Raw genomic sequence first — 115,343 nt, 5'->3', positions numbered from 1 at the left:
TAGGAGCGGTCCTTTTCACAGCCAGACCAATGAAGCCTGGTTTACCAAAACTCCAGGTTTAAAAGTTGTCTATCCTGCTTTTCCTTTTGATGCTAAAGGTTTACTTAATACCGCATTTAATGATCCAAATCCTGTCCTGTTCTTTGAGCACAAAGCCCTATATAGAAGTGTAAGGCAGGAAATTCCCACAAATTATTATACCATTCCTTTTGGAAAGGCCGCTAAGATCAAGGAAGGAACAGAGATAAGTATTATAACTTATGGTGCTGCTGTTCACTGGGCACTGGAAGCATTAAATGAATTTGAAAATATTTCTATAGATCTGTTAGATTTAAGAACTTTACAACCTCTTGATAAGGAAGCTATATATGAGTCGGTTAAGAAGACAGGCAAAGTCCTGCTGCTTGCAGAGGATTCAGTTTTTGGAAGTATTATATCAGATATTGCCGCAATGATCTCGGAAGATTGCTTTGAATATCTTGATGCTCCTGTTATGAGAACGGGGAGTTTGGAAACGCCAATTCCTTTTGCTGCAGAGCTGGAAAAAATGTACCTTCCAAAAGAACGCCTTAGAGAAAAAATACAGCAACTTTTAGAATATTAATATTAATTTGGGAGTTTTATGCATTATTTAGGAATCCTTAACAAATTCGTTGTTAAATAATTAATAATGTTTTGGGGGACGCATAGCCGTAGAGTAATTTAGTTTGCGCTAATCAAAAACTAATATTATGGTACGACTAATTGTTATTTTCTTAATCATTGCTATTATTGCCGCCATTTTTGGGTTTGGTGGTATAGCTGAGGGAGCAGCAGATATTGCTAAAATTATTTTTTACATTTTTGTGGTATTGCTGGTAATCTCTTTGATAAGCAGGTTATTTAGACGATAAGTTTAGAATCAGGGATCCAATTGGGAGAGACATGCACCTAATTGGATCTTTTAATTTAATTGCAAAATAAGGAATTATGAAAAAATGTTTATTTATACTAATGGCCACACTTCTGGTAGTTTCCTGTGGGCCAAGTAAAACGGCAATAGAAGCCAGAAAAACTTTTAAAGGAGACTGGGTTTTAAATAATATTACCTACCCAAATAATACAGGTGATTTTAATGTAACTTTATTTAACGAAGCATCTGCAAAGTGCTTCCAGGGCAGCATGTGGAGCTTTGTATCAAACAACAATACAGGAACCTATACTTTACAGGGACCAAATTGTACCTCAGCCGGGGAGAAATATTTCAATTGGTCTATAGATGAAGAAAACACTGCAAGAGAAGGCGGTTATGATTTTTTATTAAAACCTACAGATGAAAATAATCGTTCAACAACAGGTAATCAAGGTTTTAGAATAAACCTTGTAGAATTAAACGAAACCTCAATGACCTGGGAACAAACAGTGACTCTGGAAGGATCACCATTTGTTATCCGTATGAATTTTACTAAACTTTAAAACGAAGAACTATGAAATTAGGAATAAACAAGATTATGGCAATAGTATTTGTAGCCTCTACATTACTATATAGCTGTGACGCAACACGTAATGCTAATAATAAACAAAAAGGTGCTGTAATAGGAAGTACTGGTGGTGCTGTCATTGGCGGGGTTATTGGAAATAATACCGGAGATGGTAATACCGCCCTTGGAGCTATTATAGGTGGAGTTGTAGGTGGTGCTGCTTAGTGCTTATATTGGTAACAGGATGGATGAGCAGGCTAAGGAAATCGAGCAGGAAATTCCCGGAGCTGAAGTTGAAAGAGTAGGTGAAGGTATTAACGTAACCTTTGATGAAACCAGTGGTGTCTATTTTGAGACCGATAAGTTCAATATAAATCCAAAGTCACAGGACGCATTAAATAAACTTGTAGGAATCTTCAAAGAGTATCCAGACACTAATATTCTAATAGAAGGGCATACCGATGATGTAGGAAGTGAAAGTTATAACCTTACTTTATCTAAGAACCGTGCCCAGGCTGTTACAAATTATTTGGTTACAAATGGGATCTCAAAAGGACGTCTTACTACTAACTGGTATGGTGAGGCACAACCTAAGCACGATAACACCACTGCCGAAGGAAGAGCTAAAAACCGTAGAGTAGAGTTGGCAATTGTTGCAAATGAACAATTGCAAAAAGAGGCTGAAGAGCAAGCTGCTAAGCAAAATTAATCTAATAGACATAAATATTAGAAATTGGCATATTGAAATCCCGGGTTATACTCCCCGGGATTTTTTTTTAATTTAAAGAAGTGAAAAAGCCCAGAATTGCCATAGTAGGTGGAGGATTAGCAGGGTTGACTGCTGCAATTCATCTGGCATCTGCAGGATATCTACCTGTGGTTTTTGAAAAGAATACTTTTCCTCATCACAAGGTTTGTGGGGAATATTTATCCCTCGAGATTTTCCCATATTTAAACTCGCTGGAGATTGATCTCAATTCCTTAAATCCGGTTTTAATTGATACATTGAATTACAGCACCCCGTCAGGAAAATTAATTAAAACAGCACTACCGCTGGGCGGCGTGGGATTGAGTCGTTATGCTTTGGATCAATTTTTCTCTATAATGGCAAAAGAACGTGGAGTGTCTATTATTCACGAAACAGTGACCGATATTTCATTTGAAAGCAATGAACATATTATAACTACAGAAAGTGATAGGTTCGCTGCAGATATCGTCCTGGGTGCTTACGGAAAACGTTCATTGATAGACAAAAAGCTTAACCGAAAATTTATAGAAAAAAAGACTGACTGGCTGGCAGTGAAAGCACATTATGAACTGGTAGACTATCCTGAGGAAGTTGTTTCACTTCATAATTTCAAAGGAGGTTACTGTGGGTTATCCAAAACAGAGACCGGAGCTATAAACGTATGCTATCTTGCCACGTATAAGAGCTTTAAAAATTATAAAAATCCACAGGTATATCAGGAAGAAGTTTTAAGAAAAAACATTCATCTTAAAAGTTTTTTTAGCCAGGCCAAACCTTTATTTGAAAAAGATATTACTATTGCACAGATCTCCTTTGATAATAAGTCTCATATTGAAGATCATATTTTAATGTTAGGAGATGCCGCGGCTCTTATACATCCACTTTGCGGTAATGGCATGGCAATGGCAATTCACAGTGGAAAACTTGCTGCGGAATTAATTGTGGAACATCTTAAAAAAGAGCAATATAATCGGTTAAAACTTGAAAAGATCTATTTACGCGAATGGAAGAAGATTTTTTCAGGCCGGATTAGAACGGGAAGAGTTTTACAGAAAATTCTTTTAAATTCAGGATTGGCAGAAGCTTCTCAAACTGCAATTAAATTGTTCCCGGGAGTACTACCACAAATAATCAAAAGAACACACGGAACTACAGTAATATGAACAAACTGAACATTTCCTCCAGAACAAACAGAGCTGAAATCATGGATGATTTTGACCTGCAGGGAGATGAACTTGAGAATACGCTTGAGGATCTTGATAAGATAAACAGGTGGCTGGGAGGCAACAAAGTAACTGTACAAGGAGTAAGAAAACTGTTGAAATCTTATCCTAAAGATAAACCTGTTCATATTGCTGATGTTGGCTGCGGTAACGGTACTATGCTTAAAGAGATCGCCAATTGGGGAAGATCTGCTTAGTTATGAGATGAGACTCACCGGCATTGATGCCAATCCTCACGCAATTGCAATAGCCGAAAGAACATCAGAATATTATCCTGAAATTAAGTATAAGACGATTAATATTTTTAGCGATAACTTTAAGCAGGAAACTTTTGATATTGTTACCTGCACCCTAACGCTTCACCATTTTAAAAATGATCAAATTGAAGAAATTCTTCAGGATTTTTATCAAAAATCAAAAATAGGGGTTGTTATAAATGATCTTCATAGAAGCAGGCAGGCCTATCATCTATTTAGGGCTTTTTGTAAAGTATTTATAGATAATAAAATTGCGCGGGACGATGGATTGACCTCAATCCTCAGAGGTTTTAAAAAGAAAGATTTAAAAAAATTTGCCGCAGGAATACAGGCGAAAAAACAGGAGATCCGTTGGAAATGGGCTTACCGTTATCAATGGATCATTGAAAAATAAATATATGAATGTAAAAGTTATACATGTTGAAAAAGAATTACCTGAATACTATCGTGAAACAGTAGATGTTCTTCCTCTCGTAGAACAATGGCTGGAAGGGCAGGATGAGAGGTTTCGCAGGAAAATACTTAAGATATTCAAAGGTGCAGGGGTAGATAAACGTTATTCTATTATGTCGCCGGAAGAAGTATTTACTTCAACATCTTTTGAAGATAAAAACAATATATACGTAAGGGAAGTTAAGAAGCTGGGAAAAAATGTTCTTCAAAATGCCCTGAAAAATTCAGGATGGGAGAACTCATCTCTGGATTTTATAATTACCGTGAGTTGTACCGGGATCATGATCCCATCTCTGGATGCTTACCTTATAAACGAATTACCTCTTAATCAAAATATAACCCGGCTCCCTGTAACCGAAATGGGTTGTGCTGCGGGAATATCGGGGATGATCTATGCGAATAATTTTTTAAAGGCTAATCCCGGGAAAAGAGCTGCTGTTATAGCAGTAGAAAGTCCTACTGCTACTTTTCAGCTGGAGGATTTTAGTATGGCTAATATGGTGAGTGCCGCCATCTTTGGGGACGGTGCAGCCTGTGTTTTACTTTCTTCAGAAGAAAATGACAGGGGCCCCTCTATTGTTGCTGAAGAAATGTATCACTTTTTTGGAAGCCACTCATATGATGGGTTTTAACCTGACCAACTCTGGTCTTCAAATGATCCTTGACGAAACGGTTCCTGCAAAGATATCAGAACATTTTCCTGCCATCATTCATCCATTCCTGGAGAAAAACAATACCAGGATCGAGGAAGTGGACCATTTGATATTTCATCCGGGTGGAAAAAAAATTGTTCAAACTGTTTCTGATCTTTTTGGTACCTTAGGAAAGAATATTGACGATACTAGGGAAGTTCTACGCCTTTATGGCAATATGAGCAGTGTAACCGTGCTCTATGTCCTGGAGAGGTTTTTAAAACAACCAATTCCGGAAGGCGAGCAGGGATTAATGCTGAGCTTTGGACCCGGCTTTTCGGCACAGAGAATTTTATTAAAATGGTAACAGAATTTAGAGACAAAAATTACTGGGCACTTATTCTGGGAGGAAGTAGTGGGCTGGGCCTTGCCACTGCTCGAAAACTGGCCAGGCACGGAATGAATGTCATCATTATCCACCGGGACAGAAAAGCTGAACTTCCCGATATTGAAGAAGCCTTTGAAGAAATAAGAAACGCAGATGTACGCCTTGAAAGCTTTAATGTTGACGCTATTCAAAAGGAAAAACGCAATGGTCTTATTTCCGAAATTAAAAAGATTTTAAACGAAAAAGGAAAAATCAGGACGATGGTCCATAGTATAGCAAAAGGAAATCTAAAGCCTATGACAGGAGAGGGGCCAATCTTAGAAAATACCGATTTTCAGTTAACCCTCGATGCTATGGCTTTAAGTCTATACGATTGGACCCAGGAAATTTTCCACGCTAATTTATTTGCCAAAGATGCAAGGGTAATTTCTTTTACGAGTGAAGGAAATCAAAAAGCCTGGGCTAATTATGCTGCAGTGTCTGTCGCAAAAGTTGCTTTAGAATCAATAACGCGCAGCATGGCTCTTGAGTTTGCTCCACATGGGATCAGGGCAAATTGTATTCAGGCCGGAGTAACTGTCACCAGATCCTTTCAGCTAATTCCCGGCAGTGACACCCTAAGAGAGCACGCTTTAAAGAGGAATCCCTTCAAAAGGCTTACAATACCTAATGATGTAGCTAATGTGGTTTACCTGCTTTCAAAAGACGAAGCCTGCTGGATAACAGGAGCCATTATTCCCGTTAACGGTGGTGAACACTTAAAGTAGAAAAGCAGAAAATTTATTTATACATTTTCGGCTATTGTCTTGACTTTAGCTTTTGCTTAATAAAATCGTTTAATTAAATAGGAACTTTTTTGCCTTACAAAAACATTCTTTCCCGCCTCCCATATTCCCAACCCTTCCTGTTTGTTGATGATATTACTTATGTGGACGAAAACGAAGTCACAGGAGTTTATAGATTTAAGCAGGATTCATTTTTTTACAAAGGGCATTTTAAAAATAAACCCATTACTCCCGGAGTTATTTTAACTGAATGTATGGCACAAATAGGAGTAGTAAGCCTGGGAATTTATTTGCTTGACAACGAGCCCTCATTTCAAAAAAGTAAAGAGACTAAAATTGCACTTAGTTCCACACAAATTGATTTTTTCCTGCTTAGTTCTACCTGGAGAAGAAGTGAAGGTAATTTCTAAAAAGAATACTTCAGGTTCAATAAGCTAAAATGTAATGTAGAAATGTACAATGCTGAAGAAAAACTTGTTTGTCGCGGAACAATTGCAGGAATGGTGGGCTAGCTATTTTAGTGTAGAATGTGTATTGTACAATGTATATTAAAGAAGCAACCTATTTCAGGCAAGCCCAAAGCTCAAACTTCGAACCTTGAACCTTGAACCTTGACCCTTGAACCTTAAAACCTTGAACCTAAAATGAACCGGGTAGTAATAACAGGAATGGGCGTAGCCGCTCCAAATGCAGTAGGTCTAAAAAACTTTGAACATGCCATACGGGAGGGAAAGAGCGGGATCAAATTTCACCAGGAGCTGGAAGATCTTAAATTCAGTTGCAGGATAGGAGGAAAGCCCGAAATTTCAGAAAAAAAATTAGCCGAATATTTTACTCCGCTTCAACTTCGGGGACTAAATAGTAGCGGGATAGTTTACGGAGTGATTGCGGGAACTGATGCCTGGAATGATGCTTAGGTCTTGAAAAAGCTACTGATGAAACACCAGATTGGGACACAGGTATTATTTTCGGTACAGGTATTTTAGGTGTTGACAAGTTTAGAGAAGCTATTCATCTCATTGATGCTATAATACGAGAAGGCTTGGCAGTACCAGTGTGATACAAACCATGGCCAGTGGAATAAGCGCCTATCTTGGAGGAATTTTGGGTTGTGGAAACCTTGTAACTACCAACTCATCTGCCTGTACGACGGGTACTGAAGCTGTAATTATGGGCCTTGAAAGAATAAAATCAGGTAAAGCTAAAAGAATGCTTGTGGGCAGCTGTGGTGATCACGGACCTTACATTTGGGGCGGATTTGATGCCATGAGAATTCTTCCCGGCAGTTATAATGACCGTCCTGAAGCCGCCTCCCGACCAATGAGCGCCAGTGCCTCCGGCTTTGTACCTGGTAGCGGTGCGGGAGCATTATTACTGGAAGAGTATGAATCTGCAATTTCCCGCGGCGCTACAATATATGCTGAAATTTTGGGTGGGGATGTAAATAGTGGCGGCCAACGGGGAGGAGGCAGCATGACCGCAGCCAATAATGAGGCGGTGCAGAGATGTATAACAGCTGCAATAAAAAATGCAGGAATAGTAGCTGATGATATTGATGCTATAAATGGTCATCTCACAGCAACTACACGCGATTCTGTGGAAATTGAAAATTGGGCTGCAGCCCTTAAAAGAAAAGAAGCAGATTTTCCATATATCAATTCCCTAAAAGGAATGATCGGCCATAGCCTGAGCGCATCGGGAAGTATAGAATGTGTTGCCAGTGTACTTCAGCTTAAAGATAATTTTCTCTTCGGAAATGTAAACTGCGAAGATCTCCATCCTGAAATAACCGCTTTGGTTTCCGAAGAAAGAATTCCACGGGAAACTCTTAATAAAGAAATAAACATTCTCGCCAAAGCCAGTTTTGGATTTGGAGACGTTAATGGGGTGGTGATTTTTAAAAAGGTTTAAAGACTTCCATTTTCACTTACTCTTTAAAAGAAGCAATATCCAGAAATACGTATAGAACAGGATTTATTTTCCGATTTCGTATCTTAGAGAAAATCCTATTAATTATGAAGACTATTTTTTTAAAGGTGTTTTTAATCTGTTTTCTTTTTACTAGTCATTCGTTTTTTGCTCAGACTAATGCTAAACTACTTTTTAAAGCAGGAGGTTTCAGTCACCCTGAGTCGGTGATTTATGACGGGCAAAATAATGTAATGTACGTCTCAAATATGGCAGATGATAAAGACGGTGACGGTTTTATATCCAAAATTACTTCGGAAGGCGAAATTATAGAATTGAAGTGGATAACCGGGTTAAAAGATCCAAAAGGTCTCTTGATCCACAATGACAAACTATACGTTACCAACAATACCGAAGTAGTAGAAATAGATATAGATCAGGGACAAATCTCCAGAAAGATTCCTGTCGAGGGAGCTGTTTCTCTCAATGATATAACCGCAGATGAAAATGGCGCGATCTATTTCTCAGATATGGGCCAGAATACTATTTATAAAATACCCGGCAAAATGAAAGACCAACCGCTGGGGAGTAGTGGAAAAGAGGTTGAAATTGAGGAATACCTGAAAACTCCTAAACTAAATACTCCAAATGGTTTACTGGTTCACGAGAACCATTTATATGTAGGTTCCTGGGGAGAAAATCATGATGGAAACCTTCTAAGAATAAACCTTGAAACTAAAGAAGTGGGAAATGTCACTAATGAAGGAATTGGAAACCTGGATGGAATACAGGAAGCCCGAGAAAATTCTTTTTATGTTTCAGACTGGGGGACAGGAACAATTTATAAGATTGATAAGGAGGGAAATTTTAGTGAGGCCATTCAATCTGAAAAAAGTTCAGGAGATATTTTATTTCTACAGGAAAAGAACCAGTTGATCTTACCCATGAACTTTCAGAATGAAATCTGGGGGTATCAGATTAATTTATAACACTACTAAGATTTGTTCTCGCCACAACTGAACTTCTCAATATAAACTCTAATTTTTAAGGAAAATGTTTCGTGAAATTGGAAACTTTATGACGTACAATTTTTTAAAAAATTTAATTCCTGTTGATCCACCAGTCATACTCAAATAATTTAAAATAGCCTATATTAGAAAATGCGTTGAGACTTATTCTTCACCAGTAAAAGAGGAAATATAATAAAGTAGATATTTAAAATGAGCAATACCGATATACTCGAAAAATTAAAAAAAATAGTCACTCCCTATGCGCAGCAAAAAAGTGCTCTTGAGGGGTTTAATGATAAAACAGATTTTATTAACGACCTGCAGGTAAATTCAGCAAATTTGGTGGATGTAGTTCTCGATGTGGAAGATGAATTTAATATTGAAATTGATAATGAATCAATGGACGGGATGTTAACTGCAGGTGATGCGAGGGAAATTATACAAAGAAAAATGGCAGAAAAGTGATTGGTAATGATATTGTAGATCTCAACGCCGCCATTAAGGAAAGTAACTGGAGACGTAAGGGATTTCTTCAAAAATTATTTACTTTAAAAGAGCAGGAAAAGATTTTATCATCTCCCAAACCCCACCTGGCTGTTTGGCTTCTATGGTCTATGAAAGAAGCTGCGTATAAAGCTCACCAACGCAGGTATAGTTTAGAACGCAGCTATCGTCCAAAAAGCTTTTCCTGTACTATTCTTTTTTCTGAAGAAAATTCTGCTAAAGGAAAAGTACAGTGTGGGGAAGATATTTATTTAACCCAAAGTTCCTTTAGCAATAAATACATTCATACTATGGCATCAGTTTCAGAAGAAAGGGAAGTCATTAGAAATATCATGTCTTCTTCAGAAAATTTAAGATCCACTTTTATCTCACATTTCGCTGAGATAAAAAATTACTGCGAAAATCAAATTGTTCTTAAAAAAGACGGTCGTTCTATTCCGGTACTCAGCTATAGAGGCCATTCTTTGAACTGCTCTTTTTCTTTCTCTCACCACGGTCAATTTTCTGCTTACGCACTGTCGTTAACGAACTATTAAATACATCGTTAAACAGTATTAAATCCTCTTGAACATAATGCCCCCCTTTGTAAATTAATTTTTCTAATTAAAATCTATTATACATTATGAAGAAGGTTGATAAAATGGAAATTTTGCATAGCCAAAGTGCAGAATTTATAGAACAAGGAGAAACAGGAAAATTTTTAAAACTTATTCCCGACACTTTTATTATTAAAGGAGGAGAAAGGGATGGGGGAGTCCACCAGGGATATGCCATTCGACACCTTAACCGAAAAGATATTATTCTCATTGATGTAGTAGAGGAAGCCACCCGAGAAGCAGTTAAAAAGCTGGTTACTGACGGGTATACAATTAAAGGAATTCTAATTTCAAATCACCTTGTCTATAAAACCGCTTATGCCGATGTAAAAACCCTCTCTGCAGACGCTTATGGTGCCCCTGTATATATGCATCCCCGTATCTCGCCTAAAGATGGAGATACTTTAAAGGATATTACAGGTAGAAATGAAATTGTAAAATCTTTTGGATTAACAATTACTGATCTTCCCGGAAATGGTGGTGGATCTGTGCTTATATATTCTGACATAAATGATGGAATGCTGTTTACCGGAGCCGATGCCGATGGTTCTCCATACGATAGTGATCTAAATACTTTTACGCGCGGAAAGCTTGACAGCAAAAACGATGAATATGGTCTTGCAGAAAGCTGGGGGGCATACGTACTGCCGTTCACCTATTTTTTTCCTTTAAGAGGAAAACCTGCTTTTAATATTGATGAAGGACAAAGAGCCGACATTTTAAGTGTTCTTAGCCGAATTCAGGATTAATAGAATGAACTTAATAGAATAAGACTATTTCTAAAGCATTTTAGCATCATTCACAATATTGATTTTATTCCTGTCACGGAGTTCAACAATATTCAGCTTGGTGCCGGAAATGTTTTTCAGATAGTCTTTTTCTATTTTTAAAAGTTTTATTTGCTCTTCTCCCGTTCTTCTTTTTCTTCCCTGTCATCATCGACCAGAGGATGATCTGTAACTCCCAAACCAACTATAAGAATAACATTTGCAATTGTGCCGTAGAGCATTGTTATTAAAGCTATAAAACCACCACCAATTATTGCTGACATTCCCAGGGTCACATAATAGATAATGCTATACCAGGATTGAGGTAGTTCCTTACTCTCAGTAATTGGAAGGTTAAGCATCATAAACGTGACTACTGCAACTATAATTAATATAGTATCAACCTTCGCAATTGCCAGTACGTGCCTGTAATGTGTTTTGGTGAGAGAAGAATCTGCAGACTTGGCTTAGGCTTAAAAGAGTGAGCATTAAGGCGAGAATTGTGGAAGAGCCGAGAATTACGGTGTTACATAACATATTAACCCCCGAGAGAGAACTGGTAATTAAAATTTTTGCTTCGTACCCAGAGGTTTCTCCAATAATAAAAGTCCCTGTTGCCATGAACAGGGTTGAAACAATTCCTCCTACAACTGCACGTTTAATAATTGTGGTTGTAGATGATTTCATAAACGATACTTCATATTATAAATTTTATCAGTTTTAAAAGTAAGGGTTCTGCAGCGGCCCAAGGTATAAGATATTGTTAAACCATCTAGTTTATCCATTCAAAAATTATATTTTAAAGATCAAAAACTACCAACTATGTCGAAATTGAATGTTACACAAAAATTGATCAAGGAGCATCTTCTGGAAGGGGAAATGATTCCCGGAAAGGAAATTGGAATTAAAATTGACCAGGCATTACTCCAGGATGCCACAGGAACACTGGTACAACTGGAACTTGAGGCTATGAACCTTAAGAAAGCTCAAACTGAAGTTGCTGTACAATATGTTGACCATAACCTGTTACAAACAGATTTTAAAAATGCCGATGATCATGCTTTTTTACTTTCAGCTTCACAAAAATTTGGACTGTGGTACAGCCGTCCCGGTAATGGAGTAAGCCACCCGGTACATATGGAGAGATTTGGAAAACCGGGAAAAACAATGGTGGGCTCCGATAGTCATACGCCATCTGCAGGTTCTCTCGGGATGCTGGCAATAGGTACAGGAGGATTGGACGTTGCTGCAGCAATTGCAGGGCAGCCCTATTTTGTAAAGATGCCACAGGTAATGGGGGTTGAGCTTACCGGAAAAATGCCGGATTGGGTAAGTGCTAAAGATCTTATTCTCGAAATGCTTAGAAGATACGATGTAAAAGGAGGAGTGGGAAAGGTTATAGAGTATTACGGGGAAGGTCTTAAAGAATTGAGTGCAATGGACCGTCATGTAATAGCCAATATGGGCGCAGAACTTGGAGCAACAACAACTGTTTTCCCTAGTGATGAGGAAACAAAGAAATTTTTACGATCTCAACATAGGGAAGAAGATTGGATAGAATTACTTCCTGATGAAGGTTGTGAATACGATCTCCACGACGAGATAGTGCTGGATGAATTAATACCCTTAATTGCAAAACCAACAAGCCCAGGGAATGTTGTTCCCGTTAGTGAAGTTGCAGGTTTAGAGATAGGACAGGTTGTTATTGGTTCTTCGGCAAATCCCGGGGTGAGGGATTTTTGGGTTGCTGGAGCTATTGTAGATGGAAAAACTGTTAGAGAAAATGTTTCTTTTGATGTTAATCCCACTTCGCGACAGGTAATCCAGAATTTAATTGCAAACAAAGGCTTTGAAAAGTTAATAGCTTCCGGAGCAAGATTTCATCAATCGGGTTGTATGGGTTGTATTGGAATGGGCCAGGCCCCGGCATCTGATTCTATAAGTCTTCGAACCATGCCACGTAACTTCCCGAGCAGATCCGGAACCGAAGATGATCAGGTATATCTGTGTAGTCCCGAAACCGCGGCTGCATCTGCATTGACAGGAAAGATTACAGATCCACGGGACCTTGAGAAACTCTTTGACATGAACTATCCGCGATATGAATATCCGGAGAAAGAATTAATAAATACCATGATGTTAGTTCCACCAGCTGAGGATGGCGACCAGGTAGAATTAAAGAAAGGTCCTAATATTAAAACTCTGCCAGAAATTGAACCACTAAAAGATAGCGTGGAGGTTCCTGTGTTACTTAAAATGGGGGACAATATTTCCACAGATGAGATTTTAAGGGCAGGGGCAGAAGTCCTTCCTTTTAGAAGTAATTTGCCTGAAATAAGTAAATTCTCTTATTCAGTTATAGATGATAGTTTTTATGATCGTGCTCAAAAAACTAAAAAAGAATATGGTGGACATATAGTAGTAGCAAAAGATAACTATGCACAGGGGTCCAGCCGGGAACATGCTGCTCTCGCACCTAAATATTTGGGGCAGGTGGCGGTTATAGCTAATTCGTATGCAAGGATTGCCTGGCAGAATTTGGTGAACTTCGGAATTTTGCCGCTGGAATTTCTTGATATTAGTGATCTTGAAAAAATAGATCAGGGAGATATGGTTAGCTTTAGTAACCTGAGAAACGATGTTTCCAACAGGAATAATATCCGGGTGAAAATTAAAAAAGAGAGCGGTGATATTTTAGAGATCGAAACTAAACATTCCATGAGTGACTAAGCAAATTCAAATCTTGCTGAAGGGAGGAATAATAAATGAATTCAAATCCAAATTAAATAATGAGGAAGTGAATGCTGTAGATAAAAATACTGTGACCGGAAATGAGAGACAACAAATAAAATAGACTTCTTCTAAGGTAAATGAATAATGCCCGCAATAAGACGCGGGCATTTTTTATCTTTTGTCAATTGTGTATTTAGTCATAAAAAAACCCTTTCCATTAATCCGGAAAAGGTTTTTCATCTAAGAAAGCAGGACTAATAAGATTTCATTTGTCCTTTTCGTTTAGACAACTGTTTTTCCAGATCTCTTACTGTTTCTGCAGCGGCAGCTTCGTAAGATTCTTCATTAGATTCAGCAAAAATTATAGGACCCGGACCACTTAAGCTTATATTACAAATATATCCTTTTGGTTCCTCGGGCTCATGTCTTTTAAAATGCACTTCGGCACTTATAATCCAGTCATATTTTGTTTCCAGTTTGTCAAGTTTTTTTTGGGTAAATTCTTCGAGACTTTCGCTTCTCTCTAACTTTACATATTGAAATCTAGCATCCATAAATGTTGTTTTAAATGTATAGCCAATAAAATAAATTTAACGGGAACCCCCAAATGAATTAGCCTATTGTTAGCTAAGTTTTATGATTGCTTTTAGAGCTAATCACTATCATTATAAATTTACTTATTTTAAATAGGAAGAGTAGCAACCAAAATATTCTACAGGCATAGGAATAACAGTTACTCCTATGAGAGTTGAGGCTCGATAATTGTGATTTATTTTGCCCATGAAAATCTAATATGACGTTTACTGAATATTTCCGTACATTAAGTAAGAACTATTATTCCGGGGATTAGAATGATTAAAAAATATATACTATGAAAAATTTTTATGAAAAGTGGAGAATAGGAGGGAAGGCTTTTACAATACTGGTCTTTTCTTTTATTGACGATTATGGCCTGTGGAACGAGCCGTTCTACAGGAGAGAGCAATGGGTCTGGAGATTTTGAAGACCTCATTACAAAGCGTGAATTTGAAATAGAAAATGAATGGCTTATGCCTTTAGGTGGAAGTATGGTTAACTTAATTGGCAATGCCAACTATATTCGGGTTAAGGGAGATAGCGTAGATGTTTTTTTACCTTATTACGGGGTGAGACATTCCGGCGGGGGATATGGATCTGAAGGTGGAATTAGATATGAAGGTGTACCCAAAAATTTTAATATTACTCATAATGAACAAAAGAATAATTATATGCTAAAGTTTGAGGGAAATCATGAATCAGAAAATCTTCAGTTTATGATTACAATTTTTCCCAATGGAGATACAAATACTTCAGTAAACAGTTCTCAAAGGGCATCTATCTCCTATAGAGGAGACTAACGTCCATTGAAAGAAGAAGAATAATATTAAAATTTGCTTACAATAAATAAATAAGCTTGAAAAGTTGAAAAAAAAATGGCTCAGGAAATTTTGCTTAGGGAGCAAATAATTGAACTTTTGGAAGGTGGTTTTGCACCTAATGTTATTTTACTAAGAGAATTTAGTTATGAGAAAGCCGGGATAATCCTGGATGGATTACATTTCTCTGCCTGGGTATTACTGGGCCATATACGGGGGAGACAACAGGTGCTTTTAAATTTTATTAAAGATCCCGGGAACAATAAAAATGTTTGGCCGGATGCTCCGTGGCCACCAAATCATCAACCGGAAAGCCGTGAAGAATGGGAATTAGAAATAGACAAATATGAGCAGGAGCTACAAGAAGTTATAGATCTTATTAAGGATGACTCAATTCCTTTATATGAACTTCAAAGCAATGGGAAAACATTTTCCTGGGCAGCAATGACCTTACTGCATCATACAGGCTATCATATAGGTCAATTAAAAACTGTAGGTCGCCAGCTGGGAGTGTGGTAAACTTTAATTATATAAAGGCTGCTGTGAATCGATAATTTCAGCTTTTAAATCTTCAAAATCCTCCTGCGGAAAATCCCTGCGAAAATTAATAGTTTCAGTTTCTTCGGAATACTTGAGGTACTCCAGCAAAGGACCTGCGATAACTTCGGCTCTGGAAATTTGATAATCGGTTAACTGATCTTTCCAATATCCTGAAGCCCCTTTTTTAAGATGTTTCGGATTTTTCCTTTTAAGAGTTGAAAAACTTACAGCCTGCTCCAGTTCTAATCTTTCCGAAGAGGTAAGGCTGGTGCCTAAATAATCCAGCAGCAGAGACAATTCCTTCTGAAAGTCCTGCAAAAAACCTTCAAAATAAGCGACATGAATATTGTATTTACTGCTTACCCGCAGGTGATCCCAAACGTGCCAAACCCATTCCTGAAGAAGCTTATCAAAGTTTTTTTCAAGAAACCTTTCAGGATTTGATTCTTCCTGGGGAAAATACTTCAGCATATATTCTGAACAATAGTATTTGGAAGCCGAAATTGCCATATCCCGTGGATCTCGTATAATGTAAATTTTTCTATCAAACAGCTCGAAGACATTTCCACTGTTTTTACAAAATGGAGAATGTGTCCAAACGTGGTTCGTTTTGCTAAGATATGTAGGCCAATCATCAATAGGCATTTGGAAAATGCTGCTAATCCTGTATACCGTCTGCAAATCGGTGATGTTTATTTGATCAATCTGTGCCTGCTCAGGATAATTGAGTTCCCAGCTCTTTGCCATTTCCTGGATAGGATGTTGCTGAATAAAACTTGAAGAAGGATTGCCTGATAATTCTAATATTTGCTGTAGGATCTTGTACAGCCAGAAATTGCCGCATTTAGGGGAACCAATTTGTAAAATTTTCATTGAGTACTGGAATTTCAAAAACTAAAATAAATAATACAATAAGTTTTCCCGAGGAATCCACAAGTAATTTATTCCGTTGGAACCTCTTATTAAGAAGCAATTACAAGGCCTATATCTTCAATAAAACCTGCAACTGTCGCGGTTACCGCAGGATCAGTTTTTTTATGTTCAATAATTTCTGCTGAATTTTTCTTCCATAGCTCATCCGGAAAATGCACTCCCAGAAACTTTTCCGGTCTTCCTGTCTCTTTAGCGAAATCTTCAGGTAGGAGGTGAGACGAGCTGGTCACAAAAATTGTATTCTTTGGGGCAACTTTACCAAGTTTAGTGAAGAATTCCTTCTTTATATCACGTTCATCGGGAATTGCTTCTATAACAATATCAGCATTTCCCGAAGCTTCCGTTATATCGGCAGAATAAGCCAGATTTGCAAGAGCAGCATCAATTTCTTCTTGTGTAGCATTATAGTGATCCCGGAATTGATCGCCAAGTTCCCTGAATTTCGTTCTAGCTTCTTCAAGCAGGCCGAGGTCGAGATCGTAAATTGTCACGTCAAATTTTTGAAAAGCAATTAAAAAAGTCAATTGACTTCCTAAATGTCCCGAGCCAAAAACAGTTACTTTATTTATCTTCATAAGTAAACTTTTCCAGAATTATTTTTTAAAGATGTTGCTTTGCTGTCACAAACACTATTAAGGATGTATTAATTGTTTTATAAATCTATTAGAAGAGAAGAGGTTTCCTGGAAGAAGGGTTTGTTTGAAAGGACATTTTACAATAAATTCTATTTTACATAATATAAATTATAGGACAAATATATCTGGTGTCATTATATAAGTTTTCATATAGCAACCACACACACGTCAGCTTTTTCCCACACCCTGGTAATATACTGCCAATTATAACTTTATCTTATATTAAATCTAATTAGAAGACCCTTTAAAAGAAATACCTTGCGCCTTAGACGCACTTCCTCATGAAAACCCTCTTAATAATATTCGCCATTTTGGTTGTGGCAATTTTTATTGTGTTCACTATTGGGTTTTCAAATTCATCTCTCAAAAAAAATGATATTACCGAAATAGACTGGAGATTACCTGGAACTTTCGAAAAAGCACAAATAGAAAAAGCTTTTTTTCTAAGTAAGCTTGAGTCCTGTAAAAATTTTTACATTAAAAAAGTACTTGAGAACGAATTTATAGTCGCGTGTTCTATAGGTTCCAGTTGGAAATATTATACTGTTTATACCAATCAAAAAAGGATTTACATTGTGGACGATCAAACTGTGGCGACTCTTACCGCACCCACAATAAAAACACAAAACACTTCTTCTCCTAAGAATAATGGAAAATACTCTGCTCCAAAACGTACAGATTTAATACTGGAAGCACGCTAGTTATCTGTAACATCTTCTATAACTTCTTTTTTTAATAAAAGCCAAATAGAAAGGATTTTCTCGCTAGTCGTGAATTTTTATACATTTTATATGGTAAGTTATGGGCTTTTTTCACTTTTTATCGAAAACAAGTGAATCGCTCAAAGTAAATTCAAAGAATTAACTATTTTGGTTCCAGAAGATTTTGCTGCCCATTTCCAGCTTCCACCCTACCTGGTTCTTCTGTGGTTCTGTAACTAATCAACCCATATAAAAATGAAAAATTTCAGGTATTTAATTCTAGCTTTTATTACTCTTGGTGTCGTATCCTGTTCAGGTGAAGATGATGGTCCTTCAGTAGAAACATCCAATCTTGCAGGGGAATGGCAATTAGAAGATATGAGTTACACGGGTACATCTTCATTTAACTTTAATGGAATGTCCATGAATTCTTCCTTTACCGGAGAATTAATGGAATCTAATGTGACAGTAAAATTAAACAGCGACAATACATATACGAGTGCGGGAAGCTACACGCTTCGACTAACCACTAATACAGAAGGAATGACAGATGTTCAGGAAGTTCCAATATCAAATCTTGATGGCTCCGGTACGTATGCAGTGAATGGAAATGTTTTTACTACCAGTGAAGAAGATGTAAGTGCTGACGGTTCTTTTACTATGAGTCCAGTGGGAATAAGTGAGGCTACTATTACTGAATTAACTGCCAATAGAATGGTTTTAAGCTTTGACAATAACCAGGTGATGACCATGAATGGAGTAGATATGGAGATCAATATAGAAGGTGTTCAAATACTAACGCGATAAATATATATTCCCTCCAGGAAAAAACCTTCATTTTAAAACTTACCTCAAAACCACCTAACCACTTGAATTGGTGGTTTTTTTATAATAGACTGTAATTATTCAGGTTGACCAAAAAATCTAAATTTCCAGATCTCCTTTTTCAATAGTTCTGTTGGCAAACCTCGAAAATAGGATTAATTTTTTCTGGCTATTAATAAAATACACGCTTAGTTAAAAGAACTACGGCTGCAATTAAAGATTGGGTGGTCACCTGTTCATTTAGAAAATACCAGCCTAGCAGTAATGCTATTATGGGATTGACATAGGTAGAAGTTGCCACTTTTTCGGGACTTACCACTTTTAATAAATAATTGAAGGAAGTAAATGCGACAATACTACCAAAAATCACAAGCAACATCATAGAATACAGCGTGGGTGAACTCCAGGTAGTAGGCGCACTCCAGGTTTCTCCAAATAAAAGGCTTGCCAGGAATAACATCACTCCACCACTCAACATCTGGTACCCGGTATTGACAAAATAGTTAGATGGAAGGTTCGCTTTTGCTACAAAAAGACTTCCATAAGCCCAGCTGAGTAATGCCAGGAAAATTAACCCCATTCCAATTACAGAATTTTCCTGGTTAACAACCTGTTTCTGGCTTACCAGTAAATAAATACCTATAATCCCCAGTACAACTCCTACAATAGACATGGGACGAATCCTTTTTCCTTCAAGAATACGCATAAGCAGCAGGACTACCAGTGGTTGTGCCGAAATTTCAAGAGCTGCAAATCCGCTGTCAACATATTTAAGAGCCCATACCACAACTCCGTTTCCCAGGGTGAGAAACAGAAAGCCTGCTATCATAGTATTAAATATCTGTCGGCGTGTTATAGCGAGGCTAATTTTTAAAATCTTACACAGTATAAAAATCAAAATTCCCGCACTTATAAATCTAATAGAAGCTAACATAAATGGAGGCAACTCCCCCACCGCAACTTTGTTAAGTAGATATGTAGAACCCCAGATCACATAGATCGAAAAAAAAGCCAGAACAATAAATAAAGGATTAGGGGTTTTACTCATAAAAGGTCCTCTTAAATTTGTTGCAATATTAAGGATATTAAGTGCTATACATTTTATAAATTTTCAGAAAACTCCAGCAACAATTTCTTCAGTTTGGGATTTATGTAAGATCGACAAAAGGGTTTGGAAGGATCTTTTTTATAGTAATTCTGAAATTCTTCCGCTGAAATCTTAAATTTTCTGAAGGAAAGAACCTCGGTTACAAGGGACTTTTTAAACGCCAGTTGCAAATTCTGAAGGATATTACTTGCATTAATATTTTGGGTCTCGTTAAAGGTATAGATGGCAGATCTATATTTGGACCGCATGCTGTGGCCAGAGGTACTGCTGTGAGTATGAAGATGAATTTCTATTAAACGTTCCAAAGGAATTAAAGTGGGATCAAAATAGACAATAACAGCTTCAGAAAAAGATGAATTTTTACCGGAAGAAGCCACGAATCCCTGCTCCACTTTTTCAACTCCTTTTAATTCCTGAAATACTGCTTCTGTACACCAGTGGCAGCCACCGCCTAATGCTATTTTTTCTACACTATTACCCATTCTTCCTGTTTTTTATTCTCTGTCTGCTGCATCTTTTCCGCCTTACAATATGTTTAATCAATCTTATTTGAAGTAAAAAAGAAAGTTTAAATTTATGGAAACCAGGCATTTTACCAATATGATGAAGAAGATCCTCTTAATTTTAATTTTTGTCTCCTCCTCTTTTTCTGTGCTTCAGGCTCAAACTCCGGAAGAACGTCTTCAGGAACTGGGAATTGAATTACCTGAAGTTAAGAAACCGTAGCCAATTTTGTAAAATGGAGAAAAGCAGGGAATCTTATTTTCCTTTCAGGAATAGGTTCAACTTCAAAGGGAAAGCTGGGAAAAGAACTTACCGTGGAAGAAGGTTATGAAGCTGCAAGAGAAACCGGAATAACAATTCTTGCCACCTTAAAAGCCGCCTGCGGAGACCTGGGCAGGATCAAACAATTTGTCAAGGTTCATGGTATGGTAAATTCGACTCCGGAATTTAATCAACATCCACAGGTAATCAACGGATTTTCCGACTTAATGCTTGAAGTTTTTGGAGAAAAGGGAAAACACGCCCGGGCTGCAGTTGGCCACGTGAGCCTTCCTTTTGATATAGCTGTTGAGATTGAAGTTATAGTGGAGCTGGAAGATTAGGATTTATAATTTTTAAAAAAGAAAAAGAGCAGCTTTCGCTGCTCCTATATTATAATTGCTTTTTATTACTAATTATATTTTCTTCACGCGTACTGCATTCATACCTTTCATTCCGCGCTCCAACTCATAAGTAACTTTATCATTTTCATCAATCTCATCTATAAGACCACTTACGTGAACAAAGTACTTTTCCTGAGTGTTATCATCTATAATAAAACCGAAACCTTTTGAGTGATCAAAAAAGGAAACTTTTCCAGTTTTGTCTTTTTTAGTATCTTCTTCATCTCCCTCTTCTTTCTTAGGTACACCTAGGACAATATCTTCAGCTTCAACCTTAATTTTTCTGGAAGGATCTGGTGGAGTATCAGTAAGATTACCGTATTCATCGACATAGGCTATGTCAAAATCGCTGCCTTTAGGATTTGACTTGCGCTCTTCTTTTTTCTTCTTTTTTCTTCACGTTTTTTAGCGCGTTGTTTTTCCTTCTCTATCTTATTAAATGTTTGTTGCGATTTTGCCATTCGGTATAAAAAGTTTTTTTAGAATTTTGGTAAAGATACGCTATAGTATTTAATTTTCTAAATATGAATTCTTAAGCTTGAGTAAAAATGTTGTGAAGGTTTGTTATAAAATTAAAGTACTATAAAATAATAGCCGGGATTAATCATTCACACTTGCCATTACCATTTGCCGGAACTTCCAGCCCGTCTCATCGTTGTCCTGCCCCCGGGTTTGCTTCAGGAGAATACCAATAACTTCTTCTTCAGGATCGGCAAAATACTGGGTGTTGAAATAGCCTCCCCAGTCAAAAGTTCCTGTGCTGCCTTCCCCTCCGGCTGCCTCTCCTTTTTCTGTAAGCACTCCAAAAGCAAGGCCATAATGCTTATTTCCTCCACCCCAAAGGTCTCCGGTTTGATCGCCCATAATACTTTTAATAGTAGTACGGCTTAATATTCTTGTACCATTTAATTCTCCGCCATTTAGGTACATCTGGAGGAATTTAGCGTAATCTACAGCAGTTCCTGACAAGCCTGCACCGCCTGAAAAGAATTTTTTCGCACCTTTTACAGGATAATCAGGATCGTAATTTGTCGAGGTATATTTCGTCCAGCCATTGTTAGTTTTTTGTTGAACCTGTACCATTCGATCTTTCTTGTTTTCTGGAAGATAAAAGTAAGTATCATTCATTCCCAGAGGTTCAAATATTCTTTCCTTTAAAAAAACATCAAAAGATTTTCCTGAAACTTTTTCGATCAAATATCCCAGCACATCAAGCCCTTCACTGTATGTGAATCTTTCCCCGGGTTCATGATGCAGTGGCAGTTCAGCCAGTTTTTTTACACTCTCCTCGATGCTAATTGGTTTTGTAGTAAAAAGATCGGTGACCCCGGCTTTCTGGTATATTTTTTTCATCCTTTCGTCACCGTCAATTATACCATATCCAAGTCCGGAAGTATGAGTCAATAAATGTCTAATCGTAATTTGTTTCTCTGTGGGCTTTGCAAGAAATGTGCTGTCCTTTTCATTAAAATTTACCAGAATTTTTGGTTCAGAGAATTCTGGTATGTATTTGGAAATTGGATCATCCAGCTGAAATTTTCCCTCCTCCCACAAGATCATTACCGCCGTTGCAGTAATAGCTTTTGATTGGGAAGCCAAACGAAAAATGTCATCTTTTTTTAGTTTTCTTCCGCTGGCATCTGCTGTACCAAAAGCCTTATGATAGACGATCTGCCCGTTACGGGCGATGAGAGCCACTGCACCGGGAATTTCATTATCAGCAATGGCATCCTGTATCATTTTGTCAATTTTTTCAAGTCTTTGGGGTGACACACCTACACTTACAGGTTCTGCCTGTGAAAGCGTAGAATTGTGCAATCCGGGATTTTGAGCAATTAGCTCAGCACTAAATGCCACGAATAAAATCAGGAGGAGTAATTTTCTTTTCAAAATATTTAAATTAGGTGAAACAAAAAGAAAAGTACAAAAAAAGCGAAGAAGACTGCTGTGAGTTATTTAAAAAATAAAATATCCCGGGTTGGCATTCTTATTCTCCTGAATAAATTTCAGATCTAATCTATTCTAAAGACTATTGTAAAACTATTGTGAAGCGGTTAAGAGGATAAAATATTTCAGAAAAAAATCCCGGAAAAATTTTTCCCGGGATTAATAATTGCATTAGCAGAAAATATTAAACTGCCTGCAAATCAAGATCTTTTTTTGATTTTCTGTAAAGGAAGGTATTAAAGATATTTCTCTTTGCAAATCTAAACTGCCTGTCGGCATTAATTAGTTTTATAAAAAGGGCTTTGTTCACTCCAAAATATTCATAGGTAGTACCATCTGTAAAACTTACTTCCAGTACATTTCCTTTGTGTTGAAGATCTGCAATTCCTGCTTCAGATAGTGTATTTGTATATTCTTCAAGGTTCGCAGCTTTTGTCTCCGGCGCAATACTTACAAGGAAGTGATAGCCATCAATAATTTGCTTACTTTTAAATTCAGCTTCACTCTGTCTTTCATCTCCTTCCAGAAATTTATCCGGGTGCCACTCCTTCACCAGGTTTCTATAGGTGGTTTTAAGTTGCTTTAGATCTATTTCTTTCTCGACCTGAAACAGCTTCTTGTATTCATTTACACGCTTCATTTAAGCTTTTTTTAAATAAGCGGCGAAAGTACATCTTTTTTTTGAGGGAAAGTATAACTGATTTTCAGGAAACACATAAATAGCACTTCTAAATATCTTTTATTTAATATCTAATTTTTTAATCTTACGTAAACCTTCATAGATATTCTGTGCCAGTTTCTTTTGCTGCCCTGGATCCTCAAGCATTTCCCGGTCCTTTGGATTTGTTAGGAATCCCATTTCCACAAGCACAGAGGGAAGATTACTCTTTTTAAGAATGTAAAAATTAGCCGTTTTAATTTCAGCTTTTCCTGTGGTTTCCACCAGATGAGATGCGAGAACCGAGGTATAATTGAACGATTTTTCGTGAAGATTACTTTGTGGGCTATAAAAAAGACTTATCCCCCTGGGATCTTTGGTTGGTGCTGCACTGCAATGCAGACTAAGGAAAAAATCTGCTCCCTGAGAATTGACAAATTCTGTTCTCTCCTGCAGTGTTAGAAAATTATCCTCTTCTTTTATTAGAATAATCTTAATATCATTATCACTGCTTAATTCTTTAAGCTGCTGTGAGATCTGGAAATTTATATCTTTTTCATTTAAATTTCCGGGATCCTTTCCACCGTGGCCCGAATCTACAACTACAACAAAAGGAGCAGTACCCGTGGTGAATGAACTTACTGCAAAGACAACAGCAAAAAGTACTGAAACAATCCCAATTCTAAGGCTCTTTTCCAAAAATGATGATCTTTTTTTGTGTAACATATGAAGCCTGTTTTTGGTTTGAATAAAACTGAATCCGCTAATAAATTTCTGAGGAGATTTATGCCCATTTCGTATTATATCTAAAGAGTATTGTTCCTGATTAAGACCTGATTCTATAGCTGAATGATCTGCGAGGTATTCGTGATTCTCAAGAATTTCCTTTTTATAAAGCCAAACAAAAGGATTGAACCAGAAAAAGCAATTAAAAACTTCAATTAAAAGAATATCAAAGGAATGTAACTGCCGTCTATGCGCATCTTCTATGGCTAAAAATAGTTCGGGCATAAGATTGGTTCGTAAGATCTTCGGTATTAATAAAGAGAAAATTGAAAAAGCTGAAGGGATTTCCTTTTTCTTCAATCTCAATTACCTTAAAATTTTCTATAGCTTTTTCTTCACCCGAGCTAATCAGCTTCTTTATTATCCAAAGATTTCTTACAAACCTGAATATTAATAAACAGCAGACAAAGAAATAGAAGGCTTTTAATATTATAAACGGTGAGTAATCTTTTTTTTCAACCACCTGTACTGTGGTAATTTGAGGATTTTCCTCAGGAATATCAGGCATTCTCACTATTTCATTAAGCTGAATATTTTTAAGCCTCATACTATGACCCCAATCCAGGTTTAAAGTTGGAGCAAGAAGACACAGAATCAAGGTAGCCAGCAGAAATGATCTGTTGAAGATGTAGCATTTTTCTGTTTTTAGAAGGAGTCGATAGAGAGTATAGGTTATACCTAATGCTGCTATAGAATAGAAAATATAGTGAAGCATCATTTTTTCTTTTGATCCATTTTTCTTTGCAGCAACTCCTGAAGTTCTTTCAGTTCCTCCATACTTAAGTCTGCATCTTTCGTAAAAAAGGAAGCAAATTGAGCAGTAGAATTATTGAAAAAGTTAGACACCATATCCTTTAGGTGTGCACTGAAGTATACATTTTTTTGAAGTAAAGGGAAATATTCTTTATCTCTTCCCAACTTTTTAAATCCTATATATTTCTTATCTACCATTCTACCCACCAGGGTTGAAATGGTGGTATAGGCTGGTGCGGGGTCCGGGAACTGCTCTACAATATCTTTCATAAAACCTTTCTCTATTTTCCAGAGGTATTTCATGATTTGCAATTCTGTCTTATTTAATTGTTTTATCTCCACAAATATAGTTTCTTCACTACAAATGTAGTAATATAGTTGAATAAAAAAAGAAAAAGGGAAAATATATATGCTTCCCTCCTTTTCTAAAAATTATTTTATTTGAATTCAATCAGTTACAAATCCTCTTGCAGCATCAGTTTCTTTAAAAGAAAAAGCTTTTAAATCAATACCCGGAAAAAGGGTTGCCGAAGTTTCTGCCATGGTTCGCATCCATTTCATATCAGTCACCAGAGCTACTTTCTCAATCTTCTTTACAATTTGCTGCAGGTTTTTAATATCAAACCTTACTTCCTCCCAAATTGCTTTGGCTTCGACTTCTGTAAGGCTACCTACTTCGAGGTAAAGATTCATTTCAGGACGTGCCTGTAATTCAGGCAGGAATTGTACAAAAGATTGTTTTACTCCTTTCTCGTCATATTTTCCTTCCCAGCGAAAACCTACAACCTTATTATCTCCTACATCTATTTTGTGTAACATAATTATACCTAATTTCCATTAAAATACGAAGGATTAGGATTATGTACAAAAGATCATCCTGTTTTAAGACAGCTTTAGGTGTTTTCTGCTTAACTTAAAAAGAGATTGAAATAGAAGAATAAGTGCATTTATTTCTATCTAAAAGGCTTATACTACTAGATAAAAACAACTCTACTTTTTCCCGGTCCCTGACTTCGGCTTAAAAGTTTCCCATAAAATTCAAGATGAAATGCTCCCTGTTTAAAAGAGTTTGATAGCCATTCAATATCTTCAATTGGATAAGAATAAACAGTTAACGGTGGATAAGGTGATACAGGACCACTATTTTCATTTACCCCAATTTCTACGGTTTTATCTTTGACATTATAATATGCGTATTTCGCAAAGAAGTTGTGTTTTATAAGTTCCACAAAATCCTGTGGGAGCACTTCTTTATTTATACTCTCTTCTACATATTGCTTTACTAATGCGTCTAAAGAATCCTGAACTTCTTCGGAATTTAAATAAGCTGCCATAAATTATTTTTTAGTAAGAATCCATAAAATAATACTGAAATCTGACTCTACTAAACTAAAAATAAAAACCGCAATTAGCTGATATTAAACCCCATAATTAATAAAACTTAGCCATTTTTATTATTTTAGAAAAATAATGCACTTCCTTTTTACAAATGCATTTTTTAGGCTACTACTAATTAGGAAATTCCTATAAATTTGAATAACAAAATGTCCGTTTTTAGGGTATTTACTTGCTTTCTGAAGCTCATTAACTTTATTTCTGTCTACTCTGGAGATAAAGCCGCTCTACCTTGTCGCGCGCCCAGGTTGTTTTTCTAAGAAATTTTAAACTGGATTTAATAGAAGGATCTTCGTTAAAACAACGAATTTTTATTTTGCTCCCCAATTCTTCCCAACCGAATTTTGCCACCAGAAATTCCAGCATGTCCTGTAGTTTAATGCCGTGTAGTGGGTTATTAATTTGCTGGCTCATTAATTTATATTTTATAGATCCTCACCTTCTTCTTCTTTAGCCTGGAATTGTTTAGTTGATCAACCAATTCCTGTGACCTTGTGGAAGGTACCGAAACAAAAGCGCAATCCTGTTTAAGTTCTATTGCACCCAACTCTTCTTTCTCAAGATTGCCCTGTTTAAGGAATAACCCGGCAATATCTCCCTTCGAAATTTTGTCTTTTCTTCCTCCGGAAATAAAAAGAGTAGTCCACTCCCCTACTTCCTTTCCACTCTCATTCCTCTGCCTGATTTCATTCACTGCAGTCTCCGCATCTATAAATTCCGGAAGGTTTTCTTTTTCCCAGCGAAGCACGTAGGCAACGCCACTTTTCTTCATTCGGGCCGTTCTACCATTCCTGTGAGTAAATTCTTCTTCCTTAAAAGGAAGCTGATAATGAATTATAAAGCCCAATTCAGGAACATCTATACCTCTCGCGGCAAGATCTGTGGCCAGTAATACCCTGTGAGTTCCATTTCTAAATTTTATAAGAGATCTTTCCCTGTCCTTCTGCTCCAGCCCCCCATAAAACATACCGTGGCTAATTCCCTTTTTTGTCAGGTAGTCACTAACTTCTGCAATGCTGTTTTTAAAATTGCAGAAAACAATTCCTGACTGATTGCCGGTTTGATTAAGGAGTTCAAAGAGAGAGTCCAGTTTATCTTTTGTGGGAGAAATTATCGTCTTCACCTGTAACTCAGGTTTTTCAGACTCCAGAAAATTTACAGTCACGGGTTCTTTAACTTCTGCAAATTTTGGAATGGGAACAGCATTGGTAGCCGAGGTAAGGATCTTCTTTTCCACTGCTGGTAAAGCTTCAATGATTTCCTGCATTTCAGCTTCAAATCCTATTTCCAGGGATTTATCAAATTCATCCAGAACAAGAACTTTTATATTCGATATTGAAAAAGTTTCTCTTCGCAGGTGATCTGCTATTCGTCCTGGAGTACCAATAAGAATGGCAGGATTATGGGCAAGTTCTACTTTATCTTTAGAAAAGGCTCTTCCGCCATAGACGCAATTAATTTTAAATCCTGTTCCCATTTCTCTTGCAACCTGTTCAATTTGAATTGCGAGTTCGCGAGATGGGACGAGAATAAGAACCTGAACTTTTTTATGATTTTTATCCAAATCCTGTATAACCTAGAAGAGAAAGGCAAGAGTTTTACCTGTTCCAGTTGGAGAAAGCAATACCACAGAGGAATGAGATCTTATTGCCGCCCCGGCAGCTTCCTGCATTGGGTTGAGTTTTTCAATACCCAGTTTTTCAAGAATTTCAGGTTGATCTTTAATAGTGTTTGACATCCTGTAAAGTTAGGAAATCTCCTTGCTATTTTTAAAGCTGAAATAGTAATAAGAATGCTATCAACTTTTGAAAATATTTAAAAAATTATTCCGGAAGAGCAAAAGCTACATACTCATCGCCACTTTCACTACCAATCTTTCCTCCCCCACAGGCAATTACCAAAAATTGTCTCCCTTCTACAGTATAAACAGCCGGAGTTGCATATCCGGGTACAGGAAGTTTTGCTTCCCAAACTATTTCCCCAGTGTTCTTATTAAAGGCTCTTATTTTTGAATCTTTTGTCGCTGCTATAAATACGAGGCCATAAGCTGTAACCACCGGGCCACCATAATTTTCTGTGCCTGTAGGAGCAATTCCTTTGGCTGTTAGTTCAGGATATTCTCCCAATGGAACCTTCCAGATCAACTTGCCACTATTTAGATCAACAGCGTTCAATGTTCCCCAGGGGGAGTGATCCCGGGATAGCCATTGCTGTCAAGAAAGCGGTTATAGCCCGTCATTGTATAAGGAACCTCTTCTAAAATGCTGGTTGAAGTTTTACCCACCAAATTTTTAGCCTGTCCAGGTTCTTTAAGATCGGACGAATTTTTAAGATCAAGCAAATATGCCAGCATTGCTTCTTTCTCATTCTCCGGGATGTTTTTAAAAGAAGGCATCATATTACGGCCATTATTGATAATTTGAAGCACGTGCTCCTTTTCTAATCTGGAACTAAGATCAATAAGAGAAGGGTACGAAGGTGAGTTTCCTTCCAGGTTTGCCCCATGACAGGAAAGGCAGTATTTGTTATAAGTTGCTTTTCCTAATTCAATAGAACCATCATTTTTTGGAACGTCCACCATAGTGAGAGACCAGGGTAATTCACTACTGTTTACATACAATATTTGGGTTTGGGGATCTACTGCCGCACCACCCCATTGGCCGCCACCGTCAAAGCCGGGAAATATCCAGCTTCCTTCTTTAGATGGTGGTGTAAACATTTCGGAATATTTAACCTGGTCAAATTTTTCCAGCAATTCCCGATGTGTTTCAGGAGATAATTTTGCCACATCTTCCCTGGTGAAGCTTTGCCTCGAAAATGGTTCAGGTAAAGTGGGAATTGGTTGTGTAGGCCAAGGTTTTTCTCTGGGTAAAGCTTTTTGTGGTACAGGTTTTTCTTCAATAGGAAAAATGGGTTCTCCTGTCACCCTGTCAAATAAAAATATATACCCGTGTTTGGTAATTTGTGCAACAGCATCAATAGTTTTACCATCCTTATGTAAGGTAACAAGGTTAGGATTTGCAGGAAGGTCACGGTCCCAAAGGTCGTGATGTACTATTTGGTAATGCCACAAATATTTTCCTGTTGCTGCTTCCAAAGCAATAAGAGAATTACCAAATAAATTTTTTCCCTCTCTAATTCCGCCGTAAAAATCTCCTGAAACAGATCCTGTAGGCACATATACTATACCTCGTAATTCATCCAGGGACATTCCTGCCCAGGAGTTTGCTCCTCCAAGTTTCTGCCATGCATTTTTATCGGGCCAGGTATTATAACCAACCTCCCCTGGCTGCGGAATTGTGTGGAACGTCCATTCCAGTTTCCCACTTAGAACGTTATAGGCTCTTATATTTCCGGGAGCAGCATCTGCCGTTTCTGCCACCCGCATACTCATTATAAGAAGATTCCCAAAGGTGACACCCGGAGTTGTTGCGGCAATAAAGGGATTAAAAATTCCTTCATCCCGACCTAAGTTTTTAGAAAGCTCCAAAAAACCATTAGTTCCAAACTCTTTAATGGGTTTTCCGGTTTTAGCGTCTATACAATACACCTTTGCTCCTACGTTGTGAAAAAGACGATTTTCACCTCCGTTCTTATTTTCCCAATAAACAACTCCCCTACTCACTTTAAAAAATGCCATAGGATCTTCATTGGTTGAAACATTAACTTTTGCAGGATCAAAACTCCATAACTCCTTTCCTGTTGCCGCTTCAAGTGCAAAAAGTTTTAGTTGTGGTGAAACCCCGTATAAAATATCATCTATAATTATAGGATTATTTTGATTTTGCGACCTAGGTTTTCAGGATCCCTGTCTTTACTGCTGTAGCGCCAAACCTCCTTTAACCGGGAAACATTTGAGAGATTAATTTGTGTTGCAGAAGAATACCTCATCCCGTCCCTGGTCCCGGAATATTTTTCCCAGCCGCTGTATGCTTTCACTACATTTGAATTATGAAGGCTTGTTAAATTTTCATCTCCACAGGAGAAAAGAAATATAACAGGGAAGCAGAGACAAAGGATTTTTCTTATAGTCATAGAGTCACAAAATGTAAGAGCTTCTAAACTACAGAATTATTAGAGGGAATGGAATGTTCTGAAACAAAAAAAAATCATCCCATCATTATTAGCTATTTCCAGTGTTAGCTAATATTATTCAGGAGATTCAAAATTTTTCTACCAATCTATAGGAAAGTAATCTTTCAGAAATTTACCGCACCAGTGTTTTCCTGTATTAATGCCGTCGTATAATGGATCCAGTACACGAGCTGCACCATCTACAATGTCCAGCGGGGGTTGAAAATCGTGAACTTCAACTTTTTTCTGCGAGAGTTCGGCAGGGTCTTCATCTGTTACCCAACCGTATCTACTGCATTCATATAGATCCCATCCTTAGCCAGTGTTCCTGCAGATGTATGCGTAAGCATATTTAAAGCTGCTTTAGCCATATTAGTATGCGGGTGACGATCTTCTTTTTTTAAACCTCTGGAATTTTCCTTCCATTGCAGAAACATTAATAATGTGTTTCTTTCCTGTATTGTCCTTCTTCATCAATTCGGCCAGGCGGTTACAAAGAACAAACGGAGCGATGGAATTTACCAGCTGTACCTCTACCATTTCGGTTGTTTCAATTTCACCCAATGTGAGACGCCAGCTATTCGTTTTCCTAAGATCTACCTGTTGAAGATCGGCATCCAGTTGTCCTTCCGGGAAGACTTCATTAGCTGAAATCGAATTGTCAAAGCTGTAGGGTATCTGCGAAAGTTTTGCTGAAGCTCTTATCCCAATCCCGGGTTCCTGTCCATGCCAGCTAACCTGCAGATTCTTATTCTGATTTCCGGGTAAATTTTTACTGAAGGATTTAAGCTCCGTGAGGCAATTTTGGTGGTCATTTAGCAACTCCTGAACAGATTTGGGCAAAGCAGAAATTGGCATCTCTTCTTTGTCCATAAGATGCCTGTAAAATCCTGAAGGCCGTCTAACTGTTTGTGCTGCATTATTAATTAGAATATCCAGCCTGTCATATTCCTGCTCGATGTAATTGCAAAAAATTTCCACACTGGGAATATGCCTTAGATCCAAACCATGGATCTTCAACCTGTCTTTCCATTTATAAAAGTCTTCTTCTTTTGAATACCTTATTGCGGAATCTACAGGAAACCTTGTAGTGGCCACTACTGTTGCCCCTGCGCGTAGTAACATGAGAGTGATGTGATAACCTATTTTTAGCCTGGAACCTGTCACTACAGCAACCTGTCCTGTGAGATCTGCCGTTTGAAAACGCTTTAAGTAATTAAAGTCACCACATTCGGTACACATCGTGTCATAAAAATGATGAAGTTTTGTGTAGACCTTTTTACAGACGTAACAATTACGGGGAGATTCCAGTTCCTTTTCATCCTTTTCAACAGGTCCCGAAAGAGTGATCATTTTTGGAGCAGTAAACACGGCAGCTTCCCTTGCGCTTCTAATCCCAGTCTCCTTACGTGCGTGCTTGTCACGCTCAATCATTTTTCGCTTTGCTGCCTTTTCTGCATTTTTTTTACGTTGGGAAAACTCCTCCCTGCTGGGCCTGGAAAGCTTTCCTGCCACTGTCATTAAGGCTATTCTTTTCTCCTCCGGCAAATCAAAGATTTGATTGGTATCTGCTAATAACTTCTCCAGTACCGCAATACAGGAATCTACCTGTTCCTGTTCGAGCTTTCCTGAATCCTCTTCATGGTTAATTTTCATACATCACTTTTTGACAGCGCAAATATAATTTTAAATAGTAGATATTCCTTTGAGAAAAGACTTCTTCAGAAATAAGGCAGCCGGAGAATTTAAGCTTCCAATACAGCAACAATTTTATGAGTCTCCGAAATCTTTGGTGGTGACTTTTTAATCTTCAGCTGTAGATAAAAAAGTGTACCTACCAAAAGAAGCCATAAATACCAGGTGTTGGCAATTAAATCAAAATAACCAATTTTACCTTCAGCATAACTTAATATCAATAGTACCTGGGCTCCGTAAGGTAAAAGTCCCTGGGTAAAACAGGCAAAAATATCTAATACCGAAGCTACTTTTACCTTATCAAGCTTCAATTTACTACAGATGTCTTTGGCAATACTCCCTGTAACTATAATAGACACTGTATTATTTGCAATTGCAAAATTAGTAAATCCCACAAGGCATCCAATTCCCAGATACCCGGTCTTTCTATTTACCTTTTTGTTTATAAATCGTGAGATATACTCTAAACCTCCCTCTTTTGTAACCAAAGCGGCAAGGCCACCCATTAACATTGAGAGCAGGAAAATTTCTGTCATTCCCGTAAAACCTTCATAACTCAATTTAGCAAAGCCCATCATATCAAAATTTCCATAGAAAAGGCCAATAGCTCCTGCAGCAAATATGCCCGTTAAAAGCACAGCAAAAACATTGACCCCGATTATCGCAAGGATAATCACCAGCAGGTAAGGAATGATCCTTACTAATTCAATCTTAGCAGAATTGGATAAGTATATAGAATCCTCCAGAAAAAATCCCTGAACAAGGAGAATAATAAGAGTGATGCCAGCAGCTAGTAAAGCGATCTTAAAATTCTGCTTAAATTTATCCTTCATTTTACATCCCATGGACTGAGTAGCAGCAATAGTGGTGTCTGAAATAAAGGAAAGATTATCACCAAACATTGCACCTCCTAGAAGAGAAGCACTAAGAACAGAGAGTGAAGCACCTGTTTTATCGGCAAAGCTCATCACTATTGCTGCAAGAGCAACAATGGCTCCAACAGATGTTCCTGTAGAAAGCGACAAAAAGGCACTTATCACAAAAACCCCGGCATAGAGTAAATGAACTGAAATATAATTTAACCCCAGATTTACGATAGCATCTACGCTACCAGTGGCTTTACACACAACAGTGAACGCACTTAGCCAGAAGATAAATAAGACACATTGTGATTATTTTATCATCACCACAACCTTTTAATAAGGTAGAAACCTTAGCTTCAACAGGTTCTCTAAAGAGAAAGAAAGCAAGAATAATTCCCATAATAACGGCAATGGGAGCTAGTAAGGCATAAAAGTCATCCAGATATATTCCCGCACCGAGAAAATAAACAACAAAGAACAACAATGGTAATAGGGTTACAAAATTTCCTTTTTTTGCTAAATGTTCCATAATCCTTATATATGAATCGAGGGAGGATTGTTAAGCTTAGCAAAGGAAAATTAAACGTTTGTTCCAAAGATTGGCTTATCGCTTTAGCACCTTGCTCGTTATGCAGGTTGCTATCTCCCAATTGAGATTCTTGATAAAGGCGGCAAATATAGGCACTAAAGCAACATTAAAGAATAGAAATTTAATAATTTTTTTTACTGAAAATTCTGTCGCCTACTATAATGAAATATTCGGGAGAAATGAGAATAATTAGTTTTCCTTTTCGTGCTCCTCAAGGTCTTTTCGAAGATCAAGTTTTCTAAAAGAAGGAAATAAAGCACCCGTGGCTACTACTGTTATAATAGTCATAGTACCACCAAATACTACCGCGGTAACTGTCCCCATCAATTTAGCTGTAAGTCCGCTTTCAAAGGCACCAAGTTCATTGGAAGAACCTACAAACATGGAATTGACAGATGCTACCCGGCCTCTCATATGATCTGGTGTTTTAAGCTGAAGGATCGTCTGCCGGATGATCATTGAAATTCCATCTGTAGCACCACTTAAAAACAGAGCCAATACAGAGAGCCAGAACCAGGAAGATAGACCAAAAACTATGATACAAACTCCAAATCCGAAGATGGCCGCAAGTAATTTCAAACCTAAGCATTCCTGTTCAGTGGGAAGTAAGCAGAAGTAAACATTATTATACAGGCTCCTACAGCAGGAGCAGCTCTTAATATCCCAAACCCTTCAGGCCCTACTTTTAAAATATCCTGTGCAAAAACAGGTAAGAGCGCAACGGCACCACCAAATAGAACGGCAATCATATCCAGGGTAATCGCACCTAATATGATTTTTTTATTCCACACAAATTTTACTCCTTCTTTTAAACTCTGGAACACGGGTTCTCCAATTTTGGTATTTAGAATAGGTTTGGCTGAAATCTGAGAGAGCGCTATAAGAGCCAGAAGTGAAAAGCCAAAAATAAGGCAGAGCGACCAGTGAACTCCAATCCAGTGAATTGTCAAACCAGCAAGTGCAGGACCAAGAACAGCTCCAAACTGCCAAACCGAACTGCTCCAGGTGGCCGCATTTGGGTAAACCCTCTTCGGAATAATGAGTGAAAAAAGAGAGAAAATTGTAGGACCTAAAAAAGCGCGTACAATGCCTCCCAGGAATACAAGGAAATATATACTATATAAAGTAGTTTTTTCTGACACTCCTGTCCACACCTCAGGCCAGGTGATAAGGAACAATCCCAAACTTATGACAGAAAACCCAAGGATGCATTTTATTAGTAGTGATTTTTTTTCCTTTTGATCTACCACATGTCCCGCAAAAAGAGCAAGGGAAACTGCGGGAATAACTTCCATTAAACCAATTATTCCAAGAGAGAGAGGGTCTTTGGTGAGACTGTACACCTCCCACTCTATTACAACGAATTGCATAGACCAGGCAAAAACCATTGCAAATCTTACCAAAAGAAATATATTGAACTCGCGGTAACGCAAGGCCGCGTAGGGATCATTCTTTTTCATTAAGGAGCAGGAAATTTTTTGACACTTCTCATTGGAGCTGCAAAGAAATGTAAAATAAAAACTTTCACTACAGAATTCATGAATTTCCTTCTGAGGCTTTTTCCAGCACCTTTAATGATTTAATAAATTCACTACTCTTTCTTTACCGGAACAACAAAAACAGGAATTTTTGTCTTTTCCAAAATAGTAGATGCAACGGTGCCCATAAATAATTTTTCGAGTACAGAGTGGCTGTGAGTTCCAAATACTATAAGGTCAGCATTCCATTCATCGGCATAATCCAGGATTGCCCTCGCGGCATCTCCTTCAGCAAGATAAGTTGAAACAGAGGGATCAGCAAGATGATCAGCAGCAGTTTTAAGGTAATCTTCAGTCATTTCCCGCCTTTGATTTACGAGTTCAATGTCCACGGCACCTAAGCATCAAATCCATCATAGCCCATAAAAGGAGGATAACGCATCCCATAGTGAGCAACATCAGAAATTGCGTGGATGAGACATACTTCGGCACCCATTGTTTTAGCGAGCTGGTATCCTTTTTCTGCCACTTCCTGGGAAGTAGGATTATAATCAATTGCAATGAGGACCTTCTTCATATAGAATGTTTAATGTTTTTAATTAGTTTAGAAATCCAACTAAAATTACAAATTTTCATTCAATGAAACATAAATGCTCCCTGAAGAATGCAAAACCTGGACCTGGCTGGACTTAGCTTAAGGTAAAGAGGCTAAAATTTCTTATTTTATGAGCGAACCAAAAAAAGACAGATTAAAAATGGCAGAAAAGGAATTAAAAAGAACTCTTGGCTTTTGGGATGTATTTCTCTTTGGTGTTGGTGGTGTGGTAGGAGCAGGTATATATGCAATCATAGGCCAGGCAGCAGCTCTCAGAAGAAATATGCTATGGGTAAGCTTTATAATTGCAGCTGCGGTTGCTTTGTTAACCGGGTTATCTTACGCTGAATTTGTCTCACGACTTCCTGATGCCGGAGGCAGCTATGAATACATTAAACAAAGCTTTGGACCCAAAACAGCCCTTGGCATGTCCATTTTTATCACCTTTACAGGAGTGGTTGCCGCGGCCGCAATAGCTATTAGCTTTGCTGACTATTTGGGGAGGCTTGTCAACATTCCGGCCTCTATAATGGTAATTGCAATAATTGCCCTGATGGCATTTTTTAACATTATCGGAGCAAAATACAGTTCTTATTATAACGCCTTTGCAACCATTGTAACCCTTCTTGGGCTTGCACTTGTGGTGGGCGTGAGCTTACCGGAAATAGGAAGTGTAAAGCTTTTGGAAACAACAGACAAAGGCTGGATAGGGATTCTTGCGGGGGAGCTCTAATCTTCTTCAGCTACATTGGATTTGAAGATTTAGTGAAAATGGCCGAAGAAACTAAAGAACCCAAAAAATATATGCCGAAAGCCCTGTTATTAAGTGGTGTCGCTGTTCTCTTCGTTTATGTGTTAATTGCCATAAGCGCTGTAAGTGTTCTTGAATGGCAGTCTCTGGCAAACTCCAATGGTCCCCCTGCTGAAGTCATTGAAACTAAATGGAGTGCCATAGGAGCAACAATATTAGTTGTGGTTGCTCTTTTTGCTACCAGCAAGACCATACTTTCAAACATCCTTGGAACCTCACGGATGATTTATGACGTTGCCCGCGATAGCGAAATAAAATGGCTTCAAAAATTCACAACGATCTCCGGCCCGGGAGATGTTCCTACTATTGCAATTTTGGCTATAGCAGCTTTGGCGATAGCTTTTGGCTTAATTGGAAATTTGAAAATAGTAGCCAGTATAAGCAACATTTTTATTTTCATTGTTTTTGGTACTGTAAACGTGGCTTTAATTTACCTCCGGATCAAGCTAAGAGGAAAAGAAAAAGATAAACCTCCATTCAGGATACCGCTAAATGTGAAGAATATACCTGTACCCACAGTAATAGCCTTCCTCACGATCCTTATCATGTTTGGTTTCAATATCTACAATATCTTTCAGGGAAATGCCTAGAGTAATATTTAATTTTTAACCACGATCATACTGGCTTTAGCTCCGGAAAGTAAGTTCCAGTAATTCGAAGTTATTTGTTTTCCTGTTTCATCAAAAACAGTAAAAGCGGCCGTATTTGGCCCGGAAGATCCCTGGTTTAAGGCTTCTATTTCAACAGTATTAAATCCATCTTTTAAAACTACTAAAATTGGAGTATAACCTGCTCCAAGAGTAATGTCAGAATTTACCACTTTTCCATTAACGATTACCCGTACCCTGTCACCATCCACATATTGATAATCCCTGCAATAGATCTCTACAAATTTTCCCTTTGTAACAAAATTTCCCAAATTTTGCCCCTCTCCATATTCTGACTTTGCTTTTTCATCTTCAGCCCATTTTTTTTCTATAAAATCTCCGGCAGTAAGCAATTCCTGTTTATTCATCATCTCCAGAGGCTTAGGTTTGGTGGGATCATCCTTGAGCTTGTAATCTTCTTTAGGAGCTTCACGAAGTAAAATAGAAGGTAAGCCTGAACTTGCAGGAATAGACCGCTCAAATACAGGTTTACTGGTAGAAGAAGGTATTTCCTGCGAAAAGAATATTGCAGGAAATAAACAAATACAACCGAAAGCAAGAAATTTTTTCATAAAACCAAATATATAGAATCTCTTCTTGCAGGTTATCAAAAACAGCACCAAAAATTAATAAAAGAACGCTGTAAAAATGTTATAAAAGATCTTTTTTAGGGCCCTCGCAATTATTCTTTTAAAAAACTAATTAGGGAAAGCTGGTTGAGAGATAATTTCTTCTATTTGTTTTGTGTGCCTCGCCGTGTGACCAGCAATAAATAGGAGGCTTTGATGCCCGTCTACTGCCCCGGCAGGAGAATCGGAAATATAGTTTCTCATATTTGCTTTACTATTTTTGATAAAAGACTGGATTTCCTCTCTTTGTTCTTTGAAATCTTTTAGAGCTTCCTGTGGAGAAGTGTAGGTGCCTTCCGGCTGAATTTCAGCTGAGGCCTTATACTTTGTAGACCTGTCAGTCATTCCTGATACCAGTTGCTCATCTGTAACTGTTATTTCTGAACGTCTTTCGGCATTTTCAGGTTTTTCCAGTAGCTCCTTAGTCATTCCAAAAAGCATTTTTTCGGTAGCAATGATATGTTCCAGACACTGGCTTATACTCCAGCTTTCTTCTGATGGCTTAAACTTTAATTGCACTTCAGAAAGACCTTTTATTTTATTCTCCAGTTCTTTAGCGGTCTCTTCATAATATTTAAGAAGAGCTGCTTTATCATTGTACGATTCTTCTGTCTTTAAAGTCTGGACAGTTTGAGTTACTCCTGTATAAGACGAAAAGAACAGGAAAACAGCGAGAATTAAAACGAAATTTTTCATAATTTATAAGATTTGTTATAACAGGTTAAAATTAAATCAGGATTAGCGCTTCTTTTTTCTTCAGCCATTTTCTTCAATTTTTCCATAGCTCTTGAGACACTGATGTTCCTTCAATATTAAAAATCTCCTCCCCCACCCGTTCAAGGTCCTTCAATAATACAGTATTGTCTTTTTTCGATCCTTAATTATAATAGGATTTGAGGTTACAGTTTTAATAGGGGCTAAATTGAAGAAATAAATATAAACAGGAAAACGTATATTTGAAGGGGTTCATTACGCCAACATAAAGGGTTGTTTGCGACAAATTATTGATTATCTTTATTGTAGCTATGAAGCAGGAAGAACTACCTTTAAAATTCCTGAAGATGAAACATATCTCAATTCTTATTCCTAAAGGTCATACGAGCCTGGTAAACATTGAAGGAAGCCACCAGGTATTTAATTATGTAAACCATTTTTTAATACAGGCAGGCAGAGACCCCTATTTTGAAGTAGAATTAGTAGGCTTAGCCCGGGAAACCATGCAGTCCAGTGGCCTATTTACGGTGAATCCCCATAAGTTAACTTCAGAAATTACCAAAACCGATCTTATTATTATACCTGCCATTCATGGCGATCAATTAGAGGCTTATAATGGTAACAAGGATTTTGTTCCCTGGATCCTGGAACAACATAAGGCAGGAGCTGAAATTGCCAGTTTATGTGTGGGCGCATTTTTTCTGGCATCAACTGGTTTATTACATGGAAAACAATGTGCAACCCATTGGATTCATGCTGCCGATTTCCGGAAGATGTATCCTGATGTAAATCTGGTAGATGACAAGATCCTTACCGATGATTCTGGTATATATACTAGTGGAGGCGCCTATTCCTACCTTAATCTACTGTTGTATATTATTGAGAAATACGTGGGGCGGGAATTTGCTCTTTTAACTTCTAAAGCTTTTATGATAGATATTAATAAAGCAAGCCAGTCGCCATTTATTATCTTTGAAGGACAAAGAGAACATGATGATGCTCCTGTAGGAAAAGCACAGGAATTTATTGAAAGCAATTTTAGAGAAAGAATAAATGTTGAGGATTTGGCGAGTAAATTTGCATTGAGCCGAAGGAGCCTTGAGAGAAGATTTAAAAAAGCAACAACTAATACCATTACCGAATATATCCAACGGGTCAAGATTGAAGCAGCAAAAAAAGAACTGGAGTCTGGCGCCAAAAATATTAACGAGGTAATGTATGATGTAGGGTATAATGATATTAAGGCTTTTAGAAATACATTTAAGAGGTTTACCGGAATTTCTCCCGTACAGTATCGCAGCAAGTTCCAACGAGAACAAATTATTGCTTAAATAGAAATGAATTTAATTTAAAATGCAAATACACCATCTACTGCAAAGCAGATCTATTGCTGAAAAATTTATAGCAGAATTAAGAGATATAAATGTTCAAAAAGATATGTTGCGATTTCGTCGCAATGTGGAGAGAGTTGGTGAAATCCTTGCTTACGAACTGAGCAAAACTCTGGAATATAAAAAGGATACTGTAGAAACACCTATTGGGAAAGCTGATGTATTCATACCCACAGAAGAAATAGTAATATGTTCAATTCTTAGAGCGGGACTTCCTTTGCACAATGGTATATTAGGGTATTTTGATACGGCAGAAAATACTTTTATTTCCGCCTACCGCCATCATACGTCAGATAATGAATTTGAAATTAAGGTGGAGTATCTCGCTTCTCCTTCCCTCGAGAATAAAATTCTTATTCTTGCAGATCCAATGCTGGCCACCTATGGTTCTTTTGTGACTGTTTTTGAAGCTCTTAAACCCATGGGTACTCCAAAAGAGATTCATTTGGTATCAGTTATTGGAGCTAAACCGGGAATAAAATTTGTTTCTGATAATCTTCCGGAACGATCACATCTTTGGATAGCGGCCATTGATGAACACCTCAATGAGAAAGGCTATATTGTTCCAGGACTTGGTGATGCCGGAGACCTTAGTTTCGGTCCAAAACTACAACACTAAAGACAATTTTCCACCGGATGTAAGGGAATAATCGGTTAAGGATAAAAGCCGCTAGCCATAAAACTGTGGTAAAAATGCACACTTTCCCTAGGTTTTTCCACAGGTTCTGCGCTTTTATTAACATTTGGAAAAATCAGCAAATTGTAAAATTAGCAATTCTTTAGCGCTCCTTTTTTCCTTTAAATAGTACATTGTGAGGCAGAAAGAGGAGATTTGTAGTTCTCTTCCCGGGCAAAAATACCGTGTTAGCGGTCCTTTAAAAGGGAATGGCACAAAACTCGCACTTAAGTTAACGGTTCTAAGACCAACCAAAACAAATATGGACCAAATTAAAAAATGAAAAAAATGAAAAAAACAGTAGTACTGGCAATAATGTCCGCAGGGATATTAACCTCATGTGTATCTAAGAAAAAATATGTTGAATTAGAAGGTGAATTAAACAACACCCGTAGCAATCTTCAAAAAGAGACTGTTGCAAAACAAGAAGCAGAAAGCAAACTCAGTGCTATTGAAGCAAGAGTTGCCGATTACAATGCAAAAATAAATTCTCTTCAGCAATCAAGTGATGAAAGACTGGAGATGAATGACTTAACAGCAATGTCTACCAATAACAAACGCAAAATGCGTGAGACTCTTAAAAATGTAGACCAGGCCCAACTTGCAGAAGCAAAAACTCTTGAAGATTCTATTAACCTTGCAGTATCTTATAATTTAAAAGAATCTATTACTGATGATGTAAATAGTGAAGATATTGATATTACTGTAGATAAAACAGTAGTAATGATCAATGTGTCTGATAAACTTCTTTTTAACAGCGGAAGTTATAGAGTAAGTAACAAAGCTCACGATCTTCTTAAAAATCTTGCAGAGGTTATAAACTCAGAGCCAAGTATGGAAGTTATGGTGGAAGGACATACAGATTCCCAAACTATTGTACCGGGTTCACATTTACAGGATAACTGGGATCTAAGTGTTAGAAGAGCGACTTCTATAGTGAGATTGTTACAGGATAAATACGATGTTGCTCCTGAGAAACTTATCGCTGCTAAGGTAGAAGTAGTTATGCTCCTTTAACAGAGAATGACTCTAAAGAAAATATGGCTAAGAACAGAAGGACGAGAATAGTAATTCTTCCAAACCTGGATAAGTTCCTGGCATTGCTTGAATCTGAGCAATAATAGAATAGAAAAAGAAAAATTATATTAAGGGTGAAGCTGAGGCTTTACCCTTTTTTATTTCCCTTTGGTGAAATTTTTTACAAGGCATTGAACAGACCTTTGACGCTCTTTAACTAGAATTTAACCCACCAATTCCTTAAAAGACTCATGTATTTTTTAACTTTAGAAGAAAGAAAAAATTATGAGCGAGAAAGAAAACAAACCCTTATCCAATAAACCAGTAAGAGAGAATAATCATATTGAGAAAAACGATCTCCCGTACGATCCAAACATAAACAAGGATGATCTACAGGCTCTCCATCAAAAGGGCCGCAGTATGAATCAGGGACAGGATAAATCCTTAGCTGAAAGAGAAAGACTTAGTTGATTTTACAGCAAAAGATCTCGATATTCCAGGCCGTGATGAGAGAGATACTTCCCATGAGGGCACGGGAATTCCTGATGAAGAAAACTACCAATTCAATCAACGCGGAGTTAGGACAGACGAAGAAAAGAATGCTGATCACCCTAACCCAGACAGAGAAGTTCCTAAAAAGGACTAATAAAATTAAAGGCTGGGCAATTGTTCAGCCTTTTTTATTTCTTTTTCAGAAGGAACCAGTCCAAAGAATATTTTCCTCCACCTGTAAAGAAAAGCAAAATATATCCCACCAGATACAATAATGGCAATTCCTGTCTAACAAACCCGTCTGGCATATGAACTATTAAAGCTGCTACCGCCATTGTCCCAATTAAGGGAATAGCTGCCAGTCGCGTTCCAAATCCAAGGATTATAAGGATCGAACAAATAAATTCTGCAAAAACTGCAAAGGTAAAACTGGCTACTTCTCCCATTCCCAGGGGATCGGCAAATGCAATTTCCTCACTTCCGAAAAACCGGAGCAACTTAGGATAGCCGTGGGTAAGCATAAGAGCAGAAATACCTATTCTAAAGATAAAAAGGCCAATGTCTACGTGCGATAAATTAAGGTTTGTAGAATATGTATTTTTCATAGTAGTAAAAGTATTTAAGTCGAAGATAACTATTCTTATTTTAAATCAAATACCACAAAAGCAAAGACATTCCCAATCCTACCCCTGCAATGATTGTGGTCATCATCGTCCAGGACCTGAAAGTTTGTTTTTCTGACAATCCCAGGTATTGTCCCACGAGCCAAAATCCGCTGTCATTAACGTGGGAAAGTATTGTTGCTCCTGAAGCTATTGCTATAACAATCAATGAAATTTGTTCTACTCCAAAATTCTCCCCTTCAAGAACAGGAGCAGTTATTCCGGCGGCAGTAATCATGGCAACGGTAGACGATCCTTGAAGGATCCTTACAAGAGCTGCAACCACAAAACCGAACAACAGGGGATTGAAGAAGCTGTTATTCAGTCCGTTCGCTATCATTTCTCCTGCTCCGGTGCTTATGAGAATCTGTTTAAATGCTCCGCCAGCTCCTGTAAGCAGAATAATAATTCCTGCAGCCTGGAAAGATTTTGTTGCTACTTTCAGTAAATATTCTTTTTGCATCCCACGCCTCACTCCAAGAAAATACCAGGCTATAAGATTGGCAATTATAAGTGCTGTGAAAGGATGCCCTAATAATTCCACCATATAAAGGAAACCACTTCCAAGAGATACATCAGCAAAAAGAGGGCTCCCCACTACTGTATTTGTAACTATTAAAACTATTGGGATTAAAATGATGGATAAAATTAGAGCTGGAGACGGAGCTTTACTTTCATCATAATCTTTCTTTTCTTCAAAAACATGTGGCTCTATTACCATTCTCTTTGAAAGAAATTTGGCGAATACGGTCCGCTGATGAGGGCCGCCGGAAGGCCTACTATAAAACCAAAAATGATTACCCAACCCAGGTCTGCACCTAGAATATCAGCGACGGCTATAGGGCCAGGAGTTGGAGGTATAAAAGCGTGTGTAACCGCAAGACCTGCAAGTAAAGGAATGGCGAACAACAGCAATGATTTACCAGTTCTCTTGCTTAAAGCATAAGTGACAGGAACCAGTATAATAAATGCGACATCAAAAAATACAGGAATGGCAACTACAAATCCCGTTATCATCATCGCCCAGGAGCATTTTTTTCACCTGTTTTTTGAAGCATAAAAGAAGCCAGACGTTGGGCCCCTCCAGATTGTTCTAGAATACCTCCAAAGAGAGCTCCAAGTCCCACTACAGTGGCTACAAATCCCAGGGTGCTGCCCATCCCCTCCTTCATCGTTTCCAGAATCGCATTTGCGGGCATACCCGCAATCATTCCAACCACAATACACACTATAAGGAGAGCCAAAAAAGCCTGAATCTTGAGGCGAAGAATAAGAAAGAGTAAAAGTGTAATTCCAATAAATACGGCAGAGAGTAATTGAATATCCATTAATTACCAGGCTTCCAGTTCGTATGAAAAAATTCTCCCCTGGACTTATCGTTGCGTTCATAGGTGTGAGCACCAAAATAGTCTCTTTGCGCCTGTATCATATTTGCCGATGTTTGTTCTGAAGTGTAGGCAAGAAAATAATTTCCGGCAGCGGAAAGTACAGGTACAGGAAAACCTTCCTTTAAGGCCTCACTTATTACTGCTAAAAGATCTTTACGATGATCTTTCATCCTGTTTATGATCACGGGATGTAACAAAAGATTTCCGCCGGGTCTTTCTTTAAATATATCAATAAGTTCTTCCATAAAAGCCGATCTAATTATACAGCCATTCGTCCAGATACGGGCAATTTCAGATAAATTTAAATTCCATTTATACTCAGCCGAAGCTTCTGTTAATAAGCTAAAACCAATAGCATGATTAATTATACTGCCTGCTTTATAGGCCGAAAAATATTGAGAACTAATTTCCCTGCCACCTGAGATATTATTAGTTGTTGTTGAGTTATATTTCTCAAAGACCTGTACCCGCTCCTCTTTTTTACCTGATACTATTCTTGCCATAACAGCGGCCGTTATAGTGTCAAAAGGTACTCCTAATTCCAAAGCAGCATTTGTGGACCAACCGCCAGTTCCTTTTTGTTTGGCTGCATCCAGGATCCTGTCCAGCAAATAATCATCATTCTCTTTTCTTTTAAGGATATCAATGGAGATCTCGAGAAGATAACTCTGCATTTCCTTATTCCAGTCGGTAAAAATTCCGGCAATTTCATCGGGAGGCAACTTTAAACCGAATCTAAAGAAGTGGTAGTATTCAGCTATTAATTGCATCTCTGCATATTCAATTCCATTGTGCAACATTTTTACAAAATGTCCTGCACCTTCAGGACCTATATAGGTACAACAGGGATTTCCATCTTTATCTTTTGCTGCAATCTTTTCAAGAAAACTTCCCACTCTCTCATAAGCCTGTTTAGAACCTCCGGGCATAATCGACGGCCCTTTTCTGGCACCTTCCTCTCCACCCGAAACACCTGTACCCATAAATAATATTCCGGATTCTTTAAGCAATTGTTCCCTTCTCAAAGTGTCTTTATAATGAGAATTTCCCCCATCAATTATTAGATCCCCTTCTTCCAAAAACGGTAAGAGACTTTCAATAATAATGTCTACAGTCTTACCTGCATTCACCATAAAAAAAATATTCCGGGGTCTCTCGAGAGAATTTATAAACTTCTCAAGATCGTCAAACCATGGGAAATTAAAGATCTCTTTATTTTCCAAAGCGAAATTTTTGGCAATATCCACTTCGATCTTCTCTACATGTCGGTTAAAAACGGCAACTTTTACCCCATTGGAGGCCAGGTTAATAGCAAGACTTTTACCCATTACCCCCAGCCCCAGTAGACCAATTTCAGATTTTGGATTATTTAAATGTTCCATAATCTCATCCAGTACCTCTTGCTCTGTTTTGTTTACATTAATATGAATTCCATAGCCTGGAAATTCAAGTGTAGCGTATTGAGACTGGAGTAGTGCTGGTTTAAAATAATGACCTTTTCTGGAATTAAGCCGTTCCAGGATGATCTCAAATTCTGAATGAAGAAAAATCCAGGTAATTTCCTTTTTTGGAATACTTTCGAGTTTTCGCCTGTATTGCTCTTTTAATGCAGAACATGCAAGGACTGCTCCCCCGTCTTTGTTCCATTTCCTTATTGCCTGAGAAAGATTTTCTAACCAGCCCTCTCTGTCTTCATCCTGTAACGGAATACCGTCACCCATTTTGGTTATGTTATCTTCAGGATGAAAATCATCAGCATCATAAAAAGGGAGTTTCAATTTTTTAGAAAGTAAGATCCCTATTGTTGTTTTTCCTACTCCCGATACACCACTGACAATATAAATCATTAGGCCAATTTAAAGTTCCTATTGCCAAGATAAGATTTCTGAAAATATTATCTAAAAAAATATAGGATTGATTGTGAAGAAGAAAGATAATGTAAGGTGGTTTTAAATATTCTGATGAAATAGCTACACGTGTTATAGCTCCCGGTGAATATCATAATGTATATCCTGAATTTCAAATTGTTGTAGTTGGGGGCCGCGGGAGAAATCTACGATATCTCCTTTTTTTCTTCCGGTAAGGATTTTGGCCAGTGGGGCTACAAAAGCGATTTTGTTCAGCCTGATATCAGCTTCATCTACCCCTACTATTTGATACCTTTCTACTTCACCTATTTTACCACCTGTAAGGTTTTTATAAGTTACTACTGCGCCAAACCTAACTTCGTCTAAAGGCTGGTCTACAGGATCTATAATACGGGCTGAATTTATTCTTTCAATTAATAACATTAATCTTCCATTAAGCACCGCCCTTGCGTGTCTTTTTTCTTTTTCATCAACTATATTAATGGAGGTAAGTTGTATTTCAAGTTGTTCCTTTTCCCTTAAAAGTTGATGATATCCTACAGGAGTAACATAATTTATAGCCCCGGCGGGTAAAGCAGCTCTTGGAGGAATAAATGGTGCTTCTTCCTGATCGTCTTCCTTTACAAATCCCCTACTCATAAAAAATGGTTTTCTCCAAAATAAGAAATGTAAAATGTAACTAAAGATGGTTTATGAATTAATTATAATTTATAAAGAGGAAATAAATTATTTGATGCTTGTAAAAATCTGAAACAAAACCGATTAGGTACAGATGATATAATAAAAGGTTAAAGTAGATAATAAATTGATGTATCCATCTAAAACTTGTAAATTTAAAACCGGAGTTCAAGGTATTTTACAATACCTTTTCCAAAACCTTTAACCTAAATTTTATTCCTGTTCACCAGGCTTTTTACAATATTATTTTTAATGTCCTAAACCATGGCGTTTAATTTTTTCAAAGGCTTGAGCAGGTCGGGATTGCTCTCAGAGACCTACAGTTATTGTATAGATTTCCTGGAAAATAGCTAGGTGTAAAGAATTGCCATTTCACAGTGTTGAGCACACAAAAGATGTCTACAATTACACAAAAACCATTGCTCAATATGAAGAAGTATATGGGGCGGAACTCGATCCTGTATTAATTGCTGCTTTGTTTCACGATACCGGGATGGCAGAGACTTATATTGACCATGAGGAGCAAAGTGCAATATATGCCCGGGAGTATCTTAAAAAAGTAAAGTATCCTGAAGAAAAAATAAAAGTGGTAGTAAATTGCATCATGGCTACTAAAATGCCACAAAACCCAAAAACAAAGGCTGAAAAAATAATTTGTGATGCAGATCTTTACCACCTGGGAATAGAGAGTTATCTTTTTAAAAATGAAAGGTTACGTGTGGAATGGGAGAATTTTTTCAATAGATTTTATACCGATGAAGAGTGGTATGCCCTAAATGTTGATTTTCTTAAAAATCAAAAATATCATACCTGGTTTGGAAAAACGGTTCTTAAGAACAGGAAAGAAATGAATTATAAAGTTCTATTGGAGAGGCACGAGAAATACAAAGTTTAATCTCGAGCATCCCCGGATGTAATTAATATCTGTTTATTTCCTTTACTTTTGAATTAATTATGAAGCAGGTATTAATTATTGGTTACGTTTGGCCGGAACCATCTTCCTCGGCTGCCGGGACACGAATGATGCAGTTGCTTAGGTTATTTCCAACCCCTGACTATTCCCTTACTTTTGCCACAACAGCTATCGTCACACCATTTTGTGAAAACCTGGAGAAACTGGGGATCCAGACAAAACAAATAGAATTAAACAACCCAAGTTTTGATTCATTTATAAAAGAGCTGGATCCATCGATCGTCATTTACGACAGGTTTATGATGGAAGAACAATTTGGCTGGAGAGTCACCGCTCATTGCCCTCAAGCCATTACCGTATTAGATACTGAAGATCTCCATTTTCTCAGGAATTACAGAGAAAAAAAATATAAAGAACCTGCACTGGAAAGATCATTTTTAAAGAATTCTGATCTTGCAAAACGGGAAATTTCCAGTATTTACAGATGTGACCTCAGCTTAATAATTTCAGAAAAGGAGATGGAAATGCTGAAAAACGAATTTTTCATTCCTGAAAATCTTTTATTTTACCTGCCCTTTCTACTGGATCCAATAACTTCAGAACAGGAAAAAGAATCCCCGGATTTCGATAGCCGAAAAAATTTCATAAGCATAGGAAATTTTAAACACGCTCCCAATGTAGATGCTGTTCAATTTTTAAAAAATGATATTTGGCCGCTTATCCATATGGAAATACCCGATGCAAAATTGTTGATTTTTGGAGCCTACCCAACAGCAAAAATTAATTCTCTTAACGATCCCAAAAATAATTTCTTGATTAAGGGCCGAATAGAAGATGCTGCCGAAGCTGTGAGATCTGCCCGGGTGAGTCTTGCTGCCCTGCGATTTGGAGCCGGACTTAAAGGGAAACTTATTGAAGCCATGCAAAATGGAACACCAACTGTTACAACTCCTGTAGGTGCCGAAGGTATTAATGCCAACCTTCCCTGGAATGGCAGTATAGCAACCACAGCCCAGGATTTTGCAGAAGCTGCAGTCAATTTATATCGTTCACAAAAAGACTGGACTGTTGCAGTAAAAAACGGCTACAGAATTATAAATTCCAGGTTTAATAGATCCGTATTTCAGGAAACATTTTTTGAAGTCTTAGAAAATCTGGAAAAAAATTTAGAACACCACCGTCTCCAGAATTTTACTGGTTTATTGCTCAAACATCACTATTCCCGAAGCACTTACTTTCTATCCAAATATATTGAACTCAAAAATCAAAAGGAAAAAACGTCCAGGGAGGTATAATAAAAAACCACCTCCCATGGAAGGCAGAAGGTGGTTCAAAACAAACAAACAAAACAGTTAACCCTTAATTATGCAATCGCGGAGTGGTTTTCACGAGTAAAAAGTTTAGAATGTAAAGCTCTTAAGGTTGCTACTTTATTTTCGGTCGCTACTAATAGGGAAACGTTATTGATACTTCCTCCATAAGAGATCATCCTTACGGGAATTTCCTGCAGCACTTCAAACAGCTTTGCAGTATTTTTATCTTCTATTAACCCCTCACCTACTACACAAATAATAGTATGTTCTGTCTCTACAGTTATTTCTCCGTAAGCTTTTAAATTCTTTAGAATGGCATCAAGATTTTTGGTGTCATCAATAGTTAGAGAAATTGCAATCTCAGAGGTAGTGATCATGTCTATTGCAGTCTCGTGAGCGTCAAATACTTCAAAAATTTTCTTCAGGAAGCCATGGGCCATTAACATACGATTGGATTTAATTTTTATCGCCGTTATGTCATCTTTCGCTGAAATCGCTTTTAAACCTAGTATGTGATAATTCGTTAGAAATTTTTGTACCTGGTAAGTCAGGAGTAAAGGTATTTTTAAGGTAAATCGGGATATTTTTATCAATAACTGGAGAAACAGTTTGAGGATGTAAAATTTTAGCGCCAAAATAAGCAAGTTCTGCAGCCTCTTCAAAAGAAAGATGTGAAAGGGAATGAGTGTCTTCCACATACCGCGGGTCATTGTTGTGAAATCCATCAATATCTGTCCATATTTGGATTTCTTCAGCTCTAATTGCTGCACCAAGTATTGTGGCAGTATAATCACTCCCTCCTCTTTTGAGAGTATTTATCCTGTTAAACTTATCGGTGCGTACGAATCCCTGGGTGATGTAAATATCACTTTCTATTTTATCTTTTAAATAATGCCCTAGTAATCCTCCCACTTTTTCTGTATCGGGATTTTCCAGATTAGGAACGTGCATAAATTTCTTCGCTTCTAGAAGTAGATTATCCATTCCTTTTGAGGAAAAATAGGCTGAAACAATATAGGTTAGAACACTTTCTCCAAATGTCACAATCCTTGCTTCAGCATTTTCGGAATTCTCTTCCTGTAGGATTTCTAAAAACTTTTGAAAAAGCGAATTCACGTGATTTATTACTGTAGCATTATCTGTAGGTATTAAGCTGTCTACAAGATCTAAATGCTTCTTCCTAAGCTCAGAAATCAATTCTTCTGCTTCAGTTATTTCCCCTACTTTCAGGTTTTCATTGATCCTCACCAGGATATTTGTTACACCGGACATTGCCGATAGAACTATTAATTTTGGTCCCTCAATGCGGGAAACAATTGTTCTAACATTTTGAATACTTTCCGCAGAACCTACAGATGTACCTCCAAATTTCAATACTTTCATCAGTCAAAAATTAAAAAGGCATAATTACATAAAGAATACTTTCAGAAAAAAAAGAAATCAAATTTTATATACATTTGTACAAAATGTATAATAGTTAACAATGAATACGATTACTTCCGTTGTACACAATATGTTGCGTCATCAACCTTTTCTTGATGATGCTTTGGCGAAAGATCTTATTAATTTTAGCGCACTCGCAGCACACCTCCAACCTGAGGTTGAAAAGGAACTTCGTAAAGCTAGTTCAACAAGGATCTATTATCATGGCGTTACGTCGTTATGCTCCCAAGAAAAATTTATTGAAGAACACCAATTTCAGGGAAATGGGAGATATTGTAGTACGTTCAGGAATAACTGAATATACCTATCGCAATTCAAAAAGCATTTTGGCCAGCCAGGCTCGTCTCTTAGAGCTTGTAAAAGATAATCCGGATGTTTACCTTAATTATTCCAGCAATTATCAGGAAAGTAACATTTTAGTTTCGGCGGAATTAAAAGATATAGTTCCAGATTGTTTTAAACATGAGGTACTGGTTTCCATAAAAAACGAACTTTCCAGTATTACCATTGCTCTTCCCAAGAACAGCTCTAAAACGGTTGGATTATATTTTTATATTTTTAAACTTCTGGCCTATGAAGGTATCCCGGTATTTGAGATGATCTCAACTTCTAACTATTTCGCCCTGTTCCTGGAAAAAGAATATGTAAATGCAGCATTTTTACTATTGAACGAAATAAAAATTTCTTAAGGTCTACCAGTAATCAAAGTAAACCCCTGTCATTGCAACAGCAGCAATAAGTATGATTAAAACTATAATTATAAAAGTAGCTCCAAATCTGGTTTTTTTGTTATTCTGAAGGATATAATCTTCAGATGTATTATCGTCTTCGTCTCGTATTTGCATTGTTATAAAATTTAATTTATCCTGTTTCACTATTCCCAATTTACGATTTTCCTGTGAATCTTTAGGAAGGGAGCTGTGGTATAGGTTAATTTCTCCAGCTAATTAACGTCGTTTCGATATATTTAATCATACATAAACCGTTGTTTTGGCAAAAGTTTATTGATCCAAATTAAAGTTTTCACAAAGCCTTTTGGCACAAGTACGGTTTATTTAATTTTATTCCCTAAACCAACTAAAAATGAAAAAAATATTAAGAGCTCTCCTCGCAGGTTGGGGTGCAAAAAAATTAGGCGGCGGCTGCGGCTGTATAGGAATTATTGTAGTATTTATAATACTGTGGTACTTACTTGGGGGGCTTGGGCTTTAAATTATTGAAAATAGTAGCCAAAACCAATGGTGAACATAACCATTCCATAAAAATAATGCTCCAGGCTTACATTTATTAAACTTCTGCTTTTGAGGTAAGTAAAGATAAAGATCCAGCTTACGAGAAAGGTGGCAATTGGGGCAACCCAGTTGCCATAGATCCAGTGGGTAAGGCCAAAAATGATAGCATTACTCAACATTAATAAATATTTTTCAGGAACAATCTCTTTATACCTGTGGAAAAAATACACCCGGTATACCAGTTCCTGTGGCAAGACTGAAGCAAAAGGATATAAGAAGAATGTTAGGAGGTATCCTGTAAAATCCTCAAAAGGATAACCAAGAAATAAGTGAGGAAAGATCCACCACGTAAACCATACCAGTAAAATTGTTATTACTATTACTCTGGCAACACTCCTCTTTAGATGCCGCTTGTTAAGCTGGAATAATTCTTTATTATTAAAATCCGGGTCCCTAAGCAAAAAAACGAGAAAGGTAAGAGCTATTAGAAGTAAAGGAATAATCTTAAGCCAGCCGTCCAAGTATTCATTTGCAATAAATGGCACAAAAACATAGAAGAAGCAAAATTCAATGATAATAAATGGTGTGGAAGAAGTAAGTGTTTTTGCTGTCATAGTTTTTTCACCGATCACATAGTGCCGGGAAGAGAGTTTTATTCTACCTGTTCAATTTCCTTTTTTCTTTTCCTTCTTTTTCGTAAAAGGTCAATTACGTGAAAGAGAACAACGCAAAATATTACCCAGATAAAACCAGCAATATATCCCCCCGCAATGTCTGAAGGATAATGAACTCCCAGGTAAATTCTGCTTATTCCTATTGCCAGGATCAGCAGGACTAAAGTAGTAATAACAAGTGTTTTTAACCACCTGTTCAATTTAAAATTATAAAATAAAAATATAAGAAAACCATAAAAGGCCATTGCGCTCATCGCATGACCACTGGGATAACTAAGAGTAGCAACCGAGACCAAATGTTCAGCATCTGGACGGGCACGGTTAATTACCTGTTTCAAGGCCACATTAGACAATCCGGAAACTACTAAAACAAAAATCATTTCCAGAACGAATCTCCAGTTTCTAAATTTCCAATAAAATAAAACTGTGCTTAAAGCGGCAATAACAAGATACCCGTACAGGTCTCCCACATTGGTTATAAACTGAAAGATTTTGTTCAGGGTGGGTGTGCGAAAGGAAATTATGTATTGTGTTATTTTAGAATCATACTTTGATAAAGCTTCGGTATGTAGTGTGGCTGTAAGATCAACAAAAAGATTGACTCCTCCTACAACTATTAGAAGTGCTACGAATATTGTTATGAGAAAGGGAAGGTTTAAATTGTATTGGTCAAATTTATCTCTTAACAGGTTCTTTACACCAATCAATACCTTTATAATCTGTTTTCTCATGAATATATTACGATATGATTTTTAAAAATTTAATCCTCTTATAAAAATTCTTCTTAGAAGAAATTAAAAGGGCTGCATCTGCAAGGCTTCATTTTCAGCAGGTAAAAAACAATTTTTTCTGAAAATAAGCTCCCTCTTTAACAAGAATTTAGTTTGACAGGAAAACTTTTCAATTAAGAAAATCCTCTATATCAAAATTGATTTATAAAAACCTGGAGTAGATGTCCAATTGTTCTTCAGAAGAAAATAAACCTATATGTTTGGGAAATTTTAATTAGGTTTTAAATAAGCCTGCGATGCATATTATTTATTATATGGAAAGATTCTATTCTTTCACCTCGGGCTCCTGCGGTGAAAGATAAAGGATTTCTACTTTTTTTCTGCCCCACTTTTTGGCGTTTTTGACATTCTTTCCCATATAAATATCTATTTTATTATTCCAGCGGTGGTGCATTTTATCTTTTACAACATAAATCCCCGGAAAGCCTTCGATTTTTACGGGAGTATTATAATCGAGCCCTTTTTTAATTAGATCTCTGGAGACTGCAATAACTTTCATTCCCGGCTCCAGAGTATCTCCCCACGCAGTTACATTGGGGTCACCGGGGCCTGTTTGATAACTTAAAGAATTATAAGCAGTTGCAGTAACCACCAGGGTATCCCATACCTTATTATCTTCCTCTTTATTACCAAAATTACAACCGCAAAAACCTGCCATGAAAAGGATACCCATGGAAACAAAACAAAATTGAATTGTTTGGGGCACACGTTTTCCAGGCAGGTTTCTTCGATCGATCATATCTCATATTTAAAGACTCCAGCCTTCTCGATAATTTCTCTTTACAAACTGGTTAGCTTCATCGAGGTTGGTCACTCTCATATTTTCTGCATCCCAGATCATTTTAATATCTCTTCCCGGATATTGAAAAACCGTGTCACCACGCTCATTTTTTACTGTTTCCTTACATCCTGGCTTCTAATAGCAAGATTTGCAATTAATAAAGTTTCTGTTAGGGGTCCTGCAATGTCGAAAGGAGAACTTAATTTTTTATTTCCATAACCTGCAAGTGCTCCTTCTACCCATTGAGCATAGTGACCTTCTGCTCCCCCTGGTACCCGTTCAATATTTTGAGGAACGTTAACTTCTTCAGTTCTGGAAGTAGGCAACAAACGCGGATTCGCACCGTACGTACCACACATCATTTTACCTTTGGTTCCAATGAAAAGCACTCCGTTACCACCATCACCAAAAACTTCGTTGGGTCCCAGTTCCTCAGGACGCATAGGCTGGATTCCTCCATCCATCCAATGCATCGTGAGGTCCTTGTTTCCCGTTTTTTCATTACCCGGGAATGTCATTATTACGTGACTCGATGGTGGCGCACTTTCGGGAAAATACCCGCGTTTAAATTCATCAACATATACACTTCCTACACTACATTGAACATCTTTAGGATAAGTAAGATCTAAAACGGCATAAGGAGGTTCCACTAAATGGCAGCCCATATCCCCTAAAGCTCCTGTACCATAATCCCACCAGCCACGCCAGTTGAAAGGCACAAGTCCTTCCACATATTCTCTGTTAGGTGCAGTACCTAACCACAAATCCCAATCCAGCTCTGCAGGTACTGGAGCTTTCTTTTCCGGCCATGGTATTCCCTGTGGCCATACTAGCCTGTTGGTCCAGCAATATACGGTGTGTACCTTTCCAATAAGATCTGCGTTAAACCATTCCTGTAAAACTCTTACCCCGTCTCCTGAAGCTCCCTGATTACCCATTTGCGTTACTACCCGATGCTTCCGAGCCCCTTCGGCTAATGCTCTGGCTTCATAGATATCATGTGTCAAAGGTTTTTGAACATACACATGTTTCCCCCTTTCCATTGCAGCCATAGTTTGTACCGCGTGGTTATGGTCTGGTGTGGAAACTGATACTGCATCAAAGTTCTTCCCTTCTTTGTCCAGCATTTCACGATAATCTTTATAATACTTCGCCTTTGGAAAACGGGCTCTGGATGCTGCTGCACGCCTGTCATCAACATCACATAAGAACCCAATTTCTGCTTTACCAGATTCAGCAAACATTCTTATGTCACTTTCTCCCTTACCTCCTACTCCAATTCCCGCAACAACTAAACGGTCACTGGGTGCAATAAAACCGGGACCACCAAGAACGTGGCGGGGAACGATCATTACTCCGGTTGCAGCAAGTGCAGTACTTTTAATAAAGGATCTTCTTGAACCGGAAATACTTAAGCATTGTCTTTTTTCATAAATGCATTAATTAGGATAGTTAAAGAAAAATTAAAAAGGTCAATTTATTTGTAACTCTATAAATATATTCACTTAAAGCTAGAAAACCTAAAAGAAACGTTTTAGCCAAACTTCATTTAATCAGAAATCTCCCTCATTTTTAATCTATATCTAGTTCTAATGTTAATGTTTTGTGAAGAACGGACATATATTTTCTCCTGATTTGGTAAGCACTTTTATACTTGTACCTTTGTAAGCTTAAACGTAAGAGGCTGGAAATTAAGCCTAATATAATTGAAAAGCAAAAAACATGAGTCAAGTAAAAGCAAATGACACCGTAAAAGTACATTACACAGGAAAATTAACCGATGGACAGGTATTTGACAGTTCTGTAGAAAGAGGTGAACCCATAGAATTTACATTAGGACAGGGCCAGCTAATCCCGGGATTTGAAAAAGGTCTTTTGGATATGCAGGTAAACGAGAAAAAAACTATAAATATACCTAAGGAAGAAGCATACGGAGAACCACGGCAGGACCTTATTCAGGAAGTTGAAAAAAGTCAACTGCCAGAGGAAATTAAGCCGGAAGTAGGAATGGGACTGGTTTCCAAAAGTCCGGAAGGTCAGGAAATGAATCTTATCGTAAGAGACGTAAAAGAGAATACTATTGTTGTGGATGGTAATCATCCCCTGGCAGGAAAAGATCTTGTTTTTGATCTTGAAGTAGTAGAGATAAAATAAATATTCCCAACCGGGAAAATTGAGGAAGGCTGATGTTTTTAATATCAGCCTTTTTTTATTGTAATAAATTCCCTGGCTCTTACTCTTATCTACCTTTTAGCTGAAGGGTTAAGGTTAAATTAAAAATTTTTTATTGTAATCTAACTTGCCTAAATTAATGCAAACTAAAATTAGTTAATCATTATGAAAAGAAAAGCAACAGCCATTTGGAATGGAACTATTAAAGAAGGAAATGGAACCCTGAGCACGCAAAGCGGAATTCTAAAAGATACTCAATACTCGTTTAAATCCCGTTTTGAAAGTGGGACAGGCACGAACCCGGAGGAGTTGATAGCGGCAGCCCATGCTTAGTTGTTTTGCAATGCAATTATCGGCTTTTCTTACAGAGGAAAATTATAAACCAGAAAAACTGGAGACAAACGGCGAAATTACCTTTGAGGATGGAACTATAAAAAGATCACATTTGGTCCTAAAAGCCCGAATTCCTGAGATCGAAAAAGAAAAATTTGACCAGTTAGTTAAAAAAGCAAAGGAAAATTGTCCCATTTCTAAACTTTTAAATACTGATATTTCTGTTGAAGCTACGCTTAATGAATAAATTATTTCCAGAGGAATAAAGCAGTTGCAAGAAGACAGATGTTGCAGTTATTTCGGGCATTAATGCACAAAGTGAGAGACAGGATTTTGAAAGTTCTCTCCACGGAAAGCAAATGGCTACTGTATTTCTTAAAATTCTCAAACAAGAGGAATACCTGAAGGAGGAAGTATAGAATTTTCCTGAAGGCATAGGAAGACAAAAAGAAAGCAATAAGAAATCCCCACACGATTTCGCCCCATTGCTTTACTCTTTTTGTCTTCTTCTTATTTCATCCTGTACCGATTTAAAAATTGTATTTTTTATATCGATCTTCATTTCATTGTTATTTGTAAACTTTTGATTTACCTCTAATTCTATACCTATATAATTTTCAGGAAACTTTTTCCTGAGATAAGTGGTAAAACCATCTGCAGTACCTTTGTAGGGATAATTAAATCTCACCCTTAAGTGCGGTGCTAAAATTTTCAAATTCCCCTTCCAACTTTTTGCCAGTAATTTTTCATCAGCTCTGGAAGGATCAAATAAAATTCCTATATCTGCATTTCTGGTAATCTCTTCTAAAATTGGAGTAAAAGAATGAACAGATATATGTACCACGCTTTCTCCTTCCTTAAGCCACCTGTTTATCTTTTCCTCGACTTGTTTCCGGTACGGCAAATAATAGGAGGCAAGAATCTCTTCTTTTTCACTTCGGAAAAGACTTTTGGTAATTTCGGAAAAGAGGGCAGCGTGATGAAGCGATCTGTTCAATTCTACCAGCAGCCTGCTGGTCGTGCTGTAAAGTTCGAAATTTGACAGAGGTCCCAAAAACCTAAAAAGATCCAGGGCACCGGGATCAAAGCCACGGTGAGTAGTGAGAACATCTTCAAAACCTAAGAAGAGGTTCAGGTAATTTTCAGGAATTTCATTACCCCCGTGTTCGCAGGTAAGCAAAAGTTTCAAACGGAAAACATTTTATTCTGTGAAAGACAGTTGGAAAGGGTATGATAGATATTTTTTATTTTTTCTTCTGAAAAATCTCCGTCTACTGCCTGAAGAATTCGTGTAGACAAACTACCATTCTTCAAAAGAAAATCGATAGACTCCCGATGTTTAGCCGAAATATTCTCCTTCACCCTACTATAAATTGCTTTCCATATATTTGCTGCAGTATCTGGTTCATGAACATCAAAAATAGCCAGGAATTTTTGGTTATTAATTCTAGCTCCTTCCGCATCTTTAATAACAGCATTAAAAATCTCGAAGAGATCATTTTCGTGCCAGGATTTTTGATCTTCTAAAGAGACCATTTCTTCACTCACAAGTAGCCTCAAAGTTTCTATTACAAGAACCGCAATGGCCACATCAGCTCTGGGGCATTCCTGAATATCAATAACTCTAATTTCTATTGCTTTACGATCAAACCGGGCTATGGCTCCCCGGGAATTAAGAAAATGATGATCAAGGATATTTTCTGTGTCGTGAGGTTTAATCGCCTTATTAATTGGCTCAAAAATTTGGCGGTAATATTCCTCTTTATTGAAAACCTGTTCAGGAATTACTTTTCCTGTCATTTCCGGAATTTCCTTTTGATTGGTTTTATAAACTTCCATACGTGCATCTTTAAAACCAGTATCTTTTCCTTCAAAAATGGGTGAACTGGCACTTAATGCAGGAATAATAGGTAGAAGAATCCTCACTGCGGCGTGCAATTTCTCAAATTCATCATTGTCAAAAAAAGGAAGATTTATATGCATGCTTTGAACATTACTCCAGCCATGGCCCCTGCAATCAAAAATCCGGTTGTAAAGGGCGTAGATTTTACTATAGGAATGTTCCCATAATTTCATTTCAGTTTCGGGATGCATCAAGGGATGCGATGCGGTAGGTAATAATTTTACATTTTTCGGCTCCAGTAACTGGTTGATTTCTGTAATATTTTCAGCAAAAAGTTCATCGAGGGTTTCCAAATCTGCTGTGGGGCCGTTTGTTTTTAATTCCACCACATGTGCAACTAGTTCATTGCTCCATTCAATTTTTCCATTGTCAACATCACTGGAAATTTCTCCTGTTTTTAATTTTATCAATTGATCGGTCACAGGAGCTACTTTAAGATCTTTTGTACCCGCAAGCATATATTCCAGTTCAATTCCAAAAACTTCAAAAAGGCGGTAACTCATATCAGGTTTTTTTCGAGACGTTTTTTAAAGGCAGAAATAACGGCAACGTATACTTCATCACCATAATAAGCATCCTCTACCCCAAAATCAATGTTAGGATTATCATTAATTTCAATTACCATTGCTTTTCCATCAACTTCCTTTACATCTATTCCATACAAACCTTTTCCCATTAATTTTGCAGATCTTAGTGCTACACTAAGAATCTTTTTGGGTACTTCTTCTATAGGAAGACAGTCTGCATTTCCATAATTATCATCTTTTTTAGGAGCATCCCAGTTGTAAATTTGCCAGTGATCTTTGGCCATGTAATATCGGCAGGCAAAGATTGGAACATCATCTAAAATTCCAATTCTCCAGTCGTATTCAGAGGGTGTGAATTCCTGGGCAATAATAAGTTCAGACTTTTTCAACATTCCGCTTACAAGTTCAAGGTATTCTTCCGGGGTATCTGCTTTCTTCACTCCAAACGAGAAAGTTGAATCCGGGGATTTTAGAACACAGGGAAGGTAGGTAAGCTCCAACACCTCATCTTTATTGTCTTTATGAACAATAATAGTTTTAGGCGTGGGAATATTAGCATTTCCAAGCGCTTCGGCCATGTAAACCTTATTACAACATTTAAGAATGGCATCCGGATAATCAATAATAGCTATATCCTCCTGTTGAGCCTTCCTCGCAAATGCATAAGCTTCATTATTAACCTCTGTACTTTGTCTAATGAATACAGCATCAAAAGAAGAAAGACGGGAAAGATCATCAGGGGAAACAACTTCAACATAAAAATTCAGCTTTTCTGCTATATCAATAAATTTCTTTATTGCTTTAGCGTTACTGGGAGGCGCAGGATCTTCAGGATTTACCAATATCGCAAGATCATAATCAAAAGTTTGTTGTTTGGGAGTATCGTACCTCTTTTTTGCAAAATATTGAGTGGCATACGAAAACATAAGGCTTTTATGCTCCTCGGGAATTTCAGATGAGGAAATTGCCTTAATACTTTTAATATTCCATTTGGTGGTATAATTAAACTTTACCCTTAGGAAAGGAATCTGAAAATGCTTAGGTAAAACATAGCACTCAATTCTTTATATTTTTGAGCTACGTTTTGTCCGAAATATATACTTAAGGTAAACTCCTGTGATTTTATTCCTTTTAAAGTATGCTGGATAAGATCATCAAATTCATCGGAAACTATTCTTACCAGTTTTGGCTCCCGCAGATCTACTATGTTCTTAACTGTTGGTATAGCCAAATGTCCACGAGCTTCAGCAAGAAGTGAAACATAATAACCCTTTGACTGGTAAGAGTAATCTTTGCAAAGATTGAAAATCCTCGCTTTTTTAATCCTTGAATATTCAGGATTGGTCAAATATTCCCTGGCAGAAATAATGGCAATATTGTCTACAGGAATATGCCATTTTTCAGGTTGATTTACAACAATAAATTTCTTCATTAAAGTATTTAAAATTAATCAAAGTTAGAAGAAAAAATAATGCCGTTAGTGAAAATCAACTGCCAGTTAAAATATAATCTGTAAATTCCCGGTTGTTCAAAAACCTCTGTTAATTATGAAATTAAAATTATTTTTTCTCCTTAGCCTCGTATGTGGAAGTTGGTCATTTTCCCAAAGTACGAAGGATAAAGAACTTCTGAAAAAAGCCGAAAGAATCCATAAAAATGTTATTACTATTGATACTCATGCCGATATTAATATAGACAACTTTACAAAATCCCGCAATTATACTCAGGATCTCAATACACAGGTGAATCTTCCCAAAATGATAGCCGGAGGTTTAGACGTTGCCTGGTTCATCGTATACACCGGGCAGGATGAACTTACGCCCAAAGGATATGAAGCAGCTTATAAAAATGCTATGTCCAAATTTGACGCAATTCACCGCCTAGTAAAAACAATAGCACCTGAAAAAATAGGTTTGGCAACAACATCGGCTGAAGTAAGATCAATTGTAAAAGAGGGAAAGCTTGTAGCCATGATAGGTGTGGAAAATGCTTATCCTGTAGGAGAAGACCTAAACAGGATTCAGGAATTTTATAATCTGGGGGCTCGTTATATGTCTCTCTCTCATAACGGTCATAGCCAGTTAAGTGACTCTAACACGGGGGAAGAAGATAATGTATGGTTGCACGGTGGTCTTAGTGAACTGGGCAAACAGGCAGTAAAAGAAATGAACAAGGTTGGAATGATGATAGATGTCTCTCACCCTTCAAAAGAAGCTATTAAAGAAATGTTTGAAATCTCAAAAGCTCCTTTAATAGCATCTCATTCCTCGGCTAGGGCTTTATGCAACCATAGCCGCAACTTGGATGATGAATTGTTGATGCTGTTCAAAGAGCATGGAGGCGTAGTGCAAACAGTAGCTTTTAGTGCCTATGTAAATACAGAAAAACACGAAGGTTTTGGAAAAGCCCAGGATGAACTTATAAGTGCCGAAGGCAAAGAAATGGGATTTACAGTTTTATCGAGAGACAGCATTCGCAATCTCGACGACAAAACCCGGAAAGCTTATTATGAGGGATATAGAAAAGTTACAGAAAGTGCAAAACCTGAAATTGAGAAACTTAAGCAGGAAATTATGCTTAAGTGAGTGTGATAGATTTCGTGGACCACATAGATTATATGGTAAAATTAATTGGAATTGATCACGTGGGAATAAGTTCAGATTTTGACGGTGGTGGTGGTATAGAAGGATGGGACGACGCATCTGAAAGTCTTAATGTAACTATAGAGCTTGTAAAACGAGGTTATACAGAAGAAGAAATTGCAAAGTTGTGGGGAGAAAATCTGCTTAGGGTATTAGATGAAGTGCAGGCAGTTGCAAAGGAAATGCAGAAATAATAATTAGGTTTACGGGTATTCAATTAAAACGGGCTGAGGCCCGTTTTTAAGTTTTAAATCTATAGAGAAGAATAACTTTAGTCTTCCCATTTTATTTTCAAAATATTAGGCAATTCACTCCCACTTTCATTAGAAATATACATTTCTCCTGAAGGGCTAAAGGTGAGCCCTTCCGCCTGGGGAATTTGTTCTACATTCAAAATTTTTAATTTTAGAGGTTTACCTGCAGCATCTAAAACCAGGAGTTTGGGAACTGTCCCTTCAAGCATATAGATGTCTCCCGTTTGCGGATGAACAGTAATTTCCGAAGGGCGAAATATTCTGTCAATTCTCTTTTGCCTTAATTCAGAAAAAATTGTATCCTGAAAATTTATGTTGAATACTGGCTCCTTCTGTAATTTTTTAGATTGAAGATTAAAGCCAAAAACAGGTTTTAAATCTTCTCCTGCCAGGTCTTTAATTGAAATTAATAATTGGTTGTTCTTTTTATCGTAGCCTAAACCTTCACAGTTTAATGCAGGATCTATTCCCGTTTGAAATTGGGTTACCGTGGGTGAATTATTACGATAATTCTGAATTTCAAAAATTACACCATCACTTCGTAAAACGTAAGCAGTCCCTCCTACCAGGCTTAATCCTTCGTAATCTCCTTTTTCAGCAAAGGGAATTTGTTTTTCAATAATGTTTTTAGCCAGATTATAAATAAATATAATTCCTTCCTCATCCTGTACGGCAGCTATTTTATCCTCTTCCATATAAGCAATGGCCGAAATCTCCTCAAGAACTAAAGGCAGTTCCCACTTTTGTTCAATGCTTATCATTTCACCTTCTGTAAATATATCAAAGGGAGATTTTGCCTTGAATGAAAAATATATAATCCCTACAACAAGAAGGGCACCCAGGATGATCAAAACTGCTGTTCTATTCATTACTCTTTATTCTTTAGTCTGTCTGCAATAGAAATAGGGATATAATATTACGCCTTTTTCAAACCACAAAAAACCCAGAGAAGTTTGTATAGAAGATATTTAAGGTAAGATTAACCTTTCTTAAAGCCAGAAGGTGCTAATTATTTTTTCCAGAGCTTCAGTAAATAGGGTCATTTGTTAAATAATAGTTAAATTACTACTGTTTTATACATAGTACTGTAACAGATTTCTTTTTCAGAAGTCTATTAGATATAAACATTAAACATTTAGTTATGACAACTTTAGCAAACTTTAGCCCAATCTTCAACATCGTAAAAGAAGGCAATCAAAAAAAAGATTTTTTAAATCTGAAAGTCACTACCAGAGGAAGCTGGAACAACCGAAGACGTTTTATCTAATCATCACAACTTATCATCAATCATTAAATTCATCAATCATGTCAACATTAGCAAACTTTAGCCCAATCTTCAACATCGTAAAAGAAGGCAATCAAAAAAAGATTTTTTAAATCTGAAAGTGACTACCCGAGGAAGCTGGAACAACCGAAGGCGTTTTATCTAATCATCACAACTTATCATCAATCATTAAATTCATCCATCATGTCAACATTAGCAAACCTTAGTCCAATCTTCAACATCGTAAAAGAAGGCAATCAAAAAAAAGATTTTTTAAATCTGAAAGTCACTACCAGAGGAAGCTGGAACAACCGAAGACGTTTTATCTAATCATTACAACTTATCATCAATCATTAAATTCATCAATCATGTCAACATTAGCAAACTGTAGCCCAATCTTCAACATCGTAAAAGAAGGCAATCAAAAAAAGATTTTTTAAATCTGAAAGTCACTACCAGAGGAAGCTGGAACAACCGAAGACGTTTTATCTAAATCATCACAATTTATCATTAATCTTAAATTCATTAATCATGGCAACATTAGAAAGTACAATCGCAATTGAAGGAAAACAATCTTTGAGAAGACACTTCCTCAATATTAGACAAACCACCAGAAGTTCCTGGTATGAAAAGAGAAGATTTGGGGCCTAAACATTTAAAACAAAAATCACCCAAATAAGTAGCATTATATAGGAAAGAAAATATTAAAATTCACCCCCTAAAATTCCTTATTATGAAAATCTTAATGCACCAATAGCCGGAGCTGAAAAGTAGCTAAGCTATTTAGTTTAAATAATCTTCCTCTTCCCTACTCCTAAAATTTTACTAAACTCACCTAAACATTTTTAGAAGTATTCGTTTATTTGTTTAGTAGAAACCTAATTATGCTTGAACGAATAAAAAGATCTCCAATTCTTAAATGGACGCTGGGGATTGTTATTTCAATATTTGCTATACTCATAATACTGTATCTCTGTATCTATTTTGGATTATTTGGCAAAATACCCACATCTGAAGATCTCCAGAACCTTGATCAAAATGAAGCTACCCAGGTACTCTCTGCTGATGGTGAATTAATTGGTAAGTATTACATATTTGACTAAGCAGCCAATTGAATTCGAAGACATTCCCAAACATCTTATTCAAGGTTTAATTGCAACCGAAGATGTTCGTTTTTATGAGCACGATGGGATAGATAATAGAAGCCTTTTAAGAGTGTTTTTTAAAACGCTCTTACTCCAGGATAAATCTTCAGGTGGAGGAAGTACAATTACTTTACAATTAGCAAAAAACCTTTATGGAAGAAAAGACTACGGGCCACTGGGAATAGTTATAAATAAACTTCAGGAATCAATAATAGCAAAGCGTCTTGAAGATGTTTATTCAAAAGATGAAATCCTCACTCATTATTTAAACACAGTGCCCTTTAGTGACAATACGTTTGGAATAGAAAGTGCCGCTGCAAAATTTTTTAATAAACACACCAGTGAATTAAGCCTTGAAGAAGCTGCCGTTTTAGTGGGTATGTTGAAGGCTTCCCATTATTTCAATCCGCGGATTTTTCCTGAGAGGAGTCGGTTAAGAAGAGATGTAGTTCTTGTACAAATGGAGAAATACGGCTATCTCGATAAGGAAACATTAGAGGAAGCAAAAATGAAAGATCTGGTATTAAACTATCAATTCTATAGTCACGACCGTGGTCTTGCTCCTTATTTTAGAGCACAATTACGTAAAGATCTTGCCGAACTCCTGGATACAATACCCAACAGGAACGGGGAAAAATTTAATATCTATCGTGACGGGCTAATTGTTCACACTACTCTGGATTACAGAATGCAGGAGTTGGCTGAAGAAGCGATGCGAACTCATATGGCTAAACTACAGGAGGCTCATGAGAAATCTTATGGTGACAATGCTCCCTGGGTGAAAAACAAAGCTATTTTACTTGATGCTGCCAAGCGTACAGCACCTTATAAAAAACTCCAGGAGAAAGGAAAAACTGATGAAGAGATCCTAAAAGTTCTGGCTGAAGAAACGAGAGAAATGGAGCTTTTTGAATATGATGGGAATAAAATGCTTAATGCAAGTACTCTGGATAGTATTTCCCATTACCTAAAATTTCTCAATGCTTAGCTTTTTGGCAGTAGATCCTGCGAGGTGCTATAAAGACATGGGTTGGTGGGATTGACTTTGAAAATTTTAAATATGATCACGTGGCGCAGAGTAAACGGCAGGTGGGTTCAACATTTAAACCTATAGTTTACACCGCAGCCCTGGAAAACGGAATTGAACCCTGTACCTACTATTCGCTAAACGAAGTTACCTATAAAGATGGATGGACTCCCGGAAATTCAGGGAATACAGAGGAAGATGAAAATATTAATTACAATATGAAAACTGCTCTTAGTAAATCGATCAATACTATTGCGGTAAAAGTGCTTATGCAAACAGGAATAGCAAATGTTATCAATCAGGCTAAGAGAATGGGAATTGCTTCAGATCTTCCGCAGGTTCCTTCTATAGCCCTTGGTACTGCAGAATTGAGTCTAAAGGAGGTAACAAAAGCATATACCAGTTATGTTAATGACGGGAAACCAAGTACCCCATATTATATCTCGAGAATTGAAGACGGCGAGGGAAATGTTCTTGCAGAATTTAAGCCTAAGGAAAGTGAAAAACCCGCTTTTTCTGAAACTAACAGGCAAATAATGATCGAAATGTTGAAAGCCACTGTTAATGAAGGAACAGCAACGAGATTAAGAACAACCTATAGGCTCAACAACGACATCGCAGGAAAAACCGGAACCACCCAGGCGAATAAAGATGGTTGGTTTGTAGGCATTATGCCAAAATTAGTAGCCGTTACCTGGGTAGGATCAGACGATCATCGCATCGGGTTTCGAACTACCTCTATAGGACAGGGTGCAAATTCCGCCTTACCAATATTTGCTCTTTTCCTTCAAAAGCTCAATGAGGAAGATCAATTCAACTCCATTACCCAGGCGAGATTTTCTCCACCTTCAGCCAGTGTAGTTCAATTAATGGATTGTGAGCCTGAAAAGAAGGAGGGATTCCTGAAACGGCTTTTTACAGGTGCCGATAAAAAGGAAAAGAAAGAAAAGAAAGAGAAGAAGGGATTCTTTAAAAGGTTATTTGGCAAAAAGGATAAAAACTAACTCTAAACATTTAGAGAAGTGGATAATTCTTAAGCAGGCTTTCACCTGATTTTTCAATCCCCGTGAAAAATGGGTTTGCTAATATAACTTATATATAATAACAGTATTTAAATAATTTTTTTTCGCTTCTATGCTTCATTCATATCTTCCTTTGGTATATTTCAAATTTAAGAGATCGAGGTAAGGAAATTTATTTAGAAAAAGAAAAAAGCAGCGATAATACTGTACCTTTATTAAGCTATCCCAAACAGGATTGGCTTTATTTTTTGTATAACTGAATTCGGCTCAATGAAATTATCTAAAGGAAAAAAAATCTTATTCACCACCACATTAATCTTTGCAGGAACTTACTTCATGATCCTGTGCCTGGTAAAGGGACAGGGATTTCTTGCTCCTCTGGTGATGTCAATCGTTCTTGCTCTTCTTATGATACCATTGGCCAACAAAATGGAAAAGCGCATTAACCGAACTTTTTCATCATTGCTTTGCACCTTTATACTATTCCTTATCTCTCTGGGAGTTTTTGCCCTTCTTTCTTTTCAACTTAAAAATTTTGTTGATGATTGGGATACTATTAAGGAAAAGATGAAGCCAAAGATAGAACAGGCAGAAAATTATATTTATGAACATACTAATTATACTAAAGAAGATTTAGAAGAATATCAGGAGAAAAATAATATTACTGCTATGGGAGGAGGAAGCTCGGGAGAAAAAGCTTTTACTTTTATGTCTTATGTAATGAGTTTTATTGGTAATTACCTGTTGACTTTTATTTACATCTTCTTCCTGCTCAATTACAGGAGGAGATTTAAAATTTTCATTTTAAAGCTCGCACCCGGAGACAGGCAGGAAAAAACTCTTAAGATCATAAATAAAACTGCTTGGTATTGCTCAAAAATACCTTGTTGGAAAATTTATGCTCATAGTCATGCTTGCAGTACTTTATAGTATAGGATTGGGAATTTCAGGAGTTAATAATTTTATCCTTATTTCCTGTATTGCAGCCTTTCTTTCTCTTTTGCCTTATATTGGTAATATTATAGGGTTTTTCCTGGCGCTAATTTTTGGATTCCTTACCACAGGTGATACAACAGTCTTAATAGGAATTATAATAACTTTTGGTATCGTCCAGTTCGTTGAAAGCTACATCCTAGAACCTTACGTTGTAGGTGATAAAGTAAACGTCCATCCTTTTTTGGTAATACTTGCTGTTATTGCAGGAAATATGATTTGGGGAATTACAGGAATGATATTGGCAATACCAATTTTGGGAATTTTAAATGTAATAATGAACAGTGTTCCCTCACTGGAACCCTTTGGATATTTGTTAAGTACAGATGATAATGAGGAGGAAAACTAGAAAAGGAGAAATTATTTAACCAATTTAAAATTCCTTGCCCATTCAACAGCTTCCTCTATTTCTTCGAAAAATGCAAAGGAATTATTGAACAGGAGCTGCTCTTTATAGGCTCTCTCTTTCACTTCAGGATCTTTAGAGACAATAGCCATAGCAGTAACTTTTTTGAAAAGGCGAGGCGAATATGCGCTTTCAGAAATAGTGTATTTATTTGTGCGCCTTGAAATAATAGTAAAAGGATTTCCACTGAAGTGTTGCCACATAATTTTAAGTGCTTCTTCAGTAACAGATGAGTTCACGACAGCATCTTCTTTTGCTTCGGCAATTACGAAGTCTTCGTAAAAATAGAGGTTATAAGCGTCTGTAGACTTTGATATCATAGAACTTAGATATACATCCAAAAATAATATATTTTCCATTGCAAACTATAATAATTAGAACTTCTTAAAATTATAACTTAAAGAGGTTTTATATTTTTTAGAATATTAATAAATCATTAAGCATCTTGAAAGAATTGGAAAATCACGTATTTAAGCAATTTGAAAATTTTATTTCCACACCTACCCTATGGATAAATGAAAAATTTTGTGGCCTTAATCAGTTTTTGTTTAAGTTTAGATCAACCGCACTAACAGATCCTGAAAACGACTTTGTGGATCTTCAACTCACGAATGTTTTAGGAAAACGTGCAGAAACTTTTTTTGAACATGCTGTTAAATCCTCTAATCATTATAAAATTCTGGCATCCCGTGTTCAAATTATAGAGGAAAAAATAACTTTGGGAGAGTTAGATTTTTTGCTGAAAGACCAGGAAACGAATCAAACAATTCATGTAGAATTGGTTTACAAATTTTACATTTATGATCCTTCTTTTCCAAAAGAGATGCAACGGTGGATAGGTCCAAATCGAAGAGACTCCCTTCTTCTTAAAATAAATAAGCTTAAAAACCATCAGTTGCCCCTCCTCTACCAGAACAAAAGTAAAGCTACCCTTCAGGAGTTATGGATTGACACTGAAAATATTGAACAAAAAGTTTTCTTTCCCGCCAATCTATTTGTGCCAAAACATCTTTTGGAAACCTCCTTTCCCTTTATAAACAATGAGTGCATTACTAGGTTACTGGATAAACAGAAGGAATTTTACAGAAGCAGATTATGCTGGAAACTCATTTTTTACTCCTAAAAAACCTGATTGGCCAATCCTTCCAAACCAAAACGAAGACTGGTATTCCTTTGAGAGGATAAAAGAAGAGGTAGATGAATTACTTGATGTAAAAAAATCCCCTCTGGTATGGATGAAAACTGCAAATGAAAATTATCAACGATTCTTTATTGTGTGGTGGTAAACTCTGCTTCTTCAAATAGTGTTATTAAAATTTTAATGACTGCCATAGGAGGATTAACTTTGCTGAATGAATGAACTTACCCGGGAGGCAATTAAAACTTCTTACTTAAGTATTTTAGGTAATGCCCTCCTGGCAATTGCGAAAGGAGTAACCGGAATTTTTGGTAATTCCTATGCTCTAATTGCAGATGCCATAGAATCTACTACAGATGTTTTCTCCTCGGCCCTGGTGCTTCTTGGTTTAAAATATTCCAGCCGCCCACCAGATGAAAATCATCCATACGGCCACGGGAAAGCAGAGCCATTAATAACTTTCGCGGTAGTAGGGTTTCTCGTAATATCGGCCACCGTAATAGCTTATGAAAGCCTGGAGCATATTCGCACTCCACATCAAACTCCTGAACCTTATACTTTAATTGTACTTGCGGTAATTGTTATAATAAAGGAAATTTTTTACCTGCTGGTTTCCAGGAAAAGTGATGAAACTAAAAGCAGCGCTTTAAAAGCCGATGCCTGGCACCATAGAAGTGATGCTATTACATCTTTAATGGCTTTTATAGGTATTTCAGTAGCTCTTTATATGGGTGACGGTTATGAGACAGCAGATGACTGGGCTGCTTTGTTTGCTTCAGGATTTATATTGTATAATGCATATCTTATATTAAGACCCGCCTTAGGGGAGATAATGGATGAACATATGTATGACGATATGATTGCCGATATAAGGGGAATTACTGAAGACGTTCCAGGGGTTGTAGAAACAGAGAAATGTTATGTACGCAAAACAGGAATGAATTTTCACGTGGATCTTCATATTGCTGTAAGTGCTCAAATAACAGTAAAAGAAGGTCATGATATCGCACACAATGTAAAAAACGAACTGCTGCTAAAACTTCCTGAAATAGCAGATGTTCTAATCCATGTGGAACCGGACGACGAAATTATATAATTATACTATACACCATTATCTAATGAAGGGATTTCTTACAATTGCTTTGTTGATCATTTCCAACATCTTTATGACCCTGGCCTGGTATGGTCATCTAAAATTTGCTGAATTAAAAGGATTTCAAAAACTGGGTATTTTTGCCATTATTATGATTAGTTGGGGGCTGGCATTTTTTGAATATATTTTCCAGGTGCTTAAGCAAACAGGATAGGATTTAGGGAACATGGCGGACCATTTTCCTTATTTCAGCTTAAAATTATTCAGGAAGTAATAACTCTGGTGGTCTTCACCGTTTTTGCCCTGGTGGTTTTCAAAAATGAGACTTTTAAATGGAATCATATTGCTGCCTTTTTTTGCCTTATCCTGGCAGTGTATTTTATTTTCCGGAAATAAATATCTCCTTTCCCAAATTATATATTTTTAATAACAATAATTAAGAAAGATTTAGCAGGATCCTCTCTTTATTGGTTTTGATTTCAGGCTTATTCAGTCTACCTTATATTTATTAAAAGATTTAAAGATCCCATAGATAATTATTTCATTATCAATAGGATATAAATAATAAAAAATAAATAATATGGCATTGATCAGTAAAGAAGAATTTTTGGATTTAGCACAGTTTAACAATGAAATTTGTGTTTCAATATTCATCCCCACTCACCGGGGAGGTAAGGAAGTCCTGGAAGGAGAAAATCAGAAAAGCCTTAAATCTCAGTTGAAGGATATAAAAGTTAAGCTTACTGAGAAAGGAATTTCAAAGGAAAGAATAGATCTTATTGCCGAACCAATCCTTCAGCTAATTGATGATAAGCGTTTTTGGAGGCATCAAAGCGATGGCCTTGCGGTTTTTGCTTCCGAAGGAATTCTGAAAAAATTTACACTTCCTATTAATTTTGAAGCCCATAATTATATTGCAAAAGAATTTTATTTAAAACCTTTAGCTCCGGCTTTTACAGGAGATGGAAGATTTTATCTGTTGGAATTACAAATTTCTAATGTAGCTCTTTATGAGGCTACTAAATATAGTATTGGAGAAGTTAAAATAGATGACATAACTCCAGATCAACTGGAAGATAGAGTTGGTTATGATTATGAAGAAAAAAATAGTAAGCATAAGACCCAAAGAAATAATATTGGAGCAAATGCCGACGGAACCTCCACACAACACGGTTATGATGCGGCAAATCGGGATAGAAAAAACGAGTTTTTAAGATATTTTAGAGCTGTAGACAAAGGCCTTGACACGATTCTTCACGATGAAAATGTTCCTTTAGTGGTGGCATGTCAGGATTACCTGTTCCCAATTTACCAGGAAGCGAACTCCTATAAAAATTTATATGATAAATGTATTCCGGGAAATCCTGCAGATTATCGCAACATGTTTGAACTACATGCCAAAGCAGTAGAAGAACTGGAACCCTTTTTCACTAAAGAAAAAGATCAAAAAATTAAAACCTTCAACGAACTGCCACCGGAAAGAACCTCAACCAGGGTTACCGATATTCTACCTTCTATTTTTGAGGGAAAAGTTGATACCTTATTCCTGGAGAACAGAGAAGACCTCTTCGGAACCTTTGACGAAAATAATATGTCTGTAGATGTTCATAATGAGAGAAGAGAAGATAGTATTTCTTTAATGAACTATGCTGCCAAAAAAGTTATAGAACAGGGAGGAAGTGTATACTTAATAGAATCTGCTTTCATGCCAGAAAAGGAATCAAAAATGAACGCCCTGCTGCGTTACAATTATTAAACAATATTGAAATTTCAAAGGCGGCCTTGTGTCGCCTTTTTTTATGGAATTTTATATCTTTAAACCTTATTACAAAGTACATGGAAAACAACCTGGCAGTTTTAATAGACGGTGACAACATCCCTTCTGCATACATTAAGGAAATGATGGAGGAAATAGCTAAATATGGCAATCCTACCATTAAACGTATATATGGTGACTGGACCAAACCACACCTGGTAAAATGGAAAGCAGTGCTTTTGGAGAATGCTATTAATCCTATTCAGCAATATGGGTATACACAGGGTAAAAATGCTACCGATTCTGCCATGATCATAGATGCTATGGATATTTTATATTCAGATCGGGTAGATGGTTTCTGCCTGGTTTCGAGTGACAGTGATTTCACAAGGCTGGCGACGAGACTTCGGGAAGCCGGAAAAAAAGTGATTGGAATAGGAGAAAAGAAAACCCCTGAACCTTTTATTGTAGCCTGTGACAAGTTTATTTACATTGAGATCCTTAAGGGAGAACAAAAAACTTCTCCTGAAACTAACAAAGGCAAAACGAGCAAAAAGGAGGATGATATTGATAAAATAACTCCTAAAGTTATTAAGTTGATCGCAAATACAATTTCTGATGTTGCCGATGAAGATGGATGGGCTTTTCTTGGTGATGTAGGAAGTCTTTTGCAAAAGAAACAACCTAATTTTGATTCGAGAAATTACGGTTTTCAAAAACTAACTCCTATGATAAATTCTATTAACAAATTCGAAATTGAATCCAGAGAGAACCAGAAAGGAAGGTTTAAGCTTATCTATGTAAGAAACAAGGAATAGGCAATCCTACTTTTTCTACTCCTCTGTTACCCTCTCAAGAATATCCTGAAAAGTAGTAATTTGATTTTCCCGATCTATTTGAGTGTGATCTCTTAATGCAAGGTTTGTGTAAACATGAAGATTGGAATCTACCATTTCAACATCTATTTTACCACCTGCATTTGTTCTTACTCCTTTGTAAATTAGAACTGCGCTTACAGGATCTGCAGTAGGATCCTGTTTTGACTTATACATTTTTAGCGAAGTTTCCTGCGGAAGAGGGATTCCATCTTCAAGATCCTTTCTCACAATATTTAAAAGCTTTTGAAGTTCTCTCAAAGTCTCTTCGGGCCGAAAGTGGTAGGAATAGACATCCTCTGCTGCTGATTGATCAACTTCAATATAACCCAACATAGGTCCAACAATATTAACCAAAGACAGCGTTTTATTTGAAGGAATTACTATAGGGTCTACCAGCAAAATTTGGTGTGGAGGTGCTTCCCTGAAAAAATCCTCTGCCAGAAGCTGCAGGAAGAGAACCCCGCTGGTTGAAGAACCAAGTAGGCTAATATTCGTATATCCCGCCTCGACCAGGCGATTATATTCTTTTGTTATTGCACTTTGCCAGTCTCTCCAACCCGAATTCCTGAAATCTTCATAATTTCCTCCATGGCCGCCTAAAAGGACCCGGGAGATTAAAACGTCTTCCCCGCTTTCATCTGTAAATTCCCGGAATTCTTCCCATTCAAAAGTAGTAGCCGAATAGCCGTGGCTAACAATGATCACTAAGTTGAGCTGCCTGTTCCGGTGTGGGATTTGGTATAGCATAAGATACAAGAAAGCTCTCAGGATCGTATATAGAAGGATCAAAAATAACCCCACCGCCTAGCATTGCGGGTGTTAATTCGGGTTCTTTACTGCAACCGGATATTAGGAAGAAAAGGATGAATAGAAGCTTATAGTTTTTCATTTTTTTCTGAAGTTGAGTGAAAAATATTCCAGGTAAGACTGGTTTGGACAAACAAAGGAAGTAAGGTACCTGGACCTTCAATTCCATCATTAGATTATTAAGTTGTACCCAAAAGAGGCGGCTAATTTAAACGGACTTTGGGTTTTATAGCTAAGGAGCTTCAGGAGATAGTAAAACAGAAGAATTGGGAAGGTCATCAAAAATTTCATATTCTAAATCAGAATGAAAATAGCTTAAGTGTTCAACCTTACAAACGGTTGCAGACTTTTTAAAGGCCGAAAGTAATAAGTGCCAGAGAGTAAATAATTATCCTGCTTTAATGCGTTAGATCCCATTGCAGATCCAAGTCTGCTACTAACGTAGCTCAGCCCCAAATATAAACGCTGATCCAGTAACCTATCATCTGAGTATTGAACAGTAACTCCGTTTTCACAATATAGGTTAATAGTTTTCTGGAACCTTAGGCCTATATCAAGACTTTTACTTTGTGAAAATGAGTTTGTTTTACAGAAGCAGAAAATGAGGATGAATAGTAACAATTTAGGATTGGCAAACCTGAGACTTTCCGGTTTAAATTGAAATTTTATCATTAGATGGTATCTGAATTAAAATTTTCAGGAGGTAATTCCTTGGAGTTATACGCAAACGCTATGTTAAAAGTTATACGATCTTGAAGATTTAGAAATATCTATTTTTTATCTTTAAGAAAAATCAGAAAATCACAGCATGCGTTCCATAAAAAGAATACACAAAGCCGAATATCGACCCATCGCCGATCTTGAAACTTTCTCTCCTATGCCAACCAGAGACCTTGAAATGATAGATCCATTCCTATTTTTAAACCATCACGGACCACAAACTTATGAACCAAATAACAATGGTTTACCTTTTGGACCACATCCTCACCGGGGGATGGAAACCGTTACTTTTATTCTTGATGGAGATATAGCTCATAAAGATTCCGGAGGCCACAAGAGTGTAATCTACAGTGGAGGTGTACAATGGATGACAGCAGGGAGTGGCCTGATACACGCTGAAATTTCTTCCGAAGACTTTAAAAAGTATGGAGGCGATCTTGAAATTCTTCAGCTTTGGGTAAATCTACCTTCTAATCTGAAAATGACAGAACCTAAATATGAAGGACTTCAGCAGGATGATATCCCAACAGTTGCTTTTGATGAAGGAAGAATAAATGCAAGAGTGGTTTCCGGAGAATTTAAAGGGACCAGGGGAGCATTTCAAACTCTCACTGATGTTACACTCGCAACTATTAGTTTTAAAACTTCAGGGAAATTAATGATTTCTGTTCCCGAGGAGCATAACATTTTCTTCTATGTAATTAAAGGGGAACTAAAAGTTAATAATCAGTCTGTAAGATCTTTACATCTTGTTGAGTTTGAAAATGACAGTCAGGTCCTTGAAGTAGAAGCCCAGGCAGATAGCACAATTTTATTTGGCCATGCAAAACCTTTTAACGAACCAGTAGTTGCAAGAGGACCGTTTGTCATGAATAGCATGCAGGAAATAAACCAGGCTTACGACGATTTCCAGGCAGGGAAGTTAGGAAGATGGGAAGAGTAAAGATTCTTAATCTATCATTGTTATATAAGTCTTAAACCTGCTTTCCGCCCACATCTTTAGTTGTACATTTAAGCTGAATTAAAAAAATTGAAGATGAATATTACTTTACAACAAGCTCGAAAAGCCATTGAAGCAGCAGAAAAAAAAGCACGGGAAATGGGTGTAAAAATGAATATTGCCATTGTTGATTCCGGAGCAAATTTGACCGCTTTTTCCAGAATGGACGGGGCATGGCTGGGATCTATAGATATTGCCATTAAAAAAGCAAAAACAGCAAGGTATTTTAATATGGATTCCGGAGAAATAGGCAAACTCTCCCAACCGGGTCAACCACTTTTCAATATTGAACATTCTAATAGTGGCCTTATAACTTTTCCTGGCGGTGTACTCCTAAAAGATAATAATGAAGAAATTATTGGTGCTATTGGAGTTTCCGGAAGTACCGTGGATGACGATCACGAAGTGGCTACTTTTGGAGCGAACAACTGGAAATAATAAACATTTAGCTTTCCCGAAGTAAATCCGGGAAAGCTTTTTTAATGCCTTTCTTCCAAAACTTTTACTACATCTTTTAGTCTAAATCCCTTTGCTCTTAAGAGGATGAGATAGTGGAACAATAGATCGGCACTTTCGTTTAGAAAAAGGTCCTCATTATCATCTTTTGCCTCTATCACAGTTTCAACTGCTTCCTCCCCTACTTTCTGGGCTATTTTATTTATTCCGGAGTCAAAAAGTGAGACAACATAGCTGTTTTTCTCATTTCGCTCTTCAGGCCTAATGGTACTTTGTTCTTTTCTGTTTTCAATGATATTCTCCAGGTGAGACAAAAAACCGAAACTGGCTTTATTATCTTCTCCCCAGCAGGTATCGGTTCCTTTATGACAGGTTGGGCCTTCTGGTTTAACAGAAATTAAAAGGGTATCATTATCACAATCGTTTTTAATCTCTACCAGATTCAAATAATTCCCACTCTCTTCCCCTTTGGTCCATAGACGTTTTTTGCTTCGGCTATAGAAAGTCACCCTTCCGGTATTCTCGGTTTTCTCATATGCTTCTTTGTTCATGTATCCCAACATGAGCACTTTTCGTGTGACGGAATCCTGTATAATCGCTGGAACTAATCCGTCCTGGTTTTTATTAAAATCTATTTTCATTGAATTATATTATTGTCTTATTACCTGAGAAATAACAGAGCGGGATTACATATCATCCACTTCTTGTGCTCATCTCAAATCTCACTACTCACTACTCAATTCCCCATACCTGTTATAGCCTTACTTCCACTTTATTCCGTCTCAGTTCTTCTTTCAGGTCCTTTATCTCAATTTCTTTAAAGTGAAAAACGCTCGCTGCCAATGCGGCGTCAGCTTTTCCTTTTAAAAACGCATCACAGAAGTGTTGCATATTTCCTGCACCACCCGATGCAATAATAGGAATATTTAATTCTTCCGAAAGTCTGGCGAGAGCCTCATTTGCAAAGCCTTCTTTTGTTCCGTCATTATTCATCGAGGTAAACAGGATTTCTCCGGCTCCCCTTTTTTCTACTTCTTTAGCCCATTTAAACAGGTTGAGATCTGTAGGAACTTTTCCTCCCACCAGATGTACCAGCCATTCCCCATCTATTTCTTTGGCATCTATCGCAACTGTAATACATTGGCTCCCAAACTTTGCTGCAAGGTTATTAATGAGCTGCGGATTTTTAACTGCGGAAGAGTTCACAGAAACCTTATCGGCTCCATTCTGAAGAAGAATATCTACATCTTCAACCGAGGCTATTCCGCCACCCACAGTAAACGGAATATTCACCCGCTCTGCCACCCGTAGTACGAGGTCAGCCAGGGTTTTCCTTTTTTCTTCAGTGGCTGAAATATCCAGGAAAACCAGTTCATCAGCTCCTGAAAGAGCATAGATTTCTGCCAGTTCTACAGGATCCCCCGCATCCCGAAGGTCAAGAAAATTGACTCCTTTTACAGTTCGACCATCTTTAATATCCAGACAGGGAATTATTCTTTTTGTTAGCATATTTTTTTAGTAGTGAGTAGTGAGTAATGAGTAGTGAGCAGCTAAATTTTAGTCATACTCAATTCTCTGTACTAACTACTGATTAATTATAAATTTTTCCAATTGCTGAAGACTAATTCTTCCCTCATAAATAGCTTTTCCTATTATTGTGCCCTCACATCCAATTTCTGCCAACCTCGGTAATTCATCAAAAGTTGAAATTCCTCCGGAAGCTATTAATTTAATACCATTATTTCCTTCTGAAGTGTATTCAAGAATTTTACGATATAGATCAAAAGATGGTCCTTCAAGCATTCCATCCTTTGAAATATCTGTACAAATAACATACTTTACCCCTTTCTGCTGATACTTCTGAATAAAAGGGATGAGTTTTTTTGATGATTCCTCCTGCCATCCGCTTATAGCAACTTTCTCGTTGTTCGCATCGGCACCAAGAATTATTTTTTCACTGCCATATTTTTCAAGCCACGATATAAAAGTATCAGGATCCTTTACAGCTATACTTCCACCAGTTACCTGGTTTGCACCACTTTCAAATGCTATTTCCAAATCTTTATCAGATTTTAATCCTCCGCCGAAATCTATTTTTAGACCAGTTTGGGTAGCTATCTTCTCAAGTACTTTATGATTGACTATTTCCTTCGACTTAGCCCCATCCAAATCTACCAGGTGCAGATAATTAATTCCGTGAGCTTCAAATTCTTTAGCCACTTCCAGCGGATTCTCATTATATATCTTTTTGGTACTATAATCTCCTTTAGAAAGTCGTACGCACTTCCCGTCAATGATATCTATGGCTGGTATTATTCTCATTTAAAGTTAAAAGTTAAAAGTTAAAAGTTAGAAGTTAGAAGTTAGAAGTTTATCCTTTTTGATTTCGTCTGGCTGTATTTATAGAAGCAACAATAATAGCGAGGATTTCACTGGCTTCAGAATGTAACAATTTAAGCTTTTCGGTTTCTTTACCATAAACCTCCATTAGCAGTTCAAGAAAATACATACTTTCATCTGTCTCTTCTTCAACAATTTTGAGCTTATTTATAAAATCTGCTGTTGATTTTCCTCTTTGAGAAGCCCTGTAATTTGCCCCTACAGAACTAGAAGATCTAAGTAACTGATTCACATATGCATTATATTCACGGGAATGAGGAATTTTACTACATAAGAACCAGCAGTCTACAGCAAATTGTTTCGTTCGTAATTTTAGATCCTTCATCACTATTTTTGTTTTACTTCGTACTTTTAACTTTGTACTTCTAACTTCAGAAAGTTTCTCAAAATTTTCTCTCCTGCTGTGCTACTTTTTTCCGGATGAAATTGTACCCCGTAAAAATTGTTCTTTTTAATGGCAGATGTGTATTCCACTCCATATTCTGTAGAGGCTATGGTTTCTGTGCATTCCGGAATATAATAACTATGGACCAGATAGATGTATTCGTTTTCTTCAACACCATCAAAAAGGTCAGATTTAAGATCATAGATCTTGTTCCACCCTATCTGCGGCACTTTCTGACTATTGTTAAATCTCACTACTTTTGCGTCAAAAATTCCAAGACCTGTAGTATTGCCTTCTTCAGAAGATTGACACATTAACTGCATTCCAAGACAAATTCCTAAAACAGGCTGTGTAAGTGTAGGAATAACAGTATCAAGACCAGTTGATCTTAACATTCTCATAGCACTGCTAGCTTCTCCAACCCCGGGAAATATTACTTTGTCTGCAGCCCTAATCTCTTCTGCATCGCTACTTAATACTGCCTCGTGCCCCAGTCTCCTCACCGCAAATTTTATACTTTGAATATTACCTGCACCGTAATTTACTATTGCTATTTTCATTTTTCTTAGTATTGAGTAGTTAGTATTAAGTATTGAGGGCTAAATTTTAACTCTCATGGATCTCAATACTCAATTCTCATATCTCACATCTATTTAAAGCATTCCCTTTGTTGACGGCAGGATCATTTTTTCTGCATCTCTTTTAACTGCCATTTTAATTGCTTTTGCAAAAGCTTTATAAATGGCTTCTATTTTGTGATGCTCGTTTGTTCCTTCTGCTTTAATATTAAGGTTAGCTTTTGCTCCATCAGAAAAAGATTTAAAGAAGTGGTAGAACATTTCTGTCGGCATTTTTCCTACCATTTCCCGGTTGAATTCAGCCTCCCATACCAGCCAGTTTCTTCCGCCAAAGTCTATTGCCACCTGTGCGAGACAGTCATCCATTGGGAGACAAAAACCGTATCGCTCAATTCCCAACTTATTTCCCAATGCTTTTTGATAGACCTCACCTAAAGCTATAGCTGTGTCTTCAATCGTGTGGTGCTCATCTACTTCAAGATCTCCTTTGACATTAATTTCCAGATCCATTTGTCCGTGCCGCGCCAGTTGGTCCAGCATATGATCAAAAAATGCTATTCCTGTAGAGATATTAGATTTTCCTGTACCGTCCAGATTGAGCTTTATGAAAATATCAGTCTCATTTGTTTTGCGGGAAATTTCCGCAGTACGATCCTGCAATTTGAGGAATTCATAGATCTCCTTCCAGCTATCAGTTTTTAAGGCGATGCAATTCTCTACTTCCTCAACATTGTTCTTTATTTCTCCTGCACCAAGTTCGGCATGAGTGTCGATGAAAATTCCTTTTCCGCCGAAGTTATAGGCAAATTCCATATCGGTAAGCCTGTCTCCTATCATAAAGGAATTCTTTAAATCGTATTCCTTTTCATTGTTCAAATACTTCGCCTCTAATAAACCAGTATTAGGCTTTCGGGTATGAGCATTATCTTTTGCGTAAGTACGGTCAATCAGAGATTCAACAAATCCGGCTCCTTCATTGGCAAAGGTTTTCTCTATGAATTTCTGAATTGGCCAAAATTGATCTTCCGGAAAAGATTCTGTGCCCAAACCATCTTGATTGGTCACCATTACAAGATCATAATCCAGTTCTTTGGAAATTTTTGTGAGATAGTACAGCGCCTGCGGATAAAATTCCAGTTTCTCCAGGTTATCAATTTGATAATCCTCAGGTTCGTGAATTATTGTTCCGTCCCTGTCTACAAATAATATTTTCTTCATATTTCTTCTTTCTCCAGGGCCTTAAGAGCACCTATAAGTTTTTCATTTTCTTCTTGAGTTCCAACGGTAAACCTTAATGTATTTTTACACAAAGGCTGGGTCGTTCTGTTTCTAATCACTATTCCTTTTGCAATCAATTGATTGTACCTGGTGGTGGCGTCATCGACTTTAGCAAGGATAAAATTAGCATCTGACGGATACACTTTTTTTACAAAATTAACTTCACTTAAAGCTTTAGATAACGTCTCTCTATTTTCAAGAATATCAGCAACTTCTGAAATTACATCTTCTTTAGAATCTACTCTTTCTGAAGCCCTTTTTTGAGTTAGCTCATTCACATTGTACGGAGGTTTTATTTTATTCAGAACCTCAATAATTTCTGCTGAAGCGTAGCAGATCCCAAGTCGGATTCCGGCCATACCATAAGCTTTGGACAATGTTTGAGTGATAACCAGATTGGGATATTTCTGAAGATTTTTCAGCCAGCTCTCTTTTTCAGAAAAGTCAATATAAGCCTCATCAATTATTACCAGACCATGGAAATTCTTCAGGAGTTCAAAAATGCTTTCTTCAGAAAAAGAATTTCCGGTAGGATTATTTGGAGAACACAGAAACAAAAGTTTTGTGTGCCCGTTTATATTTTTAAGAATTTCCTGAACATCAGGTTCAAATTTCGAAGTAAGTAAAACTTCCCTGTTTTCAATATTATTAATGTCAGCCAAAACTTTATACATCCCGTAGGTGGGTGGTAAAGTAATAACATTATCTTTTCCCGGTTCACAAAACGCCCTAAAGATAAGGTCCAGAACTTCATCACTCCCATTCCCCAGAAGCATCTCATTTTCTTCTACATCTTTTAAAGCCGCCAATTGAGCTTTTAGATTTCTCTGTTGAGGGTCAGGTACTGAGTTAACATCTGTGGCAAAGGGGTTCTCATTTGCATCGAGAAAGATCATTTTCGCGCTTATTGACTGATATTCATCCCGCGCCGAAGAGTAGGGTTTTAATTTCGCCACGTTTGGCCTTACCAGGTTTCTTAAATCAAAACCTGTTTTATTTGTAGTACTTGCCGTCATTACAACTTCAATTATTATTCTGTTCTAACTCCTTTAGTCGCAGCGTTACAGCATTCTTATGTGCCTGCAGTCCTTCTGCTTCGGCCATCAACTCTATAGCCGGACCAATTGTTTTTATTCCTTCTTCAGAAATTTTTTGAAAAGTCATACTTTTCATGAAGCTGTCTAAGTTCACTCCGCTATACTGCTTCGCATAACCATTGGTAGGCAAAGTATGATTAGTTCCTGAAGCATAATCCCCTGCACTTTCCGGAGTGTAATTGCCAATGAAGACAGAACCCGCATTTTCTATACCTTCAGCATAAAAACCGGGATTTTCAGTACAAATTATAAAATGCTCAGGTCCATATTCGTTGATCAGCTCCAAAGCTATATTATCATCAGGTACAAAGATAAGCTTTGAATTTTCTATTGCCTTTGCTGCAATGTTTTTTCGTGGAAGAACCTCCAGCTGATTTTCAATTTCCTGCTCTACTTTCTCCAGTAGCTGCTTGGATGTTGAAATCAGAATTACCTGGCTATCTGCCCCGTGTTCCGCCTGGCTCAGTAAATCTGAAGCAACAAAGGCTGCCTTTGCTGTATCATCTGCCACTACAAGCAGTTCCGAAGGGCCAGCTAAGCATATCAATAGAAACGTTGTATTTTGTGGCAAGCTGCTTGGCAACTGTCACAAATTGATTTCCGGGACCAAAGATTTTAAAAACTTCGGGAACAGTTTCAGTACCAAATGTCATTGCTCCAATGGCCTGGATCCCTCCTATTTTGAAAATGTTGGTCACTCCACAAAGATCAGCAGTATAAAGAATAACAGGATTTATTTTCTCCTCTTTATTCGGTGGAGTGCATAAAATAATCTCTTTACAACCTGCAATTTTAGCAGGAATTGCCAACATTAAAATTGTCGAAAATAGAGGTGCAGATCCTCCCGGAATATATAGGCCCACTTTCTGGATTGGGCGCTTTTCCTGCCAACACTCTACCCCATTTGAAGTTGTCACTTCTACTTTAGCAGACTTCTGAGCCTCGTGAAATTTCTCAATATTGCTCTTAGCAAGTTGAATAGCAGCTTTAAGTTCTTCTGAAACTGCAGCCTTTGCTTCGTCAATTTCACCTTTGGAAACAGCAACAGTTCCGGGTTTTACACCATCGAACAGCCCTGAATACTTTGCTACTGCGGTGTCTCCTTTTGATTTTATTTCAGAAAAAATCTCAATTACCGTAGCTTCTATGTCTTCCACGGTTTGTGTGGGACGCTTCAAAATATCATTCCAGTCTTCCCTGGCAGGATTGTAAATCTTATTCATTTTGTTTAATAATTAGTAGAAACTAAATTAAAGCACCATTTTCTCAATCGGTGCCACAAGGATGCCTTCAGCGCCATTCTCCTTAAGCTGATCAATTACCTCCCAAAAGCGCTCCTCACTAATAACCGTATGAACTGAACTCCAGCCTTTTTCTGCAAGAGGTAAAATAGTCGGACTACGCATTCCCGGAAGAAGCCTGGCTATAGCTTCAATCTTATCGTTAGGAGCGTTTAAAAGTATGTATTTGGAGGTACGGGCATTCAGCACAGATTTTAGCCTGAATTGTAATTTTTCCAGTATTACCTGCCTTTCTTCAGTAATATTAGGAGAGATTGCCAGGATGGCCTCACTCTTCAACATTACTTCAACTTCCTTAAGGTTATTTTTAAAAAGTGTACTCCCACTGGAAACGATATCACAAATTGCATCTGCAAGACCAATATTTGGAGCTATCTCAACAGAACCGTTAATGATATGAAGTTCTGCTTCAATACCTTTTTCCTTAAGAAAGGCCTGAACAGTATTTGGATAAGAAGTAGCAATTTTTTTTCCGTCAAGATCTTCTATTCCGGAATATTTCATTGACTTTGGGACTGCCATTGAAACTCTGCACTTAGAGAAACCGAGCTTTTCACCTCTAATAATATCCTCCCCTTTCTCCACCAAAACATTTTCTCCCAGAATCGCAACATCTACAACCCCATCCCGCAGGTACTGCGGAATATCTCCATTCCTTAAATATAGAACTTCCAGCGGAAAATTTCTGGAAACCGCCTTAAGTTGCTCCTTTCCATTATCTATAGAAATACCTAAGCATCTTTAAGGATTTGAAGGGAATCTTCATTTAGCCTTCCCGACTTTTGAATTGCAATACGTAATTTTTCTTTAGTCATTTTAATCGATGTTTTACCAAACCTCACAGGTTTTGAAAACCTGTGAGGTTTATTTGAAATAAAAAACCCGTTTGATTGCTCAAACGGGTTTAAAAAATATGTTAGTTAACTACATACCTATTCACCTCGCCTGAGCGCAGAAGAATAAATGATGGTGATGTAATTGAATTTTTATCATTGTGATACAAAGCTAATTTAATTTTTCAGAAAAAAAATAAAATTTTAAATTTTTATGAATTGTCTAAATTAATTATCACCCAAAATTAAAGGCATCCCGTCGCCTCCACCAATAACTACCACTTTTGCATTAGGTGATTTTGAGAGCTCTAATGTCGCCTGAATCCCTTTTTCCTTAAGAATTTGATCATTAAGAGATGCACTTAAGATCTGGTTAGCACGAGCCTTACCTTCCGATTCAATTCTTTGTCTTTCGGCTTCCTGTTCAGCTTTTGTAAGACGGAAAACGTATTCCAGCGACTCCTGTTCCTGGCGTAGCTTTCTTTCAATTGCGTCCTTGATAGTAGGTGGTAAAGAGACATCTCTCACCAGTACCTCGTTGATCTGCACATATTGATTTTGAAGCAGGATCTGGGTCTCTTCGAAGATCTCTCTTTGAATTGCTTCTCTCTTACTTGCATAAAGTTGCTCCGGAATATATCTACCTACAACACTTCTTGCTGCAGAACGAATGGCAGGTTGCAACACCCTTTGAATATAATCTTCCCCTCTTTCCTGATGAAGTTTTCCCAGGTTGGAATAAGACGGTTGAAACCAAACAGTGGCATCCAGATTGATTTCCAAACCATTTGAAGAAAGAACCTGCATTTTTTCATCAAGTGACTGCTGGCGAACTTCGTATACAAAGACTCTGTTCCAGGGAGCCACAACGTGGAATCCTTCTCCCAAAGGTTCTTCATCTGTGACAACACCTCCCCCAAAAGTTTGATATAACACCCCGGCCTCTCCGGAATTAATTGTAACTGTAGATTTGGCAATAAGTATAATTAATACTATTACTACAAATAAAATTGGCAATCCAATTTTTGGTAATCTATCCATAAAGTTAATTGTTGATATTATTAAATTAAGCCGAAGTATTTTCGTGTAAACCACTCAGCACTAAGGCTGAAAATGAGCAGGATTAGTAAAATTTTCCAACTTATCAAAGGTACGGCTTTTTCGTGGCTTTTTTGCAAGCTTGGGTAACGATTGTCCTCCAGCAGATCTGATATTAACTGGCCGGGAGTATCGAGAAAATATACTTCACTTCCAACAGAAAATGCCAGGTTTCTAAGTTTAGAAATATTTGCTGAAGAAAACTGTTGTTCAACATTATACTCCAGTACTGTAAAAGTTCCACTTCTCGAAATTCCTGAAGTAGCTTCCCTAACAGTATAATTATACTCCCCAGCCTCGAGATTATCTGCACTAAAAATATATCTGTTATTATCAGGGAGCATTTGCGCCTCCAACTTTGTGTTACTTTCGGTGTTGACCAAAGTTAAATTGAGCTGGGCGCCAGGATTAAACTGAAAATTTTGATCAAAGAATTGAGCCGAAACTATGATCTCCTCATTTTCAGCAAAGAAATTTTTCACATCCACCGTAAGTCGGTCTCTCTTTTGAGAGGATGCCAGGTACTGCACCATTTTTCCGAAGAAATTGTCAAACGCCTCGAAGTTGTTATTATCTACAAATGATTGTGCTCGCCATTTCCATATATTCTCTCCCAATAAAAAGGCTCTTTTAGATGTACCTTCCTCATAGGTTGCCAGTAAAGGTGTAGTTGAGGGTACTCCTTCTACCATTTGAAAAAGAAGAGGATCAAATTTTCCAATATTTAAATTCATAGTACCAAAAGCATCTACAAGAGGCGGAAATTTGCTAAATCCAATATCTTCAAATTGAAAAGCAGAATAATTTTCGTTATAAACGGGAAGATAATCCTGTGGTTGGGAAATAAAATCTTTACTGAAAGGTATGGTAGAATTCAGAAAATCCCAGTTTGTTTCTGTGCCGCTGACAACTAAAAAATTTGAATTTCTCTTTTGAAATTCGGAAAACACTTCTTTAAAGTTGTTGTTTGGTTGATAGACTATAAAAATTTGAAAATCATTTAGTTGTGAGATATTAAAATTTTTAAGTAAAGCGATTTCAGCCTCTCTTTGCTCATTCGCTTCAATTGATTTTTTGAACATACCCAAATCGGGATGTGAGACTGCAGAGAGGATAAGAACCTTCGTGCGTTCATCAATAACCTCTACTCCAAAACTCCTGGAGTTGTTAACCGTATTCCTCTCATTTTCTAATTCAGAGATTTCAACCTGATATGTTTTTACTCCCAGTTGATTGGCAGGAAGAGTTATATTAAGGACATGAGATGTCTTGTCCTGATCAAATTCCAAAGCTTGAGAAAATAAAATGCCGTTACCGGAACGGATTATAATATTGCTGTTCACAGTTTCTTTTCCCGAATAATTAACAAATATCTCTACCGGAAAATTATTATTTAAAAAAGCGTATTTGTTTACATTAAGGGAATTTATATAAAGATCTGTTTGAGCGGTAGTATCCCCAACTACTACAGTAAAAAGATCAACATTTTCTCCTGCTTTTAAATATTGATAGTCTTCTCCCACAGTCTGGTTACCATCTGTTATCACCACCAAAGCTGCCTGGCTTTTCGTACCTAATTTTGCCAGATCACGAATGGCAGAACTAATATTAGTTTGATTTTCCGAAAAAGTAATAGAATCAGGATTCAACATCTTTAGATCTCTTCCGAAGCCATATGTTTGAATATCAAACACCTCCTGAAGTTCAGGATTCTTTCTAAGGGTGCTTATAAAGGCTTTTGCATTGTCTCCTCCCTCCAAATAATTAATTGAACCTGAAATGTCCTGAGCAATAAGTAATTTTGGCTTTTCAATTTCGTATTCAGTACTTTTTATTTCAGGATTTATAAGGAGTAATAAGAGCAGGAATAAGCTAACGAACCTAAAAAGAGCCAGAGCATAGGTTCTTCTATTCCGCGACTTGTTACCCAGGAAATATTTAAAAAAATAAACCCCAGCGCAAAAACTGCAGCCAGGGTTATTAATAATATTGTTGTTAGAGACATACTCTATAATAGATGTGAGAATTGAGATATGAGATGTTAGACTTGAGGATTGAGATAAAATTCTATTTACACTTTTTTCTTTTCAAAAAGAAAATAATCTCTTCCTGTAAATTTCAATTCAGCACTTCAAGACACTGATACCTCTAAAAGGATTTTAAAGTTACTATTATGTAAGCATTCCACCATTAACGTGAATTACCTGGCCAGTAATATAACTACTAAGATCACTACCCAGGAAAACACAGGCATTTGCAATATCCTCAGGGGTTCCTCCTCTTTTTAAAGGAATTGAATCTCTCCAGCCTTCTACAGTTTTCTCATCAAGTTTACCTGTCATTTCGGTTTCTATAAATCCGGGTGCAATTACATTGGTTCTTATGTTTCTGGATCCCAGTTCTAAAGCCATTGATTTTGAAAATCCAATAATTCCGGCTTTTGAAGCTGCATAATTAGATTGCCCGGCGTTTCCTTTTACTCCAACTACTGAACTCATGTTTATTATACTTCCACTGCGTTGCTTCAACATGGTTCGTTGAATTGCTTTGGTCATATTGAAGATGGACTTTAGGTTAACTTCAATTACATGGTCAAAGTCTTCTTCGGTCATTCTCATTAGGAGGTTGTCCTTTGTTATACCTGCATTATTAACTAAAATATCGATTTGACCAAAATCTTCAGCAACATTTTTTATCAACTCCTGTGCTTCCTCAAAATTTGCAGCATTAGATTTATAAGCTTTTGCTTTAATACCCATTTCACTTAATTCCTTTTCAAGCTCATTTGCTGCGTTAACAGAAGAAGCATAGGTAAAAGCGACATTTGCACCATGTTGCGCAAAAACTTCTGCTATTCCTTTTCCTATTCCGCGGCTTCCACCTGTGATGATGGCATTTTTTCCTTCCAGTAATTTCATGTATTGATTGGATTAGTTTTTAATAGATTTCCAAAGATAACAAAAAGCCTTCAGCCTATAAACTAAGAAATCTTCCTGAACATCTTAATTTAGATGATTTCAGGAAGATTATAGTTTTACGTGTATATTTTTTATCCTCTGAGAACTTCAGCTACCTTTTTTCCAATTTCAGCCGGAGAATCCACAACGTGAATTCCATTCTCTCTTAAAATTGCTTTTTTAGCCTGAGCTGTATCTTCACTACCTCCCACGATTGCTCCCGCGTGACCCATTGTACGTCCTGCAGGTGCAGTCTCTCCGGCTATAAAACCTACTACAGGTTTTCGGTTTCCATTGGCTTTGATCCAATGTGCTGCATCTGCTTCCAATTGTCCACCAATTTCACCTATCATAACGATAATTTCGGTGTCGTCATCATTCATCAATAGTTCTACAGCTTCTTTTGTAGTTGTACCTATAATTGGGTCTCCCCCAATTCCAATAGCTGTAGTAATTCCCAAGCCTTGTTTCACAACCTGATCTGCAGCCTCATAAGTCAATGTACCAGATTTCGAAACTATACCAACACTACCTTTTTTAAACACAAAGCCTGGCATTATACCTACTTTTGCTTCCCCTGGGGTAATTACTCCTGGACAGTTAGGCCCAATCAAGCGGCAGTCCTTATTTTTAATATAACTATTAACCTTTATCATATCTGATACTGGGATACCTTCGGTAATAGTAATAATTACGCTAATTCCCGCATCTGCAGATTCCATAATAGCATCGGCTGCGAAAGCTGGCGGAACAAAAATAATAGAAACATCGGCCCCGGTTTCCTTAACAGCTTCAGAAACTGTATTAAAAACAGGCCTGTCCAGGTGTCTTTGTCCTCCTTTTCCGGGAGTAACACCACCTACCACATTGGTACCGTATTCTATCATTTGTTCTGCATGAAAAGTACCTTCACTACCGAGTAAATCCCTGCACAATTATTTTTGAATCTTTATTGACTAAAACACTCATAGTTATTGTTGATTTTTGCGCTACAAAAGTAGGTTTTTATATATAAACCTTAAAGCTTTTTAGAAGTTTGTTGAGAGAAATGAACTTAAATTTTCCGGAGATTCATCAGCTAGCTGGCTTATTTGATAGCCTTTCAACATTTTACCATCTTGGATCTTCCAAATAGCAATGAAATGAGCCATAGGAATTTCTTCATCGGGATTTTCTACTGTCCTTATGTGATAGGTAAACCTAATGGTGACCTGGTCTTTATCCATAAGAAGGTGGCTAATTTCTGCTCTCAAACTTTCAGAGGAACGGGCAATTTCTTTGCTAAGATTAGCAATATCCTGAAAATTCATCTTATTAAAGCCAGCACTGCTATTCCAATAGAGTTCAGCGTCAGGGTGTAAAAAATTATTTATGTCATCAGGATTTTGAGAAAAATCTGATTTATAAAATCCTTCCACTACTTTTTTGTCGCTTACACTCATCTCAAGTTCATTTTAATTTATCAATAATTTCAGGAAGTTTTCTTAGAGCCGCATATTCTTTTAACTTGATCCTCACTTCCTCTGCAGGATTCCCTGTATAAATAGTATCAGGCTTGGAAGATTTTGTTATACCTGCCTTACCCATAAAGGTACCACCTTTTCTTACAGTAATTCCGCTCCTAATTCCCACCTGCCCCCAAAGAGTTACATTATCTTCTATAATTACAGCACCTGCAATCCCTACCTGGGAGGCAATTAAACATCTCTTACCTATTATGGTATCGTGCCCTACCTGGATAAGATTGTCAAGTTTTGTACCAGCACCAATAAAAGTGTCACTAGTAACTCCCTTGTCAATTGTACAATTAGCTCCAATTTCTACATCGTGATCAATTATAACCCTTCCTCCCGATTTTAATTTATCAAAACCTTCAGGCTTAGTTCTTGTAATAAAAAGCATCTGCTCCCAGTACAGTTCCCGCATGGATAATTACATTATTCCCAATTATTGTATTGTCGTAAATACTAACATTGGAATGGATTAAACAATTATCCCCGATTTTTACATTGTTCCCAATAAAGACGTTTGGTTGAACTATAGTATTTGCACCTACTTCTGCAGATTCGGCTATTCTGTCAGTAGATTTCTGAAAAGGTTTAAAATAATCTGTTAGCTTATTAAAATCCCTGAAAGGATCATCAGAGATCAATAGTGCTTTTCCTTCAGGACAGGGTACTTCTTTATTAATGAGAATAATAGTGGCTGCAGAATCAAGGGCTTTATCATAGTATTTAGGATGATCTACAAAAACAATATCACCTTCAGTCACCACATGTATTTCGTTCATTCCATATACCGGAAAATTATCATCACCTACATAACCGGAAGAAATGATCGTGGCAATCTGTTTTAAAGTATGTCTTTGCGGGAATTTCATTCTAAATAGATAAAAGAGAAGAGAGGAAAGAGAAGAGACTTTTACTTTGACTTAGTCTTTTTTCCTTTCTCTCTTTTCAAATTTTTAATTATTCTTTAATTCGTTCTTTGTAAGTACCTTTCTCAGTTTCTATTTTTACTTTGTCTCCTTCATTAATAAAAAGAGGAACATTTACTTCTGCTCCGGTTTCAAGAGTTGCAGGCTTTGTAGCATTGGTAGCGGTATTACCTTTAACACCAGGCTCAGTATGTGTAACTTCAAGAATTACACTTGCAGGCATTTCCACAGAAAGAGGCATGTTATCTTCTGTATTAATAAGAATGGTAACCACTTCCCCTTCTTTTAAAAGTTGCGGCATATCCAATATATTTTCGGGAAGCCTTATTTGGGTATAATCTTCTACATTCATAAAATGATAGAACTCCCCATCATTGTATAAAAATTGAAATTTATGGGTTTCTACGCGTACATCCTCAATTTTATGACCTGCAGAAAAAGTATTATCCAGAACTTTTCCCGTTGTAACACTTTTAAGTTTTGTTCTTACAAATGCTTAGTCCTTTACCAGGTTTAACATGTAAAAATTCTACTATTTTATAAATATCATGATTGTACCTAATGCACAATCCATTTCTTATATCACTTGTACTTGCCATTATTTTATTGTTTAGTTTGAACTGAAATAACCTTTCATTATACCTCTTTGAGAATTCTTAATGAATTCAAGAATTTCATCACGCTCTGCTGTGGCCTGCATTTCTGCTTCTATTATAGTTACAGCCTGTGAATTATTGTAATTTTTTTGATATAGGATTCTGTAAATATCCTGGATCTCTCTTATTTTTTCGGTAGTAAATCCCCTCCTACGCAATCCTATAGAATTTATTCCAACATAAGACAAGGGCTCTCTTCCTGCTTTAACAAATGGAGGAACGTCTTTTCTAACCATAGAACCACTTAAGTCACAAAAGCGTGATTTCCAATACTGCAAAATTGTTGAACGGCAGCCATTCCTGCGAGTACAACATAATCCCCAACGTTTATGTGTCCTGCAAGGGTGCTATTGTTTGAAAAAATACAATTGTCACCTACCACACAATCATGAGCTATATGACAGTAAGCCATGATCCAGCAATTCTTACCAACAACAGTTTTCATCCTGTCTGTTGTTCCTCGATTGATAGTTACACACTCTCTAATTGTGGTATTATCTCCAATCTCTGTAGTAGTTTCTTCTTCGTTAAATTTTTTATCCTGTGGAACCGCTGAAATTACAGCACCAGGAAAAATGCTACAGTTTTTTCCTATTCTGGCCCCTTCCATTATAGTAACATTTGAACCAATCCAGGATCCTTCTCCTATTACTACATTATTATGAATAGTGGTAAAAGGCTCAATAACTACATTTTTGGCAATCTTGGCTCCGGGGTGAACATATGCTAAAGGCTGGTTCATCTTTTTCTATTTAGATTTTACTATTTGTGCCATTAAAATGGCTTCTGTGGCAAGTTTACCATTTACATATGCGTAACCCTGCATTTGGCATATACCTCTCCTTATTGGTGCAAGTAATTCCAGTTTAAAGATAAGCGTATCTCCCGGTACTACCTGTTGTTTAAACTTCACATTATCAATTTTCATGAAATAAGTGAGGTAATTTTCAGGATCAGGAACAGATTTCAAAGCAAGTATCCCTCCCGTTTGAGCCATTGCCTCCACCTGAAGAACTCCCGGCATAACAGGCTTTCCGGGAAAGTGGCTTAGCAAAAAACGGTTCGTTCATAGTGACATTTTTCATCCCGATAACCAAAGACTCGGTACAGGTGAAGATTTTATCTACCAGGAGGAAAGGAGGCCTAGGTGAGGAAGAATGTTCATAATGTCATTAACATCCATTAATGGAGGTTTATCCATATCAATTTTTGGAACATTATTTCGCTTTTCGGCTTTAATGATCTTCAACAACTTCCTTGCAAACTGGGTGTTAACCTGATGTCCGGGTTTATTTGCAATGATCTTTCCTCTAATTCTCGTTCCAACAAGTGCCAAATCTCCTACTACATCCAGCAACTTGTGCCTTGCAGCTTCATTGGGATGATGCAGAGTGAGATTATCAAGAATTCCATTAGGCTTTACCGAAATGTTATCCTTTTTAAAAGCTACTTTTAGTTTTTCCATAGTTTCAGGACTCAACTCCTTGTCCACATACACTATGGCGTTGTTAAGGTCTCCACCTTTTATTAGGCCTTTTTCTAGAAGCATCTCAATTTCATGCAGAAAGCTAAATGTTCTGGCGTTAGCGATTTCTTCTTTAAATTCTGAAATATCCTGAATAGAGGCATTTTGAGTTCCCAAAACTTTGGTGCCAAAATCTACCATGGTGGTGACCTGATAATTTTCAGCAGGCATAGCAATTATTTCACTACCCGTTTTTTCATCTTTGTAATACACCACTTCATTGATCACATACTCTTCCCGGGCTTCTTTCTGTTCTTCAATACCTGCTTCTTCCAAAGCCTTTACGAAGTATTTTGAAGACCCGTCCATAATTGGCGGTTCAGAAGAGTTTAATTCAATTATTATATTGTCAAGGCCCAGGCCTACACAGGCAGCCAAAACATGTTCTGAGGTTTGAATGGTCACCCCATTTTTTTCAAGATTTGTTCCGCGTTGTGTGTTTACAACGTAAGAAGCGTCTGCCTCTACTATGGGATCTCCGTCTATATCAACACGTTTAAATATAAGACCCGTATTTTCCGGAGCGGGTTTAAAAGTAAGGGTAACTTCTTTTCCTGTATGAAGCCCCACTCCTTTTAGAGAAACTTCCTTCCGGATAGTATGCTGTTTCATGGAATTATCAGCCATTTTCTTGTTTTTTTTCTAGTTTATTTAGCCTGTCCACAATTTTTGGTAAGTTTTTGAAGTGGACATAAGATTTATTGAAATCGGAATACCCAAAAGAAGGAGAACCCTGGATAGCTTCATCATCATTAATATTCCTTCCAATCCCAGACTGCGCCTGTATTTTAACCCTATTCCCTATCGTCAAATGCCCCGCTATTCCCACCTGGCCGCCAATAAGGCAATTCTGGCCTATTTTGGTAGAACCCGCTATGCCTGTTTGCGCAGCAATGGCGGTGTTTTGACCAACTTCAACATTATGGGCAATTTGAACCTGGTTGTCTATTTTTACACCTTTTCTAATAAAAGTAGAACCAAGAGTAGCCCGGTCGATTGTTGTGCCTGCGCCAATATCTACAGAGTCTTCTATGATTACATTTCCAATCTGGGGAACTTTGCTATATTTTCCAGTTTCATCGGGAGAAAACCCAAACCCATCGGCACCTATAACAACACCTCCATGAATGATGCATTCCCTGCCAATAATGGTTTCAGAATATATTCTAACCCCTGCAAATATTACAGTATTGTTCCCAATAGTAACATTATCTCCTATATAACAGTTTGGATATATTTTTACATCATCGCCAATTTTTACATTCTTACCTACATAAGAAAATGCCCCCAGATAAATGTTTTCACCCAACTGCGCAGTGTCATCAACGAAATGAGGATTTTCAATACCACTTTTATTGAGCTTTACCTGATTATAGTATTCGAGCAAAGTGGAAAATGCTTTGTAAGGGTCTCCAACTCTTATAAGAGTTGTATTGATTGGCTGTTCAATTTTAAAAGTATCCTTTACGATCGTAATTGAAGCATTTGTAGTATAGATGTAGGAAGTATATTTAGGGTTGCTCAAAAAAGTAAGGGAACCTTTTGATCCTTCCTCAATTTTAGCCAATTTATCTACTTCAGCCTCAGGATCACCCTCGACAGTTCCATTCAAGATTTCGGCTATTTGTGATGCTTTAAACTTCATTCTGGCAAAAGTAAAAAAAATGGTTTAATCTTTCGGCTTCGGGTAACAGATATAATATTTGGTAACAGGCCGCGAGAGAGCCTTGAGATTTAATTGATCTGATGCTTTGGTAACGTCACTCGTTTTCCCGTTGGGGTGCAGGATTTTTATTTTTTTAGCATCAGTGCTGTAGGCTACATTTGAAATTTCCCCATGAAACACAAAATAGGAAGCTTCAGCTTCAGAAATTTGATATTTCTTCTGAAGGTTATTTTTATGTTTTGTGAGCTTTTGCAGATCTATCGGTTTTTTTTTGAGCTTTACCTTAAGAAGATCCCGGTTTAATAACATGCTGCTCAAATTCCGCAGAACAAAATCATGATGATCTGTCCATTGTTTCATTGCTGAAATTATATCGTAATCATCCAGTTTAGAAAACCTCTGAAGCACTTCGGCATCAAAGTCTTCCTTACGAATTCTATTGTTCAGGAAGTAAGAGAAAGATGGGCTGCAATGCAAACTTTCTCCTGACTCTATGAGTTCTTTTGCTCTTTTTAAAATCCTAATGAGAAGTTGCTCTGCAGCAACCCCGGTTTTATGAAGGTATACCTGCCAGTACATTAACCTGCGTGCGACCAGAAATTTCTCTACGGAATATATTCCTTTTTCCTCCACCACCAGTTGATCATCTAAAACATTAAGCATGGTGATGATTCTTTCGCTATTTATATTTCCTTCGGGTACCCCTGTGTAAAAACTGTCTCTTTTAAGATAATCGAGCCTATCCATATCCAGTTGACTTGAAACAAGCTCATTCATAAATTTCCTGTGGTAGGTACCTTTAAATATTTCAATTCCGAGAGTTAAACTTTGGTTAAAGTCTTTATTCATTTCTTCCATGAAAAGTAGCGAAATACACTCATGAGAAACACCTTCTACTATGGTGTGTTCCATGGCATGGGAGAAAGGTCCGTGACCAATATCGTGCATAAGAATAGCAATATAAAGTCCCTCCTCCTCCTCTCCAGATATATTAATGCCTTTAAAACGAAGCAAGTCTACGGTTTTTTGCATAAGATGCAGGGAACCCAAAGCATGATGAAAACGGGTATGATGAGCGCCCGGATAAACGAGATAAGACATCCCCATTTGAGATATCCTGCGCAATCTTTGAAAGTAAGGATGAGCAATGATATTAAACACCCCTTCACTGGGTATGGTAATAAAACCGTAAATTGGGTCGTTAAATATTTTGAGTTTTGTTTTAATAGCCAAGACTAAAATTTCTTTTGAAAAACAAATATACATATATGAGACCCACAAAGAATGCCCCATGCTAAAAAGGAGTATTTTACCTAAAGTCCTGATGTATTCAAATAAAACAAGCGAATGACTAAAATAAAAATACTTTGGGCAGATGATGAAATTGATCTTCTAAAACCACACATCATCTTCCTGCAATCGAAAAATTACGAAGTCACCACCTGCAAGAGTGGTATGGAAGCAGTGGAACAGGTTGACAAAGAAAATTTTGATATTGTTTTTCTCGATGAGAATATGCCGGGACTCACAGGTCTCGAAACATTATCTGAAATTAAAGAAAAACGTGCCGAGATTCCTGTGGTCATGATTACAAAGAGCGAAGAGGAATATATAATGGAGGAAGCCATAGGTTCCAAAATTGCTGATTATCTAATTAAACCTGTGAATCCCCATCAAATACTACTTAGCCTTAAAAAGAACCTCGATATTTCCAGACTGGTGACTGAGAAAACAACATCCAGCTATCAACAGGAGTTCCGGAAAATTGCTATGGATATGATGGGTATCAATTCCTTTGAGGGTTGGGCAGACCTGTATCAAAGATTGTTATACTGGGAATTGCAACTGGAAAACATTGAAGACAGTGGGATGTTTGAAATTCTGGAAAGTCAAAAACTTGAGGCTAATAGCCAGTTCTGTAAATTTATAGACAAAAATTATCCCGCCTGGTTTGATAATAATGCAGATGCTCCAGTAATGTCGCATACTTTATTTAAAAACAAGATCCTCCCCGAAATTTCCAAAGAGAGGCCAACACTTCTGGTAGTAGTAGACAACCTGAGATACGATCAATGGAAATCTTTTGAGCCTACTATAAATAATTACTACAAAAAAGAACAGGAGACTCCTTATTATAGCATTTTGCCTACAGCAACCCAATATGCGAGAAATGCTATCTTTTCAGGCCTAATGCCCAGCGAAATGGAAAAGCTGTTTCCAAAGTACTGGTTAAATGATACAGACGAAGGAGGAAAAAACCTTTTTGAAGCAGAATTTTTAGAGTCCCAACTAAAGCGACTGGGAGCTAACATTAAACATGAGTACCATAAAATATCCAGCCTTAAAGCAGGAAAGAAACTTGTTGAAAATTTCAAAACCCAGAAGGAAAACGATCTCACAGTAGTAGTTTATAATTTTGTGGATATGCTTTCCCATTCCAAGACTGAGATGGAAGTAATTAAAGAACTTGCTTCAAATGATAAATCCTACAGATCGTTAACACAAAGCTGGTTCAAAAACTCACCCCTTCTTGAGATCATACAACAGGCACAGCAATCAGGCTTTAAATTAATTATCACTACAGACCACGGCACTATTAACGTGAAAACTCCATCCAAGGTTATAGGGGATAAGGAAACCAGCCTAAATCTAAGGTATAAAACAGGAAAAAGCCTCACCTACGAGGACAAAGATGTTTTAGCCGCTAAAGATCCTAAAAAAATTCATCTGCCAAGTATCAATATGAGCAGCTCATTTATTTTTGCCAAGGGAGATATGTTTTTTGCCTACCCCAATAACTATAATTATTATGTAAATTATTTTAGAAACACCTACCAGCATGGTGGTGTTTCCATGGAGGAGATGATCATCCCCTTTGCGGTCTTATTGCCTAGATAAGAATTAATTACATATATTTACAACGCCTTATAATCTATATTTGAATGAGCTTGACCTACGAGCTGTCAGAAATTGATAGTATAGCTATGCTGTTACTTTCCAAAGTTAAGAGCAAAACGCTATTATTTTACGGAGAAATGGGGGCCGGAAAAACGACCCTCATAAAAGCGCTTGTTAAAGCTCTTGGTGCGCCAGACCTGGCCTCCAGCCCAACATTCTCATTAGTTAACGAATACCAAACAGATCACGGTAAGATCTTCCATTTTGATTTTTACCGAATCAAAGACGAAGGCGAAGCACTGGACATGGGAATTGAAGATTATCTCAATTCCGATTCCTGGAAGCTGATCGAATGGCCTCAAAAAATTGAAAATTTATTGGATGAGGACGTTCAAAAACTTAAAATTTCCATGAAAAACCATGGGGCAAGAAAGTTAAAGTTTTGTTAAAGAATTAAAAAACCTGCGTGCCAAAGTGCGAAAAGGGGTTGTAAGAAAAATAGTACGTTTTTAGCCTATGTGAAACTAAGGATTTTATATATTTAGTTATTCAACGAAAAATGTTGATTTTTAGCTTATTTTTGGAAAGTAAATTTCCATAAAATACGGCTATTTTTTGCCTCAAAAAAGGGTGCAAAGGTACGGATAATGTAGTAACTATAAGCATTTTATAATTGTATAGGTTTGTTTCAGAAATCAAATAGAAACAATCACTTTTAAACCTATACATTATGAAATTTAAAGCTATTTTTTGTGCCGCTACTATTTTTGGAGCAACTTTTTTTGTAACTACAACTACAGAAAATAACAATAATGACAAACAAATCGAAAAGCAAGCGGTTGATAGATCAAAGCTCAAAATTCCTACTAACGGGTAGTATTATAGCTTTTTTAATAGCTTTTTCACCTTACATATTTTATTTATATGAAATTTTCCCAGACGGTCCTGTTTGGGAAAATTCTTTTTTTACATATGAAAGTAAGTATTATGAAAGTGTAAATGTTGCGATGTGGACCTATTTGGGAAAAATTACTCCCTTAATGTTATTATTAATTTGGTTTTTCACTTGTAAACATTGGTGGTATCATGCTATTCTTGTACCTGTCACCATGTACTCTTACCAAATAATCAGCACAGTCTATGATGATGTTTATGCAGTCGTTGATCCTATGGACACAAATCAATTAATCTACTTAGCTCCTTTCTTCATTCTTATATTAATTATTCTCTACACCGTCCGTACTCAAATCTTTGACCGAATATATGGAATAGATCTTAGTGAATTAAATGAGACTGATGTCACAGTCTTTTCCAATGGAATGTCTACAAAGGATGAAAGAGAATTAGAATATTTTAGACAACAAGAATTTGCAATGCCTAACGAACCAGCGGAAGATTATTACCGTAAACTTTAATAAAATTCTTACCTTATATTTGCTGAAAATTGTTGTAATTTAATTCACTAACAGGTATTCAGCATGACCAGCCAAACCTCACCGTTTACCAAAGAACAGCTTATTCCCCAGGAAGAAACTCTGGAGGTTTACAAGAATAAGGGACAACTGTTTATAGGAATTCCCAAAGAGACTTCTTACCAGGAAAAAAGGGTGTGTCTTACTCCTGACGCCGTAGCTGCGATTACGGCTCATGGCCATCGGGTAATGATTGAATCTGATGCCGGAAAGTGGGCCAGGTTTAGCGATAAAGATTATTCCGGTGCTTATGCAGAAATAACCAAAGACACCAAAAAAGTTTTCTCCTGCCCCACGATTTTGAAGATGGAGCCGCCTTCCCTGGCAGAGCTCGACATGATAAATCCGCAGACCACCCTCATCTCAGCTCTTCAGCTTAAGACGCAGTGTAAGGAATATTTTCAGAAGTTAGCTACAAAAAGAATTACCGCCTTAGGATTTGAATTTATAAGGGATGATGATGGAAGCTATCCTGCCGTTCGGGCTCTGAGTGAAATAGCCGGAACAGCTTCAGTTTTAATAGCTTCAGAAATAATGAGCAATAATGCTCAGGGAAACGGACTAATGTTTGGAAATATAAGTGGCGTCCCTCCTATTGAAGTAGTAATTATTGGAGCCGGAACAGTAGGTGAGTTTGCTGCCCGAAGTGCTGCAGGATTGGGAGCAAGTGTCAAAATTTTTGATAGTTCCCTTACTCGTTTACGTCATATCCAGACTAACCTTGGTCGCACTTTATACACTTCTACCCTCCAACCCAAGACTTTAATGAAATCTCTAAAACGCTGTGATGTACTCATTGGAGCAGTTAGAGGAAAAACAATCGCTTATTGTAGTGACAGAGGAGATGGTACAGTCAATGAAAAAAGGTGCCGTAATAATTGACGTGAGTATCGATATGGGTGGCTGTGTGGAAACCAGTGAAATTACTTCTCACGACCAACCCATTTTTACGAAACATGGAGTTCTTCATTATTGTGTACCTAACATCCCTTCAAGGTACGCCCGAACTTCCTCAATTTCAATTAGTAATATTTTTACACCTTACCTCTTACATATTGCTGAAGAAGGTGGTATTGAAAACACTCTAAGATTTGACAGAGGTTTAAGAAATGGTTTGTACTTTTACCACGGAATTTTGACTAACAAATCTATTGCCGAATGGTTTGATCTTACTTACCGGGATATAAACCTCCTGATCTTTTAGATTTGTGTTTACTTAATGAACCTAAAAACAGACGGTTAACTTTCCCTTTATACACACCTTTCGGTATTTTGTGTAAAAAACATTTTCAATGAACTTGATTCAAAGAATCGGCTACTTTTCAGTCGGACTTTTCTTCGGAATAATTATACTCATATTTTTTTTAGGTGGAAAGAGAACTTCTTGTGACTACTCTCCTACCGCCCGGGTTCTGAAAAATATCAGAATAAAAGATAGGGTCTTTAGTAAAGAAGCAATGGCTTTTTTTGAAACACATCAACTAGATACTAACGCAGTTTCCGGTATTCTCAATAATGGCTCTGTTGATTTCGGCAAAAGCAAAACCTATATAGATCCCTGCAAAATTTACTACATCTCGGGAGAAGTCAACACTAAAGTACTGGAACTTCAAATCGAAAACTGCGATAGTATTGCTACTGTTCAGCTAGTAAAGATGCTTGAGAATTAAAGAATTTTCAGCTTATTCTTAAGTTTGCTCTTCAATTTCAGCAATTCAAAGAATTTGAGCTGAATGTTCTTTTGTTTTTACCTTACCTATAACATCTTCTATTTTTCCTTCTTCATCTATTACAAAAGTAGTTCGATGAATTCCGTCATATTCTTTTCCCATAAATTTCTTGGGACCCCATACTTCGTATGCTTCGATAACAGCTTTATCCTCGTCTGCCAGTAAAGGATAAGGAAGGTTATTCTTCTTTTTAAAATTTTTCTGTCTCTTTTGGGAATCTGCACTTACACCTAAAATTTCATAACCTTTGTTTTGAAAATATTCCCAGTTATCACGAAGATTACAAGCTTCTGCAGTGCATCCCGGCGTGCTTGCTTTTGGGTAGAAAAAAAGAACAAGTTTTTTACCCTTATAATCTGAAAGTTTTATGGTGTTTCCGTCCTGATCCTGCGAGGTGAAATCGGGAGCATTATCTCCTGGTTTTATTGATGTCATAATTCTTACATTTGTTTCAAATTTACGGATTATGAATAAGAAGGAAAAGGTACAATTTGTTATAGATAAGCTAAATGAAATTTATCCACAGGTTCCAATTCCTTTAGATCATAAAGATCCTTACACTTTATTAATTGCTGTACTTCTCTCAGCTCAAAGTACCGATCTTAGGGTAAATCAAATTACGCCAATCCTGTTCAACATTGCCGATAATCCTTACGACATGGTAAAATTGTCTATTGATGAAATAAGGGATATTATAAAACCCGTTGGTCTGTCTCCCATGAAATCTAAAGGCATTCACGGATTAAGTGAAATATTGATCGAAAAATATAACGGACAGGTACCAGCCGATTTCGAAGCTTTGGAAGCTTTACCTGCTGTAGGCCATAAAACGGCCAGCGTGGTTATGTCACAGGCTTTTAATATTCCGGCTTTTCCTGTAGATACGCATATTCATCGGTTGATGTTCCGGTGGAATTTAAGCAATGGAAAAAATGTGGTGCAGACTGAGAAAGATGCTAAAAGAATTTTTCCAAAAGATTTATGGAATATTCTCCACCTACAGATTATTTGGTATGGACGACAGTACTCTCCTGCAAGAGGTTGGGATCTTGAAAAAGATATTATAACAAAAACTATAGGTAGAAAGTCAGTTCTCGAAGAATACTACCAAAAGAAAAAGAAGTAGCGGCATAGATAATAAAAAAAAGACCTGCTGGCTAATAAGCAGGTCTTTTATGAATCTAATTCAGGAGTGTGTCAAACTTCATCTTCTTATACTCCGTGATTCGTAGTGCTTTTGAATAATTAAGTAGAAACTTTATAGTTTCTCTTTTTGGATTCAAGCTGTTCAAATTTTCTTCTTTCGAAGGTTTAGTGTAAAGTTTCCCCATTATATTACTTTGTAGTTATTATAAAAATAACGCTGATGATGGGGGGATATTGCAGCTTAATTTGTTAAAATTAAGTTATGTTTCTCAATTATTTTTCGAAGATTAATTAAAGCATATCTCATTCTTCCCAGGGCCGTATTAATACTAACACCTGTTCTCTCAGAGATCTCTTTAAAACTCATATCTTTATAAATCCTCATGGTAAGAACTTCAAGTTGATCTTCAGGTAATTCCTTTATTAATTCCTGAACATCAATTTCTATTTGATCCTTAATTAATTGTTTTTCAATATTAAGATCTCCATCACACAAAACAGAAAAAATATTGAAGTCGCCTTTGTTCTCAAACATTGGCATTCTCTTATTTTTCCTAAAGTGGTCAATAATTAAGTTATGAGCGATACGCATTACCCAGGGAAGAAACTTTCCTTCTTCATTATATTTCCCTCTTTTTAAAGTATTAATCACTTTAATAAAGGTATCCTGAAAAATATCCTCGGCCACATCTTTATCAAAAACCTTAGAATAGATAAAACTAAAGATCCGGCTCTGGTGGCGGGTTATAAGAGTTGAAAGTGAGTTTTCATTCCCCTGTAGGTACGATCGTACTAAAGCAGCATCTGTTGTACTGGTATTTTCCATAATAGTTACTTTATAATCAGGTATTGGTAGGGGATACCTGTAGGTTAGGTTATAAAACTAAAAAGTAACTTTATGCAATAGGCAATAGAAATTAAAATTGGGCGTTTCCGCTTCAAATATAGCAACATATTTTTAACATACACAAGCAGCAGGTGTTTTTTTTAACAATAATTACTGAATTTCTTCGCTTTCCAACCTCCTGCATAATGAGTACCTTTGCCAATTGATTGAAATTTGAGACTATGGCTGTAGATATTGCCGGGGTAGATCCCAGGAAAAATATTATAATTAAAGGTGCAAAACTCCATAATTTAAAAAATATAAACGTCGTAATTCCCCGCAATAAGCTGGTGGTAATCACAGGCTTGTCCGGTTCCGGAAAATCGAGTTTAGCTTTTGATACACTATATGCAGAAGGACAACGCCGATATGTGGAAAGCCTCTCCTCCTACGCCAGGCAATTTCTTGGCAGGCTTAACAAGCCTAAAGTAGATTATATTAAAGGTATCGCACTTAAGCGATAGCAATTGAGCAAAAAGTAAATTCTACCAATCCCCGGTCCACAGTAGGGACTTCCACAGAAATATATGATTATTTAAAATTGTTATTTGCCAGGGTTGGAAAAACCATTTCACCTGTTTCCGGTAATGAAGTTAAAAAGGACACGGTAACAGATGTGGTGAATTACGTAAAATCTTTTGCTGAAGGGGAAAAACTGCTGCTCCTTTCTCCTGTTCATGTAGAAGAAGGAAGAAGCCTCGAGGAAAAACTTAAAGTTCTCGCCCAACAAGGATATAGTAGAATTAAGATCAATAATGGAGTTGTGCGAATTGATGAAGCCAATCTACAGCAGAGCAAGGCACAGGACGTTTCCCTGGTAGTAGACCGGATTGTAACAAAAGATGAAGAAGATTTTTACAATAGGTTAGCAGATGCTACTCAGGCTGCTTTCTTTGAAGGTAAGGGGGAATTGTTCATTGAAAGACTGGAAGATAGCAATATCAGGCAGTTCAGTAATAAATTTGAACTGGATGGGATGAGTTTCCTGGAACCTAATGTGCACCTTTTCAGCTTTAATAATCCATATGGAGCGTGCCCGAGATGTGAAGGTTACGGAGACGTTATAGGAATAGATGAAGATCTGGTAATTCCCAATACCGGTTTATCTGTATTTGAAAATGCAATTTTCCCCTGGAGAGGAGAAAGTATGAGCTGGTACCGGGATCAACTGGTAAACAACTCTCATAAATTTAATTTTCCTATCCACAAACCCTATTTTGAACTATCTGATGCTCAAAAGGATTTAGTTTGGAAGGGAAATCAATATTTTGAAGGCTTAAATAGCTTTTTCGAATTTTTAGAATCGAAAGCCTACAAAATTCAAAACAGGGTAATGCTTTCCCGGTACAGAGGAAAAACCCGATGTTCAGTATGTAAAGGTAAACGTCTTCGTCCAGAGGCCAATTATGTAAAAGTAGGAGGAGCTACAATAACCGACCTTGTTGAAAAACCTCTTAATAAGGTTCGGGAGTTTTTCAGGGAGCTTTCTTTAAATGAATATGATGCACAAATTGCAAAAAGACTACTTTCTGAAATTAATAATCGGCTGGAGTTTTTATCAAATGTAGGTCTGGATTACCTCACTCTTAACAGAAAGTCCAATACACTTTCCGGCGGAGAATCTCAGCGAATTAATCTGGCTACATCTCTGGGGAGTAGCCTTGTGGGTTCTATGTACATTCTGGATGAACCCTCCATTGGCCTTCATCCGCGTGATACTGCAAAACTTATTGGAGTCCTTCAGAAATTAAGAGACCTGGGAAACACTGTCATTGTAGTAGAACACGATGAAGATATAATGAAAGCTGCAGATGAGATAATTGATATTGGTCCTGAAGCAGGTACTCATGGTGGAAACGTGGTAGCGACGGGAAATTTTGAAGAGATCTTAAATCAGGATTCTCTTACCGCCAAATATCTTAATAATGATTTACGCATTGAAGTTCCTAAGAAAAGGAGAACCTGGAAGCAGGAAGTGACTGTGATAGGAGCCAGGGAAAATAATTTAAAGAATATTGATGTAACATTTCCGCTTGGAGTTTTTACTGCAGTAACCGGAGTTTCAGGTAGTGGTAAGAGTACCCTTATCAGGAAGATCCTCTTCCCTGCCCTTCAAAAAGAAATTGGTGGTTATGGTGAGAAAGCTTACTCACTTTACCCGTATTGAAGGAAATTACAAAAATACTACCTCCCTGGAATTTGTTGACCAAAATCCTATTGGACGTTCTTCAAGATCAAATCCTGTTACTTATATTAAAGCATACGATGATATTAGAAATCTTTTTGCTTCTCAAAAATTATCAGACATAAGAGGATATCAGGCTAAACATTTCTCGTTTAACGTGGAAGGCGGCCGTTGCGAAACCTGTAAAGGAGAAGGTGAAGTTACTATAGAAATGCAGTTCATGGCAGATGTTCACCTTGAATGCGATACCTGCAATGGAAAGCGCTTTAAGAAGGAGATCCTGGAAGTAACTTTTGCTGAAAAAAATATAGATGACATTCTAAGTATGACTATTGATGATGCCATTCTATTTTTTAAAGAAAACGGGGAGCAGAAGATCACAAAGAAATTAAAGCCTCTCCAGGATGTGGGGTTAGGTTATGTGCAGTTGGGCCAAAGCTCTTCAACACTTTCCGGTGGCGAAGCTCAGCGAATTAAACTGGCATCTTTTCTTGTAAAAAGTATTACAAAAGAAAAAGCCTTATTCATTTTTGATGAGCCAACAACAGGGCTTCACTTTCACGATATTCAGAAGTTGCTAAAATCATTTAATGCACTTATTGAAAAAGGCCATTCTATTATTGTTATAGAACACAATATGGACCTGGTTAAATGTGCAGATTATGTTATTGATCTTGGTCTTGAAGGAGGCGAAAACGGAGGATATCTTATTGCCGCAGGCACTCCGGAAGAAGTCTCCAAAAATTCAAAATCCTATACAGCTCCTTATTTAAAAGAAAAGATCTAAAATAATTTAAAAACCGTCCGTACTATTACGGTCTTAAAAGATCATAGGAGGTAAAGACTTTTTCTTATTTTGGCACGCAGTTTGTATTGGTTAGGGAAATGACGTCCATCTATTACAAACCTTAACTTATGCGCCTTATGAAAAAAATTACCTTTTTAGTCGCCTTGTTTTTTATAGGATGGACTGGTTATGCATCCACTGCAAATTTACTAAGACCTAATTACGGGGAAGCCTTTATCTTCATTGAAAGAGGAGTTGAGTTTGCAGTATATCCTAACGGAGAGTTTGATTTTTATTACAACCCTCAGTTTCTAAATACTTCACCAATGCAAATTGGTCATCCCGGTTATAATATTAGTTACAACGCTTATCATAATTATGATGCTTTTGTACAATACGATGACTTTGGAGCTGTAATTCAAATTGAAAGTGTTCCTGTTTATTATGACTATTATGGAAGACTGGTTCAGGCCGGAGATGTTGTAATTCACTATAATAGTATTGGTAGAATCGCACGCATTGGAGGAATGAAAGTCAGGTATAACAGCTTTGGTCAGCCAATTCGGTACGTGGGATATATCAATAGATATAATACAGCTTATGTATATAGACCGTGGCATACTTATTATGTAAGACCCCACGTGAATCACAGGATTGTATATTATGAGCCATACAGAGCATATTACGAACTTATGAGGATTGATTATTATCAGTATGCAAATTATTACCAGTCCAATAATTACTACTATAATAAAACTAATTTTTATCGTCCTGGACAGCAGGTAGCAACATATAATTACGGACGAAGGACTATGGAACAAAAAGATCCGGCACCTGCAGTTAGGTCCAATCAAAATAGCACTCGTGAGTATGCAAGTACTTCTGGAGTGAGAAGTAACTCTAACACTAATCGTACTGCCGTAAGAGATTCCTACAGTAGTTCAAGAGAAAGAAGAAATCTGGAACAACACGAAGCTGCAGTGAGAGCTCAACGTGGCACTGCTCAGGTACAATCTACAGGAAGAACTGTAGAAACCAGAAGTGTGTCCAGAAGAAGTGTACCGGAAAACAGTGTGCAAACCAGAACGGCGGAGCGCTCCTCAACTGTAAATAATCCTGTTGTTAGACGACAGGTAGAAACTCCGGCTGTAAGAAGTAATAATCAGGAAAGAAATGTTAGGGTTGAATCTAATAGCAATACAAATAGAAGCAGTGCAAGATCAAGTGAAACTTCACGGTCCAGTGCCCCAGAACCTGTAAGCCGCGAGGCTTCCAGTGGAAGAAGAAGCTCAGGAATAAGAGGGTAACATATTCATAATTTAATTTTTTGGTTGGTTAGTTAGGAGACCCCTACAGGTTGTATCGAGAGATCGCCTTAGGGGTTTCCGCTTTTATAGCACTAATTCCCAGGGAGGTACTTCTTTATTATAGCAGTAATATCTTCAGAAAAATTCCATTTGCAAGCTATTCCAATGTAAATTATTGTTACCAGCACCGTCTTTAATAGAATATTTAGAACGGGATGAAATGGAAATTCCCAATAATAAAAAGCTACGGTTAATCCTGCAGTAGCAATGAGTGTATACAATGTGTAAACTGTAAAAGGCTGCATTTTAAATTTCTGAAGGACCAGGAAAATTTTTGCGGTGTTATAAATTGAAAATGCTAGAAAAGTTGCTATTGCCGCTCCCAGGATCCCCAATTCCGGAATAAAAATAAGATTAAAAACAAAGGCCAAAATAGCCAGAAAAACTCCGACAACAAGAACCAACCTAGAATAGTCAGAATTGAAAAGAATACTATTGTTATTACCCAGCATATTATCATATAGCTTTACAAGAGATATCAGCAGCACTATAACTGTACTTACTGCATATTGCGGTGGTATTAATTGGTACAGCTGGTTAAGGTTGACAATTATTAAAATGAAGATTAGTCCGCTTATCACAAGCAGGGTCAATGAACTCCTTTTGTAGAGATCATCAAGAGCAGGCTTGTCTTTGGCATTTAACAGGTTGGCAGTGTGAGGATGTACAATTTGATGCATAGCCTTCTGTGGAACAGAAATTACGGTAGCTATATATACCGCAATGCCGTAAACCGCAACTTCCCCAATTGGCAAATACCGCTCAATCATTACTTTATCCAGGTCCAGAAGGATTGTAGCAATAGATCCGGCTATAAGAATAAGTGCTGAGTATTTTAAAATGGAACTTAAATTTTCCGGCATTGAAAAAGTAATCTTCGGCCTATATAGAGAAAAGGCGTATAGCTGCATTGCTCCTGCCCTAAAAACAAAAACGCCTGCCATCGCGTAAATAAAAGTTTGAACGTCTATCAATTTAAAATACACAGCAAGCAAAAGAATAGTAATACAAAACCTATGAAAAACCTCCTTCATAAAATTTCCGAACACGCTGTGGTAATTCACTTTGCTCCAGGAGAAAAAGATTTCGAAATAAGCAGTAGCTACAGCAATGACAAAAATTAGCCAAACATAAGACTGGACCAGTTCATTTCCTTCAGAAAAATAATTCAGTAAAAATGAATAGCTGAAAAAACCAATGATCCCAAGAAATATTGAAACTATGAGCGGCAGGAACAGGATCAGGTTTAGAAATTCGTCCCGGGACTTTTTTGTCTTATAAGAGGAATAAAATTTTACAAGGGTATTGTGAACTCCAAAAGCCATTAAAGGCCAGATCAAATTTGCAGCAGATAAAAGAAAACTTACCAATCCATAATATTCCTTTTCCAGAAAGTAGGTGAATAAGAACAACGTATTTATAGCCCCTATTCCGAAGCCAAAATAGGTAGTCATCATGTTCCTGAAAGACTGGCTGATGATTATTCCCATTCCTGCTTGATTAGATTCGCCAGTTTTTTCGTAAGGTTTTTCCGACTATATTGCTCTATGTTTTCTGCGGAAGATGTTAATTCCCCGCTTTGATATTTTGTAAAATATTTAAGTACTTGCTCTTTTAAGACTAAAGTATCTGAATATAAAAATACCTGCCCCGCTCCTGTCTCATTCAGGATTTTATCTACGTCCCAATCCTGTGGACCAATAGCCAGAATAGGTCTGTTTGCTGCAAGATATTCAAACAATTTTCCGGCGATTATCCCCTTAGTTATTTCACTATTAATCTCGATGAGCAACAGGACTGTCGCCTCTTTTTGTAGCCTTAGAGCCTCGTTGTGGGAAACATATTTTCGATGCTGAAGATGTTCCTCCAGTCCGGCTTTTTTTATTGACGCCAATAGGTCATCACTTACAGCACCCGTTAATTCCAATCGGAATTCTTTTTTGAAGTTTTTGTCTTCGGAAATTAACTCTCCTAATACCTGCCAAAGATTCTCCGGATTTCTTCCGGAAAGTAATGAACCAATATGGGATAACACAAAACCTTTTTGAAGCTTCACTTCCTCTGCACCACGATCATCAAAACCATTTGTGATCACCGTTACTGGAGTTTAGAAGTTTTCCTTCGAAATTCTTCTGCAGTTGTAAAACTGGTGGTAATAATATGAGAGGCAGTCGTTAATACTTTTTTTCAAGTTCCAGGTGTTTTTTTTCTGAACGCTTAGTAAGTTTAAGTTCTTTATGATATCCTATTGTCGTCCACGGATCCCGAAAATCAGCAATCCACCTTAAAGCTAATTTCTGCTGAAGCTTATAACCTATAAGATGTAAACTGTGAGGTGGCCCTGTTGTTATTATCGTATCAATTCCCTGATCCTTCAAATATGAATGCAAAAATTTCACTGAAGGTTTTACCCACAACACCCTCGCATCCGGAATAAACATATTTCCCCTTATAAAAAGCATTGTCTTCTGTAGCAGGCTTTGCTTTTTCTTTTCTGCAATAATTCCGGAGCTTATAGTTGTTGTCTCTTCTTTGGAGAAAAGCTTTGAAATTGAATACGGTTCCAGAATTTTACTTTTGATAATTGTAATATCTGAAGACACCTCTTTCACAAGAGAAGGATCCTGTAAAGGATAATGTGGATCTTCAGGAATGTAAACTATGGGTTCAATTTCAAATTCCCGAAGATATTTAGCGAATTTAAGCCATCGCTGTACACCCGGTCCTCCTGCAGGTGGCCAATAATAAGTAATTACTAGGACCTTTCTCATTTTATAGCTTAAGACCGATCTTCCTGAGTTTCCTGTTCACGTTTCCTATAGGAATACCAAATACCTCCAAGTAACAGAAGGCCTAATAAAACAGAACTTGCCAGAGCGATGGAACTTCCTGTTTCTACAACTTCAGGTTCAAATTTAAAAGTAATATTATGCTCACTAAGCAGGAAGGGTCATAGCTCTTAGGACGTAGTTTGCCCTAAAATGTTCAGCAGGCTGCCCGTCTATATAAGCATTCCAACCGTAAGGATAATGCATTTCAGAAAAAACGACCAGTTGTTCCTTACCTGCTGTTGCACGGTACTGCAATTCATTTGGATGCTGACTTATTAATTCTATTTGTGCGGAAGGATCTTTTGAAATATCCTGAGGCACCAACCCTCTATATTCTTCGTTCACTATGGCAGTTGAAGAAAGATCTTCCTCTCCAAGGCTTAACATAGCTTCATTGGCATTTTCCACCCACTTCACCTTATCTACAAACCAGGCATTCCCAAAAGCTTCAGGATTAAGCTGAGCTTGCGTTCCTGTTTCAGTAGGAATAATGAAATACTTCACATTGAGCATATTCAGAATTTCCATATTGTTCTGCGAAATGTAGAAATCATAAAGATCCTGCATTCTTCCCGGTTTTGCAGCGTGATATCCTCCTACTGAATTGTGAAAATAAGAAGTTCTTCCTGTATTAAAAGGACTTTCAGCTACATCAAAAACCCTGTAGTGCCCTTTATCTTCAAGAATTTGAGCATCTGCAGCTGTTGGGCTAAAAGGCTGCTTCACCTGCCGCGCAGAGACAAAGTCTTCATTGTTAACGTACCTTCTGTCGACAATAACAAGATCTGCTAATATCAATAGAGCAAATCCCAGCACCGTCAGGTTCCGGGAGACCATTTGTTTCAGAAAAGCCCAAATTAGTGCTGCTGTTAAAAGCACAAATATTAAAGATCGAAAAGTATCAGAATTAAAAATATCTTTTCGGTCTTCCTGGAGAGCGCGCACAAATTCAGCTCCAAATTGCTGAACATAAACTGCATCACTGCCACCACTAAAACTGAATAATACCGACTTAAATAATAGGAACAAAACCGCGAGACCATAAGTAATTATTGTTGCCCATTTTAAAGCGTTCAATTTTTCTTCAGCTTTAATCACGTCGTTAAACAAACGATAAAGACCAACGGTAGCCAATATTGGAACACAAAGTTCAATAATTACCTGTATAGAAGAGACCGCTCTAAATTTGTTATACAGGGGAATAAAATCAATAAAAATTTCTGTAAGAAAAGCGAAATTTTTACCCCAGGATAACATTAAAGCAAGGAGGCTGGCTCCAACTATCCACCATTTTAACCTTCCACGAATGAGATAAAGAGCAAAAACAAAAAGGAAAATTACGGTGGCCCCAATATAAGCAGGTGCTCCCACATAAGGCTGATCCCCCCAATAGGTTGGAGCATTTTCAGCAAAATTCCTTGCCTGCACAGGAGCGGCTCCCATTTGGAGGAGTTGAGAATACAGAGCACTATCGTCCCCTAATTTTTCCGAACTTGATCCTCCCATAAACCGGGGGATGAAGAGATTAAATGATTCTACGATGCCATAGCTGTATTCTGTAATATAGTCAAAGGTAAGTCCCGCTGCGGGCTTTTCACTTCCCTCCGGAGTTATTGTAAGACCCGTGTCTCCTCTTGTACTGAAACCGGTATATTGTTGTGTAGCCAGTAAATTTGTAGCGTTTGCACCAATTGCAAGAGTTACTGCCCCTACCATTACTCCTAAAGCTTTAAAATAGTGTGCCACCTGCTTCTTTTGAATGGCATCTACTAAATAAGCGATTCCTAAAACAATTACCAGCAATAGTAGATAGTACGTCATTTGGAAGTGATTGGCACCTATTTCCAGGGCCATTGCAAATGCAAGTAATAAAAATCCGGCTATGTATTTATTCCGGAAACATAGAATTATCCCTGCAAGCACCATTGGCATATATGCAATTGCATGCGCTTTAGCATTATGTCCTACTCCCAGGATGATTATTAAATAGGTTGAAAAACCAAAAGCAATCGCACCTAAAAAGGCGAGCCTGTAATCCAGCTTAAGGACCAGCATAAGAATATAAAAGCCAAGGAAATACAGGAAAAGATAATCTGCAGGTCGTGGTAAAAACCTTAAAGCTGAATCTATTTTCTTGACGTAATTGTGAGGATAATTTGCTCCTAACTGGTAGGTGGGCATTCCTCCAAAAGCAGCATCTGTCCAGTATGGCTCTTCCCCTGTTCTCGCCCGATAGTCATTCTGTTCCTTTGCCATACCAGTATACTGGACTATGTCACTTTGATATATTTCTTTACCTTGAAGAACAGGATTAAAATAGGAAAGGGAGAGAAACACAAAAACAAAGAGAACAACAATATGAGGAAGAACACTCTTTAAAGAACTTAGCATTTATGTAGAAAATTTATTAGGATCGAAAATTAATCAATTTCTTCGTAATCGATATACTCTCCTACATTTTTGTTGGATTTGCCGCGTTTGCCCTGCTTTTTATCAATTACCACTTCTCCCTCTTTTTTTGATCCTGAAGGCGGCGGCTGATTAAATTGTTGGGTAAATTTTCTTCCTATTCTTTTCAGAAAATATTGCAGGATCATTGGTCCAAACCATTTAATAAAAATTTTGAACCCAAAATAGATCAACAGGATGATCAGGACCGTCTTAAGAACACTTTCAAATGAAGCTTCGTACATTACTCTTCAGTTTGTGCAAAATTAGTATTATGGGCAGACAATTATGGCATATATATCCTAAAAAATAATAAAATCTTCTATATTTGGTCGAATATAAACCTGCCATTTATGCGACTTTTCAGTAGAACTTATTGCATTTTTTTCACTTTGTTTGCCAGTAGTTTGTTAGTGCAAGCTCAGTATACTGAAACTATTAATTCCAACCGCCCCGGGGCTTCACAAGGAGCTTTTTCTGTGGGAACAGGAGTTTTACAGATAGAAGCAGGAGGTTACTATGGAAACGACAACCATAATTTAAGGGCTACAGATACAGATATCCTTGGAGCTGATTATGCATTAAGATATGGTTTACTATTTGAAGCATTGGAAATAAGTTTGATAGGTTCTTTTCAATCGGAAAATACAAAGCTATTAATGGGAGGTAGTGAAGTAGAATTCAGCCGAAGTGATTTTAGAACGAATACACTGGGAGCCAAGTATCTTATTTTTGACCCCTCCAGAAGCATTAAACCCGATAAACCCAATCTTTATAGTTGGAAAGCCAACCAAAAATTTAAATGGAAAACCTTAATTCCGGCTATTGCAGTTTATGCCGGAGCAAACTTTTCCTTTGGTGAGAACCCGTACCTCTCTCCAGGTGAAAGTACGATAAGTCCAAAGTTCATCCTCTCCACCCAAAATAATTGGGCTGGAGGCTGGGTTTTTGTTTCCAACTTCATCCTTGATAAAATTGCCGATGTTAATCCCACCTATGCGGGAATTTTCACTCTAACACATGCTTTTACACCGGAATTTGCCGGATTTTTGGAATACCAGGGAATAATTAGCAATATTTATGCTGATGATCTTGCTCGCGTGGGAGTGGCCTATTTAGTTGGACGTAACCTGCAATTTGACGTCTCAGGATTAATTAACTTCAAAAATACTCCTTCCAGATGGCAGGTTGCCGGAGGATTCTCCTACAGGTTTGATATGCATACTCAAGATGAAGTTATTGAAGATGATTTCGATGGAGACCGAAGCGGAACAGGTGCCCAGCAGTTACAGCAGCAAATAATTAATTGATCGGAAATATTATGTAGAGCCCAGAGCCAGGAAATAAGAGCCAGGAAATAAGAGCCAAGAGACAAGAGACAAGACGTACATAATGAAGAGTTTTAAATAAGTTTTCTTGCGGGATTATCAGGAAGTCTTAAATTTATGTAGAACAAAAAATCCGCTTTTCAGCGGATTTTTTTATGCCTGATAATTATTCTATTCTCCGTGAGAAGCTGCAACAGCTGCTGAGAGTCTTTTATAAGTTCCATTTACAAGACGTTCTCTAATAGCAGAAAATGCGTCTAAAGTTTCGTCAATATCTTCTTTAGTGTGAGTGGCAGTTGGGATAAGTCTTAGTAGAATTAATCCTTTAGGTATAACAGGATAAACCACTATAGAACAGAAAACTCCATAATTTTCCCGAAGATCTTTAACAAGTGCCATAGCCTCAGGAATACTTCCCTGAAGGTAAACCGGGGTAACGCAGCTTTGGGTTGTACCAATATCGAATCCCCGTTCCTTCAAGCCGTTTTGTAAAGCATTTACATTCTCCCAAAGTTTTTCTTTTAACTCAGGCATTGTCCTCAGCATTTCAAGGCGCTTTAGCGCCCCCACCACTAATTGCATTTGAAGAGATTTAGCGAACATTTGAGATCTCAGGTTGTACTTCAAATAGTCCATTATTTCTTTGTCACCTGCTATAAAAGCGCTTAGACTGGCCAACGATTTAGCAAAAGTTGCAAAGTAAACATCAATGTGATCCTGCACTCCCTGCTCCTCGCCTGCTCCGGCACCCGTTGCACCCAACGTTCCAAAGCCATGGGCATCATCTACAAAAAGCCTGAAGTTATATTTTTCTTTTAAAGCTACTATTTCCTTAAGTTTCCCCTGCTCTCCTCTCATTCCAAAAACTCCTTCAGAAATGAGCAGAATTCCGCCTCCGGTTTGTTCACAGATCTTGGTAGCACGCTGGAGGTTCTTTTCAATGCTCTCCATGTCATTGTGCTTATAAGTAAATCGCTGCCCAAGATGTAGTCTTACCCCATCAATAATACAGGCGTGTGCATCTACATCATATACAATAACGTCACTTTTAGAAACCAGAGCGTCAATTGTGGAAACCATTCCCTGATAACCAAAATTTAGAAGATAAGCAGCCTGTTTGTGTACAAAAGATGCTAATTCATCCTGCAGCTTCTCATGAAGATCTGTATGGCCACTCATCATTCTTGCTCCCATAGGGTAAGCACTTCCATATTCTGCAGCTGCTTCAGCATCTACTTTACGTACTTCAGGATGGTTAGCGAGGCCCAGATAATCATTTATGCTCCAGGTTATAACTTCTTTCCCTCGAAACTTCATCCTGTTGGAAATAGGTCCTTCCAATTTTGGAAAAACAAAATAACCTTCTGCCTGTTGTGCCCATTTTCCAAGAGGCCCTTTATCCTTATATATTTTGTCGAATAAATCTCTCATAGATCTTATTATTGTAAGCTGCAAAAGTAATTAAATACAACTCATTTGCACAATTTTATTCAAATTCTACAGGTAATATAAAAAAATGCATCCCGGTTTGGGATGCACTGAGTCTATATATCTGTAAGAAAATTCACTATTTTATAAATTCTATAGGTTGTGCGTCTACCTGGTTTTTAGTATCAAAAAATCCTTGCTCGGCCATCCAGTTATCGTTAAAAACTTTGCTCATATACCTGGAACCATGATCAGGAAAAATAATAACCACCTTACTGTTCTCATCAAATTCTCCTGCTTCACTTAATTGCTTAACCCCTGCATCGCAGCCCCACTGGTATACCCTACCAACAAACCTTCTTTTCTGGCCAGCTCCCGGGCTGTGTGGGCGCTTTCCTCATCGGTTACTTTTATGAACCTGTCAATTACGTCAAAATCTGTTGCTGTGGGAATTAAATTCTTACCTAAGCCTTCAATGCGGTATGGATAAATTTCATCTGTATCAAACTCTCTGGTCTCATGATATTTTTTAAGAACTGAACCAAAGGCATCAATTCCAATAATTTTTACTGCAGGGTTTTGTTCCTTTAAATAACGTGCCGTTCCTGAAATTGTTCCTCCAGTGCCGCTACACGCGATAAGATGCGTAATTTTCCCCTCAGTTTGTTTCCATATTTCGGGACCTGTGGATTTATAGTGGGCATCAATATTTAAGTCATTGAAATATTGATTAATATAAACCGATCCTTTTCGCTCCTCGTGTAATCTTTTTGCCACCTGATAATAAGAGCGTGGATCATCTGCAGAAACATGAGCGGGGCAAATATGAACTTTTGCCCCCATTGTTCTAAGCATATCAATTTTGTCCCGGGAAGATTTAGAACTCACTGCAAGAATGCATTCGTATCCTTTTATTATACTTACCATAGCAATACTAAAACCTGTATTACCCGATGTTGTTTCAATAATTGTATCTCCGGGTTTAAGGATTCCCTGTCGCTCTGCTTCTTCAATGATATAAAGAGCAATCCGGTCTTTTGTTGAATGTCCAGGATTAAAAGCTTCTACTTTCGCAAAAAAATCGCCTTTAAATCCTTCGGTTATTTTATTTAGATGAATTATAGGGGTTTTCCCTATTAGTTGCAATACATTGTCATAAACCTGTATCTCTTCTTTCATACCTGAAGTTTTTCAGCAATTCGGGTTAATATAGACTGCTTAAACGTTAAAGCAATCTTAATTTTCAAACCAGTCAAAGTTAAGGGAAAAAATTTAATTATTCTGTAATTCCTTCGAGATCCAATAAAAAAGCATACTCTTCAGCAACTTCCCTTAAGGCCTCAAACCTGCCAGAGGCACCTCCATGCCCGG

At 37.3% G+C, this 115,343-nt stretch carries 108 protein-coding genes, 27 pseudogenes and 1 riboswitch (2 of these 136 only partly in view); of the genes and pseudogenes, 60 read left to right on the top strand and 75 right to left on the bottom strand.

Translation table 11 applies throughout. The features are described from left to right. The 15 genes and pseudogenes from LZ575_RS02595 to LZ575_RS02525 all read left to right on the top strand — a co-directional run. Positions 1-604: pseudogene (locus LZ575_RS02595) on the top strand (thiamine pyrophosphate-dependent enzyme) (it extends 1,403 nt beyond the left edge of the window). 127 nt (positions 605-731) lie between these two features. Further along, entirely contained in the window at positions 732-893 is a 162-nt protein-coding gene (locus LZ575_RS02590) for a DUF1328 family protein (protein ID WP_139064701.1), read from the top strand. 76 nt (positions 894-969) lie between these two features. Continuing rightward, on the top strand, positions 970-1,455 hold the full coding sequence (locus LZ575_RS02585) for a lipocalin family protein (RefSeq protein ID WP_235328188.1): 486 nt from the start codon (positions 970-972) through the stop codon (positions 1,453-1,455). Between the two features lie 11 nt (positions 1,456-1,466). Then, positions 1,467-2,169: pseudogene (locus tag LZ575_RS02580) on the top strand (OmpA family protein). Between the two features lie 80 nt (positions 2,170-2,249). Further along, positions 2,250-3,371, top strand: a complete 1,122-nt coding sequence (locus LZ575_RS02575; protein WP_235328186.1) for an NAD(P)/FAD-dependent oxidoreductase — start codon at positions 2,250-2,252, stop codon at positions 3,369-3,371. Next, complete coding sequence (locus tag LZ575_RS02570; protein ID WP_235328183.1) at positions 3,368-3,628, top strand: hypothetical protein; 261 nt, start codon at positions 3,368-3,370, stop codon at positions 3,626-3,628. The genes LZ575_RS02575 and LZ575_RS02570 overlap by 4 nt, the downstream gene beginning before the upstream one ends. 7 nt (positions 3,629-3,635) lie before the next feature. Beyond that, positions 3,636-4,082: a methyltransferase domain-containing protein gene (locus tag LZ575_RS02565; protein WP_235328181.1), complete on the top strand. Its 447-nt coding sequence runs from the start codon at positions 3,636-3,638 to the stop codon at positions 4,080-4,082. 4 nt (positions 4,083-4,086) lie between these two features. Then, positions 4,087-5,140 (top strand): annotated as a pseudogene (locus LZ575_RS02560) (type III polyketide synthase). Then, complete coding sequence (locus LZ575_RS02555) at positions 5,134-5,928, top strand: enoyl-ACP reductase (protein ID WP_235328178.1); 795 nt, start codon at positions 5,134-5,136, stop codon at positions 5,926-5,928. Before LZ575_RS02560 ends, LZ575_RS02555 begins: the two are co-directional and overlap by 7 nt. A gap of 89 nt (positions 5,929-6,017) precedes the next feature. Next, entirely contained in the window at positions 6,018-6,356 is a 339-nt protein-coding gene (locus LZ575_RS02550; protein ID WP_311195939.1) for a hypothetical protein, read from the top strand. A gap of 234 nt (positions 6,357-6,590) precedes the next feature. After that, positions 6,591-7,857: pseudogene (locus tag LZ575_RS02545) on the top strand (beta-ketoacyl-[acyl-carrier-protein] synthase family protein). A 104-nt stretch (positions 7,858-7,961) separates the two neighbouring features. After that, a complete protein-coding gene (locus LZ575_RS02540) occupies positions 7,962-8,843 on the top strand; it encodes an SMP-30/gluconolactonase/LRE family protein (RefSeq protein WP_235328175.1) in 882 nt (293 codons plus the stop codon). A gap of 231 nt (positions 8,844-9,074) precedes the next feature. Further along, positions 9,075-9,329, top strand: coding sequence for an acyl carrier protein (locus LZ575_RS02535; RefSeq protein WP_235328172.1), 255 nt, complete (start codon positions 9,075-9,077; stop codon positions 9,327-9,329). Then, positions 9,326-9,904 (top strand): 4'-phosphopantetheinyl transferase superfamily protein, encoded by a 579-nt coding sequence (locus tag LZ575_RS02530; RefSeq protein ID WP_235328168.1) that lies wholly within the window; start codon positions 9,326-9,328, stop codon positions 9,902-9,904. The genes LZ575_RS02535 and LZ575_RS02530 overlap by 4 nt, the downstream gene beginning before the upstream one ends. An 86-nt stretch (positions 9,905-9,990) precedes the next feature. Beyond that, on the top strand, positions 9,991-10,713 hold the full coding sequence (locus LZ575_RS02525) for an MBL fold metallo-hydrolase (RefSeq protein ID WP_235328165.1): 723 nt from the start codon (positions 9,991-9,993) through the stop codon (positions 10,711-10,713). 146 nt (positions 10,714-10,859) lie between these two features. Here LZ575_RS02525 and LZ575_RS23140 read toward each other — a convergent pair whose 3' ends face one another. Next, the gene (locus LZ575_RS23140; protein ID WP_311195938.1) at positions 10,860-11,096 is read right to left on the bottom strand and encodes a hypothetical protein; all 237 of its coding nucleotides are present in this window, start codon (positions 11,094-11,096) and stop codon (positions 10,860-10,862) included. Positions 11,097-11,212: 116 nt separating this feature from the next. On the opposite strand from LZ575_RS23140, the gene LZ575_RS23135 reads away from it, so the two are divergent. Together LZ575_RS23135 and LZ575_RS02515 are read left to right on the top strand one after the other, a co-directional pair. Then, positions 11,213-11,455 carry a hypothetical protein gene (locus LZ575_RS23135; protein ID WP_311195937.1) on the top strand — a complete coding sequence of 81 codons (243 nt, stop codon included), beginning with the start codon at positions 11,213-11,215 and terminating at the stop codon, positions 11,453-11,455. Between the two features lie 98 nt (positions 11,456-11,553). Continuing rightward, a pseudogene (locus LZ575_RS02515) lies at positions 11,554-13,585 on the top strand (aconitate hydratase). A 133-nt stretch (positions 13,586-13,718) separates the two neighbouring features. Here the strand turns inward: LZ575_RS02515 and LZ575_RS02510 are convergent. Next, a complete protein-coding gene (locus LZ575_RS02510) occupies positions 13,719-14,018 on the bottom strand; it encodes an HPF/RaiA family ribosome-associated protein (RefSeq protein ID WP_235328162.1) in 300 nt (99 codons plus the stop codon). A 393-nt stretch (positions 14,019-14,411) separates the two neighbouring features. On the opposite strand from LZ575_RS02510, the gene LZ575_RS02505 reads away from it, so the two are divergent. Together LZ575_RS02505 and LZ575_RS02500 are read left to right on the top strand one after the other, a co-directional pair. Then, complete coding sequence (locus LZ575_RS02505) at positions 14,412-14,840, top strand: DUF4251 domain-containing protein (RefSeq protein ID WP_235328160.1); 429 nt, start codon at positions 14,412-14,414, stop codon at positions 14,838-14,840. A gap of 75 nt (positions 14,841-14,915) precedes the next feature. Beyond that, entirely contained in the window at positions 14,916-15,377 is a 462-nt protein-coding gene (locus LZ575_RS02500; RefSeq protein ID WP_235328158.1) for a hypothetical protein, read from the top strand. A gap of 3 nt (positions 15,378-15,380) precedes the next feature. On the opposite strand, the gene LZ575_RS02495 is transcribed toward LZ575_RS02500, so the two are convergent. Both LZ575_RS02495 and LZ575_RS02490 read right to left on the bottom strand, forming a co-directional pair. Further along, a complete protein-coding gene (locus tag LZ575_RS02495; RefSeq protein ID WP_235328156.1) occupies positions 15,381-16,271 on the bottom strand; it encodes a sulfotransferase domain-containing protein in 891 nt (296 codons plus the stop codon). Positions 16,272-16,360: 89 nt separating this feature from the next. Beyond that, on the bottom strand, positions 16,361-16,906 hold the full coding sequence (locus LZ575_RS02490) for a 3-hydroxyacyl-CoA dehydrogenase NAD-binding domain-containing protein (RefSeq protein ID WP_235328154.1): 546 nt from the start codon (positions 16,904-16,906) through the stop codon (positions 16,361-16,363). A gap of 341 nt (positions 16,907-17,247) precedes the next feature. On the opposite strand from LZ575_RS02490, the gene LZ575_RS02485 reads away from it, so the two are divergent. Together LZ575_RS02485 and LZ575_RS02480 are read left to right on the top strand one after the other, a co-directional pair. Next, positions 17,248-17,667, top strand: a complete 420-nt coding sequence (locus LZ575_RS02485; protein ID WP_235328152.1) for a hypothetical protein — start codon at positions 17,248-17,250, stop codon at positions 17,665-17,667. Between the two features lie 255 nt (positions 17,668-17,922). After that, positions 17,923-18,474: a lipocalin family protein gene (locus tag LZ575_RS02480; protein WP_235328150.1), complete on the top strand. Its 552-nt coding sequence runs from the start codon at positions 17,923-17,925 to the stop codon at positions 18,472-18,474. A gap of 117 nt (positions 18,475-18,591) precedes the next feature. Here the strand turns inward: LZ575_RS02480 and LZ575_RS02475 are convergent. Both LZ575_RS02475 and LZ575_RS02470 read right to left on the bottom strand, forming a co-directional pair. Continuing rightward, a pseudogene (locus LZ575_RS02475) lies at positions 18,592-19,540 on the bottom strand (EamA family transporter). A gap of 53 nt (positions 19,541-19,593) precedes the next feature. Then, entirely contained in the window at positions 19,594-20,082 is a 489-nt protein-coding gene (locus LZ575_RS02470; RefSeq protein ID WP_235328148.1) for a peptide-methionine (S)-S-oxide reductase, read from the bottom strand. A 94-nt stretch (positions 20,083-20,176) separates the two neighbouring features. Between LZ575_RS02470 and LZ575_RS02465 the strand changes: the two genes are divergently transcribed. Together LZ575_RS02465 and LZ575_RS02460 are read left to right on the top strand one after the other, a co-directional pair. Beyond that, a complete protein-coding gene (locus LZ575_RS02465) occupies positions 20,177-20,326 on the top strand; it encodes a hypothetical protein (protein WP_235328146.1) in 150 nt (49 codons plus the stop codon). A gap of 35 nt (positions 20,327-20,361) precedes the next feature. After that, a complete protein-coding gene (locus LZ575_RS02460; protein WP_311196087.1) occupies positions 20,362-20,706 on the top strand; it encodes a RidA family protein in 345 nt (114 codons plus the stop codon). 72 nt (positions 20,707-20,778) lie between these two features. Here LZ575_RS02460 and LZ575_RS02455 read toward each other — a convergent pair. The 19 genes and pseudogenes from LZ575_RS02455 to LZ575_RS22225 all read right to left on the bottom strand — a co-directional run bounded on the left by LZ575_RS02455 (position 20,779) and on the right by LZ575_RS22225 (position 35,581). Further along, positions 20,779-21,227: pseudogene (locus LZ575_RS02455) on the bottom strand (cold-shock protein). Between the two features lie 139 nt (positions 21,228-21,366). Continuing rightward, positions 21,367-22,656: a serine hydrolase gene (locus LZ575_RS02450; RefSeq protein WP_235328144.1), complete on the bottom strand. Its 1,290-nt coding sequence runs from the start codon at positions 22,654-22,656 to the stop codon at positions 21,367-21,369. 241 nt (positions 22,657-22,897) lie between these two features. After that, complete coding sequence (locus LZ575_RS02445; RefSeq protein ID WP_235328142.1) at positions 22,898-23,353, bottom strand: KTSC domain-containing protein; 456 nt, start codon at positions 23,351-23,353, stop codon at positions 22,898-22,900. A 99-nt stretch (positions 23,354-23,452) separates the two neighbouring features. Then, positions 23,453-24,382: an N-acetylmuramoyl-L-alanine amidase gene (locus LZ575_RS02440; protein WP_235328140.1), complete on the bottom strand. Its 930-nt coding sequence runs from the start codon at positions 24,380-24,382 to the stop codon at positions 23,453-23,455. Then, entirely contained in the window at positions 24,345-24,875 is a 531-nt protein-coding gene (locus tag LZ575_RS02435; RefSeq protein ID WP_235328138.1) for a hypothetical protein, read from the bottom strand. The genes LZ575_RS02440 and LZ575_RS02435 overlap by 38 nt, the downstream gene beginning before the upstream one ends. Continuing rightward, positions 24,872-25,213 carry a BlaI/MecI/CopY family transcriptional regulator gene (locus tag LZ575_RS02430; protein WP_235328136.1) on the bottom strand — a complete coding sequence of 114 codons (342 nt, stop codon included), beginning with the start codon at positions 25,211-25,213 and terminating at the stop codon, positions 24,872-24,874. The genes LZ575_RS02435 and LZ575_RS02430 overlap by 4 nt, the downstream gene beginning before the upstream one ends. A 144-nt stretch (positions 25,214-25,357) precedes the next feature. Continuing rightward, entirely contained in the window at positions 25,358-25,729 is a 372-nt protein-coding gene (locus LZ575_RS02425) for an STAS/SEC14 domain-containing protein (RefSeq protein WP_235328134.1), read from the bottom strand. A gap of 155 nt (positions 25,730-25,884) precedes the next feature. After that, entirely contained in the window at positions 25,885-26,244 is a 360-nt protein-coding gene (locus tag LZ575_RS02420) for a hypothetical protein (RefSeq protein ID WP_235328132.1), read from the bottom strand. 256 nt (positions 26,245-26,500) lie between these two features. Beyond that, on the bottom strand, positions 26,501-26,719 hold the full coding sequence (locus LZ575_RS02415; RefSeq protein ID WP_235328130.1) for a VF530 family DNA-binding protein: 219 nt from the start codon (positions 26,717-26,719) through the stop codon (positions 26,501-26,503). 4 nt (positions 26,720-26,723) lie between these two features. Beyond that, positions 26,724-28,043: pseudogene (locus LZ575_RS02410) on the bottom strand (DEAD/DEAH box helicase). 85 nt (positions 28,044-28,128) lie between these two features. Further along, positions 28,129-28,449 (bottom strand): hypothetical protein, encoded by a 321-nt coding sequence (locus LZ575_RS02405; protein ID WP_235328128.1) that lies wholly within the window; start codon positions 28,447-28,449, stop codon positions 28,129-28,131. 26 nt (positions 28,450-28,475) lie between these two features. Further along, positions 28,476-30,059 carry a c-type cytochrome gene (locus tag LZ575_RS02400; protein ID WP_235330658.1) on the bottom strand — a complete coding sequence of 528 codons (1,584 nt, stop codon included), beginning with the start codon at positions 30,057-30,059 and terminating at the stop codon, positions 28,476-28,478. 11 nt (positions 30,060-30,070) lie between these two features. Continuing rightward, on the bottom strand, positions 30,071-30,244 hold the full coding sequence (locus LZ575_RS02395) for a hypothetical protein (RefSeq protein ID WP_235328126.1): 174 nt from the start codon (positions 30,242-30,244) through the stop codon (positions 30,071-30,073). 234 nt (positions 30,245-30,478) lie between these two features. Beyond that, positions 30,479-32,035 (bottom strand): annotated as a pseudogene (locus tag LZ575_RS02390) (SDR family NAD(P)-dependent oxidoreductase). 89 nt (positions 32,036-32,124) lie between these two features. Next, entirely contained in the window at positions 32,125-33,201 is a 1,077-nt protein-coding gene (locus tag LZ575_RS02385; protein ID WP_311195936.1) for a Na+/H+ antiporter NhaC family protein, read from the bottom strand. After that, positions 33,194-33,466, bottom strand: coding sequence for a hypothetical protein (locus LZ575_RS23130; protein WP_311195935.1), 273 nt, complete (start codon positions 33,464-33,466; stop codon positions 33,194-33,196). Before LZ575_RS23130 ends, LZ575_RS02385 begins: the two co-directional genes overlap by 8 nt. Before the next feature lie 47 nt (positions 33,467-33,513). After that, positions 33,514-33,608, bottom strand: a riboswitch (SAM-I-IV-variant riboswitch). Between the two features lie 107 nt (positions 33,609-33,715). Then, positions 33,716-34,986, bottom strand: a pseudogene (locus tag LZ575_RS02380) (MFS transporter). A gap of 131 nt (positions 34,987-35,117) precedes the next feature. After that, positions 35,118-35,396 (bottom strand): universal stress protein, encoded by a 279-nt coding sequence (locus tag LZ575_RS22230; RefSeq protein ID WP_255702743.1) that lies wholly within the window; start codon positions 35,394-35,396, stop codon positions 35,118-35,120. Between the two features lie 5 nt (positions 35,397-35,401). After that, positions 35,402-35,581 (bottom strand): universal stress protein, encoded by a 180-nt coding sequence (locus tag LZ575_RS22225; RefSeq protein ID WP_255702742.1) that lies wholly within the window; start codon positions 35,579-35,581, stop codon positions 35,402-35,404. 148 nt (positions 35,582-35,729) lie between these two features. On the opposite strand from LZ575_RS22225, the gene LZ575_RS22220 reads away from it, so the two are divergent. Together LZ575_RS22220 and LZ575_RS22215 are read left to right on the top strand one after the other, a co-directional pair. Next, entirely contained in the window at positions 35,730-36,332 is a 603-nt protein-coding gene (locus LZ575_RS22220; protein WP_255702741.1) for an APC family permease, read from the top strand. 38 nt (positions 36,333-36,370) lie between these two features. Next, positions 36,371-37,000, top strand: coding sequence for an APC family permease (locus tag LZ575_RS22215; RefSeq protein ID WP_255702739.1), 630 nt, complete (start codon positions 36,371-36,373; stop codon positions 36,998-37,000). An 8-nt stretch (positions 37,001-37,008) separates the two neighbouring features. Here the strand turns inward: LZ575_RS22215 and LZ575_RS02365 are convergent, their stop codons facing one another. Both LZ575_RS02365 and LZ575_RS02360 read right to left on the bottom strand, forming a co-directional pair. After that, on the bottom strand, positions 37,009-37,629 hold the full coding sequence (locus tag LZ575_RS02365; protein WP_235328124.1) for a hypothetical protein: 621 nt from the start codon (positions 37,627-37,629) through the stop codon (positions 37,009-37,011). Between the two features lie 126 nt (positions 37,630-37,755). Then, positions 37,756-38,382, bottom strand: coding sequence for a DinB family protein (locus LZ575_RS02360; RefSeq protein WP_235328122.1), 627 nt, complete (start codon positions 38,380-38,382; stop codon positions 37,756-37,758). A 365-nt stretch (positions 38,383-38,747) separates the two neighbouring features. On the opposite strand from LZ575_RS02360, the gene LZ575_RS02355 reads away from it, so the two are divergent. The 4 genes and pseudogenes from LZ575_RS02355 (at position 38,748) to LZ575_RS02340 (ending at position 41,955) form a co-directional block, all read left to right on the top strand. Then, positions 38,748-39,731, top strand: a complete 984-nt coding sequence (locus LZ575_RS02355; protein WP_235328120.1) for a GlxA family transcriptional regulator — start codon at positions 38,748-38,750, stop codon at positions 39,729-39,731. 22 nt (positions 39,732-39,753) lie between these two features. Continuing rightward, positions 39,754-40,410, top strand: a complete 657-nt coding sequence (gene upp, locus LZ575_RS02350) for a uracil phosphoribosyltransferase (protein WP_235328118.1) — start codon at positions 39,754-39,756, stop codon at positions 40,408-40,410. A 345-nt stretch (positions 40,411-40,755) separates the two neighbouring features. Next, positions 40,756-41,588 (top strand): annotated as a pseudogene (locus tag LZ575_RS02345) (OmpA family protein). A gap of 181 nt (positions 41,589-41,769) precedes the next feature. Then, positions 41,770-41,955, top strand: a complete 186-nt coding sequence (locus LZ575_RS02340) for a hypothetical protein (protein ID WP_235328116.1) — start codon at positions 41,770-41,772, stop codon at positions 41,953-41,955. Between the two features lie 209 nt (positions 41,956-42,164). On the opposite strand, the gene LZ575_RS02335 is transcribed toward LZ575_RS02340, so the two are convergent. The 4 genes and pseudogenes from LZ575_RS02335 to LZ575_RS02320 all read right to left on the bottom strand — a co-directional run bounded on the left by LZ575_RS02335 (position 42,165) and on the right by LZ575_RS02320 (position 46,533). Then, positions 42,165-42,581 carry a DoxX family protein gene (locus tag LZ575_RS02335; RefSeq protein WP_235328114.1) on the bottom strand — a complete coding sequence of 139 codons (417 nt, stop codon included), beginning with the start codon at positions 42,579-42,581 and terminating at the stop codon, positions 42,165-42,167. A gap of 40 nt (positions 42,582-42,621) precedes the next feature. Further along, positions 42,622-43,966, bottom strand: a pseudogene (locus LZ575_RS02330) (GntP family permease). Then, positions 43,966-45,873, bottom strand: a complete 1,908-nt coding sequence (gndA, locus tag LZ575_RS02325; RefSeq protein WP_235328112.1) for an NADP-dependent phosphogluconate dehydrogenase — start codon at positions 45,871-45,873, stop codon at positions 43,966-43,968. The pseudogene LZ575_RS02330 and the gene gndA overlap by 1 nt, the downstream one beginning before the upstream one ends. Positions 45,874-46,005: 132 nt before the next feature. Beyond that, on the bottom strand, positions 46,006-46,533 hold the full coding sequence (locus LZ575_RS02320; RefSeq protein ID WP_235328110.1) for a GreA/GreB family elongation factor: 528 nt from the start codon (positions 46,531-46,533) through the stop codon (positions 46,006-46,008). Positions 46,534-46,936: 403 nt separating this feature from the next. Here LZ575_RS02320 and LZ575_RS02315 point away from each other — a divergent pair, with 403 nt between their 5' ends. Together LZ575_RS02315 and LZ575_RS02310 are read left to right on the top strand one after the other, a co-directional pair. After that, on the top strand, positions 46,937-47,467 hold the full coding sequence (locus LZ575_RS02315) for an HD domain-containing protein (protein ID WP_235328108.1): 531 nt from the start codon (positions 46,937-46,939) through the stop codon (positions 47,465-47,467). A gap of 59 nt (positions 47,468-47,526) precedes the next feature. Next, positions 47,527-48,780 carry a glycosyltransferase family 4 protein gene (locus tag LZ575_RS02310; RefSeq protein ID WP_235328106.1) on the top strand — a complete coding sequence of 418 codons (1,254 nt, stop codon included), beginning with the start codon at positions 47,527-47,529 and terminating at the stop codon, positions 48,778-48,780. Positions 48,781-48,848: 68 nt separating this feature from the next. Here LZ575_RS02310 and LZ575_RS23125 read toward each other — a convergent pair whose 3' ends face one another. Next, complete coding sequence (locus tag LZ575_RS23125) at positions 48,849-49,238, bottom strand: ACT domain-containing protein (protein ID WP_311195934.1); 390 nt, start codon at positions 49,236-49,238, stop codon at positions 48,849-48,851. Positions 49,239-49,275: 37 nt separating this feature from the next. Further along, positions 49,276-50,181 carry an aspartate kinase gene (locus LZ575_RS02305; protein WP_311195933.1) on the bottom strand — a complete coding sequence of 302 codons (906 nt, stop codon included), beginning with the start codon at positions 50,179-50,181 and terminating at the stop codon, positions 49,276-49,278. A gap of 263 nt (positions 50,182-50,444) precedes the next feature. Here LZ575_RS02305 and LZ575_RS02300 point away from each other — a divergent pair, with 263 nt between their 5' ends. After that, positions 50,445-50,930 carry a hypothetical protein gene (locus tag LZ575_RS02300; RefSeq protein WP_235328104.1) on the top strand — a complete coding sequence of 162 codons (486 nt, stop codon included), beginning with the start codon at positions 50,445-50,447 and terminating at the stop codon, positions 50,928-50,930. Between the two features lie 3 nt (positions 50,931-50,933). Here the strand turns inward: LZ575_RS02300 and LZ575_RS02295 are convergent, their stop codons facing one another. Next, positions 50,934-51,086 carry a hypothetical protein gene (locus LZ575_RS02295; RefSeq protein ID WP_235328102.1) on the bottom strand — a complete coding sequence of 51 codons (153 nt, stop codon included), beginning with the start codon at positions 51,084-51,086 and terminating at the stop codon, positions 50,934-50,936. Between the two features lie 238 nt (positions 51,087-51,324). Between LZ575_RS02295 and LZ575_RS22210 the strand changes: the two genes are divergently transcribed. Further along, entirely contained in the window at positions 51,325-51,453 is a 129-nt protein-coding gene (locus LZ575_RS22210; RefSeq protein WP_255702735.1) for a hypothetical protein, read from the top strand. A gap of 1 nt (position 51,454) precedes the next feature. Here LZ575_RS22210 and LZ575_RS02290 read toward each other — a convergent pair whose 3' ends face one another. From LZ575_RS02290 to LZ575_RS02275, 4 genes are all read right to left on the bottom strand, one after another. After that, the gene (locus tag LZ575_RS02290; protein WP_235328100.1) at positions 51,455-52,087 is read right to left on the bottom strand and encodes a type II CAAX prenyl endopeptidase Rce1 family protein; all 633 of its coding nucleotides are present in this window, start codon (positions 52,085-52,087) and stop codon (positions 51,455-51,457) included. A gap of 38 nt (positions 52,088-52,125) precedes the next feature. Then, a complete protein-coding gene (locus LZ575_RS02285; RefSeq protein ID WP_235328098.1) occupies positions 52,126-52,878 on the bottom strand; it encodes a phosphatase PAP2 family protein in 753 nt (250 codons plus the stop codon). Between the two features lie 325 nt (positions 52,879-53,203). After that, complete coding sequence (locus LZ575_RS02280) at positions 53,204-53,596, bottom strand: 3D domain-containing protein (RefSeq protein ID WP_235330657.1); 393 nt, start codon at positions 53,594-53,596, stop codon at positions 53,204-53,206. A 233-nt stretch (positions 53,597-53,829) separates the two neighbouring features. Further along, complete coding sequence (locus tag LZ575_RS02275; protein WP_311195932.1) at positions 53,830-55,071, bottom strand: Gfo/Idh/MocA family oxidoreductase; 1,242 nt, start codon at positions 55,069-55,071, stop codon at positions 53,830-53,832. A 370-nt stretch (positions 55,072-55,441) separates the two neighbouring features. Between LZ575_RS02275 and LZ575_RS02270 the strand changes: the two genes are divergently transcribed. Both LZ575_RS02270 and LZ575_RS02265 read left to right on the top strand, forming a co-directional pair. Further along, a complete protein-coding gene (locus LZ575_RS02270) occupies positions 55,442-55,873 on the top strand; it encodes a peptidylprolyl isomerase (protein WP_235328096.1) in 432 nt (143 codons plus the stop codon). Between the two features lie 183 nt (positions 55,874-56,056). Next, positions 56,057-56,471: pseudogene (locus LZ575_RS02265) on the top strand (OsmC family protein). Between the two features lie 243 nt (positions 56,472-56,714). Here LZ575_RS02265 and LZ575_RS02260 read toward each other — a convergent pair. The 3 genes and pseudogenes from LZ575_RS02260 to LZ575_RS02250 form a co-directional block, all read right to left on the bottom strand. After that, positions 56,715-57,413: an N-formylglutamate amidohydrolase gene (locus LZ575_RS02260; RefSeq protein WP_235328094.1), complete on the bottom strand. Its 699-nt coding sequence runs from the start codon at positions 57,411-57,413 to the stop codon at positions 56,715-56,717. Continuing rightward, positions 57,410-58,630 (bottom strand): glutamate-cysteine ligase family protein, encoded by a 1,221-nt coding sequence (locus LZ575_RS02255; protein ID WP_235328092.1) that lies wholly within the window; start codon positions 58,628-58,630, stop codon positions 57,410-57,412. Before LZ575_RS02255 ends, LZ575_RS02260 begins: the two co-directional genes overlap by 4 nt. Next, a pseudogene (locus tag LZ575_RS02250) lies at positions 58,627-60,086 on the bottom strand (RimK family protein). The gene LZ575_RS02255 and the pseudogene LZ575_RS02250 overlap by 4 nt, the downstream one beginning before the upstream one ends. A 115-nt stretch (positions 60,087-60,201) precedes the next feature. Between LZ575_RS02250 and LZ575_RS02245 the strand changes: the two are divergent. After that, positions 60,202-61,490, top strand: a pseudogene (locus LZ575_RS02245) (dipeptidase). Between the two features lie 77 nt (positions 61,491-61,567). On the opposite strand, the gene LZ575_RS02240 reads toward LZ575_RS02245, so the two are convergent. After that, entirely contained in the window at positions 61,568-62,419 is an 852-nt protein-coding gene (locus tag LZ575_RS02240; protein WP_235328090.1) for an SdiA-regulated domain-containing protein, read from the bottom strand. 599 nt (positions 62,420-63,018) lie between these two features. Here LZ575_RS02240 and LZ575_RS22205 point away from each other — a divergent pair. From LZ575_RS22205 to LZ575_RS22195, 6 genes are all read left to right on the top strand, one after another. Further along, positions 63,019-63,144: a hypothetical protein gene (locus LZ575_RS22205; RefSeq protein WP_255702734.1), complete on the top strand. Its 126-nt coding sequence runs from the start codon at positions 63,019-63,021 to the stop codon at positions 63,142-63,144. A gap of 554 nt (positions 63,145-63,698) precedes the next feature. Next, positions 63,699-63,917: a hypothetical protein gene (locus LZ575_RS02235; RefSeq protein ID WP_235328088.1), complete on the top strand. Its 219-nt coding sequence runs from the start codon at positions 63,699-63,701 to the stop codon at positions 63,915-63,917. Continuing rightward, positions 63,910-64,947 carry a transglycosylase domain-containing protein gene (locus tag LZ575_RS02230; protein WP_235328085.1) on the top strand — a complete coding sequence of 346 codons (1,038 nt, stop codon included), beginning with the start codon at positions 63,910-63,912 and terminating at the stop codon, positions 64,945-64,947. The genes LZ575_RS02235 and LZ575_RS02230 overlap by 8 nt, the downstream gene beginning before the upstream one ends. An 80-nt stretch (positions 64,948-65,027) precedes the next feature. After that, a complete protein-coding gene (locus LZ575_RS02225; protein ID WP_235328082.1) occupies positions 65,028-65,990 on the top strand; it encodes a penicillin-binding transpeptidase domain-containing protein in 963 nt (320 codons plus the stop codon). Positions 65,991-66,278: 288 nt separating this feature from the next. After that, positions 66,279-66,938 carry an AI-2E family transporter gene (locus LZ575_RS22200; protein ID WP_255702733.1) on the top strand — a complete coding sequence of 220 codons (660 nt, stop codon included), beginning with the start codon at positions 66,279-66,281 and terminating at the stop codon, positions 66,936-66,938. Beyond that, entirely contained in the window at positions 66,919-67,350 is a 432-nt protein-coding gene (locus tag LZ575_RS22195; RefSeq protein ID WP_255702732.1) for an AI-2E family transporter, read from the top strand. Before LZ575_RS22200 ends, LZ575_RS22195 begins: the two co-directional genes overlap by 20 nt. Before the next feature lie 11 nt (positions 67,351-67,361). Here the strand turns inward: LZ575_RS22195 and LZ575_RS02215 are convergent, their stop codons facing one another. Continuing rightward, positions 67,362-67,766 carry a hypothetical protein gene (locus tag LZ575_RS02215; RefSeq protein WP_235328078.1) on the bottom strand — a complete coding sequence of 135 codons (405 nt, stop codon included), beginning with the start codon at positions 67,764-67,766 and terminating at the stop codon, positions 67,362-67,364. 95 nt (positions 67,767-67,861) lie between these two features. On the opposite strand from LZ575_RS02215, the gene LZ575_RS02210 reads away from it, so the two are divergent. From LZ575_RS02210 to LZ575_RS02190, 6 genes are all read left to right on the top strand, one after another. Beyond that, complete coding sequence (locus LZ575_RS02210; RefSeq protein ID WP_235328076.1) at positions 67,862-68,530, top strand: DUF1853 family protein; 669 nt, start codon at positions 67,862-67,864, stop codon at positions 68,528-68,530. 229 nt (positions 68,531-68,759) lie between these two features. After that, entirely contained in the window at positions 68,760-69,641 is an 882-nt protein-coding gene (locus tag LZ575_RS02205; protein ID WP_235328074.1) for a cation diffusion facilitator family transporter, read from the top strand. Positions 69,642-69,663: 22 nt separating this feature from the next. After that, entirely contained in the window at positions 69,664-69,852 is a 189-nt protein-coding gene (locus tag LZ575_RS22190; RefSeq protein ID WP_255702730.1) for a DMT family protein, read from the top strand. Beyond that, positions 69,849-70,034, top strand: a complete 186-nt coding sequence (locus tag LZ575_RS22185) for a DMT family protein (protein ID WP_311196086.1) — start codon at positions 69,849-69,851, stop codon at positions 70,032-70,034. The genes LZ575_RS22190 and LZ575_RS22185 overlap by 4 nt, the downstream gene beginning before the upstream one ends. Positions 70,035-70,218: 184 nt before the next feature. Then, a complete protein-coding gene (locus LZ575_RS02195) occupies positions 70,219-71,394 on the top strand; it encodes a hypothetical protein (protein ID WP_235328072.1) in 1,176 nt (391 codons plus the stop codon). Positions 71,395-71,474: 80 nt separating this feature from the next. Further along, entirely contained in the window at positions 71,475-72,212 is a 738-nt protein-coding gene (locus LZ575_RS02190; protein WP_235328070.1) for an NYN domain-containing protein, read from the top strand. A 15-nt stretch (positions 72,213-72,227) separates the two neighbouring features. Here LZ575_RS02190 and LZ575_RS02185 read toward each other — a convergent pair whose 3' ends face one another. After that, a complete protein-coding gene (locus LZ575_RS02185; protein ID WP_235328068.1) occupies positions 72,228-72,977 on the bottom strand; it encodes a carboxylesterase in 750 nt (249 codons plus the stop codon). Next, entirely contained in the window at positions 72,964-73,161 is a 198-nt protein-coding gene (locus LZ575_RS02180; protein ID WP_235328065.1) for a hypothetical protein, read from the bottom strand. Before LZ575_RS02180 ends, LZ575_RS02185 begins: the two co-directional genes overlap by 14 nt. Before the next feature lie 726 nt (positions 73,162-73,887). On the opposite strand from LZ575_RS02180, the gene LZ575_RS02175 reads away from it, so the two are divergent. Then, on the top strand, positions 73,888-74,742 hold the full coding sequence (locus tag LZ575_RS02175; RefSeq protein WP_235328064.1) for a pirin family protein: 855 nt from the start codon (positions 73,888-73,890) through the stop codon (positions 74,740-74,742). A gap of 93 nt (positions 74,743-74,835) precedes the next feature. Then, on the top strand, positions 74,836-75,237 hold the full coding sequence (locus LZ575_RS02170; RefSeq protein WP_235328062.1) for a heme-binding protein: 402 nt from the start codon (positions 74,836-74,838) through the stop codon (positions 75,235-75,237). Positions 75,238-75,278: 41 nt separating this feature from the next. Here the strand turns inward: LZ575_RS02170 and hisIE are convergent, their stop codons facing one another. The 20 genes and pseudogenes from hisIE to LZ575_RS02070 form a co-directional block, all read right to left on the bottom strand. Continuing rightward, on the bottom strand, positions 75,279-75,896 hold the full coding sequence (gene hisIE, locus LZ575_RS02165) for a bifunctional phosphoribosyl-AMP cyclohydrolase/phosphoribosyl-ATP diphosphatase HisIE (protein WP_235328059.1): 618 nt from the start codon (positions 75,894-75,896) through the stop codon (positions 75,279-75,281). 112 nt (positions 75,897-76,008) lie between these two features. Then, on the bottom strand, positions 76,009-76,764 hold the full coding sequence (hisF, locus tag LZ575_RS02160) for an imidazole glycerol phosphate synthase subunit HisF (protein ID WP_235328057.1): 756 nt from the start codon (positions 76,762-76,764) through the stop codon (positions 76,009-76,011). A 75-nt stretch (positions 76,765-76,839) separates the two neighbouring features. Further along, a complete protein-coding gene (gene hisA, locus LZ575_RS02155) occupies positions 76,840-77,577 on the bottom strand; it encodes a 1-(5-phosphoribosyl)-5-[(5-phosphoribosylamino)methylideneamino]imidazole-4-carboxamide isomerase (RefSeq protein ID WP_235328055.1) in 738 nt (245 codons plus the stop codon). A gap of 49 nt (positions 77,578-77,626) precedes the next feature. After that, entirely contained in the window at positions 77,627-77,980 is a 354-nt protein-coding gene (locus LZ575_RS02150; RefSeq protein WP_235330656.1) for a four helix bundle protein, read from the bottom strand. A gap of 26 nt (positions 77,981-78,006) precedes the next feature. Next, entirely contained in the window at positions 78,007-78,600 is a 594-nt protein-coding gene (hisH, locus tag LZ575_RS02145) for an imidazole glycerol phosphate synthase subunit HisH (protein ID WP_235328053.1), read from the bottom strand. 93 nt (positions 78,601-78,693) lie between these two features. Next, complete coding sequence (gene hisB, locus LZ575_RS02140) at positions 78,694-79,836, bottom strand: bifunctional histidinol-phosphatase/imidazoleglycerol-phosphate dehydratase HisB (protein WP_235328051.1); 1,143 nt, start codon at positions 79,834-79,836, stop codon at positions 78,694-78,696. Beyond that, positions 79,833-80,912, bottom strand: a complete 1,080-nt coding sequence (hisC, locus tag LZ575_RS02135) for a histidinol-phosphate transaminase (protein WP_235328049.1) — start codon at positions 80,910-80,912, stop codon at positions 79,833-79,835. Before hisC ends, hisB begins: the two co-directional genes overlap by 4 nt. A gap of 7 nt (positions 80,913-80,919) precedes the next feature. Continuing rightward, positions 80,920-82,216 (bottom strand): annotated as a pseudogene (hisD, locus tag LZ575_RS02130) (histidinol dehydrogenase). Between the two features lie 27 nt (positions 82,217-82,243). Further along, positions 82,244-83,109: pseudogene (gene hisG / locus LZ575_RS02125) on the bottom strand (ATP phosphoribosyltransferase). A 246-nt stretch (positions 83,110-83,355) separates the two neighbouring features. Continuing rightward, positions 83,356-84,168, bottom strand: coding sequence for a prohibitin family protein (locus LZ575_RS02120; protein ID WP_235328047.1), 813 nt, complete (start codon positions 84,166-84,168; stop codon positions 83,356-83,358). Between the two features lie 20 nt (positions 84,169-84,188). Then, complete coding sequence (locus LZ575_RS02115) at positions 84,189-85,985, bottom strand: VWA domain-containing protein (protein ID WP_235328045.1); 1,797 nt, start codon at positions 85,983-85,985, stop codon at positions 84,189-84,191. A 411-nt stretch (positions 85,986-86,396) separates the two neighbouring features. After that, positions 86,397-87,143, bottom strand: a complete 747-nt coding sequence (gene fabG, locus LZ575_RS02110) for a 3-oxoacyl-[acyl-carrier-protein] reductase (RefSeq protein WP_235328043.1) — start codon at positions 87,141-87,143, stop codon at positions 86,397-86,399. A gap of 131 nt (positions 87,144-87,274) precedes the next feature. After that, positions 87,275-88,151 (bottom strand): annotated as a pseudogene (gene sucD, locus LZ575_RS02105) (succinate--CoA ligase subunit alpha). A gap of 59 nt (positions 88,152-88,210) precedes the next feature. After that, a complete protein-coding gene (locus tag LZ575_RS02100) occupies positions 88,211-88,624 on the bottom strand; it encodes a nuclear transport factor 2 family protein (protein ID WP_235328041.1) in 414 nt (137 codons plus the stop codon). A 7-nt stretch (positions 88,625-88,631) separates the two neighbouring features. Continuing rightward, positions 88,632-89,562: pseudogene (locus LZ575_RS02095) on the bottom strand (UDP-3-O-(3-hydroxymyristoyl)glucosamine N-acyltransferase). A gap of 88 nt (positions 89,563-89,650) precedes the next feature. Then, positions 89,651-90,218: pseudogene (efp, locus tag LZ575_RS02090) on the bottom strand (elongation factor P). Between the two features lie 11 nt (positions 90,219-90,229). Next, a pseudogene (lpxA, locus tag LZ575_RS02085) lies at positions 90,230-91,017 on the bottom strand (acyl-ACP--UDP-N-acetylglucosamine O-acyltransferase). Positions 91,018-91,023: 6 nt separating this feature from the next. Continuing rightward, a pseudogene (locus LZ575_RS02080) lies at positions 91,024-92,427 on the bottom strand (bifunctional UDP-3-O-[3-hydroxymyristoyl] N-acetylglucosamine deacetylase/3-hydroxyacyl-ACP dehydratase). Continuing rightward, a complete protein-coding gene (gene lpxD / locus LZ575_RS02075) occupies positions 92,420-93,445 on the bottom strand; it encodes a UDP-3-O-(3-hydroxymyristoyl)glucosamine N-acyltransferase (RefSeq protein WP_235328039.1) in 1,026 nt (341 codons plus the stop codon). Before lpxD ends, LZ575_RS02080 begins: the two are co-directional and overlap by 8 nt. A gap of 24 nt (positions 93,446-93,469) precedes the next feature. Further along, a complete protein-coding gene (locus tag LZ575_RS02070) occupies positions 93,470-94,699 on the bottom strand; it encodes an HD domain-containing protein (RefSeq protein ID WP_235328037.1) in 1,230 nt (409 codons plus the stop codon). A 114-nt stretch (positions 94,700-94,813) separates the two neighbouring features. Here LZ575_RS02070 and LZ575_RS02065 point away from each other — a divergent pair, with 114 nt between their 5' ends. From LZ575_RS02065 to LZ575_RS02040, 6 genes and pseudogenes are all read left to right on the top strand, one after another. Further along, a complete protein-coding gene (locus LZ575_RS02065; protein WP_235328035.1) occupies positions 94,814-96,364 on the top strand; it encodes a bifunctional response regulator/alkaline phosphatase family protein in 1,551 nt (516 codons plus the stop codon). Between the two features lie 44 nt (positions 96,365-96,408). Continuing rightward, the gene (gene tsaE, locus LZ575_RS02060; protein ID WP_235328033.1) at positions 96,409-96,813 is read left to right on the top strand and encodes a tRNA (adenosine(37)-N6)-threonylcarbamoyltransferase complex ATPase subunit type 1 TsaE; all 405 of its coding nucleotides are present in this window, start codon (positions 96,409-96,411) and stop codon (positions 96,811-96,813) included. Positions 96,814-97,094: 281 nt separating this feature from the next. Beyond that, complete coding sequence (locus tag LZ575_RS02055; RefSeq protein WP_235328031.1) at positions 97,095-97,241, top strand: hypothetical protein; 147 nt, start codon at positions 97,095-97,097, stop codon at positions 97,239-97,241. 130 nt (positions 97,242-97,371) lie between these two features. Further along, positions 97,372-97,779, top strand: a complete 408-nt coding sequence (locus LZ575_RS02050) for a hypothetical protein (RefSeq protein WP_235328029.1) — start codon at positions 97,372-97,374, stop codon at positions 97,777-97,779. 63 nt (positions 97,780-97,842) lie between these two features. Further along, positions 97,843-99,040, top strand: a pseudogene (locus LZ575_RS02045) (alanine dehydrogenase). Positions 99,041-99,128: 88 nt separating this feature from the next. Next, a complete protein-coding gene (locus LZ575_RS02040) occupies positions 99,129-99,506 on the top strand; it encodes a hypothetical protein (RefSeq protein ID WP_235328027.1) in 378 nt (125 codons plus the stop codon). 45 nt (positions 99,507-99,551) lie between these two features. Here the strand turns inward: LZ575_RS02040 and bcp are convergent, their stop codons facing one another. Next, the gene (gene bcp, locus LZ575_RS02035; protein ID WP_235328025.1) at positions 99,552-100,001 is read right to left on the bottom strand and encodes a thioredoxin-dependent thiol peroxidase; all 450 of its coding nucleotides are present in this window, start codon (positions 99,999-100,001) and stop codon (positions 99,552-99,554) included. 31 nt (positions 100,002-100,032) lie between these two features. Between bcp and nth the strand changes: the two genes are divergently transcribed. After that, positions 100,033-100,692, top strand: a complete 660-nt coding sequence (nth, locus tag LZ575_RS02030) for an endonuclease III (RefSeq protein ID WP_235328024.1) — start codon at positions 100,033-100,035, stop codon at positions 100,690-100,692. A 261-nt stretch (positions 100,693-100,953) separates the two neighbouring features. Here the strand turns inward: nth and LZ575_RS02025 are convergent, their stop codons facing one another. After that, a complete protein-coding gene (locus LZ575_RS02025; protein WP_235328022.1) occupies positions 100,954-101,538 on the bottom strand; it encodes an RNA polymerase sigma factor in 585 nt (194 codons plus the stop codon). 242 nt (positions 101,539-101,780) lie between these two features. Between LZ575_RS02025 and uvrA the strand changes: the two are divergent. Both uvrA and LZ575_RS02015 read left to right on the top strand, forming a co-directional pair. Further along, a pseudogene (gene uvrA / locus LZ575_RS02020) lies at positions 101,781-104,570 on the top strand (excinuclease ABC subunit UvrA). 137 nt (positions 104,571-104,707) lie between these two features. Next, the gene (locus LZ575_RS02015) at positions 104,708-105,877 is read left to right on the top strand and encodes a hypothetical protein (RefSeq protein WP_235328020.1); all 1,170 of its coding nucleotides are present in this window, start codon (positions 104,708-104,710) and stop codon (positions 105,875-105,877) included. Between the two features lie 92 nt (positions 105,878-105,969). On the opposite strand, the gene LZ575_RS02010 is transcribed toward LZ575_RS02015, so the two are convergent. The 5 genes and pseudogenes from LZ575_RS02010 to LZ575_RS01995 all read right to left on the bottom strand — a co-directional run bounded on the left by LZ575_RS02010 (position 105,970) and on the right by LZ575_RS01995 (position 111,461). Further along, positions 105,970-107,427, bottom strand: coding sequence for a polysaccharide biosynthesis C-terminal domain-containing protein (locus LZ575_RS02010; RefSeq protein ID WP_235328018.1), 1,458 nt, complete (start codon positions 107,425-107,427; stop codon positions 105,970-105,972). Further along, positions 107,418-108,032, bottom strand: a complete 615-nt coding sequence (locus LZ575_RS23120; protein WP_311195931.1) for a hypothetical protein — start codon at positions 108,030-108,032, stop codon at positions 107,418-107,420. The genes LZ575_RS02010 and LZ575_RS23120 overlap by 10 nt, the downstream gene beginning before the upstream one ends. Positions 108,033-108,111: 79 nt before the next feature. Beyond that, the gene (locus tag LZ575_RS23115; RefSeq protein WP_311195930.1) at positions 108,112-108,708 is read right to left on the bottom strand and encodes a hypothetical protein; all 597 of its coding nucleotides are present in this window, start codon (positions 108,706-108,708) and stop codon (positions 108,112-108,114) included. A gap of 8 nt (positions 108,709-108,716) precedes the next feature. Next, positions 108,717-111,159: pseudogene (locus tag LZ575_RS02000) on the bottom strand (hypothetical protein). A gap of 29 nt (positions 111,160-111,188) precedes the next feature. Beyond that, entirely contained in the window at positions 111,189-111,461 is a 273-nt protein-coding gene (locus LZ575_RS01995) for a DUF4834 family protein (RefSeq protein ID WP_235328016.1), read from the bottom strand. A gap of 168 nt (positions 111,462-111,629) precedes the next feature. Between LZ575_RS01995 and LZ575_RS01990 the strand changes: the two genes are divergently transcribed. Beyond that, positions 111,630-112,526, top strand: coding sequence for a transporter (locus LZ575_RS01990; protein WP_235328014.1), 897 nt, complete (start codon positions 111,630-111,632; stop codon positions 112,524-112,526). 189 nt (positions 112,527-112,715) lie between these two features. On the opposite strand, the gene LZ575_RS01985 is transcribed toward LZ575_RS01990, so the two are convergent. From LZ575_RS01985 to LZ575_RS01975, 3 genes and pseudogenes are all read right to left on the bottom strand, one after another. Beyond that, the gene (locus tag LZ575_RS01985; protein WP_235328011.1) at positions 112,716-113,975 is read right to left on the bottom strand and encodes an aminotransferase class I/II-fold pyridoxal phosphate-dependent enzyme; all 1,260 of its coding nucleotides are present in this window, start codon (positions 113,973-113,975) and stop codon (positions 112,716-112,718) included. 136 nt (positions 113,976-114,111) lie between these two features. Continuing rightward, positions 114,112-115,151 (bottom strand): annotated as a pseudogene (locus tag LZ575_RS01980) (PLP-dependent cysteine synthase family protein). Between the two features lie 97 nt (positions 115,152-115,248). Next, positions 115,249-115,343 (bottom strand): annotated as a pseudogene (locus tag LZ575_RS01975) (S9 family peptidase) (it continues 2,033 nt past the right edge of the window).

It is taken from the genome of Antarcticibacterium sp. 1MA-6-2 (genome assembly GCF_021535135.1).
GTDB lineage: Bacteria > Bacteroidota > Bacteroidia > Flavobacteriales > Flavobacteriaceae > Gillisia.
This window is presented reverse-complemented; position numbering and strand designations above follow the sequence as displayed.

Excerpts from the sequence above, each read along its gene's own strand:
- LZ575_RS02170 (WP_235328062.1), top strand. The coding sequence starts at position 74,836 with ATGAATATTACTTTACAACAAGCTCGAAAAGCCATTGAAGCAGCAGAA.
- LZ575_RS02525 (WP_235328165.1), top strand. The coding sequence starts at position 9,991 with ATGAAGAAGGTTGATAAAATGGAAATTTTGCATAGCCAAAGTGCAGAA.
- LZ575_RS02465 (WP_235328146.1), top strand. The coding sequence starts at position 20,177 with ATGGAAACCAGGCATTTTACCAATATGATGAAGAAGATCCTCTTAATT.
- hisF (WP_235328057.1), bottom strand. The coding sequence starts at position 76,764 with ATGCTAACAAAAAGAATAATTCCCTGTCTGGATATTAAAGATGGTCGA.
- LZ575_RS02540 (WP_235328175.1), top strand. The coding sequence starts at position 7,962 with ATGAAGACTATTTTTTTAAAGGTGTTTTTAATCTGTTTTCTTTTTACT.
- hisIE (WP_235328059.1), bottom strand. The coding sequence starts at position 75,896 with ATGAAAATAGATTTTAATAAAAACCAGGACGGATTAGTTCCAGCGATT.
- LZ575_RS23125 (WP_311195934.1), bottom strand. The coding sequence starts at position 49,238 with ATGGCCCATGGCTTCCTGAAGAAAATTTTTGAAGTATTTGACGCTCAC.
- LZ575_RS02470 (WP_235328148.1), bottom strand. The coding sequence starts at position 20,082 with ATGGGTAATAGTGTAGAAAAAATAGCATTAGGCGGTGGCTGCCACTGG.
- LZ575_RS22215 (WP_255702739.1), top strand. The coding sequence starts at position 36,371 with ATGGCCGAAGAAACTAAAGAACCCAAAAAATATATGCCGAAAGCCCTG.
- LZ575_RS02215 (WP_235328078.1), bottom strand. The coding sequence starts at position 67,766 with ATGGAAAATATATTATTTTTGGATGTATATCTAAGTTCTATGATATCA.
- hisC (WP_235328049.1), bottom strand. The coding sequence starts at position 80,912 with ATGACGGCAAGTACTACAAATAAAACAGGTTTTGATTTAAGAAACCTG.
- LZ575_RS02055 (WP_235328031.1), top strand. The coding sequence starts at position 97,095 with ATGAAATTTAAAGCTATTTTTTGTGCCGCTACTATTTTTGGAGCAACT.
- LZ575_RS02570 (WP_235328183.1), top strand. The coding sequence starts at position 3,368 with ATGAACAAACTGAACATTTCCTCCAGAACAAACAGAGCTGAAATCATG.
- LZ575_RS02255 (WP_235328092.1), bottom strand. The coding sequence starts at position 58,630 with ATGAGTTACCGCCTTTTTGAAGTTTTTGGAATTGAACTGGAATATATG.
- LZ575_RS22225 (WP_255702742.1), bottom strand. The coding sequence starts at position 35,581 with ATGAAGAAGGTCCTCATTGCAATTGATTATAATCCTACTTCCCAGGAA.
- LZ575_RS02340 (WP_235328116.1), top strand. The coding sequence starts at position 41,770 with ATGAGCGAGAAAGAAAACAAACCCTTATCCAATAAACCAGTAAGAGAG.
- LZ575_RS22210 (WP_255702735.1), top strand. The coding sequence starts at position 51,325 with ATGAAAAAAATATTAAGAGCTCTCCTCGCAGGTTGGGGTGCAAAAAAA.
- LZ575_RS22205 (WP_255702734.1), top strand. The coding sequence starts at position 63,019 with ATGTCAACATTAGCAAACCTTAGTCCAATCTTCAACATCGTAAAAGAA.
- lpxD (WP_235328039.1), bottom strand. The coding sequence starts at position 93,445 with ATGAAGTTTAAAGCATCACAAATAGCCGAAATCTTGAATGGAACTGTC.
- LZ575_RS02205 (WP_235328074.1), top strand. The coding sequence starts at position 68,760 with ATGAATGAACTTACCCGGGAGGCAATTAAAACTTCTTACTTAAGTATT.
- LZ575_RS02015 (WP_235328020.1), top strand. The coding sequence starts at position 104,708 with ATGAAAAAAATTACCTTTTTAGTCGCCTTGTTTTTTATAGGATGGACT.
- LZ575_RS02305 (WP_311195933.1), bottom strand. The coding sequence starts at position 50,181 with ATGAAAGTATTGAAATTTGGAGGTACATCTGTAGGTTCTGCGGAAAGT.
- LZ575_RS23140 (WP_311195938.1), bottom strand. The coding sequence starts at position 11,096 with ATGATGCTTAACCTTCCAATTACTGAGAGTAAGGAACTACCTCAATCC.
- LZ575_RS02285 (WP_235328098.1), bottom strand. The coding sequence starts at position 52,878 with ATGAGAAAACAGATTATAAAGGTATTGATTGGTGTAAAGAACCTGTTA.
- LZ575_RS02065 (WP_235328035.1), top strand. The coding sequence starts at position 94,814 with ATGACTAAAATAAAAATACTTTGGGCAGATGATGAAATTGATCTTCTA.
- nth (WP_235328024.1), top strand. The coding sequence starts at position 100,033 with ATGAATAAGAAGGAAAAGGTACAATTTGTTATAGATAAGCTAAATGAA.
- LZ575_RS02355 (WP_235328120.1), top strand. The coding sequence starts at position 38,748 with ATGAAACATATCTCAATTCTTATTCCTAAAGGTCATACGAGCCTGGTA.
- LZ575_RS02175 (WP_235328064.1), top strand. The coding sequence starts at position 73,888 with ATGCGTTCCATAAAAAGAATACACAAAGCCGAATATCGACCCATCGCC.
- LZ575_RS02555 (WP_235328178.1), top strand. The coding sequence starts at position 5,134 with ATGGTAACAGAATTTAGAGACAAAAATTACTGGGCACTTATTCTGGGA.
- LZ575_RS02415 (WP_235328130.1), bottom strand. The coding sequence starts at position 26,719 with ATGAGCCAGCAAATTAATAACCCACTACACGGCATTAAACTACAGGAC.
- fabG (WP_235328043.1), bottom strand. The coding sequence starts at position 87,143 with ATGAAATTACTGGAAGGAAAAAATGCCATCATCACAGGTGGAAGCCGC.
- LZ575_RS02300 (WP_235328104.1), top strand. The coding sequence starts at position 50,445 with ATGGCGTTACGTCGTTATGCTCCCAAGAAAAATTTATTGAAGAACACC.
- tsaE (WP_235328033.1), top strand. The coding sequence starts at position 96,409 with ATGAGCTTGACCTACGAGCTGTCAGAAATTGATAGTATAGCTATGCTG.
- LZ575_RS23130 (WP_311195935.1), bottom strand. The coding sequence starts at position 33,466 with ATGGAACATTTAGCAAAAAAAGGAAATTTTGTAACCCTATTACCATTG.
- LZ575_RS22200 (WP_255702733.1), top strand. The coding sequence starts at position 66,279 with ATGAAATTATCTAAAGGAAAAAAAATCTTATTCACCACCACATTAATC.
- LZ575_RS02485 (WP_235328152.1), top strand. The coding sequence starts at position 17,248 with ATGAAAACCCTCTTAATAATATTCGCCATTTTGGTTGTGGCAATTTTT.
- LZ575_RS02425 (WP_235328134.1), bottom strand. The coding sequence starts at position 25,729 with ATGTTACACAAAATAGATGTAGGAGATAATAAGGTTGTAGGTTTTCGC.
- LZ575_RS02500 (WP_235328158.1), top strand. The coding sequence starts at position 14,916 with ATGGCTCAGGAAATTTTGCTTAGGGAGCAAATAATTGAACTTTTGGAA.
- LZ575_RS02040 (WP_235328027.1), top strand. The coding sequence starts at position 99,129 with ATGAACTTGATTCAAAGAATCGGCTACTTTTCAGTCGGACTTTTCTTC.
- LZ575_RS02420 (WP_235328132.1), bottom strand. The coding sequence starts at position 26,244 with ATGGCAGCTTATTTAAATTCCGAAGAAGTTCAGGATTCTTTAGACGCA.
- LZ575_RS02190 (WP_235328070.1), top strand. The coding sequence starts at position 71,475 with ATGGAAAACAACCTGGCAGTTTTAATAGACGGTGACAACATCCCTTCT.
- LZ575_RS02335 (WP_235328114.1), bottom strand. The coding sequence starts at position 42,581 with ATGAAAAATACATATTCTACAAACCTTAATTTATCGCACGTAGACATT.
- LZ575_RS02430 (WP_235328136.1), bottom strand. The coding sequence starts at position 25,213 with ATGAAATACCTCTGGAAAATAGAGAAAGGTTTTATGAAAGATATTGTA.
- LZ575_RS02010 (WP_235328018.1), bottom strand. The coding sequence starts at position 107,427 with ATGGGAATAATCATCAGCCAGTCTTTCAGGAACATGATGACTACCTAT.
- LZ575_RS02440 (WP_235328140.1), bottom strand. The coding sequence starts at position 24,382 with ATGCCCGAACTATTTTTAGCCATAGAAGATGCGCATAGACGGCAGTTA.
- LZ575_RS02510 (WP_235328162.1), bottom strand. The coding sequence starts at position 14,018 with ATGGATGCTAGATTTCAATATGTAAAGTTAGAGAGAAGCGAAAGTCTC.
- LZ575_RS02480 (WP_235328150.1), top strand. The coding sequence starts at position 17,923 with ATGAAAAATTTCAGGTATTTAATTCTAGCTTTTATTACTCTTGGTGTC.
- LZ575_RS02150 (WP_235330656.1), bottom strand. The coding sequence starts at position 77,980 with ATGAAGGATCTAAAATTACGAACGAAACAATTTGCTGTAGACTGCTGG.
- LZ575_RS02270 (WP_235328096.1), top strand. The coding sequence starts at position 55,442 with ATGAGTCAAGTAAAAGCAAATGACACCGTAAAAGTACATTACACAGGA.
- LZ575_RS02535 (WP_235328172.1), top strand. The coding sequence starts at position 9,075 with ATGAGCAATACCGATATACTCGAAAAATTAAAAAAAATAGTCACTCCC.
- LZ575_RS02360 (WP_235328122.1), bottom strand. The coding sequence starts at position 38,382 with ATGAAAAATTTCGTTTTAATTCTCGCTGTTTTCCTGTTCTTTTCGTCT.
- LZ575_RS02290 (WP_235328100.1), bottom strand. The coding sequence starts at position 52,087 with ATGACAGCAAAAACACTTACTTCTTCCACACCATTTATTATCATTGAA.
- LZ575_RS02100 (WP_235328041.1), bottom strand. The coding sequence starts at position 88,624 with ATGAGTGTAAGCGACAAAAAAGTAGTGGAAGGATTTTATAAATCAGAT.
- LZ575_RS02180 (WP_235328065.1), bottom strand. The coding sequence starts at position 73,161 with ATGAAAAACTATAAGCTTCTATTCATCCTTTTCTTCCTAATATCCGGT.
- LZ575_RS02505 (WP_235328160.1), top strand. The coding sequence starts at position 14,412 with ATGGCCTGTGGAACGAGCCGTTCTACAGGAGAGAGCAATGGGTCTGGA.
- LZ575_RS02320 (WP_235328110.1), bottom strand. The coding sequence starts at position 46,533 with ATGAGTAGGGGATTTGTAAAGGAAGACGATCAGGAAGAAGCACCATTT.
- LZ575_RS02310 (WP_235328106.1), top strand. The coding sequence starts at position 47,527 with ATGAAGCAGGTATTAATTATTGGTTACGTTTGGCCGGAACCATCTTCC.
- LZ575_RS02435 (WP_235328138.1), bottom strand. The coding sequence starts at position 24,875 with ATGATGCTTCACTATATTTTCTATTCTATAGCAGCATTAGGTATAACC.
- LZ575_RS01995 (WP_235328016.1), bottom strand. The coding sequence starts at position 111,461 with ATGTACGAAGCTTCATTTGAAAGTGTTCTTAAGACGGTCCTGATCATC.
- LZ575_RS23115 (WP_311195930.1), bottom strand. The coding sequence starts at position 108,708 with ATGAGAAAGGTCCTAGTAATTACTTATTATTGGCCACCTGCAGGAGGA.
- LZ575_RS02445 (WP_235328142.1), bottom strand. The coding sequence starts at position 23,353 with ATGAAGCGTGTAAATGAATACAAGAAGCTGTTTCAGGTCGAGAAAGAA.
- bcp (WP_235328025.1), bottom strand. The coding sequence starts at position 100,001 with ATGACATCAATAAAACCAGGAGATAATGCTCCCGATTTCACCTCGCAG.
- LZ575_RS02365 (WP_235328124.1), bottom strand. The coding sequence starts at position 37,629 with ATGAAAAAATTTCTTGCTTTCGGTTGTATTTGTTTATTTCCTGCAATA.
- LZ575_RS02280 (WP_235330657.1), bottom strand. The coding sequence starts at position 53,596 with ATGGCAGGTTTTTGCGGTTGTAATTTTGGTAATAAAGAGGAAGATAAT.
- LZ575_RS02235 (WP_235328088.1), top strand. The coding sequence starts at position 63,699 with ATGCTTGAACGAATAAAAAGATCTCCAATTCTTAAATGGACGCTGGGG.
- LZ575_RS22195 (WP_255702732.1), top strand. The coding sequence starts at position 66,919 with ATGCTTGCAGTACTTTATAGTATAGGATTGGGAATTTCAGGAGTTAAT.
- LZ575_RS01985 (WP_235328011.1), bottom strand. The coding sequence starts at position 113,975 with ATGAGAGATTTATTCGACAAAATATATAAGGATAAAGGGCCTCTTGGA.
- LZ575_RS02025 (WP_235328022.1), bottom strand. The coding sequence starts at position 101,538 with ATGGAAAATACCAGTACAACAGATGCTGCTTTAGTACGATCGTACCTA.
- gndA (WP_235328112.1), bottom strand. The coding sequence starts at position 45,873 with ATGATTTATATTGTCAGTGGTGTATCGGGAGTAGGAAAAACAACAATA.
- upp (WP_235328118.1), top strand. The coding sequence starts at position 39,754 with ATGCAAATACACCATCTACTGCAAAGCAGATCTATTGCTGAAAAATTT.
- LZ575_RS02295 (WP_235328102.1), bottom strand. The coding sequence starts at position 51,086 with ATGCAAATACGAGACGAAGACGATAATACATCTGAAGATTATATCCTT.
- LZ575_RS02275 (WP_311195932.1), bottom strand. The coding sequence starts at position 55,071 with ATGATCGTTCCCCGCCACGTTCTTGGTGGTCCCGGTTTTATTGCACCC.
- hisH (WP_235328053.1), bottom strand. The coding sequence starts at position 78,600 with ATGAAAATAGCAATAGTAAATTACGGTGCAGGTAATATTCAAAGTATA.
- LZ575_RS02195 (WP_235328072.1), top strand. The coding sequence starts at position 70,219 with ATGGCATTGATCAGTAAAGAAGAATTTTTGGATTTAGCACAGTTTAAC.
- LZ575_RS02240 (WP_235328090.1), bottom strand. The coding sequence starts at position 62,419 with ATGAATAGAACAGCAGTTTTGATCATCCTGGGTGCCCTTCTTGTTGTA.
- LZ575_RS02050 (WP_235328029.1), top strand. The coding sequence starts at position 97,372 with ATGTGGACCTATTTGGGAAAAATTACTCCCTTAATGTTATTATTAATT.
- LZ575_RS02120 (WP_235328047.1), bottom strand. The coding sequence starts at position 84,168 with ATGGATAGATTACCAAAAATTGGATTGCCAATTTTATTTGTAGTAATA.
- LZ575_RS02590 (WP_139064701.1), top strand. The coding sequence starts at position 732 with ATGGTACGACTAATTGTTATTTTCTTAATCATTGCTATTATTGCCGCC.
- hisB (WP_235328051.1), bottom strand. The coding sequence starts at position 79,836 with ATGAAGAAAATATTATTTGTAGACAGGGACGGAACAATAATTCACGAA.
- LZ575_RS22220 (WP_255702741.1), top strand. The coding sequence starts at position 35,730 with ATGAGCGAACCAAAAAAAGACAGATTAAAAATGGCAGAAAAGGAATTA.
- hisA (WP_235328055.1), bottom strand. The coding sequence starts at position 77,577 with ATGAGAATAATACCAGCCATAGATATCATTGACGGGAAGTGCGTACGA.
- LZ575_RS22190 (WP_255702730.1), top strand. The coding sequence starts at position 69,664 with ATGAAGGGATTTCTTACAATTGCTTTGTTGATCATTTCCAACATCTTT.
- LZ575_RS02490 (WP_235328154.1), bottom strand. The coding sequence starts at position 16,906 with ATGAAGATAAATAAAGTAACTGTTTTTGGCTCGGGACATTTAGGAAGT.
- LZ575_RS02495 (WP_235328156.1), bottom strand. The coding sequence starts at position 16,271 with ATGAAAATTTTACAAATTGGTTCCCCTAAATGCGGCAATTTCTGGCTG.
- LZ575_RS02565 (WP_235328181.1), top strand. The coding sequence starts at position 3,636 with ATGAGACTCACCGGCATTGATGCCAATCCTCACGCAATTGCAATAGCC.
- LZ575_RS02585 (WP_235328188.1), top strand. The coding sequence starts at position 970 with ATGAAAAAATGTTTATTTATACTAATGGCCACACTTCTGGTAGTTTCC.